This is a genomic window from Citrobacter sp. JUb117, assembly GCF_024809055.1.
GTDB classification, from domain to species: domain Bacteria; phylum Pseudomonadota; class Gammaproteobacteria; order Enterobacterales; family Enterobacteriaceae; genus Citrobacter; species Citrobacter gillenii.
The window spans coordinates 113,038-228,380 of sequence record NZ_JANUFB010000002.1 but is presented as its reverse complement, the minus strand read 5'-3'; the positions used below and the strand labels follow the sequence as shown (position 1 = coordinate 228,380).

100 protein-coding genes, 1 pseudogene and 1 other annotated feature (2 of these 102 only partly in view) are annotated in these 115,343 nt (G+C 52.0%); of the genes and pseudogenes, 57 read left to right on the top strand and 44 right to left on the bottom strand.

The window, feature by feature from the left end:
• A protein-coding gene (gene macA, locus M2374_RS04960; protein WP_115258079.1) for a macrolide transporter subunit MacA crosses the window boundary here: on the top strand, nucleotides 1-793 show its 3' portion. Its footprint begins 323 nt before the window's first position; only the last 793 of its 1,116 coding nucleotides appear in the window; its start codon lies beyond the left edge, outside the window; it ends in the stop codon at nucleotides 791-793.
• Nucleotides 790-2,736: a macrolide ABC transporter ATP-binding protein/permease MacB gene (macB, locus tag M2374_RS04955; RefSeq protein ID WP_117343262.1), complete on the top strand. Its 1,947-nt coding sequence runs from the start codon at nucleotides 790-792 to the stop codon at nucleotides 2,734-2,736. Before macA ends, macB begins: the two co-directional genes overlap by 4 nt.
• A gap of 84 nt (nucleotides 2,737-2,820) precedes the next feature.
• Here macB and cspD read toward each other — a convergent pair whose 3' ends face one another.
• On the bottom strand, nucleotides 2,821-3,045 hold the full coding sequence (cspD, locus tag M2374_RS04950; RefSeq protein WP_096756563.1) for a cold shock-like protein CspD: 225 nt from the start codon (nucleotides 3,043-3,045) through the stop codon (nucleotides 2,821-2,823).
• 322 nt (nucleotides 3,046-3,367) lie between these two features.
• On the opposite strand from cspD, the gene clpS reads away from it, so the two are divergent.
• On the top strand, nucleotides 3,368-3,688 hold the full coding sequence (clpS, locus tag M2374_RS04945) for an ATP-dependent Clp protease adapter ClpS (protein ID WP_003036810.1): 321 nt from the start codon (nucleotides 3,368-3,370) through the stop codon (nucleotides 3,686-3,688).
• 29 nt (nucleotides 3,689-3,717) lie between these two features.
• A complete protein-coding gene (clpA, locus tag M2374_RS04940) occupies nucleotides 3,718-5,994 on the top strand; it encodes an ATP-dependent Clp protease ATP-binding subunit ClpA (protein ID WP_096756564.1) in 2,277 nt (758 codons plus the stop codon).
• 245 nt (nucleotides 5,995-6,239) lie between these two features.
• Here clpA and yegQ read toward each other — a convergent pair whose 3' ends face one another.
• The 9 genes from yegQ to M2374_RS04895 all read right to left on the bottom strand — a co-directional run bounded on the left by yegQ (nucleotide 6,240) and on the right by M2374_RS04895 (nucleotide 21,604).
• The gene (gene yegQ / locus M2374_RS04935; RefSeq protein WP_181688964.1) at nucleotides 6,240-7,601 is read right to left on the bottom strand and encodes a tRNA 5-hydroxyuridine modification protein YegQ; all 1,362 of its coding nucleotides are present in this window, start codon (nucleotides 7,599-7,601) and stop codon (nucleotides 6,240-6,242) included.
• A gap of 120 nt (nucleotides 7,602-7,721) precedes the next feature.
• Entirely contained in the window at nucleotides 7,722-8,435 is a 714-nt protein-coding gene (locus M2374_RS04930; protein WP_181688965.1) for a tetratricopeptide repeat protein, read from the bottom strand.
• A complete protein-coding gene (locus M2374_RS04925; protein ID WP_181688966.1) occupies nucleotides 8,435-10,543 on the bottom strand; it encodes a DUF4034 domain-containing protein in 2,109 nt (702 codons plus the stop codon). Before M2374_RS04925 ends, M2374_RS04930 begins: the two co-directional genes overlap by 1 nt.
• 79 nt (nucleotides 10,544-10,622) lie before the next feature.
• Nucleotides 10,623-11,345: a two-component system response regulator BaeR gene (gene baeR / locus M2374_RS04920; RefSeq protein ID WP_115258084.1), complete on the bottom strand. Its 723-nt coding sequence runs from the start codon at nucleotides 11,343-11,345 to the stop codon at nucleotides 10,623-10,625.
• Nucleotides 11,342-12,745, bottom strand: a complete 1,404-nt coding sequence (baeS, locus tag M2374_RS04915; RefSeq protein ID WP_181688967.1) for a two-component system sensor histidine kinase BaeS — start codon at nucleotides 12,743-12,745, stop codon at nucleotides 11,342-11,344. Before baeS ends, baeR begins: the two co-directional genes overlap by 4 nt.
• Nucleotides 12,745-14,157, bottom strand: a complete 1,413-nt coding sequence (locus M2374_RS04910; protein ID WP_137362240.1) for an MFS transporter — start codon at nucleotides 14,155-14,157, stop codon at nucleotides 12,745-12,747. Before M2374_RS04910 ends, baeS begins: the two co-directional genes overlap by 1 nt.
• Nucleotides 14,154-17,234, bottom strand: coding sequence for a multidrug efflux RND transporter permease subunit MdtC (gene mdtC / locus M2374_RS04905; protein ID WP_117343265.1), 3,081 nt, complete (start codon nucleotides 17,232-17,234; stop codon nucleotides 14,154-14,156). Before mdtC ends, M2374_RS04910 begins: the two co-directional genes overlap by 4 nt.
• On the bottom strand, nucleotides 17,235-20,357 hold the full coding sequence (locus M2374_RS04900; RefSeq protein WP_181688968.1) for an MdtB/MuxB family multidrug efflux RND transporter permease subunit: 3,123 nt from the start codon (nucleotides 20,355-20,357) through the stop codon (nucleotides 17,235-17,237). It abuts the gene before it with no gap.
• Nucleotides 20,357-21,604: an MdtA/MuxA family multidrug efflux RND transporter periplasmic adaptor subunit gene (locus M2374_RS04895; RefSeq protein WP_135911799.1), complete on the bottom strand. Its 1,248-nt coding sequence runs from the start codon at nucleotides 21,602-21,604 to the stop codon at nucleotides 20,357-20,359. The genes M2374_RS04900 and M2374_RS04895 overlap by 1 nt, the downstream gene beginning before the upstream one ends.
• A 278-nt stretch (nucleotides 21,605-21,882) precedes the next feature.
• Here M2374_RS04895 and M2374_RS04890 point away from each other — a divergent pair, with 278 nt between their 5' ends.
• Nucleotides 21,883-21,942 (top strand): type I toxin-antitoxin system Ibs family toxin, encoded by a 60-nt coding sequence (locus M2374_RS04890; RefSeq protein WP_101741518.1) that lies wholly within the window; start codon nucleotides 21,883-21,885, stop codon nucleotides 21,940-21,942.
• A 98-nt stretch (nucleotides 21,943-22,040) separates the two neighbouring features.
• Here M2374_RS04890 and yegD read toward each other — a convergent pair whose 3' ends face one another.
• Entirely contained in the window at nucleotides 22,041-23,393 is a 1,353-nt protein-coding gene (gene yegD / locus M2374_RS04885; protein ID WP_137362236.1) for a molecular chaperone, read from the bottom strand.
• A gap of 136 nt (nucleotides 23,394-23,529) precedes the next feature.
• Between yegD and alkA the strand changes: the two genes are divergently transcribed.
• Nucleotides 23,530-24,399 (top strand): DNA-3-methyladenine glycosylase 2, encoded by an 870-nt coding sequence (alkA, locus tag M2374_RS04880; protein ID WP_181688969.1) that lies wholly within the window; start codon nucleotides 23,530-23,532, stop codon nucleotides 24,397-24,399.
• Here alkA and M2374_RS04875 read toward each other — a convergent pair.
• A complete protein-coding gene (locus M2374_RS04875; protein ID WP_181688970.1) occupies nucleotides 24,367-27,696 on the bottom strand; it encodes a diguanylate cyclase in 3,330 nt (1,109 codons plus the stop codon). The genes alkA and M2374_RS04875 overlap by 33 nt on opposite strands.
• Nucleotides 27,697-28,011: 315 nt before the next feature.
• Here M2374_RS04875 and udk point away from each other — a divergent pair, with 315 nt between their 5' ends.
• The 3 genes from udk (at nucleotide 28,012) to asmA (ending at nucleotide 31,206) form a co-directional block, all read left to right on the top strand.
• Nucleotides 28,012-28,653: a uridine kinase gene (gene udk / locus M2374_RS04870; RefSeq protein WP_005128328.1), complete on the top strand. Its 642-nt coding sequence runs from the start codon at nucleotides 28,012-28,014 to the stop codon at nucleotides 28,651-28,653.
• Between the two features lie 91 nt (nucleotides 28,654-28,744).
• Nucleotides 28,745-29,326 carry a dCTP deaminase gene (gene dcd, locus M2374_RS04865; protein ID WP_096756576.1) on the top strand — a complete coding sequence of 194 codons (582 nt, stop codon included), beginning with the start codon at nucleotides 28,745-28,747 and terminating at the stop codon, nucleotides 29,324-29,326.
• A gap of 26 nt (nucleotides 29,327-29,352) precedes the next feature.
• Entirely contained in the window at nucleotides 29,353-31,206 is a 1,854-nt protein-coding gene (gene asmA / locus M2374_RS04860; protein WP_181632113.1) for an outer membrane assembly protein AsmA, read from the top strand.
• A gap of 48 nt (nucleotides 31,207-31,254) precedes the next feature.
• On the opposite strand, the gene M2374_RS04855 is transcribed toward asmA, so the two are convergent.
• Nucleotides 31,255-32,841 carry a TerC family protein gene (locus M2374_RS04855; protein WP_115259923.1) on the bottom strand — a complete coding sequence of 529 codons (1,587 nt, stop codon included), beginning with the start codon at nucleotides 32,839-32,841 and terminating at the stop codon, nucleotides 31,255-31,257.
• 655 nt (nucleotides 32,842-33,496) lie between these two features.
• Here M2374_RS04855 and M2374_RS04850 point away from each other — a divergent pair.
• The 36 genes from M2374_RS04850 (at nucleotide 33,497) to ugd (ending at nucleotide 76,807) form a co-directional block, all read left to right on the top strand.
• On the top strand, nucleotides 33,497-34,636 hold the full coding sequence (locus M2374_RS04850; protein ID WP_096756579.1) for a polysaccharide export protein: 1,140 nt from the start codon (nucleotides 33,497-33,499) through the stop codon (nucleotides 34,634-34,636).
• Between the two features lie 5 nt (nucleotides 34,637-34,641).
• Nucleotides 34,642-35,091, top strand: a complete 450-nt coding sequence (gene wzb, locus M2374_RS04845) for a low molecular weight protein-tyrosine-phosphatase Wzb (protein WP_096756580.1) — start codon at nucleotides 34,642-34,644, stop codon at nucleotides 35,089-35,091.
• Nucleotides 35,088-37,250: a tyrosine-protein kinase Wzc gene (wzc, locus tag M2374_RS04840; protein ID WP_181688971.1), complete on the top strand. Its 2,163-nt coding sequence runs from the start codon at nucleotides 35,088-35,090 to the stop codon at nucleotides 37,248-37,250. Before wzb ends, wzc begins: the two co-directional genes overlap by 4 nt.
• Before the next feature lie 75 nt (nucleotides 37,251-37,325).
• Nucleotides 37,326-38,168: a colanic acid biosynthesis glycosyltransferase WcaA gene (gene wcaA / locus M2374_RS04835; RefSeq protein ID WP_096756582.1), complete on the top strand. Its 843-nt coding sequence runs from the start codon at nucleotides 37,326-37,328 to the stop codon at nucleotides 38,166-38,168.
• 2 nt (nucleotides 38,169-38,170) lie between these two features.
• Nucleotides 38,171-38,659 (top strand): colanic acid biosynthesis acetyltransferase WcaB, encoded by a 489-nt coding sequence (wcaB, locus tag M2374_RS04830; RefSeq protein WP_096756583.1) that lies wholly within the window; start codon nucleotides 38,171-38,173, stop codon nucleotides 38,657-38,659.
• The gene (gene wcaC, locus M2374_RS04825) at nucleotides 38,656-39,873 is read left to right on the top strand and encodes a colanic acid biosynthesis glycosyltransferase WcaC (protein WP_259153986.1); all 1,218 of its coding nucleotides are present in this window, start codon (nucleotides 38,656-38,658) and stop codon (nucleotides 39,871-39,873) included. The genes wcaB and wcaC overlap by 4 nt, the downstream gene beginning before the upstream one ends.
• Nucleotides 39,848-41,065: a colanic acid polymerase WcaD gene (gene wcaD / locus M2374_RS04820; RefSeq protein WP_181688973.1), complete on the top strand. Its 1,218-nt coding sequence runs from the start codon at nucleotides 39,848-39,850 to the stop codon at nucleotides 41,063-41,065. Before wcaC ends, wcaD begins: the two co-directional genes overlap by 26 nt.
• Nucleotides 41,066-41,070: 5 nt before the next feature.
• Nucleotides 41,071-41,817, top strand: a complete 747-nt coding sequence (gene wcaE / locus M2374_RS04815) for a colanic acid biosynthesis glycosyltransferase WcaE (protein WP_181624475.1) — start codon at nucleotides 41,071-41,073, stop codon at nucleotides 41,815-41,817.
• A 9-nt stretch (nucleotides 41,818-41,826) separates the two neighbouring features.
• Nucleotides 41,827-42,381, top strand: a complete 555-nt coding sequence (gene wcaF / locus M2374_RS04810) for a colanic acid biosynthesis acetyltransferase WcaF (RefSeq protein ID WP_096756587.1) — start codon at nucleotides 41,827-41,829, stop codon at nucleotides 42,379-42,381.
• Nucleotides 42,382-42,405: 24 nt separating this feature from the next.
• Complete coding sequence (gmd, locus tag M2374_RS04805; RefSeq protein ID WP_096756588.1) at nucleotides 42,406-43,527, top strand: GDP-mannose 4,6-dehydratase; 1,122 nt, start codon at nucleotides 42,406-42,408, stop codon at nucleotides 43,525-43,527.
• Between the two features lie 2 nt (nucleotides 43,528-43,529).
• The gene (locus M2374_RS04800; RefSeq protein ID WP_153879929.1) at nucleotides 43,530-44,495 is read left to right on the top strand and encodes a GDP-L-fucose synthase; all 966 of its coding nucleotides are present in this window, start codon (nucleotides 43,530-43,532) and stop codon (nucleotides 44,493-44,495) included.
• A gap of 2 nt (nucleotides 44,496-44,497) precedes the next feature.
• Nucleotides 44,498-44,977: a GDP-mannose mannosyl hydrolase gene (locus M2374_RS04795; protein ID WP_181688974.1), complete on the top strand. Its 480-nt coding sequence runs from the start codon at nucleotides 44,498-44,500 to the stop codon at nucleotides 44,975-44,977.
• Nucleotides 44,974-46,197, top strand: a complete 1,224-nt coding sequence (gene wcaI, locus M2374_RS04790; RefSeq protein ID WP_181688975.1) for a colanic acid biosynthesis fucosyltransferase WcaI — start codon at nucleotides 44,974-44,976, stop codon at nucleotides 46,195-46,197. The genes M2374_RS04795 and wcaI overlap by 4 nt, the downstream gene beginning before the upstream one ends.
• A 3-nt stretch (nucleotides 46,198-46,200) precedes the next feature.
• On the top strand, nucleotides 46,201-47,637 hold the full coding sequence (gene cpsB, locus M2374_RS04785) for a mannose-1-phosphate guanyltransferase (protein WP_135911811.1): 1,437 nt from the start codon (nucleotides 46,201-46,203) through the stop codon (nucleotides 47,635-47,637).
• Between the two features lie 149 nt (nucleotides 47,638-47,786).
• Nucleotides 47,787-49,157 carry a colanic acid biosynthesis phosphomannomutase CpsG gene (gene cpsG, locus M2374_RS04780; RefSeq protein WP_181491204.1) on the top strand — a complete coding sequence of 457 codons (1,371 nt, stop codon included), beginning with the start codon at nucleotides 47,787-47,789 and terminating at the stop codon, nucleotides 49,155-49,157.
• A 54-nt stretch (nucleotides 49,158-49,211) separates the two neighbouring features.
• The gene (gene wcaJ / locus M2374_RS04775) at nucleotides 49,212-50,606 is read left to right on the top strand and encodes an undecaprenyl-phosphate glucose phosphotransferase (RefSeq protein WP_096756594.1); all 1,395 of its coding nucleotides are present in this window, start codon (nucleotides 49,212-49,214) and stop codon (nucleotides 50,604-50,606) included.
• 2 nt (nucleotides 50,607-50,608) lie between these two features.
• Nucleotides 50,609-52,087 carry an MOP flippase family protein gene (locus M2374_RS04770; protein ID WP_181688976.1) on the top strand — a complete coding sequence of 493 codons (1,479 nt, stop codon included), beginning with the start codon at nucleotides 50,609-50,611 and terminating at the stop codon, nucleotides 52,085-52,087.
• Between the two features lie 65 nt (nucleotides 52,088-52,152).
• A complete protein-coding gene (gene wcaK, locus M2374_RS04765) occupies nucleotides 52,153-53,433 on the top strand; it encodes a colanic acid biosynthesis pyruvyl transferase WcaK (protein ID WP_181689118.1) in 1,281 nt (426 codons plus the stop codon).
• Nucleotides 53,430-54,650, top strand: a complete 1,221-nt coding sequence (gene wcaL, locus M2374_RS04760; RefSeq protein WP_181688977.1) for a colanic acid biosynthesis glycosyltransferase WcaL — start codon at nucleotides 53,430-53,432, stop codon at nucleotides 54,648-54,650. Before wcaK ends, wcaL begins: the two co-directional genes overlap by 4 nt.
• 11 nt (nucleotides 54,651-54,661) lie before the next feature.
• Nucleotides 54,662-56,056 carry a colanic acid biosynthesis protein WcaM gene (gene wcaM, locus M2374_RS04755; RefSeq protein WP_181688978.1) on the top strand — a complete coding sequence of 465 codons (1,395 nt, stop codon included), beginning with the start codon at nucleotides 54,662-54,664 and terminating at the stop codon, nucleotides 56,054-56,056.
• Between the two features lie 165 nt (nucleotides 56,057-56,221).
• Nucleotides 56,222-57,115, top strand: coding sequence for a GalU regulator GalF (galF, locus tag M2374_RS04750; RefSeq protein ID WP_181688979.1), 894 nt, complete (start codon nucleotides 56,222-56,224; stop codon nucleotides 57,113-57,115).
• A 395-nt stretch (nucleotides 57,116-57,510) separates the two neighbouring features.
• Entirely contained in the window at nucleotides 57,511-58,455 is a 945-nt protein-coding gene (locus M2374_RS04745) for an NAD-dependent epimerase/dehydratase family protein (protein ID WP_181688980.1), read from the top strand.
• Nucleotides 58,455-59,498, top strand: a complete 1,044-nt coding sequence (locus M2374_RS04740) for a glycosyltransferase family 4 protein (RefSeq protein WP_181688981.1) — start codon at nucleotides 58,455-58,457, stop codon at nucleotides 59,496-59,498. The genes M2374_RS04745 and M2374_RS04740 overlap by 1 nt, the downstream gene beginning before the upstream one ends.
• On the top strand, nucleotides 59,491-60,051 hold the full coding sequence (locus M2374_RS04735) for a sugar O-acyltransferase (protein WP_181688982.1): 561 nt from the start codon (nucleotides 59,491-59,493) through the stop codon (nucleotides 60,049-60,051). The genes M2374_RS04740 and M2374_RS04735 overlap by 8 nt, the downstream gene beginning before the upstream one ends.
• A 38-nt stretch (nucleotides 60,052-60,089) precedes the next feature.
• Entirely contained in the window at nucleotides 60,090-61,976 is a 1,887-nt protein-coding gene (locus tag M2374_RS04730; RefSeq protein ID WP_181688983.1) for a nucleoside-diphosphate sugar epimerase/dehydratase, read from the top strand.
• Nucleotides 61,977-62,521: 545 nt separating this feature from the next.
• Nucleotides 62,522-63,280, top strand: coding sequence for a glycosyltransferase family 2 protein (locus M2374_RS04725; RefSeq protein WP_249418300.1), 759 nt, complete (start codon nucleotides 62,522-62,524; stop codon nucleotides 63,278-63,280).
• A 234-nt stretch (nucleotides 63,281-63,514) separates the two neighbouring features.
• Entirely contained in the window at nucleotides 63,515-64,768 is a 1,254-nt protein-coding gene (locus M2374_RS04720) for an oligosaccharide flippase family protein (protein WP_249418301.1), read from the top strand.
• Nucleotides 64,758-66,116 (top strand): O-antigen polysaccharide polymerase Wzy, encoded by a 1,359-nt coding sequence (wzy, locus tag M2374_RS04715; protein WP_275943216.1) that lies wholly within the window; start codon nucleotides 64,758-64,760, stop codon nucleotides 66,114-66,116. Before M2374_RS04720 ends, wzy begins: the two co-directional genes overlap by 11 nt.
• The gene (locus M2374_RS04710; RefSeq protein ID WP_181688984.1) at nucleotides 66,113-66,970 is read left to right on the top strand and encodes a glycosyltransferase family 2 protein; all 858 of its coding nucleotides are present in this window, start codon (nucleotides 66,113-66,115) and stop codon (nucleotides 66,968-66,970) included. Before wzy ends, M2374_RS04710 begins: the two co-directional genes overlap by 4 nt.
• Nucleotides 66,970-68,001, top strand: a complete 1,032-nt coding sequence (locus M2374_RS04705; protein ID WP_181688985.1) for a glycosyltransferase family 4 protein — start codon at nucleotides 66,970-66,972, stop codon at nucleotides 67,999-68,001. The genes M2374_RS04710 and M2374_RS04705 overlap by 1 nt, the downstream gene beginning before the upstream one ends.
• Complete coding sequence (locus M2374_RS04700) at nucleotides 67,991-69,127, top strand: glycosyltransferase (RefSeq protein WP_249418302.1); 1,137 nt, start codon at nucleotides 67,991-67,993, stop codon at nucleotides 69,125-69,127. Before M2374_RS04705 ends, M2374_RS04700 begins: the two co-directional genes overlap by 11 nt.
• Before the next feature lie 29 nt (nucleotides 69,128-69,156).
• Nucleotides 69,157-70,164, top strand: coding sequence for a UDP-glucose 4-epimerase GalE (galE, locus tag M2374_RS04695; protein WP_181688987.1), 1,008 nt, complete (start codon nucleotides 69,157-69,159; stop codon nucleotides 70,162-70,164).
• Nucleotides 70,165-71,042: 878 nt separating this feature from the next.
• Nucleotides 71,043-72,467, top strand: coding sequence for a mannose-1-phosphate guanyltransferase (gene cpsB / locus M2374_RS04690; RefSeq protein WP_181689122.1), 1,425 nt, complete (start codon nucleotides 71,043-71,045; stop codon nucleotides 72,465-72,467).
• 18 nt (nucleotides 72,468-72,485) lie between these two features.
• The gene (gene cpsG, locus M2374_RS04685; protein WP_181688988.1) at nucleotides 72,486-73,856 is read left to right on the top strand and encodes a colanic acid biosynthesis phosphomannomutase CpsG; all 1,371 of its coding nucleotides are present in this window, start codon (nucleotides 72,486-72,488) and stop codon (nucleotides 73,854-73,856) included.
• Nucleotides 73,857-74,027: 171 nt separating this feature from the next.
• Nucleotides 74,028-75,434, top strand: coding sequence for an NADP-dependent phosphogluconate dehydrogenase (gndA, locus tag M2374_RS04680; protein ID WP_181624460.1), 1,407 nt, complete (start codon nucleotides 74,028-74,030; stop codon nucleotides 75,432-75,434).
• 206 nt (nucleotides 75,435-75,640) lie between these two features.
• On the top strand, nucleotides 75,641-76,807 hold the full coding sequence (gene ugd, locus M2374_RS04675) for a UDP-glucose 6-dehydrogenase (RefSeq protein WP_146716967.1): 1,167 nt from the start codon (nucleotides 75,641-75,643) through the stop codon (nucleotides 76,805-76,807).
• A gap of 62 nt (nucleotides 76,808-76,869) precedes the next feature.
• On the opposite strand, the gene M2374_RS04670 is transcribed toward ugd, so the two are convergent.
• Nucleotides 76,870-77,874 carry an NAD-dependent epimerase gene (locus M2374_RS04670; RefSeq protein WP_181688989.1) on the bottom strand — a complete coding sequence of 335 codons (1,005 nt, stop codon included), beginning with the start codon at nucleotides 77,872-77,874 and terminating at the stop codon, nucleotides 76,870-76,872.
• Nucleotides 77,875-78,225: 351 nt separating this feature from the next.
• On the opposite strand from M2374_RS04670, the gene wzzB reads away from it, so the two are divergent.
• The gene (gene wzzB / locus M2374_RS04665) at nucleotides 78,226-79,209 is read left to right on the top strand and encodes an LPS O-antigen chain length determinant protein WzzB (RefSeq protein WP_259153975.1); all 984 of its coding nucleotides are present in this window, start codon (nucleotides 78,226-78,228) and stop codon (nucleotides 79,207-79,209) included.
• A gap of 65 nt (nucleotides 79,210-79,274) precedes the next feature.
• On the opposite strand, the gene hisIE is transcribed toward wzzB, so the two are convergent.
• From hisIE to hisL, 9 genes are all read right to left on the bottom strand, one after another.
• Nucleotides 79,275-79,886 (bottom strand): bifunctional phosphoribosyl-AMP cyclohydrolase/phosphoribosyl-ATP diphosphatase HisIE, encoded by a 612-nt coding sequence (gene hisIE, locus M2374_RS04660; RefSeq protein WP_137362966.1) that lies wholly within the window; start codon nucleotides 79,884-79,886, stop codon nucleotides 79,275-79,277.
• Nucleotides 79,880-80,656 carry an imidazole glycerol phosphate synthase subunit HisF gene (gene hisF / locus M2374_RS04655; protein WP_181688991.1) on the bottom strand — a complete coding sequence of 259 codons (777 nt, stop codon included), beginning with the start codon at nucleotides 80,654-80,656 and terminating at the stop codon, nucleotides 79,880-79,882. The genes hisIE and hisF overlap by 7 nt, the downstream gene beginning before the upstream one ends.
• Entirely contained in the window at nucleotides 80,638-81,375 is a 738-nt protein-coding gene (gene hisA / locus M2374_RS04650; RefSeq protein WP_181688992.1) for a 1-(5-phosphoribosyl)-5-[(5-phosphoribosylamino)methylideneamino]imidazole-4-carboxamide isomerase, read from the bottom strand. The genes hisF and hisA overlap by 19 nt, the downstream gene beginning before the upstream one ends.
• Nucleotides 81,375-81,965 (bottom strand): imidazole glycerol phosphate synthase subunit HisH, encoded by a 591-nt coding sequence (gene hisH / locus M2374_RS04645; protein ID WP_117343300.1) that lies wholly within the window; start codon nucleotides 81,963-81,965, stop codon nucleotides 81,375-81,377. Before hisH ends, hisA begins: the two co-directional genes overlap by 1 nt.
• Nucleotides 81,965-83,032 (bottom strand): bifunctional histidinol-phosphatase/imidazoleglycerol-phosphate dehydratase HisB, encoded by a 1,068-nt coding sequence (gene hisB, locus M2374_RS04640; protein ID WP_135911840.1) that lies wholly within the window; start codon nucleotides 83,030-83,032, stop codon nucleotides 81,965-81,967. Before hisB ends, hisH begins: the two co-directional genes overlap by 1 nt.
• The gene (gene hisC, locus M2374_RS04635) at nucleotides 83,029-84,108 is read right to left on the bottom strand and encodes a histidinol-phosphate transaminase (protein ID WP_181688993.1); all 1,080 of its coding nucleotides are present in this window, start codon (nucleotides 84,106-84,108) and stop codon (nucleotides 83,029-83,031) included. Before hisC ends, hisB begins: the two co-directional genes overlap by 4 nt.
• Nucleotides 84,105-85,409 carry a histidinol dehydrogenase gene (gene hisD / locus M2374_RS04630; RefSeq protein WP_115258136.1) on the bottom strand — a complete coding sequence of 435 codons (1,305 nt, stop codon included), beginning with the start codon at nucleotides 85,407-85,409 and terminating at the stop codon, nucleotides 84,105-84,107. The genes hisC and hisD overlap by 4 nt, the downstream gene beginning before the upstream one ends.
• A gap of 127 nt (nucleotides 85,410-85,536) precedes the next feature.
• Nucleotides 85,537-86,436: an ATP phosphoribosyltransferase gene (gene hisG / locus M2374_RS04625; RefSeq protein WP_096756624.1), complete on the bottom strand. Its 900-nt coding sequence runs from the start codon at nucleotides 86,434-86,436 to the stop codon at nucleotides 85,537-85,539.
• A gap of 47 nt (nucleotides 86,437-86,483) precedes the next feature.
• Nucleotides 86,484-86,606 (bottom strand) — a sequence feature (His leader region).
• Nucleotides 86,582-86,629, bottom strand: a complete 48-nt coding sequence (gene hisL / locus M2374_RS04620) for a his operon leader peptide (RefSeq protein ID WP_100250077.1) — start codon at nucleotides 86,627-86,629, stop codon at nucleotides 86,582-86,584. It overlaps the preceding feature by 25 nt.
• 175 nt (nucleotides 86,630-86,804) lie before the next feature.
• Here hisL and M2374_RS04615 point away from each other — a divergent pair, with 175 nt between their 5' ends.
• The 4 genes and pseudogenes from M2374_RS04615 to M2374_RS04600 all read left to right on the top strand — a co-directional run bounded on the left by M2374_RS04615 (nucleotide 86,805) and on the right by M2374_RS04600 (nucleotide 90,230).
• Nucleotides 86,805-87,629: an SDR family oxidoreductase gene (locus tag M2374_RS04615; protein ID WP_181688994.1), complete on the top strand. Its 825-nt coding sequence runs from the start codon at nucleotides 86,805-86,807 to the stop codon at nucleotides 87,627-87,629.
• 41 nt (nucleotides 87,630-87,670) lie between these two features.
• A pseudogene (locus tag M2374_RS04610) lies at nucleotides 87,671-88,655 on the top strand (LysR family transcriptional regulator).
• Nucleotides 88,656-88,816: 161 nt separating this feature from the next.
• Nucleotides 88,817-88,879, top strand: a complete 63-nt coding sequence (yoeI, locus tag M2374_RS04605; RefSeq protein WP_101706264.1) for a membrane protein YoeI — start codon at nucleotides 88,817-88,819, stop codon at nucleotides 88,877-88,879.
• Complete coding sequence (locus M2374_RS04600) at nucleotides 88,869-90,230, top strand: APC family permease (RefSeq protein WP_162604171.1); 1,362 nt, start codon at nucleotides 88,869-88,871, stop codon at nucleotides 90,228-90,230. Before yoeI ends, M2374_RS04600 begins: the two co-directional genes overlap by 11 nt.
• A gap of 101 nt (nucleotides 90,231-90,331) precedes the next feature.
• Here the strand turns inward: M2374_RS04600 and sbcB are convergent, their stop codons facing one another.
• Nucleotides 90,332-91,756 (bottom strand): exodeoxyribonuclease I, encoded by a 1,425-nt coding sequence (gene sbcB, locus M2374_RS04595; protein WP_181688995.1) that lies wholly within the window; start codon nucleotides 91,754-91,756, stop codon nucleotides 90,332-90,334.
• A 399-nt stretch (nucleotides 91,757-92,155) separates the two neighbouring features.
• Here sbcB and phsA point away from each other — a divergent pair, with 399 nt between their 5' ends.
• The 7 genes from phsA (at nucleotide 92,156) to M2374_RS04560 (ending at nucleotide 99,441) form a co-directional block, all read left to right on the top strand.
• Nucleotides 92,156-94,429, top strand: coding sequence for a thiosulfate reductase PhsA (gene phsA, locus M2374_RS04590; RefSeq protein WP_181688996.1), 2,274 nt, complete (start codon nucleotides 92,156-92,158; stop codon nucleotides 94,427-94,429).
• Nucleotides 94,430-94,443: 14 nt separating this feature from the next.
• The gene (gene phsB, locus M2374_RS04585; protein WP_115258140.1) at nucleotides 94,444-95,022 is read left to right on the top strand and encodes a thiosulfate reductase electron transport protein PhsB; all 579 of its coding nucleotides are present in this window, start codon (nucleotides 94,444-94,446) and stop codon (nucleotides 95,020-95,022) included.
• Nucleotides 95,019-95,786: a thiosulfate reductase cytochrome B subunit gene (gene phsC, locus M2374_RS04580; RefSeq protein WP_117343307.1), complete on the top strand. Its 768-nt coding sequence runs from the start codon at nucleotides 95,019-95,021 to the stop codon at nucleotides 95,784-95,786. The genes phsB and phsC overlap by 4 nt, the downstream gene beginning before the upstream one ends.
• Before the next feature lie 150 nt (nucleotides 95,787-95,936).
• Complete coding sequence (gene dacD, locus M2374_RS04575; RefSeq protein ID WP_135911846.1) at nucleotides 95,937-97,109, top strand: serine-type D-Ala-D-Ala carboxypeptidase DacD; 1,173 nt, start codon at nucleotides 95,937-95,939, stop codon at nucleotides 97,107-97,109.
• Between the two features lie 124 nt (nucleotides 97,110-97,233).
• Nucleotides 97,234-97,701, top strand: coding sequence for a DNA gyrase inhibitor SbmC (gene sbmC, locus M2374_RS04570; RefSeq protein ID WP_181688997.1), 468 nt, complete (start codon nucleotides 97,234-97,236; stop codon nucleotides 97,699-97,701).
• Nucleotides 97,702-97,808: 107 nt separating this feature from the next.
• A complete protein-coding gene (locus M2374_RS04565) occupies nucleotides 97,809-98,867 on the top strand; it encodes an FUSC family protein (protein WP_115258144.1) in 1,059 nt (352 codons plus the stop codon).
• A 238-nt stretch (nucleotides 98,868-99,105) separates the two neighbouring features.
• The gene (locus tag M2374_RS04560; RefSeq protein WP_003834176.1) at nucleotides 99,106-99,441 is read left to right on the top strand and encodes a DUF496 family protein; all 336 of its coding nucleotides are present in this window, start codon (nucleotides 99,106-99,108) and stop codon (nucleotides 99,439-99,441) included.
• A gap of 41 nt (nucleotides 99,442-99,482) precedes the next feature.
• Here the strand turns inward: M2374_RS04560 and M2374_RS04555 are convergent, their stop codons facing one another.
• The 20 genes from M2374_RS04555 to pduB form a co-directional block, all read right to left on the bottom strand.
• The gene (locus M2374_RS04555; RefSeq protein ID WP_135911848.1) at nucleotides 99,483-100,349 is read right to left on the bottom strand and encodes an L-threonine kinase; all 867 of its coding nucleotides are present in this window, start codon (nucleotides 100,347-100,349) and stop codon (nucleotides 99,483-99,485) included.
• Between the two features lie 92 nt (nucleotides 100,350-100,441).
• The gene (locus M2374_RS04550) at nucleotides 100,442-101,656 is read right to left on the bottom strand and encodes an acetate/propionate family kinase (RefSeq protein ID WP_181688998.1); all 1,215 of its coding nucleotides are present in this window, start codon (nucleotides 101,654-101,656) and stop codon (nucleotides 100,442-100,444) included.
• Nucleotides 101,641-102,093 (bottom strand): propanediol utilization protein PduV, encoded by a 453-nt coding sequence (pduV, locus tag M2374_RS04545; RefSeq protein ID WP_174360486.1) that lies wholly within the window; start codon nucleotides 102,091-102,093, stop codon nucleotides 101,641-101,643. The genes M2374_RS04550 and pduV overlap by 16 nt, the downstream gene beginning before the upstream one ends.
• 4 nt (nucleotides 102,094-102,097) lie before the next feature.
• Complete coding sequence (pduU, locus tag M2374_RS04540; protein WP_096756638.1) at nucleotides 102,098-102,448, bottom strand: propanediol utilization microcompartment protein PduU; 351 nt, start codon at nucleotides 102,446-102,448, stop codon at nucleotides 102,098-102,100.
• Nucleotides 102,448-103,002 carry a propanediol utilization microcompartment protein PduT gene (gene pduT, locus M2374_RS04535; RefSeq protein WP_046275683.1) on the bottom strand — a complete coding sequence of 185 codons (555 nt, stop codon included), beginning with the start codon at nucleotides 103,000-103,002 and terminating at the stop codon, nucleotides 102,448-102,450. Before pduT ends, pduU begins: the two co-directional genes overlap by 1 nt.
• 2 nt (nucleotides 103,003-103,004) lie before the next feature.
• On the bottom strand, nucleotides 103,005-104,360 hold the full coding sequence (gene pduS, locus M2374_RS04530; RefSeq protein ID WP_181688999.1) for a cobalamin reductase PduS: 1,356 nt from the start codon (nucleotides 104,358-104,360) through the stop codon (nucleotides 103,005-103,007).
• A complete protein-coding gene (locus M2374_RS04525; RefSeq protein ID WP_115258149.1) occupies nucleotides 104,357-105,469 on the bottom strand; it encodes a 1-propanol dehydrogenase PduQ in 1,113 nt (370 codons plus the stop codon). The genes pduS and M2374_RS04525 overlap by 4 nt, the downstream gene beginning before the upstream one ends.
• A 10-nt stretch (nucleotides 105,470-105,479) precedes the next feature.
• The gene (gene pduP, locus M2374_RS04520) at nucleotides 105,480-106,865 is read right to left on the bottom strand and encodes a CoA-acylating propionaldehyde dehydrogenase PduP (RefSeq protein WP_146716951.1); all 1,386 of its coding nucleotides are present in this window, start codon (nucleotides 106,863-106,865) and stop codon (nucleotides 105,480-105,482) included.
• The gene (gene pduO, locus M2374_RS04515) at nucleotides 106,862-107,869 is read right to left on the bottom strand and encodes a two-domain cob(I)yrinic acid a,c-diamide adenosyltransferase PduO (RefSeq protein ID WP_181689000.1); all 1,008 of its coding nucleotides are present in this window, start codon (nucleotides 107,867-107,869) and stop codon (nucleotides 106,862-106,864) included. The genes pduP and pduO overlap by 4 nt, the downstream gene beginning before the upstream one ends.
• Before the next feature lie 8 nt (nucleotides 107,870-107,877).
• Complete coding sequence (locus tag M2374_RS04510) at nucleotides 107,878-108,153, bottom strand: EutN/CcmL family microcompartment protein (RefSeq protein ID WP_096756643.1); 276 nt, start codon at nucleotides 108,151-108,153, stop codon at nucleotides 107,878-107,880.
• 3 nt (nucleotides 108,154-108,156) lie between these two features.
• Nucleotides 108,157-108,648, bottom strand: a complete 492-nt coding sequence (pduM, locus tag M2374_RS04505; protein ID WP_115258152.1) for a microcompartment protein PduM — start codon at nucleotides 108,646-108,648, stop codon at nucleotides 108,157-108,159.
• Nucleotides 108,645-109,277 (bottom strand): phosphate propanoyltransferase, encoded by a 633-nt coding sequence (locus M2374_RS04500; protein ID WP_115258153.1) that lies wholly within the window; start codon nucleotides 109,275-109,277, stop codon nucleotides 108,645-108,647. Before M2374_RS04500 ends, pduM begins: the two co-directional genes overlap by 4 nt.
• Nucleotides 109,277-109,741: a BMC domain-containing protein gene (locus tag M2374_RS04495; protein WP_096756646.1), complete on the bottom strand. Its 465-nt coding sequence runs from the start codon at nucleotides 109,739-109,741 to the stop codon at nucleotides 109,277-109,279. The genes M2374_RS04500 and M2374_RS04495 overlap by 1 nt, the downstream gene beginning before the upstream one ends.
• Before the next feature lie 23 nt (nucleotides 109,742-109,764).
• A complete protein-coding gene (pduJ, locus tag M2374_RS04490) occupies nucleotides 109,765-110,040 on the bottom strand; it encodes a propanediol utilization microcompartment protein PduJ (RefSeq protein ID WP_181689001.1) in 276 nt (91 codons plus the stop codon).
• A 19-nt stretch (nucleotides 110,041-110,059) separates the two neighbouring features.
• A complete protein-coding gene (locus tag M2374_RS04485) occupies nucleotides 110,060-110,410 on the bottom strand; it encodes a glycerol dehydratase reactivase beta/small subunit family protein (RefSeq protein ID WP_153879966.1) in 351 nt (116 codons plus the stop codon).
• Complete coding sequence (locus tag M2374_RS04480) at nucleotides 110,400-112,232, bottom strand: diol dehydratase reactivase subunit alpha (RefSeq protein WP_117343393.1); 1,833 nt, start codon at nucleotides 112,230-112,232, stop codon at nucleotides 110,400-110,402. The genes M2374_RS04485 and M2374_RS04480 overlap by 11 nt, the downstream gene beginning before the upstream one ends.
• A 15-nt stretch (nucleotides 112,233-112,247) precedes the next feature.
• Nucleotides 112,248-112,766, bottom strand: coding sequence for a propanediol dehydratase small subunit PduE (pduE, locus tag M2374_RS04475; protein ID WP_115258155.1), 519 nt, complete (start codon nucleotides 112,764-112,766; stop codon nucleotides 112,248-112,250).
• A 14-nt stretch (nucleotides 112,767-112,780) separates the two neighbouring features.
• The gene (pduD, locus tag M2374_RS04470) at nucleotides 112,781-113,455 is read right to left on the bottom strand and encodes a propanediol dehydratase medium subunit PduD (RefSeq protein WP_181689002.1); all 675 of its coding nucleotides are present in this window, start codon (nucleotides 113,453-113,455) and stop codon (nucleotides 112,781-112,783) included.
• A gap of 10 nt (nucleotides 113,456-113,465) precedes the next feature.
• Complete coding sequence (pduC, locus tag M2374_RS04465) at nucleotides 113,466-115,130, bottom strand: propanediol dehydratase large subunit PduC (RefSeq protein ID WP_096756650.1); 1,665 nt, start codon at nucleotides 115,128-115,130, stop codon at nucleotides 113,466-113,468.
• A gap of 18 nt (nucleotides 115,131-115,148) precedes the next feature.
• Nucleotides 115,149-115,343, bottom strand: the 3' portion of a protein-coding gene (gene pduB / locus M2374_RS04460) for a propanediol utilization microcompartment protein PduB (protein ID WP_096756651.1). 618 nt of this gene lie beyond the right edge of the window; 195 of the gene's 813 nt are visible here — the last part of the coding sequence; the start codon falls outside the window, past its right edge — the gene reads right to left on this strand; the stop codon is at nucleotides 115,149-115,151.

Below are 115,343 nucleotides of genomic sequence, written 5' to 3'. Positions count from 1 at the left end.
GATGGAATTACGTGCCCAACGTATGCAGGCCGAGGCCGAGTGGAAACTGGCGCGGGTGACGCTTTCTCGCCAGCAACAGCTTGCGAAAACGCAGGCGGTTTCGCAGCAGGATCTCGATACAGCAGCCACGCAGATGGCGGTCAAACAGGCGCAAATTGGCACCATTGATGCACAAATTAAGCGTAATCAGGCTTCTCTTGATACGGCAAAAACGAACCTCGACTACACCCGTATTGTGGCGCCAATGGCTGGCGAAGTGACGCAAATTACCACCCTGCAGGGGCAAACCGTGATCGCCGCCCAGCAGGCACCTAACATTCTTACGCTGGCTGACATGAGCACCATGCTGGTTAAAGCCCAGGTTTCCGAGGCAGATGTCATTCACCTGCATCCAGGGCAAAAAGCCTGGTTTACCGTGCTGGGCGATCCGCAGACGCGCTACGAAGGTACGCTCAAAGATGTGCTGCCGACGCCTGAGAAAGTGAACGATGCGATTTTCTACTATGCCCGCTTCGAAGTACCCAACCCGAAAGGGATCCTGCGCCTGGATATGACCGCGCAGGTACATATCCAACTGACGGACGTCAAAAACGTCCTGACCATCCCGCTGGCGGCGCTGGGCGAGCCTGTTGGCGACAACCGCTATAACGTCAGGCTGCTGCGCAACGGCGAAACCCGCGAGCGCGAAGTTTCTATCGGTGCCCGTAACGATACCGATGTGGAAATCGTCAAAGGGCTGGAAGAGGGTGATGAAGTTATCATCAGCGAGGCGAAACCCGGAGCGGCACAATGACGGCGTTGCTTGAGCTGAGCCATATCCGCCGCAGCTACCCGTCAGGCGAAGGGCAGGTAGAGGTGCTAAAGGACGTCTCTTTGAGCATCCAGGCGGGTGAAATGGTGGCGATTGTCGGGGCGTCGGGTTCGGGGAAATCGACGCTGATGAATATCCTCGGCTGTCTGGATAAGCCTTCCAGCGGCACGTATCGGGTTGCGGGGCGTGACGTCTCCACGCTCGATAGTGATGCGTTAGCGCAACTGCGGCGCGAGCATTTCGGTTTTATTTTTCAGCGCTATCATTTGCTCTCGCATTTAACGGCGGCGCAAAACGTGGAGGTGCCAGCGGTCTACGCCGGAACCGAACGCAAGCAGCGTCTGGCGCGGGCACACGCGTTACTGCAGCGCCTGGGGTTGGGCGATCGTGTGGATTATCAACCTTCCCAGCTTTCCGGTGGCCAGCAGCAGCGCGTCAGTATTGCGCGTGCGCTGATGAACGGCGGACAGGTCATTCTCGCAGACGAACCTACCGGTGCGCTGGATAGCCATTCCGGCGAAGAGGTGATGGCCATTCTGCATCAGCTGCGCGATCGCGGGCATACGGTGATTATTGTCACCCACGACCCGCAGGTTGCGGCGCAGGCTGAACGGGTGATTGAAATTCGTGACGGTGAAATTGTGCGCAATCCACCGTCGCACAAAACAGCCAGCGGACACGGCATAACCGAACCTACGGTAACGACGGCATCCGGCTGGAGTCAGTTTGTCAGTGGTTTTCGCGAGGCGCTGACCATGGCCTGGCTGGCCATGGCTGCCAACAAGATGCGTACGTTGCTCACTATGCTGGGCATCATTATTGGTATCGCGTCGGTGGTGTCGATTGTGGTGGTCGGCGATGCAGCAAAACAGCTGGTACTGGCCGATATTCGCGCTATCGGCACCAACACAATTGATATCTATCCCGGCAAAGATTTTGGTGACGATGACCCGCAATATCAGCAAGCGCTGAAGTATGACGATCTGACGGCGATTCAGAAGCAACCGTGGGTCAGCTCCGTGACGCCTGCCGTGTCGAAGAACCTACGGCTGCGTTATGGCAACATCGACGTGGCAGCCAGCGCTAATGGCGTGAGCGGCGATTACTTCAATGTCTATGGTATGACGTTCAGCGAGGGAAATACCTTTAACACCGAGCAGTTAAATGGTCGGGCGCAGGTGGTGGTGCTGGACAGTAACACCCGACGCCAGTTGTTCCCGAATAAAGCGAAGGTGGTGGGTGAGGTCGTGCTGGTCGGCAATATGCCGGCCACCGTGATTGGCGTGGCGGAAGAGAAGCAGTCGATGTTTGGCAGCAGCAAAATTCTGCGGGTCTGGCTGCCTTACAGCACCATGTCCGGGCGCATTATGGGGCAATCGTGGCTGAACTCTATTACCGTTCGCGTGAAGGAAGGTTTTGACAGCACTCAGGCGGAGCAACAGCTTACCCGACTGCTGTCGTTGCGGCATGGTAAAAAAGATTTCTTCACCTGGAATATGGATGGTGTTCTGAAAACTGCTGAAAAAACCACGCGTACCTTACAGCTGTTCCTGACGCTGGTGGCGGTCATTTCGCTGGTGGTGGGCGGGATCGGTGTGATGAATATTATGCTGGTTTCCGTCACCGAACGAACGCGCGAGATTGGCATTCGTATGGCGGTTGGCGCGCGCGCCAGTGATGTACTGCAGCAGTTTTTGATTGAAGCGGTGCTGGTGTGTCTCGTTGGTGGGGCGCTCGGTATCAGTTTATCGATGCTGATTGCTTTCACGCTACAGCTTTTCCTGCCCGGTTGGGAAATCGGATTCTCACCTTTCGCCCTGTTGACGGCTTTCCTGTGTTCAACGGCGACCGGGATTTTGTTCGGCTGGCTCCCGGCGCGCAACGCGGCAAGGCTGGACCCGGTGGATGCCCTGGCGCGGGAATAACGTGTTGTATTGAAAAAGAAATAAAAATGCCAGCTCTGGGGGCTGGCATTTTGTCTGCAGGATGTACACAATGAGACAGAAGAGCTATGCGACAGCTTCTGCTTCAAGTACGGGCACAATAAGACTGGCGTGATTGCCTTTTGGACCCTGGTGGACATCAAACTGGACAGATTGTCCGGCTTTTAGCGTTCTGTAACCATCCATCTGAATGGTGGAGTAATGAGCGAAGATATCTTCGCCGCCGCCTTCAGGGCAGATGAAACCGAACCCTTTGGCATTGTTGAACCACTTAACAGTACCCGTTTCCATACTTCGACATCCTTCGTAAATCTTATATAAGTAAGATGGAATGAACCGGTGGCGGAGTGGGGGCTGTTCAAAACCTCGCCAACTCTCGAGACTACAATTTAGAGAAATCAGGCGGGGCGTCAAGCGCCAGACGGGCGGAATCGGGTAAAAATGCATCAAAATTTGAAGCAGTTAACGCTATTGTCGGATATGTGACAGATGTCGCGGATGACACTGATAGATGATAGTTATCTAATAATTGAGGTAGATTGATTGTGCGCATAGGCTCTTGTCAGCGGCAAGTTATTCTGCCGGTAACCGTAACTGAAGATGACGACTGACAATGGGTAAGACGAACGACTGGCTGGATTTCGATCTGCTGGCGGAAGATAAATTGCGCGACGCGCTAAAACCGCCATCTATGTATAAAGTGATATTAGTCAATGATGATTACACTCCGATGGAGTTTGTTATTGACGTGTTACAAAAATTCTTTTCTTATGATGTAGAACGTGCAACGCAACTGATGCTTGCTGTTCACTATCAAGGTAAGGCTATTTGCGGCGTATTTACCGCCGAAGTGGCTGAGACCAAAGTGGCGATGGTGAACAAATATGCGAGGGAGAACGAGCATCCGTTGCTATGTACGCTGGAAAAAGCCTGAATCAGGCATAAACATTGGGGGAGGTGCCTATGCTCAATCAAGAACTGGAACTCAGTTTAAACATGGCTTTCGCCAGAGCGCGCGAGCACCGACATGAGTTTATGACCGTCGAGCACTTGTTACTGGCGTTGCTCAGTAACCCATCGGCCCGCGAAGCGCTGGAAGCGTGTTCTGTGGACCTGGTGGCGCTCCGTCAGGAACTCGAAGCCTTCATTGAACAAACCACTCCCGTATTGCCTGAGAGCGAAGAAGAGCGCGACACGCAGCCGACGTTGAGTTTTCAGCGTGTGCTGCAACGCGCGGTCTTCCATGTTCAGTCCTCGGGGCGTAATGAAGTGACGGGCGCCAATGTACTGGTTGCCATCTTCAGTGAGCAGGAATCCCAGGCGGCCTATCTGCTGCGCAAGCATGAAGTTAGCCGACTGGACGTGGTGAATTTTATTTCTCATGGCACGCGCAAAGACGAACCGAGTCAGTCTGCTGACTCCGGTAATCAGCCAAATAACGAAGAGCAAGCTGGCGGGGAGGATCGTATGGAGAACTTCACCACTAACCTTAACCAGCTCGCTCGGGTGGGTGGGATTGACCCGCTCATTGGCCGCGAAAAAGAGCTGGAGCGGGCTATTCAAGTACTGTGCCGTCGTCGTAAAAACAACCCGCTGCTGGTCGGTGAGTCTGGCGTCGGTAAAACCGCGATTGCCGAAGGTCTGGCCTGGCGTATTGTCCAGGGCGATGTGCCGGAAGTGATGGCCGACTGCACGCTTTACTCCCTGGATATCGGTTCGCTGCTGGCGGGCACCAAATACCGTGGGGATTTCGAAAAACGCTTTAAAGCGCTGCTGAAACAGCTGGAACAGGATACCAACAGCATTCTGTTTATCGATGAGATCCACACCATTATCGGTGCGGGTGCGGCATCGGGCGGCCAGGTGGATGCGGCAAACCTGATCAAACCGCTGCTCTCCAGTGGTAAGATCCGCGTGATTGGCTCAACCACTTACCAGGAGTTCAGTAACATTTTCGAGAAAGACCGTGCGTTAGCGCGTCGCTTCCAGAAAATTGATATTACGGAACCGTCGGTGGAAGAAACCGTGCAGATCATCAACGGGCTGAAACCGAAATACGAAGCGCACCATGACGTTCGCTACACCGCCAAAGCGGTACGTGCAGCGGTGGAACTGGCGGTGAAATACATCAACGATCGTCACCTGCCGGATAAAGCGATTGACGTGATCGATGAAGCGGGCGCGCGTGCGCGTCTGATGCCGATCAGTAAGCGTAAGAAAACCGTCAATGTGGCGGATATTGAGTCCGTGGTGGCCCGCATAGCGCGGATCCCGGAGAAGAGCGTGTCGCAAAGCGATCGCGATACGCTGAAGAATCTGGGTAACCGTCTGAAGATGCTGGTATTCGGACAGGATAAAGCCATTGAGGCGCTGACCGAAGCCATCAAGATGAGCCGTGCTGGTCTGGGCCACGAGCACAAACCTGTGGGCTCGTTCCTGTTTGCCGGTCCGACCGGTGTCGGGAAAACCGAAGTGACGGTGCAGTTGTCTAAAGCGCTGGGCATTGAACTGCTGCGTTTTGATATGTCTGAGTATATGGAACGCCACACCGTCAGCCGTCTGATTGGTGCGCCTCCAGGGTATGTCGGTTATGACCAGGGCGGTTTGCTGACCGATGCGGTCATTAAGCATCCGCACGCGGTGCTGCTGCTGGATGAAATTGAGAAAGCGCACCCGGATGTCTTCAACCTACTGCTGCAGGTGATGGACAACGGTACGCTGACCGACAATAACGGGCGCAAAGCGGATTTCCGCAACGTGGTGCTGGTGATGACCACCAACGCCGGGGTGCGTGAAACCGAACGTAAATCGATAGGCCTTATTCATCAGGACAACAGCACTGATGCGATGGGGGAAATCAAAAAAGTATTTACGCCGGAATTCCGTAACCGTCTCGACAACATTATCTGGTTCGATCACCTCTCTACCGAGGTAATCCATCAGGTGGTCGATAAATTTATTGTTGAGCTTCAGGTGCAGTTGGATCAGAAAGGCGTCTCTCTGGAAGTGAGTCAGGAAGCGCGTGACTGGCTGGCAGAGAAAGGCTATGACCGTGCAATGGGCGCACGTCCGATGACGCGTGTAGTCCAGGATAACCTGAAGAAACCACTGGCCAACGAACTGTTGTTCGGTTCGCTGGTTGACGGCGGACAGGTGACCGTAGCGCTGGATAAAGAGAAAAATGAGCTGACCTATGGCTTCCAGAGTGCACAAAAGCACAAGCCAGAAGCCGCACATTAATCTTCTATCGCATCACAGACCGGGCGTAATGCCCGGTTTTTTTTCGCCTGGTTTTCGGAAAGGCAAATTACAGGAAAAAATAAGCCTGCGTAAGGGAGATTACGCAGGCTAAGGAGGTGGTTCCTGGTACAGCTAGCATTTATGGGTTATGTTTTTCAGCGAAACGGATAATACCCTTATTGAACGAAACGGTATGTGATCGATTTCTAAGAATCTTCCGAACGCTGAAAAATAACCGTAACTAACTACTTATCATGCGGGTTGCGCGTGGACTCACCGGCAAAATTACGCATTAACAATGCATAATTCAGATCGATATCTTCTGGGACCGGCATCCAGACGGTGTAACCGTCGCCCGGCGCCACAGGCATCGCTTCGCCTTTGGCATTTTCCATCTGCTCGAGCGTGAAATTGACGTTGCCCTGCGGGGTCATCAGCTCCAGGCTATCGCCGACGGTGAATTTATTTTTCACGATAACCGCAGCCAGTTCACCTTTACGCTCACCGGTGAATTCACCGACAAACTGCTGGCGTTCGGAAACGGAGAAACCATATTCGTAGTTCTGATAGTCGTCATGCGTATGGCGACGCAGGAAACCTTCGGTATAACCGCGATGCGCGAGGCCTTCCAGCGTTTCCAGCAGCTGCGGATCGAACGGTTTACCGGCGGCGGCATCGTCAATTGCTTTACGATACACCTGCGCGGTACGTGCGCAGTAGTAATAAGACTTGGTGCGACCTTCGATTTTCAGCGAGTGCACACCCATTTGGGTCAGGCGCTCAACGTGGGCAATGGCGCGTAAATCTTTGGAGTTCATGATGTAGGTGCCGTGTTCGTCTTCGAACGCGGTCATGTACTCGCCCGGACGCTGGGCTTCTTCGAGCATAAACACTTTGTCCGTTGGCGCGCCAATACCCAGCGTCGGCTCAACGTTTTGTATCGGGATAGGCTCGTACTTGTGCACGATGTTACCCACCACATCTTCTTTGCCTTCCTGCACGTTGTATTCCCAGCGGCAGGCATTGGTGCAGGTTCCCTGGTTCGGGTCACGCTTGTTGATGTAACCGGAGAGCAGGCAGCGGCCGGAGTAGGCCATGCACAGTGCGCCGTGAACGAAGATTTCAAGCTCCATATCCGGCACCTGGGTGCGGATCTCTTCAATTTCTTCCAGTGACAGTTCACGGGACAGGATCACGCGGGTCAGCCCCATCTGTTTCCAGAATTTTACCGTCGCCCAGTTTACGGCGTTCGCCTGTACTGACAGGTGAATATCCATGTCCGGGAAGTTTTCGCGCACCAACATAATCAGACCTGGATCGGACATGATTAATGCATCCGGCCCCATTTCCACCACCGGCTTCAGGTCACGAATGAAGGTTTTCAACTTGGCGTTGTGTGGTGCAATGTTGACCACTACATAGAATTTTTTACCCAGTTCATGGGCTTCATTGATGCCGAGCTGTAAGTTTTCGTGGTTGAATTCGTTGTTGCGTACGCGCAGGGAGTAACGTGGTTGGCCCGCGTAGACGGCATCTGCGCCATAGGCAAAAGCGTAACGCATGTTCTTCAGCGTTCCCGCCGGGGAAAGGAGTTCCGGTTTAAACATAATTTTCTCGTTCTGATGACAGGTCAGACTCGCCTCACTCGGTGAGGCGGTTAGGGGAGTGCCCCCATATTAAGGGCGGGCATTGTAGCGCTGAGCGAGGAGACAGTAAACCTTGCGGGTTCAATCAACCCGCAGATAGTGCCCGTCGGCGCGCACGTACATACCGAAGCCGCAGTTTTGCGGATCGTCGGTACTGGCGTCGATGCCTTCAGGTGTGACCGTCAGCGAGATATCGCAGTGGATGTAGTCACTCTCTCTGAGTGCAATCACGCCTTTATTGTTATTCAGCGTGATCAGTTCTGAGAATTCGCCGATGTTTGGTCCGTAATAGAGGGCCATCATGCCGAAATAATACCCTTGGAAATCAACCTGAAAGTCTGATTTTTTCTCTGTAGGTTTAACAATCAGCGTTTCCCAGGTTGCCAGACCGGCATAGTTCCAGTATTCCCCGGCAGGGGAGTCGCTTTTTGGCAATGCGGCTAACTTTTCTTTGATAAGCCCCAGATTGTAGATTGATTTGGCATCGTTGGGATTAATGGTCAGCCAGGCTTGCGCTTTGCGCCATTCACCCTGACGCATCCAGGTTAGCGCCACGTTGTTATAGGCCGTCGCCATGGTTTTATGATCGAGCTGACAACCTTCGCTCCAGGTCACCTGTTTTTCAAAGGCTTCACGCGCTTTGGCATAGTTCCTGGCTTTATAGAACTGCTCACCCTGGCTGGCGTAGGTAGGGACTTTCGCGCAGTCAGCTTGCAACTGCTGCTCGGTGATTTCTGCTCTGGCAGGCGTGCAAAGCAGCAACAGAGGGCAGAAGGAGAGTAATATTAAGCGCATTATCTGTTCCATATATCTTTATTCGGCAGTTCTGAATCAGCAATTTTCGAGGTATGCCAGGCAAAGCGACAGCGTTTCGCGAGGGTATCGAAATGTAGCGGAGATAATTCAGTAAATAACGCGTGATCCGGGAAAAGCGTAATAAAGAAATAGGCCCAGCGCGCACTGGCTTTCATGTTGAACAGTTTCTTGTCGTGTTTATTACCATACAGCCACGACAGCGTCACCATGGCTTCCGCCGTACCGTTGTAGCCTTCTTCCTCCAGGATGTTCAGATAGGAATGCGCCAGGGTAAAATCATTTACCTCGCGAAGTTTCAGCAGGAAGACGCTCCAGGCTTGTTTCGAACCGAACCGATCGGCCTGATGTAAATTATCAAGCAGGTTTTTTTCGTAAACGGAACGCATGCCGGCATGGGTTTCTTGCTGGGCTAAACGTTCGTAGCAATCGGCGATTTTGCTGTGAATATCCTGCAGGTCATGTTGATACGCGTGGTATCCGGCGTTAACGACCAGTCGATAGGGGGTCTTCTCTTGCAGCGCGACCTGTTGGTGCAAAATCTCCGCTGCACGCTGAAAATAATTTAGCGCAGTAACGGGATCATAAGGAAGCAGGCTATTGTTGTCTGGGTTATTGTATTCGAGGGCCTGCAAGTAGTAGGCGCAGGGCAGGTTTCTCTGAGCACCCAGCTCTGCCAGTAAGGCAAAATGCTGCGGGAGATCGAGCCAGTCAATATCTTTGATGGCTGACTGCCAGTTATTGTTATATTCCAGTGCAGCTACGCTATCGAGTACGGCAATACCCTGTGTTTCATCTTTTTCAAACCCGAATAATCCCGCGTACTGGAAATAGCCGCTGTAGATTCTGGCGGCGTAAAACTCGGTTTGCCTGGCGTTCTGGTGCAAGAAATTATAAATCCACCAGGTGTCCGGGAAGTCGCGTAGCGCAAATTTTAGCGCGTACACGGTGTAGTAATGACTCAGCTTGAGGTTTTCCGCGACCGCACGTTGAATGGTATACCACAGGGCGTCGAGATCGCTCAGATCGTTATAGCAGGTTAACAGCCACTCCAGCGCATGATGACGAGAACTTTGGCTATGCGCCCGCTGGGCAATATCTTCGGCTTTGGCGATAAACGTTTCCCGTTCCGGTGGGTACTCGAGTTCCTTAATACGCAAATCGCGACAGGTGTCCCACCAGATTAATAATTCCAGATGCTCGCGCTCGGCGGCACAAAGATGGCCGCAGGTTGGTGAGGCCAGAAATTCACGAATGCCCTCGTGTGAACCACCCCAGCGTGGCATCTGAAATGGAATGTATTCATCCAGCGCGTAAAATGCGCGCGGAAAAATAGCCAGACACACAGAGAGCCAGTATTCAGCCTCGGCATCGCCCTTGCAATCCGGCAGTACCGCTGGACGCGGTAGATTTGGGCACGCTGCATCTTCCAGAGAAAGCCCGGAAAAGGCCATCAGCGTTTCCATTTCCTGCGGCGAATCCTGATGATATTTGGCTAACACCTGCATCAGCGGTTGCCCGGTGAAATCGGTACCCTGAAGAAATTCAATTAACCAGTCGGGTTGACCGAAGACTTTTGTGTTGGTGCTGGTTAATAAGGCAACCATCCACTGGCGTGGCTCGCAATCGATAGCATTCAATGCGGCAATGACCATTCGCTCGTTGCAGGCCCCGGCGCAAACCCACATTGCGGCAGACGTCTCCTCTGCCCAACCATAGCTACGGTAAAGCCACGCGCGGTGGTTCCAGTACTGGGCTTCGGCAAGCCAGGCGTGAGTCGAGCGCGGGCGGGCGTGCTGCCAGGCTTTGATGAGAGCTAATCCTTGCGGACCTGCATCGACGAGAGCATCCATATCATAAAAACGGTTGCACATTTGGGTCCAGGCGAGAAAGTAACGCTTTTCAGCTTCACGGCTGGTGAAGCTGTCCGTCAGCGCCTGGTTGAAGCGGGCGTCTAGCTCATCGTAGCGCGCTTCGCGCAGCAGTGCGGGAATATTGGCGATATGCCAGATGCGTTGCTCGTCAGTATGCGGCAGTTTGCTATTGCACATCTCACGCATTGCGTTGAGTATGCGTTCATCCTGAACCATGGACAGTCCTTTTGGCTACGATGTAGGTGTAAATTTCCTACACTGTAGCCTATAACTGCGAAGCGTGAGATTTTTTTAATTACGCTATCCGACAGGCATCCGCTTCCCAACGATACCCGACGCCGTACACTGCGCGGATAAACGACTGTTCGGCGTCCAGCGACTCCAGCTTGCGCCGCAGGTTCTTGATATGGCTGTCGATGGTGCGATCGGTCACGACCCGGTAGTCATCATAGAGATGGTTAAGCAACTGCTCGCGGGAGAAGACTTTTCCCGGCTCATGCGACAACGTTTTCAGTAGGCGGAACTCCGCCGGGGTTAAGTCGAGCATCTTCCCGCGCCATGACGCCTGAAAACGGCCTTCATCAACGATCAGCGGGCTGGCAGCATCCAGTTGCTGCAGTTCGCGCTGGGGTTTACAGCGGCGCAGTATTGTCTTCACGCGGGCGACAACTTCACGCGGGCTGTAGGGCTTACAGATGTAGTCATCGGCACCGATCTCCAGTCCCAACAGACGGTCAATTTCTTCGATTTTGGCGGTGACCATCATGATCGGCACTTCAGAGAAACGTCGAATTTCCCGACACAGGGTGAGGCCGTCAGTGCCTGGCAGCATCAGATCCAGCAAAATCAGATCGGGTGGCGTCTGGCGCACGTACGGTAAAACCTGGTCACCGTGGTTGATGAGCGTCGGGGCATAGCTCGCGGCACGCAGGTAGTCGATAAGCAATTGTCCCAGCTTGGGTTCATCTTCCACGATCAGAATACGCGGCGTGTTTTCATCAATGGGTAACTCTGTCATACATCTCTCTGTAAATCGCGTTCCAGCGGTAACTCTACTGTAATGCTTACCCCGCCAAAAGGCGAATGGGCGGCGCGGATATGCCCATTGTGCGCCTCAACAATATTGACGCAAATCGCCAGACCCAGACCGGAGCCTCCGCTGGCGCGGTTACGCGAACCTTCGGTGCGATAAAATCGCTCAAACAGTTTTTGCAGCTGTGCATCGTTTACGCCCGGGGCTGAATCGGCGAAGGTCAGTAAGACCTGGCGCTCGCGCTGTTCGGCGGAAATACGCAGCCCGCCGCCGCTGTCGGTATAACGTAGGCTGTTTTCCAGCAGGTTATTGAACAGTTGCATCAGACGATCCCGGTCGCCAAACACCGTCATGCTGTCCGGCAGCGAGAGTTGTATTGTCAGTCCGCGGCTGGCAAAACGCTCGCGAAACGCGCCGCTTGCGACTTCCAGTAACGGGATCAGATCCAGGGAGGTTTTTTGGTAGGCCAGGGCGCCTTCATCTGACATTGAGAGCTGATGGAGATCGTCCACCAGTTTGGTCAGCGTGCCCACTTCGGCCTGTAAAGAGGCCACCGAATCTGGAGTGAACTGGCGAACGCCATCCTGAATCGCTTCCAGCTCGCCGCGCAACACCGCCAGCGGCGTGCGCAGTTCGTGAGAAATATCGGCCATAAAATCACGGCGCATCTGCTGGTTCTTTTCCAGCGTACTGGCCAACTGGTTGAAATCCTGCGCCAGTTTGCCCAGTTCATCGGTGCTGGTGGGGGCAACGCGGGTGGTGAAATCCCCCGCGGCCAGCCTGTGCGTGCCGTCCACCAGACGCTTGACGGGGGCCAGCAGACTACGCGCCAGTGTAAACGTAGCCAGCGCCGCCAGGATAGTGGAGAGCGCGACGATCAGCCAACTGGTACGGCGCTGCTGTTTATCGAAATTAATATCTGTATTACGCGTTAAGCGTTCTACGGGCGACGCGATGACGGCACCCACTTCGATCCCGTTAACCGTGATTGGGCGGCGTGTGCCGTCGCCGGGAACCGGACCACGTGGGCCGACCAGCACGCGGGCGTTTTGGTCGATGACCCAAAACTGGGTACGCCAGCCGTGCGGCGGCATACCGGGGCCTGGCTTGTCATCGTTGTTGTCGTGTTCAAAAGAACGCAGGATCTGAAAAACAAAACGATCGTTATTGCGCAGAAACCGCCAGTTGCCATGTTGCTGATATTGTTCGCCCAGCGCGTCGCTCAGCATTTGTAGCCGCTGTTCATTGCCGTGTTTGATGTAGTCAATAAATCCGCGTTCGAAGCTTACCCGTACGGCCCAGTGCATGCTAATGAGTAGCACAATGCAGGTGGCAAAAATCGCCAGAAACAGTTTGCCGGTTATTCCGGGTCGCCATAACTTCATCAGTTGCTCCTTTTACGCCGTGAAATCACCGCGTTGGTTTGCGTATCGTTTGGCACGCGGGCAAAAATCATCGCTGGCAGCGCGATAATCAGGGCAATGCACAGCCAGGTATACATAAAGACGGTATGGGTGCTGCCGCTGTCGAGAGCGATATGCTGTTGACCAAACATGCCCAACAGCAGGCCAGCGATGGTTACCCCGATACTCATCGACAGCTGCATGATCATCGACAGCAGGCTGTTACCGCTGCTGGCGAGATCGTCAGGTAAGTCTTTTAAGGTCAGGGTGTTCATCGATGAAAAACGGGTGGAGTTGACCATGCCTTGTAAAAACAGCACGAAGGGCAGCACGTAATACCAGCCGAGCAGGGCGGTCGTCATCAGCAACAGGCAGACCAGCGACAGGCCCAGCGTGGTGGCAACCAGCACCCGACGATAACCAAACCGGTTGACGACCTGAACCACAATACGCTTCATGCCCATGCTGCCCAGTACCATCGGGATCATCATCAGCCCGGCATGAAACGGCGAAAAGCCCAGCCCAATCTGCAAAAACACCGGCGTCATAAACGGTAACATTCCGCTACCAATGCGCCCGACAAAACTGCCAAGCAGGCCTAATGAGAAAGTGGGGGTGCGAAACAGATGCAGACTGAACAGTGCGCGCGAGTTGTTGCTGGCGTGTCTGATATACAGAAGGATTGCCAGCACGCCGCAGATAACCAGCGCCGCCAGCGTAATGTCCGAGATCCCGCTGCCTTTGCTGCCATCCAGCGCCAGTGTCAGTGCCGCCATGCCAACGGCCAGCAGCATAAATCCCGAAAGATCGAAGCGCCGGGTTTGCAACGTGTAGTTAGGCATCAGCATTAAGGTGGCTATTGCCCCAATAATGCCGACGGGAATGTTAATCAGGAAAATCCAGTGCCAGGACGCATACTCCACCAGAATGCCGCCTAATGCCGGGCCGAGCAACGGGCCAATTTGCCCCGGTAAGGTGACGAAGGTCATTGCCGCCATATACTGTGTGCGCGGGACAATCTTCATCACCGTCAGCCTGCCGACCGGCACCATCATCGCACCGCCGACGCCTTGTAACACGCGGGCCATTACCAGCTCATTGAGCGTGCTGGACCCGGCGCAAAACAGCGATCCCAGCGTGAACAGGATGATGGCGGTGAAGAAAATATTACGTACGCCGATCTTGTCTGCCAGCCAGCCGCTGGCGGGCAGCATCACCGCCACAGTTAAGACATACGACACAATGACCATATGCATATGCAACGGGCTTTCGCCGAGGCTTTTGGCCATTGCAGGCAGCGCGGTATTGACGATGGTGGTATCCAGCGATTGCATAAAAAAGCCGAACGCCACAATCCAAAGCTGCCAGCGGGTGCTGTCGGGAAGTTCTGTCATAAGTCTGCTACCGGGTTGCTGTTTTTACGCGAAAAACGCATCCGCAGACGGTCGAAAAAGAGATACACCACCGGGGTGGTGTACAGCGTCAGCAGTTGGCTCACTACCAGCCCGCCGACGATAGTTATCCCCAACGGCTGGCGCAGTTCCGAACCGTCGCCAGCCGATAGCACCAGCGGCAGCGCGCCAAAGAGAGCAGCCAGCGTGGTCATCATGATGGGACGAAAACGCAGCAGGCAGGCCTGGAAAATGGCTTCTTCCGGCGTCAGTTTGCCGTTTCTCTGCGCCTCAAGCGCAAAGTCGACCATCATGATGGCGTTTTTCTTCACAATGCCAATTAATAACATGATCCCTATCAGGGCGATTAGGCTGAACGGGGCATTGAACAGTTCCAGTGCCAGTAGCGCACCCACCCCGGCAGAAGGCAGCGTTGAGAGGATAGTTAGCGGATGAACGTAGCTTTCATACAGCATACCCAGCACGATGTAGACCGTGGCGATGGCGGCGATAATCAGGATCACCTGCGAGTTCATCGTATCCTGAAAAACCTGCGCCGTACCGGCAAAACTGCCGCGCACCGTTGACGGGACGCCAAGCTGGGTCATGGTCCGGTTAATGGCTTCTGTGGCCTCAGAAAGTGATGCGCCGGTCGGCAGGTTAAACGACACGGTTGAGGCGGCAGACAGCCCCTGATGGTTCACCGACAGCGGGGCGTTCGCCGGTTGCCATTTAGCAAAGTACGACAACGGGATGGCTTTGCCATCGCTATTAATGACAAACATTTTATCCAGCGCGCTGATGTCCTGGGTGTAGCGCGGGTCGACCTCCATCACCACTTTGTACTGGTTCATCGGCTGGTAGATGGTCGATATTTGCCGCTGACCAAAGGCGTTATTCAGCAGGCTGTTGGCGGCTTCGACGTCGATCCCCAGACGTGACATGGTGTCACGATCGTAGGTCAGACTCATCTCTGCACCGTTGTCCTGCTGATCGGAGTTGACGTCAGCCAGTTGGGGCAGGGTGGCTAACGCTTTACGGATTTTCGGTTCCCATTCCCGTAATGCGGCAAGATCGTCCGACAGCAGCGTGTACTGGTAGCTGGCGTTGGCTTGCCGTCCCCCGACGCGAATATCCTGTACCGCCATCAGAAACAGGTTCGCCCCCGGCTCTTTGGCCAACTTCACGCGCAGCCTGTCAATCACCTGCTGAGCGGTTTGTTGGCGCTCTGCGCGCGGCTTCAGGGTAATAAACATCATGCCGCTGTTAACACGGGAGCCGCCGGTAAAACCGGTGACGTTGTCCACAGCTGGATCGTCACGGATGATCTTCATAAAATCCTGCAACTTTCCGCGCATGGCCTGAAAAGAAATGCTTTGGTCGGCCTGGATCCCCCCCATCAGAACGCCGGTGTCCTGCTCCGGGAAAAAGGTTTTGGGGATAGAAATATACAGCCAGACGTTGAGCGCAATGGTTGCCAGTAATACCACGCCCACCATTCGGGTATGGCGTAACACCCACTGCAGCGAGGTGGCGTAACTTTGTTGCAAGGCAACCAGCACCCGGCCAAATCCTCGCTTACGAGACTGTTCTCGTGGGGCGCTGGATTTGAGCATCCATCCGCACATCATTGGTGTGAGCGTCAGCGAGACCAGCAGTGAAATCCCGATGGCAACCGACAGGGTCACGGCAAATTCCCGCAGTAATCGTCCCGGCAGACCGCCCATTAACAGCAGCGGCAGGAACACCGCCACCAGCGACAGGCTCATGGAAAGCACTGTAAATCCGACTTCGCGCGTGCCTTGTAATGCCGCCTGGAGCGGCTTCATTCCCGCTTCCAGGTGCCGGGATATATTTTCCAGCACCACGATGGCGTCATCGACCACAAACCCGGTGGCAATGGTCAGCGCCATTAGCGACAGGTTGTTCAGACTGAATCCACACAAATACATGGCGGCAAACGTGCCAATCAGCGAGACGGGCACTGCTACGGCGGGGATCAGCGTCGCGCGCCCGGAGCGCAGGAAAACAAACACCACCAGGATAACCAGCGCCACGGAGATAATCAGCGTCTGTTCCACTTCTTCCAGCGACGCACGAATGGTCGGCGAACGATCCTGGGCAATTTGCAAATCAATGGCGGCCGGGATCAGCGTTTGTAACTCTGGCAATTTGGCCCGGATGCTGTCCACCGTCTGGATGATGTTGGCTTCCGGGAGTTTGCGGATCATCAACAGAATGGCCGGTTTGGCATTGGTCATCCCGGCGTTACGCACATCCTGCACCGAGTCAGTGATAGAGGCAACGTCACCCAGACGTACGGCCGCACCGTTGTTATAGTGAATAATCAACGGTTGATATTCTGCCGCAGTTTTGAGCTCATCGTTGGTTTGCACCTGCCAGCGGCGGGTTTCATCTTCCAGCGCGCCCTGTGGTTGACGCACGTTGGCGCTATTGATCGCACTACGCACGTCATCCAGTGAGACACCCTGGTTAAACAGCGCCTGCGGGTTCAGGCCAACGCGCACGGCGGGCAGGGAGCTGCCGCCGACGTCGACGTCGCCAACGCCGTCAATTTGCGCGATGGTTTGCGCCAGCTGTGTCGAGGCGAAATCATACAATTCGCCCTGAGAATAAGTATCCGAGGTTAGCGTCAGGATCATGACAGGCGCATCGGATGGATTCGCCTTTCGGTACGTTGGCCGACTGGGCATTCCGCTGGGCAGCAGGCTTTGGGCGGCGTTAATGGCCGCCTGAACGTCCCGCGCCGCGCCGTTGATGTCGCGATCAAACGTAAACTCAAGAATAATGCGCGTGCTGCCAAGCGAACTGCTTGACGTCATTTCATTCACGCCCGCGATACGCCCAAGCGATCGTTCCAGCGGCGTTGCGACGGATGACGCCATGGTTTCAGGTGATGCTCCCGGCAGCGAGGCGCTGACCATGATCACCGGGAAATCTACCTGCGGCAGCGGCGCGACCGGTAACAGGCGAAAGCCCAGAATGCCGCACAGGGTAATGGCGACGGAAAGGAGAATGGTCGCTACCGGACGATGGATGAAGAGAGCAAAAAATTTCATTTACGCGTCCTCTTCCTGACGCGGGAAGCGGTTTTTCACGTACAGCGACAGTCGGTCAAACAGCAGGTAAATCACCGGGGTGGTAAACAGGGTTAATACCTGACTGACCAGCAGTCCACCGACCATACCAATACCTAATGGGCGGCGTAACTCAGCGCCCACGCCGGTACTTAACATCAGCGGCAATGCTCCCAGCAGAGCCGCCAGCGTGGTCATCAGGATCGGGCGAAAACGCAGCAGGCACGCCTGGAATATGGCGTCGTGCGGTGCCATCCCCTGTTCGCGTTCAGCGGCAAGGGCAAAGTCAATCATCATGATGGCGTTTTTCTTGACGATACCGATCAGCAAAATAATACCGATGATCGCAATAACGTCCAGTTCACTACCGGCAATCATCAATGCCAGCAGTGCCCCGACGCCCGCCGTCGGCAGCGTGGAGAGAATGGTGATTGGGTGAATAAAGCTCTCATACAGCACGCCGAGCACGATATACATTGCGACGACCGCCGCTACAATCAGCCAGATTGTGTTGCCGAGCGCGGCCTGGAAGGCCAGCGTACTGCCCTGGAACTGGGTGGTAATACTTGACGGCAGGTCCAGCGTTTTTTCCGCCTGCAGTATTGCCTCTACCGCATCGCCCAGCGAGTGGTCATCTGGCACGTTGAACGAGATGGTGGTGACCGGGAACTGATCGAGATGGTTTATCGACAGCGGGGCAAAACGCTGCTCAATGCTGGCGATGGTGCTAAGCGGGACGATCCCGCCGTCGCTGCTGGTCAGGCGAAGGGAGTCCAACGCGGAAAGCCCCGGCGTACTGGCGGTATCATGTTCCAACACCACCCGATATTGGTTTGCCTGGGTGTAGATGGTTGAAATCAGCCGCTGTCCGAAAGCGTTATACAGCGCGTTATCGACATCTGCCATGCTGATGCCTAAACGGCTGGCGCTGTCGCGATTAACATTTACATACGCCACCAGTCCCTGGTCCTGCCAGTCACTGCTGACGTCAGACAACTGCGGCAACTGCTGCAGTTTTTCCAGTAACTGCGGCACCCAGGTGCTGAGAGCGTCCAGCGAGGTGGCCTGCAGCGTAAACTGATACTGGGTGCGGCTCACCTGCGTATCAATGGTCAGATCCTGGGTAGGCTGAAGATAGAGATCGACGCCGGGCACGTTATCCACTGCATCCTGCAGGCGAGCGATGACCTTTTGCACGCGGTCATCGCGTTCATTCAGCGGCTTAAGGTTAATTTGCAGGCGCGCGCTGTTCAGCGCCGGGTTGGTGCCATCAACGCCGACGAACGCGGTCAGGCTTTCTACTGCCGGGTCTTTAAGGATCACATCAGAGACCTGACGCTGGCGTTGAGCCATGCTGGCAAATGAGCTGGACTGCGGTGCCTGCAACGTGCCCTGAATAATGCCGTTATCCTGGATCGGGAAGAAGCCCTTCGGGATAAAGATCCACAGCATCACGCTTAATGCCAGCGTGCCGAGCGCGACGCCAAGCGTCAGCCATGGGTGGTTAAGCACTTTTGCCAGCCAGTGACCGTACCCGGCAATGACGCGCTCGAACATTTTTTCCGAGGCACGGGAGAAGCGGTTTTGCTTGCGCAATGACGCCTGGCTGAGCATGCGGGCGCACATCATTGGCGTGAGCGTCAGTGATACGACGGCGGAAATCAAAATCGCCACCGCCAGCGTGACGGCGAACTCGCGGAATAATCGCCCGACGATATCGCCCATAAACAGCAGTGGGATCAGCACCGCGATCAGGGAAAACGTCAATGAGATGATAGTAAAACCAATCTCGCCTGCGCCTTTAAGGGCGGCGGTCAGCGGTTTTTCCCCTTTTTCGATATAGCGCGAAATATTCTCGATAACCACAATCGCGTCATCGACCACAAACCCCGTGGCGATGGTCAGCGCCATCAGCGTCAGGTTATTGATCGAGAAATCGAGGAATACCATTACCGCAAAGGTACCTATCAGCGATAGCGGTACGGCGACCGCGGGAATAATCGTGGCCGGTATATTGCGCAGGAACAGGTAAATGATCATCACCACCAGCGCAATCGCCAGCATCAGTTCAAACTGGGTGTCGGAAACGGAAGCACGAATGTTGGTTGTACGATCCGAAAGCACCGTGACATTGACCGATTTTGGCAGGCTTTCTGTTAGCGCAGGCAGCATCTGGCGAATGCTGTCCGCGGTGGAGATAATGTTCGCACCAGGCTGGCGCTGAACGTTCATCACGATAGCTTGTTGCTTATTGGCCCACGCGCCCAGCCAGCTGTTTTCCGCACCTTGCTCGACGGTTGCGACATCGCCGAGGCGCACTGGCGCACCGTTTTTATAGGCAATGATTAACTGACGATACTCATCGGCAGACTGCATCTGGTCGTTGGCGGACAGGGTGACGGCGCGCGTCGGGCCATCCAGGCTACCTTTGGCTGAATTGACGTTGGCGCCGGTGATGGCGGTGCGGACGGTTTCGCTGGTCAGCCCTAACGCGGCAATGGCCTGTGCGTTAAGTTTTACGCGCACGGCGGGACGTTGTCCGCCAGACAGTGTAACCAGGCCCACGCCGGAGACTTGAGAGATTTTCTGTGCCACGCGGGTTTCGACCATATCTTCCACCTGCGTCATGGGCATGGCGGTAGAGGTCACCGCCAGCGTCATGATCGGCGGATCCGCCGGGTTCACTTTGCTGTACACCGGTGGGTTGGGCAGATCGCTCGGTAATAAATTGGTGGCGGCATTAATCGCGGCCTGGACTTCCTGTTCGGCGACGTCCAGCGGTAACGTGAGCTGAAACTGCAATGTCACCACGGATGCACCACCGGAGCTTTGTGAGGACATCTGTTTTAGACCCGACATCTGCCCAAACTGGCGCTCAAGCGGAGCCGTCACGGCGGAGGTCATCACATCCGGGCTGGCGCCAGGGTAGAGTGTCACCACCTGAATGGTCGGGTAATCCACTTCTGGCAACGCTGCGATGGGCAGGAAGCGATAGCCTATAATCCCGGCGAGTAAAATCGCCACCATCAGCAGCGTGGTGGCAACAGGGCGCAGAATAAACAGGCGGGATGGGCCGCCGGTGTTGTCCGGAGGTAACGCCTGCATCAGGAGCGTGCTCCTTTTTTGCCGTACTCGCGTGCGGTGGCTTTATCGTTTGTGGCTGTGGCGCTATGCGCCTCTACAACGTCAACTTTTGCCCCTTCCGTCAGGCGGTCAATACCGTCGGTGACGACGCGATCGCCCGCCGACAGCCCGGCGGTAATCACCACTTTTTGACTGTCCTGAATGCCCGGTTTGACCAGATGTTTACTGACTTTATTCTCTGTATTCAGCACCCAGACAAAGTGACCTTCATTTCCCATTTGTAAGGCGGCAGTGGGGATCACGATGGCGTTTTGCTCGGTGGCGACCAGCATGCGGGCGTTAACGAACTGGTTCGGAAACAGCGTGTCATCCTGATTGTTGAAGCGAGCCTTCGCTTTGATGGTGCCGGTGGTGGCATCAATCTGGTTGTCGAGGCTCAGCAGTACGCCTTCACTGAGTTTCTGCGAATTGGTGCGATCCCAGGCTTCGACCTTCAGCGGGTTGCCCGTTTTTTGCGCCCGTAGCACGGTCGCAATATCGTTTTCTGGCAAGGTGAAGATCAGGTCGATGGGATGGGTTTGCGTAATGACGACAATCCCGGTGGTATCACCGCTGGAGATTTGGTTACCCACGTCGACCAGTTTCAGGCCGACACGGCCATCGACAGGGGCGGTGATGCGACTCCAGTCGAGCTGCAACTGGGCGCTGGCGACGCTGGCTTCATCGGCTTTGATCGTCCCTTGCGTTTCGTTCACCAATGCCTGCTGAGCATCCAGTTCCTGACGGGAGACCAGATTGGTTTTCACCAGTTGCTGATAGCGGGCCAGGTCGCGACGGGCATTTGCCAGCGTAGCGGTATCTTTGGCTAACTGTCCCTGCGCCTGGGCAAGGGCGACTTTGAACTGGCTGGGGTCTATTTCAGCCAGCAGGTCGCCGGCTTTGACCTGCTGTCCTTCCTGAAAGTGTAACGCGATGAGCTGACCGTCTACCCGACTGCGAACCGTTGCGGTATTCGCGGCCGTCACGGTGCCCAGTCCCGTCAGGTAGCGCGGAACGGCTTGTTCAGTGGCGGTGGCAACCTGCACGGGGGCTAGCGGACCAGAACGCATTCCGCGACGCCCTGAGCCTGCGGCGTGCTGTGCTTGCCCGGTTGCACCGGGGGCATTCCCCTGAGATTCACTGCGACTGTGCCAGAACCAAAATGCGGCGATGGCCGCCACGACGGTCACGATTGCTATCACCCAGCGGGATTTGTTACTGCCTTTCATTGTTATAAGTTTCTCATCCTGAAACGTTTCGCGTAATGATACTAGTTTAGCCAGCGATCAAGGGCGAAAGATGGAGGAATTATGAAACACTGTCGGGATTCGTCTGAATGGCGGTGCGGCTTTGCGAGGCGTTACGCAACAATGGGCGGTGAAAATCGCCAATGCGGAAGAGTGCGCTAGAGTGCGGACAAGGCAAAAGGAGGAAAGCCAGAGATTTCAGCCGGACGCTGGAACGGGAAAGCCCCTCCCGAGGAAGGGGCCAAAATAAGGAAAGGGTTATGATGAAGTACGTCATCATACTGGTGATACTCTTAGTGATTAGCTTCGCGGCTTACTAAGACACCAGGAGAGGGGAAACCCTCCCTAACCCTCACTCCTGACCATAAGCCACAGTCACGATGATGTCAATACGCACACTTTTCAGCCTGCGAGCCGCTTAGCGGAAAACCACTTCTGCCCAGCGTGCCAGACCGGCAGTCACCGAGCCGAAATCATCGCCACCGGCGATAGGGATCCCCGGCAGCTGTTCGGAGAGGGCTTTTTTGATAAGCGGTGAGCGTGCACTGCCACCGGTCAAATAAATAACATCCGGTTTTTCCTGGGCATTATCCAGCGCCAGCTGCACCTGCTCCAGAATGCGCGCCAGTGGCTGATTGAGCGCCGTCTCCAGCCCCTGTTGGCTGATTGCCGTTGCCAGTTCATCACTGATAAATGGCAGCGCCGCCGTGACGTTTGCCTGTGTGGAAAGCGTAATTTTGCTTTCTTCAGCGCTGCGTACCAGCCGGTAGCTCAGACGCTCGCGCCAGACTTTGAGCAGCAGAGCGACTTTATCGGCTTCTTTCGCGTCGCGGATCAGATCGTTTAACAAGCGTCCGTTGGCGGTACTGTAAAAATCACTTTGGGCCGGAACATCGTTAATGGCGACGGCGTTCCACCACGGCAGAATAGGTAAGGCGATGCCTTTTTCGGTTTCGCCTCCCATGCCGAGCAATGGCATCAGGTGTTTAAAGGCCAGCGCGATGTCCAGATCGTTACCGCCTACGCGACAGCCACTGTGACCTAACAGGCTGGTCTCGCGATCGGCGCGCTGATGCCACTGCGGGCCCATTAGCAGCAACGAGCAGTCGGTGGTACCACCGCCGATGTCCACCACCAGCACGCGTTTCTCGTCTTGCAGCGTGGCTTCATAATCCAGTCCCGCCGCGACCGGCTCGTACTGAAACACCACATCCTGGAAACCGGCGCGTTTGGCCGCACGCTCAAGAATACCTTGTGCCTGGGCGTTGGCGTCGTCGCCGCCTAACCCCTGGAAGTTGATCGGACGACCGATAACGGCCTGGGTGATCGCTTCGGGTAGCTGGTTTTGTGCCTGGTTGCGGATGTGCAGCATCATCGCGCAGACTAAGTCTTCAAATAGCGCAACCTGCTGCGGTTTCAGGCCGCTGGCACCTAAAAACGATTTTGGTGATTTAACGAAGTAGACTTCTTCCGGGTCATCAATATATTGGCCCAGTGATGCCAGACCAAACTGCACGCTATTGGCGTTCACATCGATGTCTTCTTCGCGATTAAAGCGCACCGCACGACGCAGTAATGCCTGCGTTTCGTCATCCGTTGCCGGGACATCATGATGGCGATACAGCCACTCGCTGACCGCTTCACGCGTCGGGGCGCACAGCATGGAGGGCAGTAGCGTGCTGTCATTTTCCATTTTGAGCAATTGCGGCTGCCCGTCACGCATGACGGCCACTGAACAGTTCGCCGTACCATAGTCAAAACCAATAAACACCGTAAAGCTCCCCAGGGCAGTCAAGAAGGGGCGAGACTTTAGCGAAATGTTGTCGTCCCGACAACTGGAATATGAAAGCAAGGCGCATCGGCGGAATAGCATTTATGCTGTAGGCTGGTAAAAAAAGGACGCGGACATGTATACACTGAACTGGCAATCGCCCTATGACTGGCCCTGGATGCTGGGGTTTCTCGCTGACCGTGCCGTGGATGGCGTAGAAACTGTAGGCACATTGACGTATGCAAGGAGCCTGGCGATTGGCCAGCATCGTGGGGTGGTGAGCGTTGTCCCGGATCTGGAGGCCAACGTGCTGCAGGTAATGTTAAGCCCGGGACTTCAGCCCGTTGCCCGCGAGTGTCTGGCCAAAATGGCGCAGTTGTTCGATCTGAACTGCTGTCCGCAGCACATTGTCAGCGCGTTGGGGCGTCTGGGGGCCGCACGCCCTGGATTGCGTCTACCGGGATCGGTTGATGCGTTCGAACAGGGCGTTCGCGCGATTTTAGGTCAGTTGGTCAGCGTGGCGATGGCGGCAAAACTGACGGCGAAGGTGGTACATCTGTATGGCGATAGGCTTGCCGACGCACCAGAGTACGTGTGCTTTCCTACCCCTGAGGCGCTGGCCGCCGCACAACCGCTGGAGCTGAAAGCGCTGGGCATGCCGCTTAAACGTGCGGAAGCGCTGATTCACCTTGCCCGGGCGGCGCTGGATGGCACGCTTAAGCCTGTTGCCCCGCCTGATATCGAGCAGGGGGTGAAGCAGTTACAAACGTTTCCAGGCATTGGACGCTGGACGGCCAATTACTTCGCGCTGCGCGGGTGGCAGGCGAAGGACATTTTTCTTCCCGATGATTACTTGATTAAACAGCGTTTTCCAGGCATGACGCCGGCGCAAATCCGGCGCTACGCAGAGCGCTGGAAGCCCTGGCGTTCCTACGCGCTACTGCATATCTGGTATACGGAAGGCTGGCAACCATCAGTTGATGGCGAAATTGCTGGTGTTGAGTAGCAACTCCAGCGGTTGGGCGTCGGCAATAATATCGCCAAAAATCATATCAATACCGATGCCAGACAGGGCATCCATAATCAGCGGCATGTTTACCGGTCCAGCGATAGTTTTGATATCCAGACGTTGTGCGTGGCTCTGAATAATGGAAACCCACATTTCGTCCGTCAGATTGCCGTGCGCGCTGGCGCTCAGTTCGCTGTCAAGTAACAGGTAATCAGCGACGTGATACTTGAGATTGTCAAAGACCTCTAAATCGCGACCGACCTGGCTTAAAATGATGCGACAACCCGCCTGGCGTAATCGTTGCATGGCGGGCATGGCCTGCGCTGGATGCGTTTTCATCACGTCTACCGGTACGCTCAGATGCAATAAACGAGGCGGAAGCGGACTGTTTTCCATCAATGCCAGCAGTTCATCAACCAGCACGGGATTGAGCAACCCGGCGGCGGAAAGGGGCAGGGCAACGCTAAGCCCTTTACCGGCAACAGCGGAGGCAGAATGCTGGAAAAATTCAGTAAAGACCCGACGGTCGAGGGCATGATTGAGTGCAGGATCGACCAGACCGGCGCGGAAAGCCTGCTCCTCAATGACGTCGCCTTCGCTGTTCCATAAGCGCAGCGACAACAGCCAGAAGCTAAAGGTCTCAGGAACCCGTGGAGACGCGACGCCGTGGGCGATCATCAATATTGGGTTATGGGTAATGATGTTGCGTTGTTCATCGGGTGACAGTATCCCTCGCGTCGCATGCATCTGGCTCTGCTGGGGTTCATAGACGCATACCCGCCCACGTCCGCTATTTTTGGCCGCGTAGCAGGCAATATCTGCCTGCGACATCACCTCGGTGGCGATACGATTTTTGTCATCAATTAGCGTGATCCCGGCACTGGCGCCAATACGGTGTAAGCGGCCTTCCCATGTAAAGTGGTAATCATTGATGGCGCTAATGACGCGACCCGCGATAAACCGGGCACTTTCGATATTACAATCTGGCAGCAGCAAGCCGAACTCATCGCCGCCAAGACGCGCCAGCACATCGCTGGTGCGCAGCATGCTCAGCATCAGAGAAGACAGCTCGCGCAGCAAGGCATCTCCCGCCGCATGACCGGCGCTATCGTTGACGGCTTTAAAACGATCCAGATCGATGAAGACCAGCGCGTGACGCTGATGGGAGTTGTGTACCGTATGCAGCAATTGTTTCAGATGGTTTTCAAAGCTGACCCGGTTGGCCAGATGCGTGAGGTCATCATGCGATGCGCTGTAACTGAGTTGACGCAACATCTTGCGTGATTCGGTGACATCCTGAATCACCAACACGGAGCCAATGCTACCGCCGTCGAGGGTGCTGAGCGGCGTGATACTGTACTGAATATCGTAACTGGTGCCGTTACGACAATGCAGGACCACTTCTTGCTCAATAGCCGTGCGCGACATGTCGGCGCTGTAGATATTTTCCATTAGCGGGCCGTTATCACCGAAAGTAATACGCAGCACCGTGAGCAACGGGATCCCTAACGCGCTCTCTTGCGACCAGCCGCTCATTTTCTCGGCCACCGGATTCATAAAGGTGACGTTCAGGTCGACGTCGATACAAATCACCGCTTCACCGATGGAATCCAGCGTAATATGCAAACGCTCTTTTTCCTGATACAGCGCCTCGTGGAGTTGCTTCACTTCGGTCATGTCGAGATTGATACCGAGCAAACGTTCCACTTCGCCGTCTTTATTCAGCACCCGGTTAGCCAACGAGCGGATATGCCGAATGCCGTCTTTGACCGCAATGCGGAATTCAAGTTTGAAAGGAACACGTGCCGCCAGCGAATCGCGAATCACGCTTTCGGCATGTTCGCGATCTTCAGGGACCACGCAGTCATACCAGACTTGCCAACTGGGTTTGATGTGCGCAGGGACCTCATAAAGATCGAACATGCGCTTATCCCAGCTGATTACGTCAGGCTGCAATTCCCATTCCCAGATGCCAATGCCGCCTGCTTCATTCGCCAGCGTAATACGTTCCATTAACCGCTTATTGATCCACTCCGTGTGTTTCAGGTCGTTAATGTCCTCAACCTGGGCAATAAAGTAGAGTGGGGTGTTATCGCTATGACGAACCAGTGAAACGGCCAGCAGTGCCCAGACCACCTCGCCTGCACGGGTGTAATAGCGTTTTTCCATTGAATAACTATTGATTTCACCGCGCGACAGCATTTGCAGCTGCTCAAGGTCGTTATTCAGATCTTCCGGCCAGGTTAACTGCTGGAAGGTCAGCGAGCGCAGCTCTTCTTGGCTGTAACCCAGAAAATGACACAAGGCTTTATTGGCCTGTAGCCATTGCCCCTCGGTGCCCACCAGCGCCATGCCGATAGCGGAGTATTCCATGGCGTTGCGAAAACGCGTTTCGCTCTCTGAAATGTGTTTACGTTCGGCACGAAACGCGTACATGACCATGGTCATCATGTTTGCCGGTAACAGAATCATCAAAAACGGCAGCCACGGCATGCTGGACATGACAAACGTTTTCGAGGTGGAGAGCAGTGAAGGGTCGGCGGCCAGCATTAGCGAGACCATCATTACGGTGCTGAGGAAAATCAGAAACGCTTCCATGCGCGGCAGACGCACGGCACTCCACATCAGCAAAACGATCACGCAGGTAAACGGCCATGGAAGATACATCATCGACAGCCAACTGAACGCTAAAGTTACCAGTAGGGTGATGAGCGTTTCCAGCAATAAACGGGGATCGCGGTGACGCAGCAGATAGTGCGGCTTAAACAGCAAACCTAACGGTACCAGCGCGAGCGCGCCGATGGATTCTGAAAGCACCCACATTAGAAACGTATTTAACGACGTTTCACCTGGAAGCAGCAGCCACATCAAAAAACCGCCCAGCAGCGGCGGGACCACGGCACTACCGAATGCCAGACGCGCCCAGTCGTTAAGATTTTGTAAGGGATTGTACCAGGGCAACAGCCTGCGCAATAACATGGCGCCCGCAACGGCCTCAATAATATTGATGGCAGTGTAGGTGAAATTCAGCGTGTCGGTCGGGAAGAACAACAAAGAGGCACCGATGCTGCCCAGGGAGCATGCCAGCGCGATCCCCGGCCACATCTTTCCTGCATGACGGTAAAAAGCCACCATCATAATTGAGGTCGGGAACCACAGCGGCGCTAGCTGCGTGCCGTAACGGGACAGCTCCAGCGAGAACAACGTAAAGATGAATGCCACCAGACCTAAACTGGCCAGGCGCAGTAGAGGATGCGGTAAGGTAACTAAAACATGTTGGGATGGTTTACTCATTACCGCTTTACCCGAATAGCCGATGTCGCCGTGGCGAAGATGCCGGAAGCATCATGTTTAATCTGTGATTATGCTAGTACAAACATTTTACAATTTATACGCCAGCTGCTCATAAAATAACACTCTCAAGCTATTAATTCCTAAGGTGGGTGAATAAATTTTGTGCCTGCTTTAAAACTGACCATTTTAATTTGCGACAGGGACTGCATTGGTGCAGCCTGGGCTGGCGTCGCGCCGCTGAAATCCCTATAATTGCCGCGTTTGGCGTTTCGACGCCCCCTTCCTAACATCCAGGTTAATCAGGTCGCTAAATTTATGACTGATCAGTCTCATCAGTGCGTCATTATCGGCATTGCCGGCGCATCGGCTTCCGGCAAGAGTCTTATTGCCAGTACTCTCTATCGCGAATTGCGTGAACAAGTGGGTGACGAACATATTGGCGTTATTCCCGAAGACAGTTATTACAAAGATCAAAGCCATCTGTCGATGGAAGAACGTGTAAAAACGAACTACGACCATCCGAACGCGATGGATCACAGCCTGCTGTTCCAGCATCTGCAAACGCTGAAACGCGGCTCGGCGATTGAATTACCTGTCTACAGCTATGTTGAACACACGCGTACGCAAGAGACTATTCATATTGAACCCAAAAAAGTGATTATCCTCGAAGGCATTTTGCTGCTGACGGATGCACGTTTGCGTGACGAGATGAATTTTTCTATTTTTGTAGATACCCCGCTCGACATTTGTCTGATGCGCCGTATCAAGCGGGACGTCAACGAGCGCGGCCGCTCGATGGATTCGGTGATGGCGCAATACCAGAAAACTGTGCGTCCAATGTTCCTGCAATTTATTGAACCCTCAAAACAATACGCCGATATCATCGTGCCGCGCGGGGGTAAAAACCGCATTGCCATCGATATTCTGAAGGCGAAAATCAGTCAGTTCTTTGAATAAGTTCAGCGAATTGTGTACCGTTCAGTAATAACCTGGTTCACCCTTAACGCACCTGGCGTTAAGGGGGTGAAGCACGAAAGGAGAAAGTGCCATGCGTTTATGTGACCGAGATATTGAAGCCTGGTTGGATGCAGGTCGTCTGTCGATCAATCCACGTCCTCCTGTCGAGCGTATTAATGGCGCAACAGTAGATGTGCGTCTTGGCAATAAATTTCGTACGTTCCGCGGTCATACGGCAGCGTATATCGATTTGAGCGGGCCGAAGGATGAAGTTAGCGCCGCGCTGGATCGCGTGATGAGTGATGAAATTGTCCTTGCCGAAGGCGAAGCATTTTTCCTGCATCCCGGCGAGTTAGCGTTGGCCGTAACCTTTGAATCCGTCACGCTTCCGGCAGATTTGGTTGGCTGGTTAGACGGCCGTTCGTCGCTGGCGCGTCTGGGCCTGATGGTTCACGTGACCGCGCACCGTATCGATCCGGGCTGGTCAGGGTGCATTGTGCTGGAATTTTATAACTCCGGGAAATTACCGCTGGCCTTGCGTCCGGGCATGCCGATTGGTGCGCTGAGTTTTGAACCGCTCTCCGGTCCGGCTGCGCGTCCCTACAATCGCCGCCAGGATGCGAAGTATCGCGACCAGCAGGGTGCAGTAGCCAGCCGGATTGATAAAGACTGATTTATTTTCAGTCCTTTGGGGATAGCATGAGACGATTTCTGACGACGCTGATGATTCTCCTGGTCGTGCTGGTGGCCGGTTTTTCTGCGTTAGTAATGTTGGTGAATCCCAATGATTTTCGCGCGTATATGGTGAAGCAGGTTGCTGCACGTAGCGGATATCAATTGCAACTGGACGGCCCACTGCGTTGGCACGTTTGGCCCCAGCTTAGCATCCTCTCTGGACGCATGGTGTTAACGGCTGAAGGGGCCAGCGAACCGCTGGTTCGTGCCGACAATATGCGTCTGGACGTCGCGTTATGGCCGCTGTTGAGCCACCAGCTCAGTGTGAAGCAGGTGATGCTCAAAGGTGCTGTTATTCAGCTGACGCCGCAGACCGAAGCGGTGCGTGGCGAAGATGCGCCCATTGCCCCGAAAGACAATACGTTGCCCGATGTCGCCGAAGACCGTGGATGGTCGTTTGATATCGCGCGTCTGCGCGTTGCCGACAGCGTGCTGGTGTTCCAGCATGAAGACGATGAACAGATTACGGTTCGTGACATTCACCTGGAAATGGAACAGGACACCCAGCATCGCGGTACCTTTGACTTCTCTGGTCGCGTAAACCGCGATCAGCGCGATCTGGCCTTAGCCTTTAACGGTAGCGTTGATGCTTCTGACTACCCGCATAACCTGGCGGCCAATATCGAGAAGCTCAGTTGGCAGTTACAGGGCGCCGATCTGCCGCAGCAGGGGATTCAGGGGCAGGGTAAGCTGCAGGTTCAGTGGCAGGAAGAGAATAAACAGCTCGCGTTTAACCAGATTGCGTTGACGGCCAACGACAGCACGCTGTCCGGGCAAGCCCGTGTGTCGCTGTCTGATAAACCGGACTGGAGCGTCGATCTGCGCTTTGGTCTGCTCAATCTGGATAACTTGCTGGTGCAACGTGACGCCGCGGCGGCAACGAGCGGCGAGGTGCAACAGGGGCAAAGCCAGTCAACGCTCGTGCGACCGGTGATTGCGTCCCAGGTCGATGCCGTGTCGTATCAGGGGCTCAGGGGTTTTTCCGCAGATATTGCGCTACAGGCAGACAAAGTTCTGTGGCGTAAAATGGCCTTTGATAACGTTTCAGCCAAAATGGCGAATCAGTCAGGCTTGCTGAGTATCACTGAATTGCAGGGGACGAGTGAGGGTGGGTTGATTTCGCTGCCCGGCAAGCTGGATGCCAGAAAGGCGCAGCCGCACGCAGTCTTTCATCCGCGTCTGGAAAACGTCGAAATCGGTACCATCCTGAAAGCCTTTAACTATCCGATTGCGCTTACCGGCAAGCTGTCGCTGGCGGGCGATTTTTCCGGTTCTGATATTGACGCGCAGGCGTTCCGTCACAGCTGGCAAGGGCAGGCCCATGTTGATATGAGCGACACACGCATGGAAGGGATGAACTTCCAGCAGCTGGTACAGCAGGCCGTTGAGCGCAGCGGCGGCGACGTGAAGTCTCAGCAGAGTCTGGACAACGTGACCCGACTGGATCGTTTTGTCACCGAGCTGTCGCTGGATAACGGCAAGGTGTCGTTGGATGAGATGGAAGGGCTGTCTTCCATGTTAGCGCTTTCCGGTAAAGGGACGCTGGATCTGGTTGAGCAGACGTGTGACACGCAGTTTAACGTGCGTGTGTTGGGCGGCTGGGATGGGGAAAGCAAGCTGATTGACTTCCTGAAAGCCACGCCGGTTCCGCTGCGTATTTATGGGCCATGGCAGGCGTTGAACTATAACCTGCAGGTGGACCAGCTGCTGCGTAAGCATGTACAGGATGAAGCGAAACGTCGGCTGAACGACTGGGCCGATCGCAACAAAGAGTCCCGTAGCGGCAAAGATGTGAAAAAACTGCTGGATAAACTCTGACGGATAATGCCGGATGACGGCGCGAGAGCGTCTCATCCGGCACGTCACCTACACTTCGTAATCCATCTCTTCGTCATTAGTGTGCAGCGGTATTAACTGGACCTTTTGCACCCGGTGGTTTTCCACCTGCAACGTTTTCAGTCGATAGTCGCCCACCTGCACTTCTTCCCCGGTTTTCGGTATACGCTGCAAATATTCCATCAACAGCCCGGCAATGGTGTGATATTCCCGTTTCTCATCAAGGGGAATCGGGACGTATTGCACCAGATCTTCCAGCGGCATATGCCCGTTAGCCGTCCATGAACCGTCAGCATTTTTCTGAATGTCGTGGCGGGCGTCGATCTCTTCCACTTCATTCGGCAGGTTTCCGGCGATGGTTTCCATCACGTCGCTCAGCGTCACAAGTCCCTCTACGGAACCAAACTCATCCGCCACAAACGCAAAGTGGGTGCGGGCATTACGGAACTGCTCCAGCGCCGGCAGTAGCGGCAGGGTCTCCGGGAATACCAGCGGCTGGCGGATCAAGGCGCGTAGATCGAGCGGTTCGCCGCGCAGCGACTGTTGCAGCAGGTCGATGACGTGTACCACTCCGAGCAGTTCTTCCTGCTCATCTTCTCCGGTGACCACCAGACGCGTGTGCTGGTTTTTCTCCAGCAGGGCGCGGATCTCCGCTTCGGGTGCGTTAAGGTCGATATGCTCAATATCATGGCGCGAGGTCATAATGCTGCTGACGGTGCGCTGATTCAGATTCAGCACACGTTCAATCATCCGGCGCTCCTGCGGGGCAAAAATCTGACCTTCATGATGATCGGCCAGCATGGCTGCTGTTTCAGCATCCAGTTCGGCATCTTCTTTTTGTCCACTCAGCAGACGCATCACCGCCTCAGCGGTACGCTGGCGCAGGGTATGATTGGCTGACAGAAAACGGCGGCGGTTGAAGATGGCCAGCTGATTTAATGCCTCAATCATGACCGAGAAGCCGATAGCCGCGTACAGGTAGCCTTTTGGAATGCGGAAACCAAACCCTTCGGCGACCAGGCTGAAGCCGATCATCAGCAGGAAGCTAAGACACAGAATAACGATGGTAGGGTGGCTGTTGACAAAGCGGGTCAATGACTTGCTGGCCAGCACCATCAGGCTAATGGCAATAATGACGGCGGCCATCATCACGGCCAGATGATCGACCATCCCGACGGCGGTGATCACCGAGTCGAGCGAGAAGATGGCATCCAGCACCACGATTTGTGCGACCACGCCCCAAAACTTCGCGCCTTTACGCTGGGTGGGGTTATCGCTGTCTTTCCCCTCCAGCCGCTCATTGAGCTCCATCGTGGCTTTGAACAGCAGGAAGAAGCCCCCGAAGAGCATGATCAGGTCCCGTGCGCTAAAGCTCAGATCCCGAATGCTAAACAGCGGGGTGGTCAGCGTGACCAGCCAGGAGATTGAGGCCAGCAGCAGCAGACGCATCACCATCGCCAGCAGGAGCCCGGTAATACGCGCCTTGTCCCGCTGGGCTGGAGGTAATTTCTCCGCGAGGATGGCAATAAAAACAAGATTATCAATGCCAAGAACAAGTTCGATCACGATTAGCGTGACGAGTCCGGCCCAGATTGACGGATCGGCAATCCATTCCATAGTAAAAATGATACCCATAGTTGTATGACAATTGTCACAATTCGATCATGGATAAAGCCAGCGAAAAATGCAATGCCGGGAACGGATTTCTCTGTTATTGATATCCGGCAGTCAGTTGAGAAATAGTCTTAATGTTTCTGCAGGAAATAATTTTTTAACACGTCATATATTTAGGAAATATCGCAGATGGTCTGTTTTTTATATTAGTGCTGTCAATATCAATAAAATCCTAAAAATATTCAAATTTCATTCTTAATATTAATCTTAAAAGCAAGAGGTAGCGGCGTTGTTATCTTGCCTGCTATTCCTTTAGCTGCAACAATTCTTTCCGTATATAACAAGAAGCCTATTTCTTCCTTGCTCCGTGCTGCATTTTCTGATGTGACGCGGAGAAGGGTATGGCGAAAATAAAGGGGAAGGTAAAAATTTAAATTAATCAGTGCATTGGTAGCTAACAAAGCCAGGGGCGGTAGCGTGCCTGGCCGCCTGATGAACAGCCTGATTTATTCAGTCAACAGACCGAAGATGAATTCAATATTTTTAGGATTGATGCCAGTTAAATTTCTTTTCAATTAACGGCAAGGTAAATGTGAACAGGTGAAACTGCCATTTAGAAAGCACGTGATAATGACTCTGCCAAAGTGATAAATAATCAATGATGAAATCCAAAATTAAATTGATACCCGTCCTGGTGTCGGTGATCTTGATAAACGGTTGTACCGTACTACCGGGCAGCAATATGTCGACGATGGGTAAAGACGTGATTAAGCAGCAGGACGCTGATTTCGATCTCGACCGTATGGTGAATGTTTATCCACTGACGCCCCGACTGGTAGAACAATTACGCCCACGTCCAAACGTCGCCCAACCCAATACTTCGCTGGACCAGGAGATTTCCGGGTACCAGTATCGCGTTGGCCCGGGCGACGTCCTGAATGTGACCGTCTGGGACCATCCGGAACTGACCACGCCAGCGGGGCAATACCGCAGCTCCAGCGATGCCGGCAACTGGGTTCAGCCCGATGGCACCATGTTTTATCCCTACATTGGCAAAGTCAACGTGTCCGGGAAAACGTTGGCAGAAATCCGCAGTGATATTACCGGGCGCTTAGCGAAGTACATTGCTGACCCGCAGGTGGACGTTAATATCGCCGCTTTCCGCTCGCAGAAGGCTTATGTCTCCGGGCAGGTGAACAAATCCGGCCAGCAGGCCATTACCAACGTACCGTTAACCATTCTCGACGCCATTAATGCCGCTGGCGGCCTGACTGAGGCGGCGGACTGGCGTAACGTCGTGCTGACCCATAACGGTCAGGAGCAGCGAATTTCCCTGCAGGCACTGATGCAAAATGGCGATCTCAGCCAGAACCGACTGCTTTACCCAGGCGACATCCTGTTTGTTCCACGCAACGACGATCTGAAAGTCTTCGTAATGGGGGAAGTGAAGAAACAGAGCACCCTCAAAATGGACTTCAGCGGTATGACGCTAACCGAAGCGTTGGGCAATGCGGAAGGGATCGACCTGACCACCTCCAATGCCAGCGGCATCTTCGTCATTCGACCATTGAAAGGCGAGGGCGCACGCAACGGCAAGATTGCCAATATTTATCAGCTCGATATGTCCGATGCCACCTCTCTGGTGATGGCGACGGAATTCCGCCTTCAGCCTTACGACGTGGTGTATGTCACTACCGCACCGGTCGCCCGCTGGAACCGTTTGATCAATCAGTTGCTGCCGACCATTAGCGGTGTTCGTTATATGACGGATACGGCCAGCGACCTTCACAACTGGTAATCGACATGTTTAACAAAATCTTAGTTGTCTGCGTGGGGAACATTTGCCGTTCCCCAACGGCAGAGCGCCTGTTAAGGCAATTTCATCCAGCGTTGACGGTCGCCTCTGCAGGTCTCGGGGCGCTGGTGGGCAAGGGAGCCGACCCGTGTGCGGTGAGCGTGGCGCAGGCACATAACCTGTCGCTGGAGAATCATTGTGCGCGGCAAATCTCAGGAAAAATGTGCCGGGATTACGACCTGATCCTCACCATGGAGAAGCGCCACATTACCGCGCTGTGTGACATGGCACCGGAGATGCGCGGCAAGGTGATGCTTTTTGGTCACTGGGACAGTGAGCGCGAAATACCTGACCCGTACCGTAAAAGCCAGGATGCGTTTGACGCGGTGTACGCCTTACTTGAACAGTCTGCCCGCCAATGGGCTCAGGCACTGAACGCGGAGCAGGGAAAACAATGACAGAGAACGTAAAACAGTCTGCTGCGTCAGCAACCGGCAATGATGAAATTGATATCGGTCGCCTGGTCGGGACGGTGCTGGAAGCGCGCTGGTGGGTGCTGGGTATTACCGCGGCCTTTGCGCTGTGCGCGGCCATTTACACGCTGTTTGCCACGCCTATCTACAGTGCCGATGCGCTGGTGCAGATTGAGCAAAATACCGGTAATTCACTGGTGCAGGATATCGGCTCGGCGTTGTCGAATAAACCACCCGCCTCGGAAGCCGAAATTCAGCTGATTAAGTCGCGGCTGGTATTGGGGAAAACGGTGGACGATCTGGATCTGGATATCGCCGTCACCAAGGAGACGTTCCCGCTGTTTGGGGCGGGTTGGGACCGGCTGATGGGCCGCCAGAACGAAACGGTTAACGTGACGACGTTCACCTTACCAAAGGCAATGAATGAGCAAGCGTTTACCATTAAGGTGCTGAATAATAAAAATTATCAGCTGATCAGTGACGGCGGTTTTAGCGCCCAGGGTCAGGTTGGACAGCCGTTAAACCACGGCGGCGTCACGATGCAGGTTAACGCTATTCATGCTGCTGCTGGCAGCGCCTTTACTGTCAGCAAATATTCCACGCTGGGCATGATAAACGCCCTGCAAAATAACCTCAGCGTGACGGAAACCGGCAAAGACACCGGCGTTTTGAGCCTGACGTTCACTGGCGAGGACCGCGAGCAGATCCGCCAGATCCTTGACAGCATCACCCGTAACTACCTTGAACAAAACATCGTACGCAAATCCGAAGAGGCCGCCAAAAGCCTGGCGTTTCTGGCCAGGCAGTTGCCGGAGGTGCGTAACCGTCTGGACGTTGCCGAAAACAAACTGAACGCCTTTCGTCAGGATAAAGATTCGGTCGATTTACCGCTGGAAGCCAAAGCGGTGCTGGATTCGATGGTTAACATTGACGCCCAGTTGAATGAACTGACGTTCAAGGAGGCGGAAATCTCCAAGCTGTTCACCAAAGCGCATCCGGCTTACCGCACGCTGCTGGAAAAACGTCAGGCGCTGGAAGATGAGAAAGGCAAACTGAACGGTCGGGTGACGGCGATGCCAAAAACGCAGCAGGAAATTGTCCGTTTGACCCGCGATGTGGAGTCCGGTCAGCAGGTCTATATGCAGTTGCTGAACAAGCAGCAGGAGCTGAAGATAACCGAAGCCAGCACGGTAGGGGATGTGCGTATTGTCGACCCGGCCATTGCTCAGCCCGGCGTGCTGAAGCCGAAAACTGCGCTGATTATTCTCGGCAGTATTCTGCTAGGCCTGATGCTATCAGTGGTCGGCGTGCTGCTGCGTTCGCTGTTCAACCGCGGTATCGAAAGCCCGCAGGCGCTGGAAGAACAGGGAATCAACGTATATGCCAGTATTCCGCTGTCGGAATGGCAAAAAGCGCGTGATAACGTGCAGACCAATAAAGGCATCAAACGTTACAAGCAAAGCCAACTGCTCGCAGTGGGGAACCCAACGGATCTGGCGATAGAAGCGGTGCGCAGCCTGCGCACCAGCCTGCACTTCGCCATGATGCAGGCGCGCAATAATGTGCTGATGCTCACTGGCGTCAGCCCATCAATTGGCAAAACCTTTGTCTGTGCCAACCTGGCGGCGGTGATCAGCCAGACCAATAAACGCGTGCTGCTGATCGACTGCGATATGCGCAAAGGGTACACGCATGAGTTGCTGGGCACCAATAACGTCAACGGTCTGTCCGACATCCTTGTGGGTAAGGGCGATATGGCCACTTGCGCCAAACCGACGTCTATTCCTCATTTCGATCTGGTCCCGCGCGGTCAGGTGCCACCCAACCCTTCTGAACTGCTGATGAGCGAGCGTTTTGGCGAGCTGATTGCCTGGGCCAGTGCGCGCTATGACCTGGTACTGATTGATACCCCGCCCATTCTGGCGGTGACCGACGCGGCCATTGTTGGCCGTCATGTTGGCACCACGCTGATGGTCGCTCGTTATGCCGTCAACACCCTGAAAGAGGTGGAAACCAGCCTGAGCCGCTTTGAGCAAAACGGGATTCAGGTTAAGGGCGTGATCCTCAACTCCATCTTCCGACGCGCAAGCGGGTATCAGGATTACGGCTACTACGAATATGCATACACGTCGGATTCGAAATAAATAACCAACCCTGCCGGATGCGGCGTAAACGCCTTATCCGGCCTACAGAAACATATTTATACCCTGGGAATGAAAATGACTACAGACAACCCGCTCATTTCAATTTATATGCCGACCTGGAATCGTCAGCAACTGGCGATCCGGGCGATTAAATCGGTCCTGCGTCAGGATTATCCGCACTGGGAGATGATCATCGTGGATGACTGCTCCTCTGCGTATGAACAATTAAAGCAGTATGTAGAAGAGCTGAACGATCCGCGCGTCACCTATACCCATAATGCCTTTAATTCCGGGGCGTGTGCGGTGCGCAATCAGGCCATTATGCAGGCCAGCGGGCAGTACATTACCGGTATTGATGACGACGATGAGTGGACGCCGAATCGCCTGAGCGTGTTCCTTAAAGATCGCCACCAGCTGGTCACTCGGGCGTTTCTGTATGCCAATGATTATATTTGCGAAGGCGAGGTCTATTCCCAGCCCGCCAGCCTGCCGCTGTATCCCAAGTCGGTGTACTCACGGCGCAGGTTCTATAAACGCAACATTATTGGCAATCAGGTCTTTACCTGGGCGTGGCGGTTCAAAGCCTGCCTGTTCGATACCTCGCTGAAAGCGGCACAGGATTACGACATTTTTCTGCGCATGGTGGTGGCCTATGGCGAGCCATGGAAGGTCAATGAAGCCACGCAGATCCTGCATGTGAATCACGGCGAGATGCGCATTACCTCATCGCCGAAAAAATTCTCCGGTTACTTCCAGTTTTACCGTAAGCACAAAGGCAAATTTGACCGCGCCAGCAAAAAATATCAGCTGTTTACGCTGTATCAGATCCGCAACAAACGCATGAACTGGCGCACGTTGCTGACCCTGTTGTCGCTGCGTAACGGTAAACGCTTGGCCGACGGTCTACGGGGGCGCTAAGTATGCTGGAAGATATCCGCGCCAATAGCTGGAGTCTGCGTCCATGCTGCATGGTGATGGCCTATCGGGTTGCCCATTTTTGCTCTGTCTGGCGCAAAAAAAACGTGCTGAATAACCTGTGGGCCGCACCGGTGCTGGTGATGTATCGCCTGATTACCGAATGTATTTTCGGCTATGAAATCCAGGCGGCTGCGACTATCGGCCGTCGTTTTACTATTCATCATGGCTATGGCGTAGTCATCAACAAACGCGTGGTGGCCGGGGACGATTTTACCCTGCGTCATGGCGTGACCATCGGCAACCTCGGCGCAAACGATCTGGCCTGTCCGACGATCGGCAACGGCGTTGAGTTGGGTGCCAATGTCACCTTGCTGGGCGATGTCGTCATTGGTCATAACGTGACGATTGGTGCTGGCAGCGTCGTTGTGGACAGCGTGCCGGACAATACGCTGGTGGTGGGTGAGAAAGCGCGAGTAAAGGACGTAAAATGAATATCCTGCAATTTAATGTCCGACTGGCAGAAGGCGGCGCGGCAGGGGTGGCGCTGGATTTACACCTGCGGGCGCTGGAGCATGGGCTGTCGTCGCGCTTCATTTATGGTTACGGCAAAAGCGGTAAGAAAAGCCTCAGCCACCATCACTATCCGCAGGTGTTCAAGCATACGCCGCGCCTGACGTCGGCGCTGAATATTGCGCTGTTTCGCTTCGCTAACCGCGACCTGTTTGGCAATCTCGACAATCTGTATCGTGCAGTCACCCGCACCGCAGGCCCGCTGGTGCTGCATTTTCACGTGCTGCACAGCTATTGGCTGAATCTGGAAGAGGTGGTGACGTTTTGTCAAAAGGTGCAGGCGCATAAACCGGATATCACCTTTGTCTGGACGCTGCACGATCACTGGAGCGTGACCGGGCGCTGCGCGTTTACTGACGGCTGTGAAGGCTGGAAAACCGGCTGCCGGAAATGCCCGACGCTGAGTAATTATCCGCCGGTTAAGGTTGATAAAGCGCATCAACAACTGCCCGGAAAACGCCAGATGTTTCGCGCCATGCTGGCGCTGGGTTGTCAGTTTATCTCCCCCAGTCAGCATGTGGCTGACGCGTTTAACAGCCTGTACGGTGCGGGGCGCTGCGCCATTATCAACAACGGGATCGATGTCGCGACCGAAGCCATTCTCAGCGACTTGCCGCTAAACGATGAGCCTCGCAGCCGGCCGAAAATCGCCATCGTGGCTCACGACCTGCGCTATGACGGCAAAACCAACCAACAGTTGGTGCGACAGATGATAGCGCTGGGCGACAAAATAGAGCTGCATACCTTCGGCAAATTCTCGCCGTTTAGCGGCGCGAACGTGGTCAATCATGGATTTGAAACCGACAAGCGCATACTGATGAGTGCGCTTAACCTGATGGATGGACTGGTGTTCAGCTCGCGAGTGGATAACTACCCGCTGATTTTATGCGAAGCGCTTTCTATCGGCGTACCGGTGATTGCCACGCACAGTGAGGCTGCGCAGGAAGTGCTGGCGAAATCGGGGGGAAAAACCTTCAGTGAAGAGGATGTCCTGCAGCTGGTGCAGTGCAATAAAACGGCGATCGCGCAGGCGGTATTCGGTACGTCGCTGGCGGCCTTTCGCCAGCGCAGCCGCAGCGCCTACAGCGGCCAACAGATGCTGGAGGACTATGTCTCGTTCTATCAGAATCTGTAGCTATTTGATGCTGCCGCTGCTGTACCTGCTGGTCAACGTTAAGCTTGTGCAGTTGGGGGAAAGTTTTCCGGTCACCGTGGTCACGTTTTTGCCGCTGCTGTTGTTGCTGTTTGTTGAGCGTATCAATATCAAAAAACTGCTGATTGCGCTGGGGATTGGCGGTGGGCTGACGGCCTTTAATTACCTGTTTGGTCAGTCGCTGGATGCCAGCAAATATGTGACTTCCACCATGCTGTTTGTCTATACGGTGATCATTATTGGCATGGTCTGGAGTATTCGCTTTAAAACCGTCTCACCGCATAACCACCGTAAGATTTTACGTTTTTTCTGGCTGGTGGTGGGGCTGGTGGTGGCGCTGGCTGCGGTTGAGATGGCGCAGATTATTCTCACCGGTGGCAGCAGTTTAATGGAAGCAATTTCGAAATATCTTATTTACAGCAACAGTTATGTTCTGAACTTTATTAAGTTTGGTGGTAAACGAACTACCGCACTTTATTTCGAACCGGCATTTTTTGCTCTGGCATTAATCTCAATTTGGCTCAGCATCAAACAGTTTGGTATCAAAACGCCTAAGACCGATGCTATGATTCTGGCAGGGGTGATATTATCAGGATCGTTTTCAGGGGTAATGACTTTTATTTTATTTTACCTGTTAGAGTGGGCATTTCAGTATCTGAACAAAGAAGCGATAAAAAAGAAGTTACCGCTGGCGACAATCTCACTTAGCGTGTTTATGGTTGGCGTAATATTTGCTTTTCCCTACATTGCCACACGACTTGGTGATTTAGGCACGGAAGGGTCGTCATCGTATTACCGTATTGTGGGGCCGCTGGTGATGGTCGGTTATTCATTACTCAATATCGATGGCGTAGTCAGATTTGGCTCACTTTATGAATATGTAGCGTCATTCGGAATCTTTAACGGTGCAGATGTCGGGAAAACAATAGACAATGGTTTGTATCTGCTGATTATTTATTTCTCATGGTTCGCTGTGATATTGGCGGTGTGGTACATGGGAAAGGTTCTGAAAATGATGTTAAATGCGTTTGGCGATAATCCGAATTATCAGGTACAGCTTTATCTTTTTACGCCGCTGTCGCTGTTTTTTACCGGTTCAGTATTTAGCCCGGAATATGCGTTTTTAATTGTTTGTCCGTTTATTTTGCGCAAGGCGCTAAATATCGCGAGGTAATTCCTATGCTGCTCACTATTATCACCGTCGCCTTTCGTAATCTGCAGGGGATCGTCAAAACCCACGCATCGCTAGCCCATCTGGCGCAGGCGGGCGACATCAGCTTTGAATGGATTGTGATCGATGGCGGTTCTGCGGACGGTACGCAGGCGTTTCTGGAAAATCTCAACGGTGAGCACCGGTTACGGTTTGTCAGCGAACCGGACAACGGTATTTATGATGCGATGAACAAAGGCATTGCCCTGGCGCGAGGGCGGTTCGCACTGTTTCTGAACTCCGGTGATATTCTGCATGCGGATGCTGCGTCATTTATCCGCCAGCTCAAAACGCAAAGCGACAAGGCGATGGTGATCGGCGATGCGCTGCTGGATTTTGGTGATGGAAACAAAATTAAGCGTCGTGCCAAGCCCGGTTGGTATATTTATCACAGCCTGCCGGCCAGTCATCAGGCGATATTTTTTCCGCTCAATGGACTGCATGCCTGGCGCTACGATCTGCAATTTAACGTGTCGTCTGATTATGCGCTGGCCGCAAAATTATATAAATCTGGTTATGCCTTTAAAAAATTAAGCGGACTGGTCTCTGAGTTTTCTATGGGCGGCGTATCGACGACAAATAATCTTGAGTTATGTCGGGATGCAAAAAAGGTCCAGCGTCAGATATTACATATGCCGGGCTTTTGGGCCGAACTGTCCTGGCATTTGCGCTTACGCACCACCGGTAAGGCCAAAACCTTATATGGCAAAATGTAAGGGGTAAATATGCAGGATTTAAAAGGCTTCACGATGCCGAAAGGCTTTCGCGGAGGTGGTGCAATTAAAGTGCAATTATGGTGGGCGGTACAGTCAACATTATTTCGACTATCACCGCAGGTGATGTACCGCTGGCGCGCATTTTTATTACGTTTATTCGGCGCGAAGATAGGAAAAAACGTCGTTATTCGACCTTCAGTAAAAATAACCTATCCGTGGAAATTAACCCTGGGTGATTACGCATGGGTGGGTGATGACGCGGTGTTATATACGCTGGGCACGATTACGATTGGTGCCAATGCTGTTATCTCGCAAAAAAGTTATTTATGTACCGGTAGCCATGATTATGCCAGCCCGCACTTTGATATTAACGCCACGCCGATTGTGATTGGCGAGAAATGCTGGCTGGCGACAGATGTATTTGTCGCACCCGGCGTGACGATTGGGGCGGGCACTGTCGTTGGGGCGCGAAGCAGCGTTTTTAAATCGCTGCCCGCCAATGCCGTTTGTCGGGGAAATCCTGCGGTCGTAACGCGCGAACGCGTTGAGAAAGTTACTCCCTGAGGGGATCATTTAAGAGGTGTAAACATGTCAAAAGTCGCTCTCATTACTGGCGTAACCGGGCAGGATGGTTCTTACCTGGCAGAACTTCTGTTGGAAAAAGGGTATGAAGTTCATGGGATTAAACGTCGTGCGTCGTCGTTTAACACCGAGCGAGTGGATCATATTTATCAGGACCCGCACTCGGGTAATCCAAAATTTCATCTGCATTACGGCGATCTGACGGATACCTCCAACCTGACCCGTATTTTACAGGAAGTTCAGCCGGATGAAGTCTATAACCTCGGGGCGATGAGCCACGTGGCAGTATCGTTTGAATCCCCGGAATACACCGCGGACGTCGATGCGATTGGTACGCTGCGCCTGCTGGAGGCGATCCGCTTCCTCGGCCTCGAAAAGAAAACCCGCTTCTATCAGGCCTCCACATCTGAACTGTACGGCCTGGTACAGGAAACGCCGCAGAAAGAGACTACGCCGTTCTACCCACGTTCTCCGTATGCGGTCGCCAAACTGTACGCCTACTGGATAACCGTCAATTACCGTGAATCCTACGGCATGTTCGCCTGCAACGGCATTCTGTTTAACCATGAGTCTCCGCGCCGGGGCGAAACGTTCGTTACCCGCAAAATTACCCGGGCGATTGCCAACATTGCGCAGGGGCTGGAGTCGTGCCTGTACCTCGGCAACATGGATTCCCTGCGTGACTGGGGCCACGCCAAAGATTACGTGCGCATGCAGTGGATGATGCTGCAACAGGATCAGCCGGAAGATTTTGTTATTGCCACCGGCGTGCAGTACTCCGTGCGCCAGTTTGTCGAAATGGCGGCCGCGCAGCTGGGCATTAAATTGCGTTTTGAAGGGCAGGGGGTTGAGGAGAAAGGCATTGTCGTGTCGGTGACCGGACACGATGCGCCGGGCGTGAAGCCGGGTGACGTGATGATTGCGGTCGATCCGCGTTATTTCCGTCCGGCAGAAGTCGAAACATTGCTCGGTGACCCGGCAAAAGCGCACGACAAGCTAGGCTGGAAGCCGGAAATCACCCTGAGCCAGATGGTCAGTGAAATGGTTGCCAACGATCTGGAAGCGGCGAAGAAACATTCTCTGCTGAAATCTCACGGCTATGAGGTCGCCATCGCGCTGGAGTACTGAGGATGATGAAACAACGTATTTTTGTGGCGGGCCATCGCGGGATGGTGGGGTCCGCCATCGTCAGGCTGCTGGCCACGCGCGACAACGTGGAGCTGGTGCTGCGTACCCGTGATGAACTGAATCTGCTGGATGCCCGTGCGGTGCAGCAGTTTTTTGCCACCGAACGTATCGACCAGGTGTACCTGGCGGCGGCGAAGGTGGGTGGAATCGTGGCGAACAATACTTACCCCGCTGATTTTATTTACGAAAATATGATGATTGAGAGCAACATCATTCACGCGGCGCACAGCCATAACGTGAATAAGCTGTTGTTCCTCGGCTCATCCTGCATTTACCCGAAGCTGGCCAACCAGCCGATGGGTGAAAGCGAACTGTTGCAGGGAACGCTTGAGGCCACTAATGAGCCCTACGCGATTGCCAAAATTGCCGGGATCAAACTGTGCGAGTCGTATAACCGTCAGTACGGCCGCGATTACCGCTCGGTGATGCCCACCAATCTGTACGGGCCGCAGGATAACTTTCATCCGAGTAACTCGCACGTGATCCCGGCACTGCTGCGCCGCTTTCATGAAGCCTGCGCACAAAATGCGCCGGATGTAGTGGTGTGGGGGAGCGGCACGCCAATGCGCGAGTTCCTGCACGTGGATGACATGGCTGCCGCCAGCATTCATGTGATGGAACTGGACCGCGAGGTCTGGCAGGAGCACACCCAGCCGATGTTGTCGCACATCAACGTGGGAACCGGCGTGGACTGCACCATTCGCGAACTGGCGCAAACGGTCGCGAAGGTCGTGGGCTACAAAGGTCGCGTGGTGTTTGACGCCAGCAAACCCGACGGTACGCCACGCAAATTGCTGGATGTTACGCGTTTACACCAGTTGGGCTGGTACCACGAGGTCTCGCTGGAGGACGGGCTTGCCAGCACGTATCAGTGGTTCCTTGAAAATCAGCAGCGGTACCGGGGGTAAATATGTTTTTACGTCAGGAAGAATTTGCCACGGTAGTGCGCTGTGCGCCGCTGATTTCCATTGATTTGCTGGTGGAAAATGCGCGCGGTGAGTACCTGCTGGGCCAACGCCTCAACCGTCCCGCCCAGGGACTTTGGTTTGTGCCGGGTGGACGGGTGCAGAAGGATGAACGGCTCGAAGACGCGTTTGAGCGCCTGACGTTGGCGGAACTGGGGTTACGTTTGCCGCTGTCTTCCGCGGAGTTTTACGGCGTCTGGCAGCACTTCTATGACGATAACTTTTCGGGCACCGATTTCACCACCCATTATGTGGTGCTCGGTTTTCGCCTGAAGGTGAGCGAGGCAGACCTGCGTCTGCCCGATTCCCAGCATGACGACTACCGCTGGCTGACGCCGCAGGCGTTGCTGGCCAGCGATAACGTTCACGATAACAGCCGGGCGTACTTTATGCCGCAACGTCAGGCCGGAGTGCCGGGCTTATGAAAATTCTGGTGTACGGCATTAATTATTCGCCGGAACTGACCGGGATCGGCAAATACACCGGCGAAATGGTGGAGTGGATGGCGCAAGCCGGGCATGACGTTCGGGTGATCACCGCGCCGCCTTACTACCCGCAGTGGAAAGTGAACGGCCGTTATTCCGCCTGGCGTTATCGTCGGGAAGAAGGCGATGCCACCGTCTGGCGCTGTCCGTTGTATGTGCCAAAGCAGCCCTCAACGCTGAAACGTCTGCTGCATTTGGGCAGTTTTGCCGTGAGCAGTTTTTTCCCGCTGATGGCGCAGCGACGCTGGAAGCCCGATCGCATTATTGGCGTGGTGCCGACGCTGTTTTGCACACCGGGGATGCGCCTGTTGGCGAAACTCTCCGGGGCACGCACGCTGCTGCACATTCAGGATTATGAAGTTGACGCCATGCTTGGCCTCGGAATGGCCGGGAACAGCAGGGGCGGCAAAGTGGCCACATTGGCCAGCGCGTTTGAACGCAGCGGCCTGCATAACGTCGACTATGTCTCAACCATCTCGCGTTCGATGATGAATAAAGCGCAGGAAAAAGGGGTCGCTGAAGAAAAGGTCATCTTCTTTCCTAACTGGTCGGAAGTGGCGCGATTTCGCGACGTGACCGCGGATGATGCCCGGGCGTTGCTGCAAAAACTCGGTGTGCCTGAAGGAAAAAAAATCATTCTTTACTCGGGCAACATTGGTGAAAAGCAGGGACTGGAGAGCGTGATTGATGCCGCCGACGAGCTGAGTGCTCAGCCCTTGCTGTTTGTGATTGTCGGGCAGGGTGGCGGCAAGGCGCGACTGGAAAACAGGGTCCGCGAGCGCGGCCTGGAAAACGTAATATTTTTCCCCCTGCAATCTTATGACGCACTGCCTGCGCTGCTGAAGATGGCCGACTGTCATTTAGTGGTGCAAAAGCGCGGTGCGGCGGATGCGGTATTGCCCTCCAAGTTGACCAATATTCTTGCCGTGGGTGGCAATGCGGTGATCACCGCGGAGCCTGATACCGAACTGGGCCAACTCTGCGAGGACCATCCGGGGATTGCGGTATGCGTGGAGCCGGAGTCGGTGAGTGCGCTGGTGGCCGGAATTACCCAGGCGCTAATCATGCCTGACATCAACACGGTGGCACGTGATTATGCCGAACGCACGCTGGAAAAAGACCGCGTGCTTAGCCAATTTATTGCAGATATACGGGGATAAATCATGCGTCAACGCACACTCTTTCCAGTGGTGATGGCCGGTGGCTCCGGTAGCCGGTTGTGGCCGCTGTCCCGCGTCCTGTATCCCAAGCAGTTCCTGTGCCTGAAGGGCGAACTCACCATGCTGCAAACCACGATATGCCGTCTGAACGGCGTGGAGTGCGAAAGCCCGGTGGTTATCTGCAACGAGCAGCATCGCTTTATCGTTGCCGAACAACTTAGACAGCTCAACAAGCTGACCGAAAATATCATTCTGGAACCCGCCGGACGTAATACCGCCCCGGCGATTGCGCTGGCCGCGCTGGCGGCAAAACGTCACAGTCCGGACGTTGACCCGCTGATGCTGGTGCTGGCGGCAGATCATGTGATTACCGACGAAGAGGCGTTTCGCGAGGCGGTTCGCAATGCGATGCCGCATGCCGAGGCGGGCAAGCTGGTGACATTTGGTATCGTGCCGGACTCGGCACAGACCGGTTACGGCTATATTCGTCGCGGTGACGTTTGCCCCGCAACTACCGATACGGTTGCCTTTACGGTGGCGCAGTTTGTGGAAAAACCGGATCAGGACACCGCACAAGCCTACGTGGCAAGCGGCGATTATTACTGGAACAGCGGCATGTTTCTGTTCCGTGCCGGGCGCTATCTGGAAGAGCTGAAAAAGTACCGCCCCGATATTCTGAGCGCCTGCGAAAAGGCGATGAGCACGGTCGATCCCGATCTCGATTTTATCCGCGTCGATGAAGAGGCGTTTCTCGCCTGCCCGGAAGAGTCGGTGGACTATGCGGTGATGGAACATACCGTGGACGCGGTGGTGATGCCAATGAGCGCGGGCTGGAGTGATGTGGGATCGTGGTCTTCGCTGTGGGAGATCAGCGCTCATACCGCCGAAGGCAACGTGCATCACGGCGACGTGATCAGCCACAAAACCGAAAACAGCTACGTGTACGCGGAGTCCGGACTGGTGACCACAGTCGGAGTGAAAGACCTGGTGGTGGTGCAGACCAAAGACGCGGTGCTGATAGCCGATCGCAACGCGGTCCAGGATGTGAAAAAGGTGGTGGAGCAGATTAAAGCTGACGGCCGCCATGAGCATCATATTCACCGCGAAGTGTACCGCCCGTGGGGCAAGTATGACTCCATCGACGCCGGAGAACGTTACCAGGTTAAACGCATTACCGTAAAACCGGGCGAGGGATTGTCGGTGCAGATGCACCATCACCGCGCAGAGCATTGGGTGGTGGTGGCTGGGACGGCGAAGGTGACGATCGATGATGACATCAAACTGCTCGGCGAAAACGAGTCTGTCTATATCCCTCTGGGAGCGACGCACTGTCTGGAGAATCCCGGAAAAATCCCGCTCGATCTGATTGAAGTGCGATCGGGATCCTACCTCGAAGAGGACGACGTAGTGCGCTTTGCCGATCGCTACGGTCGGGTGTAGGTACTGAATATCTTGCCGGATGGCGCTGCGCTTATCCGGCCTACAACACCGTAGGCCCGGTAAGTGAAGCGCACCGGGCAATGCATTTAACACTCATTAAAAGGCTCATTAAGAGTCAGGGCCAACTGTTGCCTGAAGAAGGGTAAAACATGACGACATTAACCTGTTTCAAAGCCTACGACATTCGCGGCAGGCTGGGCGAAGAGCTCAATGAAGACATCGCCTGGCGCATTGGTCGCGCCTGCGGTGAGTTTCTGCAACCGAAAACCATGGTGCTGGGCGGTGATGTCCGCCTGACCAGTAACGCATTGAAGATGGCGTTGGCAAAAGGGCTGCAGGATGCGGGCGTGGATGTGCTGGATATCGGCATGTCGGGCACCGAAGAGATTTACTTCGCCACCTTCCACCTCGGCGTGGACGGCGGTATCGAAGTGACCGCCAGCCATAATCCACTGGATTACAACGGCATGAAGCTGGTACGTGAGGGCGCACGACCCATCAGCGGCGATAGCGGTCTGCGCGAGATCCAACGGCTGGCGGAAGCCAACGACTTCCCGCCTGTGGATGCGTCCCGACGTGGCCGTTACACCGCCATCAATCCGCGCGCGGCTTACATTGACCATCTGCTTGGTTACATCGACGTCAAAAACCTTAAACCAATGAAGCTGGTGCTTAACGCCGGTAACGGCGCGGCAGGCCCGGTGCTGGACGCCATTGAAGCCCGTTTTCAGTCTCTCGGTGTCCCGGTTGAATTGATCAAGATCCACAACACGCCTGACGGCACCTTCCCGAACGGTATTCCCAACCCGTTGCTGCCGGAATGCCGGGCGGATACCCGTAATGCGGTGATTGAACACGGCGCGGATATGGGGATTGCCTTTGACGGCGATTTTGACCGTTGCTTCCTGTTTGATGAGAACGGCCAGTTTATTGAGGGCTACTACATTGTCGGCCTGCTGGCGGAGGCGTTTCTGGAGAAAAATCCGGGCTCGAAGATCATTCATGACCCGCGTCTGTCGTGGAACACGGTCGATGTGGTGACGGCGGCGGGCGGTAAGCCGGTGATGTCGAAAACCGGTCATGCCTTCATTAAAGAACGAATGCGTCATGAAGATGCCATTTACGGCGGCGAAATGAGCGCCCATCACTATTTTCGTGATTTTGCCTACTGCGACAGCGGAATGATCCCGTGGCTGCTGGTAGCGGAACTGGTGTGCCTGAAAGGACAGCGGCTTGGCGAACTGGTTCGCGACCGCATGGCGGCGTATCCGGCGAGCGGGGAAATCAATAGCACTCTGGCAGAACCGAAGGTGGCGATTGACCGGGTAGAGCAGCATTTCTCCGGCGAGGCACTGGCGGTGGACAGAACCGATGGCATCAGCATGTCGTTTGTCGACTGGCGCTTCAATTTACGTTCCTCCAATACCGAACCGGTGGTGCGCCTGAACGTGGAATCGCGCGGAGACATTCCGTTGATGGAAGCGCGAACGCGCACTCTTCTGGCGTTGCTGAATCAGTAATGCCGGTGCTTCCCTTGCCCGACAGTGGGCAAGGGGTGACTAACAGGAACCACGATGACACATCTAAAAAAGCGCCAACGCGCGAAAACCAATGCGTCGTTAATCTCAATGGTGCAACGCTTTTCAGATATCACCATCATGTTTGGCGGACTGTGGCTGGTCTGTGAACTGAGCGGTTTGCCCTTCCTGTACATGCACCTGCTGGTGGCGTTGATCACGCTGGTGGTTTTTCAGATGCTGGGGGGGATCACCGATTTTTACCGTTCCTGGCGCGGGGTCAAAATTTCCACCGAGCTGGTGCTGCTGCTGCAAAACTGGACGCTGAGCCTGGTCTTCAGCGCGGGGTTAATTGCCTTTAACAACGATTTTGATAACCGATTCGCCGTCTGGCTGGCGTGGTATCTGCTGTCCAGCGTCGGTCTGCTGCTGTGCCGCGCGTTTATTCGCTACATTGCAGGGTGGCTGCGCAATCGTGGATATAACACCCGTCGGGTGGCGGTAGCGGGCGATCTCCCTGCCGGACAGCTGCTGCTGGACAGCTTTCGCCATGAACCGTGGCTGGGCTTTGAAGTGGCGGGCGTCTATCACGATCCCGTCCCAGGAAAAAACTCCCGCGACTGGGCCGGAAATCTGCAACAGCTGGTGGATGACGCTAAAGCTGCCCGCATTCACAACGTCTATATTGCCATGTCGATGAATGACGGCACCCGCGTAAAAAAACTGGTGCGCGACCTGGCTGACACCACCTGTTCGGTGATCCTGATCCCCGACGTCTTTACCTTCAACATCCTGCATTCACGCATTGAAGAGATGAACGGTGTGCCGGTGGTGCCGCTGTACGACACGCCGCTGTCGGGCATTAATCGCTTGCTGAAACGCGCGGAAGATATCGTGCTGGCTTCGCTGATCCTGCTGCTGATTTCCCCGGTGCTGTGCGGCATTGCGCTGACGGTGAAACTCACCTCAAAAGGACCGGTGATTTTCCGCCAGACCCGCTACGGCATGGACGGCAAGCCGATCAAGGTGTGGAAGTTTCGCTCGATGAAGGTGATGGAAAACGACGCGGTCGTCACCCAGGCGACGCAAAACGATCCGCGCGTCACCCGCGTGGGTAATTTCCTGCGCCGCACCTCGCTCGATGAGCTGCCGCAATTTATTAACGTGCTGACCGGTGGCATGTCGATCGTCGGGCCGCGCCCGCACGCGGTGGCACACAACGAGCAATACCGCACGCTTATCGAAGGCTACATGCTGCGCCATAAGGTGAAACCCGGCATTACCGGCTGGGCACAAATCAACGGCTGGCGCGGGGAAACCGACACGCTGGAAAAAATGGAAAAACGGGTGGAGTTTGACCTCGAGTACATTCGCGAATGGAGCGTGTGGTTCGATATCAAGATTGTTTTTCTGACGGTATTTAAGGGTTTTGTTAACAAAGCGGCGTATTAAACATGAGCTTACGAGAAAAAACCCTTAACGGTGCCAAGTGGTCGGCGATTGCCACGGTTTTCATCATTGGCCTTGGACTGATTCAGATGACCGTGCTGGCGCGCATCATTGACGCCCATCAGTTCGGTCTGCTGACCGTGTCGCTGGTGATTATCGCACTGGCCGATACGCTCTCCGACTTCGGCATTGCCAACTCGATTATCCAGCGCAAAGCGATTGGCTATCTTGAACTTACCACCCTGTACTGGCTGAACGTCGGGCTGGGGATGCTGGTGTGCCTGGCGATGTTCCTGCTCGGTGAGGTGATCGCTGATGTCCTGAATAACCCTGACCTGGCACCGCTGATTAAAACGCTGTCGCTGGCGTTTGTGCTGATCCCGCACGGGCAGCAGTTCCGTGCGCTGATGCAAAAGGACATGGCGTTCAACAAAATTGGCATGATTGAAACCAGCGCGGTGCTGGCCGGGTTTACCGTGACCGTGATCGGCGCCCATTTCTGGCCGCTGGCGATGACTGCCATTCTGGGGTATCTGGTGAACTGCGCGCTGCGTACGATGCTGTTTGGTTATTTTGGCCGCCAGATTTACCGCCCCGGGCTGCATTTTTCACTCGCATCGGTGACGTCGAACCTGCGCTTTGGCGCCTGGCTGACGGCGGACAGCATTATCAATTATATCAACACCAATCTTTCCACGCTGGTGCTGGCCCGAACGCTGGGCGCAGGCGTGGCGGGCGGGTTTAATCTGGCCTGGAACGTGGCGGTGGTCCCGCCCATCAAGCTGAACCCGATTATCACCCGCGTGCTGTTTCCGGCGTTTGCCAAAATACAGGACGACAGCGAAAAACTGCGGGTGAATTTTTACAAGCTCCTGTCGGTGGTCGGCATTATCAACTTCCCGGCGCTGCTGGGCCTGATGGTAGTGGCGAACAATCTGGTACCGCTGGTGTTCGGCGAGAAATGGCGCGCCATCGTCCCGATCCTGCAACTGCTGTGTGTCGTTGGGCTGCTGCGCTCTGTCGGTAATCCGATAGGTTCGTTACTGATGGCAAAAGCCCGCGTTGATATCAGCTTCAAATTCAATGTCTTCAAAACCTGTCTGTTTATTCCGGCCATTCTCGTTGGCGGACATCTGGCAGGCGCGATGGGCGTGACGCTGGGCTTTTTGCTGGTGCAGGTAGTCAACACCATTCTCAGCTACTTCGTGATGATTAAACCGGTGCTGGGGCCGAGCTACAGGCAGTACATGCTCAGCCTGTGGCTGCCGTTTTATCTCTCCATACCGACGCTGGTGATTAGCTATGGGCTGGGAATTGTGCTGCAGGGCCAACTGGCGTTAAGCCTGCTGCTGGGTCTGCAGGTAGCGGCGGGCGCGCTGGCATTTGCGGTGACGATTGTGCTGTCGCGCCACCCGCTGGTGGCGGAACTCAAGCGCCCGCTTTGCCGCAGTGAAAAAATGAAAACCTTGCTCCGCGCAGGCTGAATTGGGTTTGTTGTAGGTCGGATAAGGCGACAGCCTCCATCCGGCAATGATTGAAAGAGGTCATGATGAAAGTATTAATTCTCGGCAACCATACCTGCGGCAACCGTGGCGACAGCGCCATTTTGCGCGGTTTACTGGATGCTATTAACACGCTGCAACCGCAGACGGAAGTGGATGTGATGAGCCGTTATCCGGTGAGCTCTTCCTGGCTGCTCAATCGCCCGGTGATGGGCGATCCGCTGTATTCGCAGATGAAGCAGCACAATAACGCCGCCGGCGTAGTGGGGCGGGTGAAGAAAGTCCTGCGTCGGCGCTATCAGCATCAGGTTTTGCTCTCGCGCGTGACCGATTCCGGTAACCTGCGCAATATCGCCATCGCCCAGGGCTTTACTGATTTTGTCCGTCTGCTGTCGCGCTATGACGCCATCATCCAGGTGGGGGGATCGTTTTTTGTCGATCTGTACGGCGTGCCGCAGTTTGAACATGCTCTGTGCACATTTATGGCGAAAAAGCCGCTGTACATGATTGGTCACAGCGTTGGGCCGTTCCAGGATGCACAATTTAACCAACTGGCAAATTACGTCTTCGGTCACTGTAATGCCCTGATTTTGCGTGAGTCCGTCAGTCTGGACTTGATGAAACGCAGCGAAATCACTACCGAGAAAGTGGAGCACGGCGTCGATACCGCCTGGCTGGTTGATAATCATCAGGACGATTTTGAACCCAGCTATGCCGTCCGGCACTGGCTACACACAGTGGCACAGCAAAAAACCGTGGCCATCACCCTGCGGGAGCTGGCGCCGTTTGATAAACGTCTGGGCACCACGCAGCAGGCCTATGAGCAGGCGTTTGCCGGGGTGGTGAACCGTATCCTCGACGAGGGTTACCAGGTGATGGCGCTGTCAACCTGTACCGGCATCGACAGTTACAACAAAGATGACCGCATGGTAGCACTGAACCTGCGCCAGTACGTTAACGATCCGGCCCGGTATCACGTGGTGATGGACGAACTGAATGACCTCGAAATGGGGAAAATTCTCGGGGCGTGCGAGTTAACCGTGGGCACCCGACTGCACTCCGCCATTATTTCCATGAACTTTGACACCCCGGCAATTGCCATCAACTACGAGCATAAATCAGCGGGAATTATGCAGCAGCTGGGGTTGCCGGAGATGGCGATTGAGATCAGCCATCTGCTGGACGGCAGTCTGCAAACGCAGGTGGCCGACGTGCTCGGGCAGTTGCCAGCTCTCAGTATACGGCTGAAAGAGGCCGTGCAGCGTGAGCGTGAACACGGCATGCGCATGGTGCAATCGGTACTGACGCGCATTGAGGAGCAAAAATGAAGGTTGGCTTTTTCCTGCTTAAATTTCCGCTCTCATCTGAGACCTTTGTGCTGAATCAGATAACTGCGTTTATCGATATGGGTCATGACGTCGAAATTGTCGCATTGCACAAGGGCGATCTCGAAAACACACATGCCGCCTATGAGGCGTACCGATTGGCCGACAAAACGCACTGGCTACTCGACGAGCCGCAAGGCAAGCGAGCCAAGCTGCAATACCGAGGCGCGGCGGCGTGGCAGGGCATTACCCGGGCGGCGACCTGGAAAGCGCTGAATATCTCTCGCTATGGCGAAGAAGCGCGCAACCTGATTCTGGCAGCGATATGTGGGTTAACCCGTAAAACGTTTCATGCCGACGTGTTTATTGCCCACTTTGGACCGGCGGGCGTGACGGCGGCGAAGCTGCGTGAGCTGGGCGTGATAAGCGGCAAAATCGCCACGGTGTTTCATGGCATCGATATTTCGCACCGGGAGGTGCTCGCCCGCTATACCCCGGAGTATCAAACGCTGTTTCAGCGCGGTGATCTGATGCTGCCCATCAGCCATCTGTGGGCCGGAAGGTTAAAAAATATGGGCTGCCCGCCACAGAAGATTGCCGTATCGCGCATGGGCATTGATATGACGCGCTTTACCCCCCGCGAGGTGAAAGCGCCAGGAGAAACGCTGGAAATTCTTTCGGTTGCGCGACTCACCGAGAAAAAAGGGCTGCATGTGGCTATCGAAGCCTGTCGTCAGCTAAAAGCGCAGGGCGTGGCGTTTCGGTATCGCATTCTGGGAATTGGCCCGTGGGAGCGGCGCCTGCGCACGCTGATTGAGCAGTATCAACTCGATGATGTGATTGAGATGCCCGGCTTTATGCCCAGTCATCAGGTCAAAGCGATGTTAGAACAGGCGGATGTATTTCTGCTGCCCTCCATCACGGGAGCGGATGGCGACATGGAGGGGATCCCGGTAGCGCTGATGGAGGCGATGGCGGTGGGGATCCCGGTAGTGTCTACAGTGCACAGCGGTATTCCTGAGCTGGTGGAGTCCGGTAAATCCGGCTGGCTGGCGCCTGAAAACGATGCGCAGTCGCTGGCTGAACGGCTGGCGGCGTTCAGTCAGCTTGATAGCCAGGAGGTGACACCGATTGTGCTGCGCGCGCGTGAAAAAATCGCCACGGAATTCAATCAATCCGTTATCAATAAACAGTTAGCCAGCCTGCTGCACGCGCTGTAAACCGAGGTTGTATGCCAGAGAAAAAACTCTCCCGACGTACCTTTATTACGGCAGGCTCTGCGCTTGTCGTACTCCATTCTCCCGCTGTAACGGCGCTGGAAGCCGCGCGCAGCGTCAATATTCAGGATTATAACCCGAATGACTGGGTGGCTTCTTTCCGCCAGGCTTTCGCTGAAGGGCAAACCGTCGTGGTCCCTGCGGGTGTGGTCTGTGAAAACATGAATACCGGCGTATTTATCCCACCGGGCAAAACGTTACGCATACTCGGGCGCGTGAGCGGCAACGGGCGCGGGCGGTTTGTTCTGCAGGAGGGAAGCCAGGTAACCGGGGAGGGCAGTGGGAGCCTGCACAATATCACCCTCGACGTGCGGGGATCGGACTGCGTCATCAAAGGACTTGCGATGAGCGGTTTCGGCCCGGTGACACAAATTTATATCGGCGGCAAGACCCCACGGCAGATGCGCAATCTGATGATTGACGATATCACCGTCAGCCACGCGAACTATGGCATCCTGCGCCAGGGATTTCACAACCAGATGGACGGTGTGCAGATCACCAACGGTCATTTTAGTGATCTGCAGGGCGATGCCATCGAGTGGAATGTGGCGATTAACGACCGCGACATTCTCATCTCGGATCATATTATTGAGCGCATTAACTGCACCAATGGCAACGTGAACTGGGGGATTGGCATCGGACTGGCGGGCAGTACCTATGACAATAGCTACCCGGACGCGCAGGCGGTGAAAAACTTTGTGGTGGCGAATATCACCGGATCTGATTGTCGCCAACTGGTCCATGTTGAGAACGGCAAACACTTTATCATTCGTAATGTTAAGGCTCGCAATATCACCCCGGATTTCAGTAAGAAAGCGGGCATTGATAATGCCACGATAGCTATTTATGGTTGTGATAATTTCGTGATTGATAATATCAATATGAAACAGAGCGCAGGCATGTTAATTGGTTACGGCGTAATCAAAGGGCGTTATTTATCTATTCCGCAAAACTTTAAGCTGAATAATATTCATCTGGATAATAGTCAGCTCGAGTCTACTTTACGCGGCATTCAAATTTCATCAGGTAATGCAACGTCGTTTGTCGCCATCACCAACGTGGAGATGAGGCGGGCGACGCTGGAACTGCACAATCAACCGCAGCATCTTTTTTTACGCAATATCAATGTGATGCAAAAATCTGCCGTTGGGCCTGCGCTGAAGATGCACTTCGACCTCCGTAAGGATGTGCGCGGCAAGTTTATGGCTAAACAGGACACACTGCTGTCGCTGGCCAACGTCCATGCGGTGAACGAAGCCGGGCAAAGTTCGGTTGATATCGACAGGGTGAATCATAAAGTGGTGAACGTCGAGGCGGTGAATTTTCGCCTGCCGGAGCGGGGGCGGTAATTTTACGACCATTCCTGGCTAAAGTTACGCACGCTTGGGATTAAGATTACTGCATTCCGTAGATAAGCGGCGTAACATACCCGCCAACTGAACGATGTAATTCATACTGGCTAAAACACGCTAAAAAGCTATAATTCAGCAACTAAAGAATAGGTGAATGACGTAATGGTTAATTTGAAAGCAGTTATTCCGGTAGCGGGTCTGGGGATGCATATGCTGCCTGCCACGAAGGCAATCCCTAAAGAGATGCTGCCGATTGTCGACAAGCCGATGATTCAGTACATTATCGACGAAGTTGTGGCTGCTGGGATCAAAGAAATCGTTCTGGTGACGCATGCATCCAAGAATGCCGTTGAGAACCATTTCGACACCTCTTATGAATTAGAATCGCTCCTTGAGCAGCGCGTGAAGCGTCAGCTGCTGGCCGAAGTGCAGTCCATCTGCCCTCCGGGCGTGACGATCATGAACGTGCGTCAGGCGCAATTGCTGGGCCTCGGTCATTCCATTCTGTGCGCCCGCCCCATCGTCGGTGACAACCCTTTTGTGGTGGTGCTTCCCGACGTTGTGCTTGATACGGCAAGTGCCGATCCGTTACGTTATAACCTGGCCGCAATGGTGGCTCGTTTTAATGAAACCGGGCGCAGCCAGGTACTGGCTAAACGTATGCAAGGCGATCTTTCTGAATATTCGGTCATTCAGACGAAGGAGCCTTTAAACAACGAAGGTAACATTAGCCGCATCGTCGAGTTCATTGAAAAACCCGATCAGCCGCAAACGCTGGATTCCGATCTGATGGCAGTAGGGCGCTATGTTCTTTCTGCTGACATTTGGGCTGAACTGGAAAAAACTGAACCTGGTGCCTGGGGACGTATCCAACTGACCGATGCAATTGCTGAGCTGGCGAAAAAACAGTCTGTTGATGCCATGCTGATGACCGGCGATAGTTACGACTGCGGCAAAAAAATGGGTTATATGCAGGCATTCGTGAAGTACGGACTGCGCAACCTGAAGGAAGGGGCGAAGTTCCGCAAGGGCATTGAGAAGCTACTGGCTGAGTAAGGCCCTGTAGCGATGCTATACATTGATTAAATTTATATCTATGAACGGCAGTTGGGTATTTAAAAACCAAACGGGTTTTTAGAATTCCGCTGCCGTTTTGTCATTTAAATCAATAACTAAAAAAACAGTTGCATGTATATTTGATGATTATACGTAGGAATTGTCCTTGTCATAAAGTGCGATTAGGACCACAATGCGTCATCAAATTTTACATGTTCCTACTGCGTAAAAACGCAGTAGGGCAGCAAACTTTCTATGCGTTTAGTGCACTGGTAGCTATTGAGCCAGGGGCGGTAGCGTGTCTCGCATTAGCGAATAAACGTAACATATTGTTTCGTGGCTGATAAAAAATATCGTGGTTAAAAACTATCAGATTGAGCAGATAGGGGACGGTAATGAAGGTATTAGTGACTGGTGGGACCGGGTTTCTTGGTGCAGCTTTAGTCCTGGCGTTGAAATCATCGGGGCATCAGGTGATATTAACAACGCGTCGGCAAGAAGATATTGAACAGGGAATTTACAACCTGGGTGATATTTCAGCGGAAACTAACTGGGTAAACCTTCTGCAAGGGTGCGATACAGTCATTCATACCGCGGGAAGGGCACATATCCTGAATGATAATGCTCAGGATGCATTAGCGGAATTTCGTCGTGTTAATCACGATGCGACCTTGAAGTTAGCTAAAGACTCTGCCAGCTGCGGTGTAAAGCATTTCATTTTCGTCAGTTCGATTGGGGTGAACGGCAATGCCACCTCAGGAATCCCCTTTACTGAAGCGTCAGAGCCTCGACCAACTTCTGACTATGCCATTTCTAAACTTGATGCTGAGCAAAGTCTGCGACGAACCTTTACCAATAGCGAAATGGCGGTAACCATTGTCCGTCCGGCGCTGATCTGTGGTGAAAATGCGCCGGGTAATATCCAGCGCCTGTTAAAACTGGTGTCGAAAAATCTGCCGTTACCGTTTAAAAACGTCAAAAATAAACGTGCGCTGGTGTCGCTGGACAACGTTGTCAGCTTTATTAATGAATGCGTCGTGAATGATAAGTCGAAAAATCAACTCTACCTGCTCGCCGATGCAGAGCGACCTTCAACCGAGGAGATGATTAACACCTTTGCGACTGGAATGGGTATTCACGCAAAAATTATCTATTTTCCGAAGAATGTCCTGAAATTATTACTTTCGGCCGTAGGTAAAGTTGGAATTTACGATCAGTTATTCGGTGATCTTGAAGTTGATGCCAGAAAATCGAGAGAGCAACTGCACTGGACTCCGCCGATAACACTGCATGAAACTATGAAAAAAACGGCGAAATATTATATCGAAGGTAATAAATAATGTTGGATTTAGGGATCATAATATTCGCATTTTTTGTGTCATGTACACTGACCTGGAGATTACGTGGTTATGCGATTAAACATAACGTGATTGACTGTCCAAACCAGAGAAGCTCGCATTCAGTACCGACTCCGCGTGGTGGTGGTGTGGCTATTGTCCTGACGCTTTTAGCTGCGCTGGTGTGGCTTTATTTCAGCAACACGCTGACGGTAGATTGCTTCTTAGGTTTGTTCATTCCTGGGTTAATTGTTGCGGTAATCGGGTTCCTGGATGATCACGGTCATATTGCGGCACGCTGGCGTCTGCTGATGCATTTCCTGGCTGCGGCAATTGGCCTGTATTTCTTAGGTTCTTTCCCAATTATTACTCTGTTTGGTTATGATCTCTCATTATCATGGATTGGGATGATTCTGGGCTGCTTCTATTTGGTCTGGATGTTGAATTTATACAATTTCATGGATGGGATTAACGGTTTAGCCAGTTCGGAAGCGATCACCTTTGCGGCAAGCAGTGCGTTGTTAATGGTAGTCAACCAGTATACGTTTGCTCTTGGTAGCATATATCCGCTGACGCTTGCCCTTGCTGGCGCTGCTGCAGGTTTTATTATCTGGAACTTCCCGGCTGCTAAAATCTTTATGGGAGATGCCGGAAGCGGTTTCCTCGGAATAACCATCGGGCTAATGATCCTCCATATTGCGAAAGCCGATTCACACTTCTTTATTGCAGAGTTATGTTTGCTGGGTGTTTTCATCGTCGACGCCACCACTACACTGTTTCGCAGAGTGGTTGCCGGTAAGAAAGTCTACGAAGCGCATGCGAGCCATGGTTATCAGAACTTGGCCCGGAAATATGGCAGTCATGTTCCGGTGACGCTGATGGCGATTGCTGTTAATCTGCTCTGGCTCTTGCCAATTGCTTATCTGATTGCAGTTGCCAAAATTGATGGCCTTGTGGGGCTGATTATCGCTTGGTTACCACTCTTCGTTGTTGCTTTCAAATGTGGTGCTGGCGTGAAAGACAAAGAGAGCAACGTCAATGTATGACCTGATGATATTGGGGGCTGGTGGTCATGGCCGCACGCTATGCGAAATGGCCAGAATTTTGGGCTATGCGGATATTGTGTTTCTCGATGAGAAGGTATCTCTTTGCCATGAGACCAACAAACTCATTATTGGTAAAATTTCAGAGCTACTGTTACACATCAACAATGCAAATAACGTCGTTATTGGCATTGGAAATAATAAAGTCAGAGAACAACTCTATCAGCAGGTTATCAGCCTAGGCATCCAACCTGTCACGCTTATACATCCGTCTGCATTTGTCAGCCCGTCGGCAACGATAGCTGATGGTTCAGTTGTATTAGCGGGATCGGTGGTGGGTGCTAACGCAACATTAGGTGCGGGTACAATTGTAAATAGCCATTCTACGGTAGATCACGATTCTATTCTCGGCGACTTTTCTCACTTAGGTGTTGGTGTTCATCTTGCAGGGAGTGCTGTCATTGGGAAATCAGCTTTTCTGCAGGCTGGTACAGTGGGTGGTTACAATGTAAAAGTGGACGATTACTCAGTGTGTCCTGCTGGTACTATTTTATAAACTGAAGGCAAGCTTTAACGAGGCGACTAGTTTTTAGTATGCTAACTTATTTAATCTCTTTACCAAGACCAATAAAACGAATCATTACGTTATCTATCGATGTTATACTGCTCTTATGCGCATTCTGGTTTGCGTTTTGGGTACGTATAGATTCGCTGACACCGTTATATAGTACGCCGCATTGGCTATTAATATTTTCAATAATCGTCGTCACTTTGGCGATATTTGTTAGACTGGGACTGTACCGTGCAGTCATTCGCTATATTACGGCTAAGATTCTGTTGGTCGTGGCAGTTGGTATGTGTATATCGTCCATATTGCTGATTATTGCGGCGTTCTATATCAATCTTTATCTGCCGAGAACGATTCCATTCATTTATTTCTCATTTGGCTTATTGCTTATCGCCGGTTCAAGACTCGGAATGCGAATGCTGGTAAACCGCGGTCTGAAGCTGGGCACCCGAGTCGTTATTTACGGTGCTGGGGCGTCGGGCCGCCAGTTGCTGCCAGCGCTGAGCCAGATGGATGAATATTATCCGGTCGCTTTTGTCGATGACAATCGTGCCCTGCAGGGGCAGGTTATTCACGGTGTCAGCGTCTTTGCACCAGAAAAACTGGCCTGGCTGGTTGAGAAATACGAAGCGAAGAAAATTTTGCTGGCGATGCCAAGTGCCAATCGTGCCAGAAAGAATGAAGTGATTAAGACACTGGAAGGTTTACCCTGTGAGGTGCTTTCTATTCCTGGGATGGTTGACCTGGTAGAAGGTAAAGCGCGTATCGATGCGTTACGCAAAGTGGTCATCACCGACCTGCTGGGGCGCGATCCGGTTTCTCCAATTCCAGAATTAGTGTCTCGTAATATCAACGGGAAAACGGTTATGGTGACCGGTGCTGGTGGTTCTATTGGCTCCGAACTGTGTCGGCAGATAATCAAAAATAAGCCCGATCAGATTATTCTATTTGAGCTGTCAGAGTTCTCACTGTACTCCATTGATTCTGAACTGCGTAATCTGAATCTCAGCCAGGATTTGCAGGTGAAGATTTACCCAATTCTTGGCAACGTGCAGGATAAAGAGCATCTCGAAAGATTAATTAAGGCATTCAATGTCGATACGATCTATCACGCAGCGGCTTATAAGCATGTGCCTCTTGTTGAGTTCAACGTCCTTGATGGTGTTCGCAATAATATCTTCGGTACTTTGTGCTGTGCCCAAGCGGCGGCAAGCTGCGGTGTGGAAAACTTTGTTTTAATTTCCACCGATAAAGCGGTACGACCTACAAATACAATGGGTGCGACCAAACGTATGGCGGAGCTGGTACTGCAGGCATTAGCGAAGGAAGGCGGCAAGACCTGCTTTAGCATGGTTCGTTTTGGCAACGTGCTAGGTTCTTCGGGCTCGGTTGTTCCGCTGTTTGAAAAACAGATTGCTTCTGGTGGTCCGGTCACGTTGACTCACCAGGATATCACGCGTTACTTCATGACTATCCCTGAGGCGGCGCAGTTAGTGATTCAGGCGGGAGCGATGGGAACCGGCGGCGATGTTTTTGTTCTCGACATGGGTGAGCCAGTGAAAATTATTGACCTTGCGCACCGTATGATTGCGCTGCAGGGCCTCTCCGTTCGCGATGACAAGCATCCGTACGGCGACATAGCGGTGCAGACGACGGGCTTGCGTCCGGGTGAGAAACTTTATGAAGAGTTGCTCATTGGCGACAACGTTTCTACCACGCAGCACCCGCGCATAAAGACTGCAAATGAGGTCATGCTGCCGTGGAGTGAAATGAGTAAACTTCTTGCTGAACTGGATACCGCCTGCCGGGAGTTCGACTATGAGCGCGTACGTGAAATACTATTGCAGGCACCTGCAGCGTTCAATCCAACCGATGGTATCTGTGATTTGCTCTGGAATGAAAAGATTAGTTAAGTAATGAATCGAGCTTGAAGAAAATCTGGCCCGATGCATAAAAGGTAATGAGGCCGATTTTACAAGTGACAATGACGATTGACCGTAAGGGCGTATATTGGCGTCATTGGTGGTAAATGTTTTATCCGTTTTTCGGAATATTATAAATAATATGATGGATTACGTGGTTGAGTGGGCTTGCGAAAAATGTTGGCATCATATCTGCTATAGATACTGATATTATTTCGAATATATGCTACACGTTTACCGACGAGGACCAGCAAATGCGGTAGTGACTCCAGTTAGTTGAACGTGTACTCCTCAAAGAATGAAAGTTTGCAGGTATTGATGGATTCCTCCAAAAAATTGATTATACCCCAGATAAGCCAAATGGATGCATTATCATTAATATATCCACATAGCCGCGGTAGAAAGTCACCTGAATGTTCGAATTATTAAACTCTGATTTTTATCATGTATTGTAACAATTGTTTGTGTGCTACCAAGAGTAAGAGATGGGATGCTAGCTTGTGTAAAATCGATCTTGAAACAAAAAGTTGAATTCAATGAAGATGGAAAGTGAAAAAGTCTCGGTTATCATGCCCGTTTACAATGGGAAATCTACAGTTGTACAATCGATTGATTCTATATTGAATCAGACTTACAAAAATATAAGACTATATGTCATTGATGATTGTAGTACTGATGGGACTCTAAATCTATTAGAAAGTCTCTATTCAACAAATAGCAGGGTTGTAATATGTAAGAATAACAAAAATAAGGGTGTTGCAAAAACTCGGAATGTTGGGATTGAAAAATCTCAGGGGGAATATATAGCATTTTGTGACTCTGATGATTTATGGAGCAAGACGAAACTAGAGAAACAATTAGATATACTCAATACAGGTGACATTGATGTTGTTTGTGCCAATTATAGCACTATTGATATAAAGGGCGGAGAGATAGCTAAAGTCAACGCTCCGGAATTTATTACTTATAAAATGATGCTAGGAAAAAATTATATCGGGAATCTAACTGGTGTTTATAATGCAAAGAAACTAGGAAAGTTTTATCAAAAGAGTGTTGGGCATGAGGACTTCTTAATGTGGCTGGAAATATTAAGAGAAACTAATCATGCCAAATGCATACAAGAATATCTTGCACAATATAGAGTTTCAAGGGAATCATTATCATCTAATAAGTTAGTTGCTGCACGATGGACGTGGGATATCTATAGGAAACAATTAAAATTATCGATATTTCCTTCATTGTATTTTTTCTCTCAATATGCTTTTTGGGGGCTATTGAAAAAATTTTTAAATTAATTGTTTGAATCTTAATATATCTTGAAATGTATTATCGAATGATTTTTTTCATTATTTATGTAGCGGGATGTATAACAAGCTATAAGCAGAGCATCAGCAATGAATTATGGGATCAAAATGCAATGTTATTAATAATCGCTTAGAACATAAGATTACTTTAATATATCTAGAAGTGAAAAAGTTGGTAGGTTTGTAATTAATTATATTCTGGAATTAAAAACGCAGGATAAAAAATTGTCTAGTTTTTCCAATAAAAAGAAAATGATCAAAGATGTCTTCTTGGGTCTATATATATTGCAATTATTTAACTATATTGCTCCTGTAATCATTATTCCTATAATTATTAGCCACATTGGATTGGACAAATATGGTGAGCTAATATACATTACTGCTATATATCAAGTGGTTTCATTATTTGTTGATTTTGGATTTACTTATACATCGCCAGTGACTGCTGCTCGATATCGCAATAATAAAGAAGAATTACATATATATCATACAACAATAATATTTCTGAAGAGTTTGTTGTTTATTGTCGCTTTGGTTACAGTAAGTTTATTATCGTTGTTGGCTTTTATACAGTCCTCACCTGTTTATATCTTTGCAGTATTTTTATGTGCGATAGGAAATGTATTTACTCCATTATGGCTTTTTCAGGGATTAGGTGACTTTAAATTTCTCTCATCCTGTCAAATAATCACACGTGTATTATTGTTTTTCTCGCTTTTAATTTATTTAATATGTGACGGAAAGAATTTATTAATAATCAGTCTGTTGCAAAATGGGAATTTGCTACTCTGTTATTTTTATGTCAGAAAAAGAACGTTTCCGATCAATGTTAGACAGCTTGAACTCAAACAATGTCTTTCTGAAATTAAGCGCGCAGGAAACGTTTTTGTCGGTGTGTTAGGAACAATTAGCTATGGTAGTTTAATACCTATATTAATTGGGAACTATAGCGGACATGTCAATTTGGGTATTTATTCAATAGTACAGAAACTCACTGCTGCTTGCCAAAGTTTAATTGTTCCTGTATCTCAATACATGCTCTCAGAGGTTTCGAAGCAACATACAACAAGCGAAAGTGAATTCACTTCAAAAATTAAGCAAAGTCTGGTGATTCATTTAATAATAAGTTCAGTGGCTTGTGTTTGTTATCTTCTATTTGGACAGTTTACAGCCCGGGTGATTGGTAATGTGGACGTTTCATTTACAATAATTGCGTTATCTTCCGTAATAACGATATTCTCATCCCTTAATAATGTACTTGGCGTGCAGTTTTTAATACCAACTGATAACGTCAGGTTGCTTAGAACCGCTAACATTATGTCCGGTATCATTGTTGGCTCAGTGTCATGGTTTATGATTAATCATTACAATGTGCTTGGTGGCGTGACATTGAATCTTCTGGGTGAGCTATTGGTGTTTATATTTTTAGCCTGCGTTGCGAAACGAAAATGGAAAGGAGACAGCAACAGTGCAATTTAAGCGAACACCACTCTTAGTTATGTATGTTAGTCTTTTGGTGATACTTGCCATTTCTTTTTTTGTTGACGATAATGTGACTAGATCGACTTATATTTTAGTTGTTGCTACTATAACAGTCTTCATTTTATCTTTTTTATGTAATAAAATCACTTCCCCTGCCAGTCTCCTAATTATATCTTCGTTTGTTTTTTTAGGATGTAGACCTTTCTTGTCAGTTTTTGCTAACTATGATTTTCGTATTGCGGATTGGTTTATCACTGGATACATGGACGACAATGTTGCATATGCTAATTATGCCATCTCACTAATGTATTTCGGATATAGTATAGCATTAGTTGTTAGTAAGAATACTCGTACCAGTCATGTCTCTGAGCGGAGGGGCGGATATTCTGCGCCATCATTAAAGTTTCTGTTTATACTTTTCATTCTTGGTTCAGTAGGAATGGTTTTGAAGGGGCTTTATTTCTTCTACTATATAGAATCAAATAGTTATGTTGGCATTTATCAGAGTAATATAAGTGTACCGGTTGGCTATAATTTCCTTACTAGCCTGTTCTACTGCTCTTTCTTCCTGATTTGCGCATTCTTTAATAATTTCAGAGTCAGTAAAATCTTTCTTCTGGTGGCGGTTGTTATAGCTGCATTTAGTTCGCTAAAGGGAAGTAGGGGGGAATTTATAACATTTTTGCTGACAGTATTCTGCATTTATTACAGCGAAATTCAAATTAGAAATACAAAGCTCATTACAAAGATGCTGATTGTTTTCTTGATGGTTTTCGCTTTGAGTGAGTTCATTTCTATGTGGCGGTCTGGTGGTAGTTTTATCACCTTGCTGGAAGGAAATAACCCAATAATGGATTTTTTATATGGAATGGGTGTGTCCTACATCACTGTTTTCCAGAGTGTAAAACTTCACATGGTTAATAGCATATCCGATATTTCATATTTATTTAGTCAGATTATTATAACGGTGACATCTGTTCTTGGAATTGGGGTGGATCTGCCCTCAATAAGTTATAGTCATCTGGCCTCCGCCACAGCTAATCCAGTACTATACAGTGAAGGATTTGGGTTAGGTGGTAGCTATCTTTCTGAATCATTGTTAGCAATGGGGCTTATTGGTTGCCTAATCATACCTTTACTTGTACTACTTCTATTAAATAGTTCTGAAAAATATACAAAAGAAAACCCACTGATATACTTCATTTATTTCAGTATTTTACCACCAATATTATTCATTCCCAGGGAAACATTACTATACTTTTTCCCATACTTACTGAAAAGTATATTTGTTGCATTCTTTATAGTTTTATACTCAAATTACAAAACACAGAGTGTCAGGGTATGATCGAAAAAAATGTCAGTGTAATAATACCTAGTTATAACCGTGCCCATTTATTGTGTAAAATTTTGCCAGGGTACTTTCAGGCAGAAGTACAGGAAGTTATTGTTATCAATGATTGCTCGACTGATAATACTCATGATGTTTTATTGGAAATGCAATGTAAATTCCCAAATTTGATTGTGCTTGAAAACGACACAAACAAAAAACAAACTTTTTCAAAGAACCGCGGATTAGATATTGCGAAAGGGGAATACATATTCTTTGGTGATGATGACTCATTTTTGCAGTCGGGAACAATTGCAAGAATGATAGACACAAAGAAAAAAATGAACGCAGATATTGTCGGCGCTAGAATTCTTTACATGAATAATAACGAGACTGAGTTTGCACAATGTATTGCGCGGCATAAACGCGAAGGCAGATTTGTAAGTGACATAAGTAAAATGGAATTTAGCTTTACTGCTGAATTAGAAAACCCAGTAGAGTGTTTTTATGCTCAAGCACTTATACTTGTTAGGCGCGAACTTATTGGCAGTTTACGTTTTAGCGAAATTTATACCGGAAATTGCTATCGAGAAGAAACCGATTTTATGTTTAGTTTGTATCTGCAAAAATATAAGTTTGTTTATGACCCCCAGGCGCTATTAATTAATTTACCTCCACAACAGGCTACTGGCGGAGCAAGAACGGCTAACAAACTTAGGTATCATTATGAGAGTGTAATAAATAATTATCGATTCTTAAAGAAATTTAATCGACAAATTAATGAAGTAACCAGCGATCACCACACGTTATTGTATAGGCAGATTCATTTTATTTACTCAAAGTTATCCTCGTTCGCAAGGAAAGTTTTTTAATGATTATTTATATAGCTGCATTTAATGGCGATGGTGGCCAGGGAGGAGTGGAACGAGTAGTTTCACAACAAAAGAAGGTGTTGCAGAAGTTAAATCATACAGTAATTCTTGCTGATAAAAATTATTTTTTTTTGACTCGAGTTGTGGCCAATAAAAAAATTCTGATCTTACTTTATCCTCTCTTAGTATCATTTTATTTCATTTTTAAAAAGCTCTCAAGTCAAAAATTTATCGTAATATCGCATGGATATTCATCGCCATTTTACAGTAATGATCTGTTAATAGCACATGGAAATATGAAATGTTACTCTCAGACAATAATGAAAAAAAATCTTCGATTATTATCTGGATGCGGGCTCATAGCATTCTATGAAAGATGTGCCGGAAGATTTTCGAAAAAAATCTGGGCTGTATCCAAGAGAGTAAAAAGAGAATGGAAAGAATATTATGCCGTAGAGACTAGTAAAATCGATGTGGTGAGAAATTATATTAATTTAAATAAATTTACCGAAGATGAAGTGGCTGTCCAGCGGTACATTACCTTTGTAGGACGACTTGAAAAAGGAAAAGGCATTGCCGAACTCATTGAGATCTGCAGTGCACACCCTGGATTGCAGTTTAATTTGGTGTCGAGTATCCCTGCACCAGATGAGTTAAGTGTTTTAAACAACGTTAAATTTAGCATCGGCGTTCCTTATGAGTCGATGCCACAGGTCTTTAAAGAGGCTAAATTATTAATTCTGCCTTCAATGTATGAGGGTTTTGAGCTGGTTACAGTTGAAGCATTATGTTGTGGCACTCCTGTGGTAGGATACGATGTTGGGGCGATAAGTGAACTGTATTCAGATATGCATCCAGGGGTTTTTATGGTTGAAAACAAAAACGAACTTATTTCTATGATTGGCCATGTTATGAATCTGCCGGATGTTGATTATTTGAAATTGAGGCGAGATATTTACGAGCAACGAACTATATTCTCTGAAAATCACTATGAAGAAATAATGAAAAAGGCTTTTGAAAATGAGTGTTGAAAAATTCTGCCTGATATCGATAAATTCTTTTAATGAATTAACAGGTGGCGGATTATACTTGCGTACGCTGGTTGCCTTTCTCAAAAAACAAAATTTAGAGCTTACACTTATCGATAAAAAAAATACAGTGATAAACTTCACCCCTACCTTTAAGGAACATTTCTCTTTTTCAAAAGGCCGTATACAAGATGTAATTTCAAGACTTTTTCTTTTGCCATCGTTTTATATGGTGTATCTCTTTTCTATTATTCGGATATGCCGTTTAAATGATATTATTGGATTGCACAATTCACGGCTTGGTATAATCTGTTGTTTATTAAAATTTCTGTTCCCAAAAAAGAAATTTATTTTGTTTACTGATAACTTTGAATATCATCTCCTACAGCAAAAAAAGACAACCATAGGCACGGTTTTTGAAAGAATTCTTGTAAAGCTGAACGAAAAACTTGGCCTGCAGTTTGCGGATCTTGTAACATATATTACTGAGCATGACAAGCAAGAGATTGAGCGCTTTTATCGATTGAAAAAATTAAAGAGCTTAATTATACCTGTGGTTTTTGAAAAGCAACAGAATAATGGTTTCGAGTCGGTGGAGTTCTTAGCTAAACTCGAATTATTAAAATGTGATCCTAGACGTAAATTCATTTTTACCGCATCATTTGATTTTTTTCCAAATGTGCAAGCTGCCAAAATAGTATTGGAAACAGCTACAAATAACAGGAACTTCATTTTTGTACTTGCTGGACGAAAATTGTCTTCATTAGGGCTTAAAGTGCCTGACAATATTTATCTGTTTGAAGATTTAACTAGTGCGGAAATGTCATCCCTTTTATCTTCTTGTGATATTTTCTATTCTCCATTGACCTTGGGAAGTGGAATGAAAACGAAGGTTGCTGAGGCTATATCTTACGGACTACATATTTATGGTAGCAGGCACACGATGATCGGATATGAGGATATAATAGAGAATAGTGAGTGTGTATCATTAATCAACAATGTTGCTGAGCCTTTACCAAATCATGTCACTCAAAATGTTTTTGATAAAGCAATCATCCGGTTGATACACAAAAAATATTACTCGTCCGAGCGATTTATTGGAAATGAACTGAAGATTTTATCTGCCTAGCACATTTATATTTTTCACAAGGAGGCCACATGAATGTTTTAGTTACAGGTGGTGCAGGTTATATTGGATCGCATACAGTTGTTGAATTGTTAGACACTGGCTATTCAGTTATTGTTTTGGATGACTTTAGCAATTCTTCTCCGAAGTGCTTGGAGCAAATTAAGAACATTACTAATAAAAATTTTTTGCATGTTGTCGGTGACGTTGGTAACGAGCCAATACTTGATGCTATATTTAAAAATGAAAACATTGATGCGGTAATCCATTTTGCTGGATTTAAATCAGTTTCAGAATCACAACATCAACCAATCAAATATTATAAAAATAATGTCTGTGCTACTCTAACTTTGTTAGAAAAAATGAAGCAATTCGATGTGCGTAAGTTTATATTTAGTTCTTCCGCAACCGTTTATGGCCAACCTGAAAGTGTGCCATTATCAGAAAACTCCAAAATTGGTGGTACAACAAATCCCTACGGAACCTCAAAATTATTTGTGGAGAACATTTTAGAAGACTTAAATCATACTAAAGACTTTGACATAGTTTGCCTACGTTATTTTAATCCAGTCGGCGCTCATTCTAGCGGGTTGATTGGTGAATGCCCAGTAGGTGTTCCAAACAATCTAGTCCCTTTTTTACTGGATGTTGCGAGCGGCGTCCGCGAGGAGTTACATATATTTGGCTATGATTATCCTACACATGATGGCACTGGTGTCAGAGATTATATACATGTAGTAGACCTTGCTAAAGGTCATTTAGCTGCTATTGATTACTTGTCCACGAATCCTGGCTATCATGTTTTCAATTTAGGTACAGGGATAGGATATTCAGTGCTGGATCTCATTACTACCTTCGAAAAACAAACTGGAATAAAAATTAATAAAGTTTTCTCAGACAGGCGACAAGGTGATATTGCTTCATGCTGGGCTGACGCTGAAAAGGCAAATAAGCTATTAAATTGGAAGGCTGAAAAAGATCTCCCCGCAATGTTACATGACTCATGGAATTGGAAACAAAAGTTCCCACACGGGTTCTAAGATGTATGATTTATCCCAAAGTATTTTATTTATGTAATGATAGTATTTTTCTCCTTAATTTTTGGTTCCATTACCCAGTGAATAGTTTTTATTTCTAAGAGTCTATCCTAATAGGAACTTTGACCAGATAGTAAATACATATAAAAATCATAATTTCCTCAAGGATATTATTGAAATTATTTTAAAGAGTAACTCAGGTCCAATAAGTTAAAATAGCTACTATCTTGCACGTTACTGTAGGTGGATTATAATCGCTTAGTGATTTATATATTACTATTGGTGATAATGAAGTTAAAACTAATCAGCAAAGGTACTGATACAGGTTGCCAATTTTTCTATCGAGCGGAAAATTGATTTATCGCGTATTTATTAGTGGCGTGAAATTGATGAAAAATGATTTATTCAGTATCTTGTTTTCCTTGAAAAGTTTTTCTGGGTTAATAAAATAATTTAATTTTATATTCAAAGGAAAGGAAAGGTTTTTTGATAGTCGTAAATGCAGTTGATTGCTACAGTAATATACCTGTATATCTATAGTCGATGATGTTAATGAAGTTACGAAAATGTATGTTAGTATATGTCGCGTGGGGCTTGTTGAGGTTTTTTAATATAATATTCCTGAGTGATGGCTTTAGTAAATCCTGCAATAATTCACTCGTCGGTTTCGAAGGCATTAGTTCAAAGAAGGCATACAGATAATGATTGCTACCACCATGTATGACTGTAAACGGCAGTTAATAGATTGGCTAACGTTCAAGATTATTACTCAGTTTTCGCTAACTATACATGTGAGTTTGCTATGTCGAGTTTCTCCAGGAAATTACGGCTATCAACATTTATGAGCACTAAAAAAGACGAGTTTTATGCGAAAAAATAATATGATTTTACCAATCATTATGGCCGGCGGAACCGGTAGCCGTTTATGGCCACTCTCTCGTGTTCTCTTTCCAAAGCAGTTCCTTCGCCTGGATGGAGAGTTAACGATGTTACAGGCGACAATTCATCGCCTGAAAGGCATTGACTGCGATAACCCTGTGGTGATTTGCAATGAACAACACCGCTTCATAGTCGCTGAACAATTGCGTCAGATGGATAAACTGACGAAAAATATTATTCTGGAGCCGGTTGGTCGCAACACTGCTCCGGCGATTGCGTTGGCGGCGTTAGCAGCAACTCGGACTGAGCCTGACGTTCACGCCCTGATGCTGGTTTTACCTGCCGACCACGTTATTCAGGACGAAGAAGCCTTTCGTGCTGCAGTGCGCAAAGCTTTACCTCATGCGCAGAATGGAAAGCTGGTCACCTTCGGCATTGTTCCAAATAAACCTGAAACGGGTTATGGCTACATTCGCCGAGGTGATGCCAGTAGCGGTGTTGATACTACTGGTGCATTCAAAGTCGCTCAGTTTGTTGAGAAGCCAAATATGGAAACGGCTGAAACATACGTGGCTAGTGGCGAATACTACTGGAACAGCGGTATGTTTTTATTCCGCGCCGATCGCTATATAGAAGAATTACAGAAGTTCCGTCCCGATATCTTAGCCGCGTGCGAAAAAGCTATGAGCGTTGTTGATCCAGATCTTGATTTTATTCGGGTTGATGAAGAAGCGTTTATGGCTTGTCCTGATGAATCAATTGATTACGCAGTGATGGAACTAACTTCAGACGCTGTAGTTGTACCTATGGATGCTGGCTGGAGCGATGTAGGTTCCTGGTCCTCTTTGTGGGATATCAGTCGCAAGTCGCCGGAAGGAAATGTGGTTACTGGTGATGTACTTTCTCATAACACTGAAAACAGTTTTCTGTATTCCGAATCAGGCTTGTTGGCTACCGTCGGCGTGAAGGATTTGGTTGTGGTTCTGACTAAAGATGCGGTGCTGATTGCCGATCGTAACTCTGTTCAGGATGTCAAAAAAATTGTCGAATCCATTAAGACCGATGGCCGGCATGAACATCATACCCACCGCGAAGTATATCGTCCTTGGGGGAAGTACGATTCCATCGATACCGGTGAACGTTACCAAGTGAAACGGCTGACGGTTAAACCTGGCGAAGGGATCTCTTTGCAGATGCATCATCACCGCGCTGAGCATTGGATAATCGTTGCGGGAACTGCACAGGTTATGGTTAATGACAAAATTCGGTTGTTGGGCGAAAATGAGTCCGTTTACGTTCCCGTTGGTGCGAAACACTGTCTTGAAAATCCTGGAAAGATCCCGCTTGAATTGATTGAAGTTCGCTCAGGTTCTTATCTTGAAGAGGACGATATTGTGCGTTTGGCAGACCGGTATGGTCGAGCTTGAGAGTAGCATAAGGTCATTATGGAAAAGTTAACCTGTTTTAAAGCCTACGATATCCGTGGCCGTTTGGGCGATGAACTTAACGAAGACATCGCCTGGCGTATTGGCCGGGCCTATGGCGAATACCTGAAACCGAAAACCATCGTCCTTGGCGGCGACGTGCGTCTCACCAGTGAAGCGCTGAAGATGGCACTGGCGAAGGGCCTGCGCGACGCGGGCGTTGATGTGCTGGATATCGGACTCTCCGGTACGGAAGAGATTTATTTCGCCACCTTCCACCTCGGCGTGGACGGCGGTATTGAAGTGACCGCCAGTCACAACCCAATGGATTACAACGGCATGAAGCTCGTACGCGAAGGTGCTCGCCCAATAAGCGGCGATACCGGGCTGCGTGATGTTCAGCGTCTGGCGGAAACCAATGACTTCCCTGTGGTGGAGGCGTCGCAGCGCGGTGGTTATCAGAAAATCGACCTGCGCGAGGCGTATCTCGACCATCTGCTTGGCTACATCGACGTGAAAAATCTCAGACCGTTGAAGTTGGTTATCAACTCCGGTAACGGTGCGGCAGGCCCGGTGGTGGATGCGCTGGAAGCGCGCTTTAAGGTGTTGAACATACCGGTAACCTTCATTAAAGTACACAACACCCCTGACGGTAATTTCCCGAACGGTATTCCAAACCCGTTGCTGCCGGAGTGCCGGGCCGACACCCGCAATGCGGTCATTGAACACTGTGCCGACATGGGGATTGCCTTCGACGGCGATTTCGACCGCTGCTTCCTGTTCGATGAAACCGGGCAGTTCATCGAGGGCTACTACATCGTCGGCCTGCTGGCGGAGGCGTTCCTCAAGCGCAACCCGGGGGCGAAAATTATTCATGACCCGCGTTTATCGTGGAACACCGTGGACGTGGTGAGCGCCGCAGGCGGCACGCCGGTGATGTCGAAAACCGGCCATGCCTTCATCAAGGAGCGCATGCGTCAGGAAGATGCAATTTACGGTGGCGAGATGAGCGCCCATCACTACTTCCGCGATTTTGCTTACTGCGACAGCGGGATGATTCCGTGGCTGCTGGTGACCGAACTGCTGTGCCTGCGCGGTAAAACGCTGGGTGAGCTGGTGTGCGACCGCATGGCAGCCTTTCCGGCAAGCGGCGAAATCAACAGCAAGCTTGCCGAACCGGCGACGGCCATCGCCCGGGTGGCAGAACACTTTGCCAGCCATGCGTTGGAGGTCGACAACACCGATGGTATCAGCATGGCCTGGGCCGACTGGCGCTTTAACCTGCGCTCGTCGAATACCGAGCCGGTGGTGCGTCTGAACGTGGAATCACGCGGTAACCCGGCGCTGATGGAAGCGCGCACCAAAGAAATACTTGAGCTGTTGCGAAAATAGAAATCTATGGGTTCCTGTTCAGGAAAGATTCTTTTTGCCCGCGTAATTTTCCAATCAGTGTGGCATAGTGCAGCAAATGCTATTCATCCCATCTATTCCTGAGTTAACATCTACACCACATTTCAAGCCGCGCATACGTCGCGCGGTGACCACACCTGACAGGAGTATGTAATGTCCAAGCAACAGATCGGCGTCGTCGGTATGGCAGTGATGGGGCGCAACCTGGCGCTCAACATAGAAAGCCGTGGTTATACCGTCTCTATCTTCAACCGCTCCCGCGAAAAAACTGAAGAAGTTGTTGCCGAGAACCCGGGTAAGAAACTGGTTCCTTATTACACGGTGAAAGAGTTCGTCGAGTCTCTTGAAACCCCGCGTCGTATCCTGTTAATGGTGAAAGCGGGCGCAGGCACCGACGCTGCCATCGATTCCCTGAAGCCGTACCTGGATAAAGGCGACATCATCATTGATGGCGGTAATACCTTCTTCCAGGACACTATCCGTCGTAATCGTGAACTGTCTGCGCAAGGCTTTAACTTTATCGGTACTGGTGTTTCCGGTGGTGAAGAGGGCGCGCTGAAAGGGCCTTCTATCATGCCTGGTGGTCAGAAAGAAGCGTACGAGCTGGTTGCGCCGATTCTGACGAAGATCGCTGCTGTCGCCGAAGACGGTGAGCCGTGCGTAACGTACATCGGTGCGGACGGTGCGGGTCACTACGTGAAGATGGTTCACAACGGTATCGAATATGGCGATATGCAGCTGATTGCTGAAGCCTACTCCTTGCTGAAAGGTGGTTTGAACCTGTCGAATGAAGAGCTGGCAAGCACTTTCACCGAATGGAACAATGGTGAACTGAGCAGCTATCTGATCGACATCACCAAAGACATCTTCACCAAAAAAGATGAAGAAGGTAAATACCTGGTTGACGTCATTTTGGATGAAGCGGCGAACAAAGGCACCGGTAAATGGACTAGCCAGAGCTCTCTGGATCTCGGAGAGCCGCTGTCGCTGATCACTGAATCCGTATTTGCGCGTTATATCTCCTCTCTGAAAGAGCAGCGTGTTGCAGCTTCTAAAGTCCTGACCGGACCTAAAGCTCAGCTTGCGGGCGACAAAACCGAATTTATCGAGAAAGTGCGTCGTGCACTGTATCTGGGTAAAATTGTGTCTTACGCCCAGGGCTTCTCTCAGCTGCGTGCCGCTTCTGACGAACACAACTGGGATCTGAACTACGGTGAGATTGCCAAGATCTTCCGTGCCGGCTGCATCATTCGTGCGCAGTTCCTGCAGAAGATCACCGATGCTTACGCTAAAAATTCCGGTATCGCTAACCTGCTGCTTGATCCGTACTTCAAGAACATTGCTGATGAATATCAGCAGGCGCTGCGTGATGTGGTGGCGTATGCCGTGCAGAACGGTATTCCGGTTCCGACCTTCTCCGCGGCGGTTGCCTATTACGACAGCTATCGTGCAGAAGTTCTGCCTGCTAACCTGATCCAGGCGCAGCGTGACTACTTCGGTGCGCACACCTATAAGCGCACAGATAAAGAAGGCGTGTTCCATACGGAATGGCTGGATTAATCTGATTTAGCCCTAACGAAAATGCAGGCCCGGAGCACTCCTCCGGGCTTTTTTATGGGCAAAAAACGGCATTCGGTCAGGTCTGATAGGCGTAGCTGTGCTAAATCACGATATAATGCAACTATGCTGATCCGATACGACAACGTTGGGTCTAACGATGGTGAGTTGTTCACTCTTTAATGTTTAACCAGAAGAAGTTAGAGCTAATGAAAATAACGATTTCAGGTACAGGTTATGTGGGGCTATCGAACGGTATTCTGATTGCCCAGCACCACGAGGTGGTTGCGCTGGATATTGTGCAATCCAAAGTGGACATGCTGAATCAGAAACAGTCACCGATTGCTGATAAAGAAATTGAAGAGTATCTGGCCACAAAAGATCTCAACTTCCGCGCAACCACCGACAAGCAAGAGGCTTATCGCAATGCTGACTACGTCATTATTGCCACGCCAACCGATTACGATCCTAAAACCAACTACTTCAATACGTCCAGCGTGGAGTCAGTCATCCGTGATGTACTGGAAATAAATCCGCAGGCGGTAATGATTATAAAATCAACTATTCCGGTTGGTTTTACCCAGTCGATTAAAGAACGTCTTGGCACGGAAAATATTATTTTCTCACCGGAGTTCCTGCGGGAAGGGAAGGCGCTTTATGACAATCTTCATCCTTCACGTATTGTGATTGGTGAACGTTCCGCGCGTGCTGAACGATTTGCTGCCTTGTTGCAGGAAGGTGCCATCAAGCAAGACATTCCCACATTATTTACCGACTCAACCGAAGCAGAAGCCATTAAACTGTTTGCCAATACCTATCTTGCCATGCGCGTGGCGTACTTTAACGAGCTTGACAGTTATGCTGAGAGCTTAGGTCTCGATACCCGCCAAATCATTGAAGGCGTCTGTCTGGATCCGCGTATTGGCAATCACTATAACAACCCCTCATTTGGTTATGGCGGCTATTGCCTGCCGAAAGACACCAAACAGTTGCTGGCAAACTACCAGTCGGTTCCCAATAATCTTATCTCTGCCATTGTGGATGCCAACCGCACGCGCAAAGACTTTATTGCCGACTCCATCCTTGCACGCAAGCCGAAGGTGGTGGGGGTTTATCGCTTAATTATGAAAAGTGGTTCTGATAACTTCCGCGCATCGTCCATTCAGGGGATCATGAAGCGGATTAAAGCCAAAGGCGTGCCGGTGATTATTTTTGAACCGGTAATGAAAGAGGATGAATTTTTCCATTCGCGGGTGGTACGTGATTTAGATGTGTTTAAAAATGAAGCGGACATTATCATTTCTAACCGTATGACGCCGGAACTAAGTGATGTCGCCGATAAGGTGTACACCCGCGATCTGTTTGGTAATGACTAATCTATATCGCGAATAAAAGAGGCCATTTAAAAGGCCTCTTTTATATTTCAGAACGAATGAATTTATACCGCATAGAAATCGCGATACCAGCCTACAAAGTTTTTCACACCATCTTTAACGGTTGTTTCGGGTTTAAAACCAGTCACGTCGTATAGTGCTTGAGAATCTGCGCTGGTTTCCAGCACGTCTCCGGGTTGCAGTGGCAGCATATTTTTAGTGGCTTCAATACCTAGCGCTTCTTCCAGTGCTTTGATGTAATCCATCAACTCGACCGGGGCACTATTGCCAATATTGTAGACGCGATAGGGGGCAATACTGGTAGCCGGAGTACCGGTTTCAACGGTCCATTGTGCATCGGTCTGCGGAATAATGTCCTGCAGGCGAACAATCGCCTCGGCGATATCATCAATATAGGTAAAGTCACGCTTCATTTTACCAAAGTTATAGACGTCGATGCTTTTCCCTTCCAGCATCGCTTTGGTGAACTTAAACAGCGCCATATCCGGGCGACCCCACGGGCCGTACACGGTGAAGAAACGCAAACCCGTGGTCGGTAGTCCATACAAATGTGAATAGGTATGCGCCATCAACTCGTTGGCTTTTTTGGTTGCCGCATATAAGGACACGGGGTGATCAACGGAATCATCTGTGGCAAACGGCATCTTGCGGTTCAGGCCGTAAACCGAACTGGAGGAGGCATAGAGCAGGTGTTGGATTTGGTTATGTCGACACCCTTCCAGTACGTTCAAAAAGCCTGTCAGATTGGAGTCTGCGTAAGCATGTGGATTGTCGATTGAGTATCGAACGCCCGCCTGTGCGGCGAGATGGATTACGCGATCAAAGCGCTCGTCCGCGAAGAGTGCCGCCATGCTTTCCCGGTCAGCTAAATCAAGCTTATGAAAATGGAATCCGGGGTGTACCAGCAACGCCAGGCGCGCCTGCTTAAGGCTGACATCGTAGTAATCGTTGAGATTATCCATACCGACCACCTGGTGGCCAGCGTCCAGTAAGCGTTTACAAACGTGGAAGCCGATAAAACCGGCGGCACCCGTAACCAGGTATTTCATTTTTGTACCTCTTTCTGGCTTTATAGTTGCCAGGCGCCATCAGGCGCCAGAAAGGGAGAATCATACCGTTTGACGATAAAAAAGATAATCGTTATGTGTTATTACCCTGTTCGGTTTTTCTGGTTACGTCATTTTTATTCACAACGTGAATTGATAGGATGGCATGAATAGTCGCACCAGTCAGATTTTCATTGTTGACTGCTATGATTGCCCGGCTAACTTTTTAAGTAGTGATTAAAATACCAATCAATATCACTTAAATAATCTGTATTTTTTATCAGTAATCCTATGGCATTACCTGAATTTATGGCTAAACTATTGGCGTTAAGTCTTTCCTCATTTAGGGTAATTATGTCTGTCGGTGATAACAACGTATCCGGGCGCAGTAACGATCCGGAACAGATTGATTTAATTGATTTAGTGATGCAGTTGTGGCGCGGAAAAATGACGATTGTTGTCTGTGTTGTTGTTGCTATCCTCCTTGCGGTGGGTTATCTGACGGTGGCCAAAGAGAAATGGACCTCGACGGCGATTGTGACTCAGCCTGATGTAGGTCAGCTAGCCAGCTACAATAATGCCATGAGTGTATTGTTTGGCGACAATGCGCCCAAAGTCACCGATGTGCAGACGGGGTTTATTGGTCGTTTTAGCTCAGCATTCTCTGCATTAGCGGAAACGCTGGATAACCAGGATATGCCGGAAAAACTGACTATTGATGCGGCGGTGAAAGGTCAGACATTACCATTAAAGGTTTCCTACACCAGCCGTACTGCTGAGGAAGCACAAAAAACGCTGGCGCAATATATTCAGCAGGTCGATGAAAGTGTGGCAAAGGAGTTGAATGCTGACCTGTCCATGAGCGTGAAAAACCGAGTCGCAGATTTGCAAAAGTCGCTCGAAGCGCAAGAAACGGTGGCGGAGGAGCAAAAAGCATTGCGCATTGCGCAGATGATTCAGGCGCTCAAGGTGGCGGAACAGTCCAACATTAAGTTGCCGCAGGTCCAGCAGGCCGATCAGGTTTCTCAGGACACCATGTTTATGCTGGGCAGTGAGGCGCTTTCTTCCATGGTGAAGAACGAAGCGACTCGCCCGTTAACGTTCTCTGACCAATACTATCAGACGCGTCAAAATCTGCTGTCTGTTCAGGCGTTGAAAGTGGAACCGGAAAGTGTGCACGCCTACCGCTATGTAATGAAACCGACCTTACCGATTCGTCGCGACAGCCCGAAGAAATCCATTACGCTGGTACTGGCGGTACTGCTCGGGGGAATGATTGGCGCGGGCGTGGTGCTGGGGCGCAATGCGTTACGGGGCTACAAAGCAAAAGCGCAGTAAGTCAGTATGACGCAGAGCTAAAAAACAAAAAACCGGGTATCGCCCGGTTTTTTTACGCCCGAAGTTTACTGATGCCGCTGACGCAAATTCTCTATTACCGTGGTCAGATCGAGATCCTGATCCTGTAGCAGTACCAGCAGGTGATACATCAGATCGGATGCCTCATTGGTCAGTTCGAAACGGTCATGTACCGTTGCGGCCAGCGCGGTCTCCACGCCTTCTTCACCGACTTTCTGGGCGATGCGTTTGGTGCCGCTGGCATACAGCTTAGCCGTGTAGGAACTCTCCGGGTCTGCCGTTTTACGCTCAGCCAGCAATTGCTCAAGCTGATACAGGAACAGCCACTGGTGGCTAGCCTCGCCAAAACAGCTGCTGGTCCCTTTATGGCAGGTGGGCCCAATCGGGTTCACCAGCACCAGCAACGTGTCGTTATCGCAATCGGGCGTAATGCTGACCACATTGAGGAAGTTGCCGGAGGTTTCGCCCTTGGTCCACAGGCGCTGTTTGGTGCGCGAGAAAAAGGTCACTTTGCCGCTTTCAAGCGTTTTGTCCAGTGCTTCAAGGTTCATATAACCCAGCATCAATACTTCGCCGGAGACCGCATGCTGTACGACAACCGGCATCAGTCCGTCGGTTTTTTCCCAGTCCAGTTCGCGGCATTGTTGCTTCGTTAACATATCCTGATCTCCACGCCCTGCGTTGCCAGGTACGTTTTTAATTCACCAATATTAATAATCTGCTTGTGGAACACTGAAGCGGCGAGCGCGCCATCGACATCCGCATCCTGGAAGGCAGCATGGAAGTGTTCCATGGTTCCTGCGCCGCCGGAGGCGATCAGCGGAACGTGGCATACTTCACGTACTTTTTTCAGCTGCTCGAGATCGTAGCCGTTACGCACGCCGTCCTGGTTCATCATATTGAGGACGATTTCACCTGCGCCGAGTTTTTGCACCTCTTGAACCCAGTCGAGGGTTTCCCACTGGGTGACGCGGGTACGGCTTTCATCGCCGGTGTATTGATTAACGTGATACTTCCCGGTTTCGGCGTCATGCCAGGTATCGATCCCAACCACGATGCACTGTACGCCAAAGCGTTCGGCCAGGCGGGTAATCAGCGACGGGTCAGCCAGCGCAGGTGAGTTGACTGAAATTTTATCAGCGCCGAAAGTCAGTATTTTCGCAGCATCGTCCACTGACTTAATCCCGCCCGCCACGCAGAACGGGATGTCGATCACTTCCGCTACGCGCGATACCCAGCTCTTATCGACTACACGTCCATCGCTGGAGGCGGTGATATCGTAGAACACCAGCTCATCTGCGCCCTCGTCGGCATAGCGTTTCGCCAGCGGGACGATGTCACCGATGACCTCGTGATTACGAAACTGGACGCCTTTCACTACCTGACCATCGCGAACGTCCAGACACGGAATTATGCGTTTTGCCAGCATTGAATGGCCTCCTCAACGGTGAATTTTCCTTCCAGCAGCGCGCGTCCGACGATCACGCCTCGAACTCCGGTCCCGCGCAGGGCCGCTACGTCCTCGATTCCGCCAATGCCGCCAGATGACTGAAATGCCAACTGCGGGTATTTGGCGCACACTTCTTCATACAGCGCGACGTTTGAGCCGGCCAGCGTGCCGTCGCGTGAGATATCGGTGCACAGCACGTGCTTCAGGCCGACGGGTAAATAGGTCTCAACCAGTTCTTCCAGTGAAACCCCGGAATCTTCCTGCCAGCCACTGACCGCAACCTGTTTATTACCGTGCTCGTCAATACGAACGTCCAGCGCCAACACCAGCGCATCCGCACCGAAACGCTCGAACCAGCCTTTGACGACTTCAGGTGATTTTACCGCCGTCGAGCCAACCACAACGCGCGCCACGCCGGCTGCCAGCAGGGCCGCAACGTCCTCTTCTGTGCGCACACCGCCGCCAACCTGCACCGGTACGTTGACACCGGCGACCAGCGTTTTAATCAGCGGGATCTGACGCTTGAGCGGATCTTTCGCGCCGGTTAAATCTACCAGGTGCAGAACCTGTGCACCTTGTGCGGCGTAATCCTGCAAGCGCGGCAGGGGATTGTTGCCGTAATCACGCTGGGTGGTGTAATCGCCCTGGTGGAGACGCACAACTGTGCCGTCGATTAAATCTAATGCCGGAATAATCATCACATCTCCAGAAAATTTTTCAGCAACAGCGCCCCAGCGGCACCCGAGCGCTCAGGGTGAAACTGTACGCCGAAGAAATTGTCTTTTTGTACCGCTGCAGTGAACGGTTCACCGTAATGGCACTGGGCAATGGTCGAGGGATTGACCGGCATTGCGTAGCTGTGAACAAAATAAAAATACGCGCCATCGTCAATGCCGCGGAACAGGCGATTTCCCGCCTGCGGATACACCCGGTTCCAGCCCATATGCGGCAGTGGCAGGCCAAAGTCAGTCATCTTAGGTACGTCTTGCTCAATAATACCCAGCATATCGACTCCATTGCTCTCTGCACTGCGCCGACCGAGCAGTTGCATACCCAAACAAATCCCCAGAACCGGTTGGGTACAGGCTTTGATCAGCTCAATCAGTTCGCGTTCACGTAGCTGATCCATCGCCGCCTGCGCGGTCCCGACGCCGGGCAGAAAAAGCTTATCGGCGCGCAGTACCACATCGGCGTCGCGGCTGACGATGGGGTCATAACCGTGACGCGCCACGGCAGATTTCACCGAGTTGAGGTTGGCGCATCCGGTGTCGAGGATCACCACGTTCATCACAGCACTCCTTTTGAGGAGGGAAGGGTATCGCCCTCAACGCGAATCGCCTGGCGCAGCGTGCGGCCAAAGGCCTTGAACAGGCTTTCCACACGGTGGTGATCGTTTTTACCCTTGGTCTTCAGGTGCAGCGTCACGCCCATGGTGTAAGAGAGCGAACGGAAAAAGTGCTCGATCATCTCGGTGCTCAGATCGCCAACGCGCTGATAGGTGAATTCAGCCCGGTATTCCAGGTGCGGACGTCCGGAGATATCCAGCGCGCAGCGGGCCAGGCATTCGTCCATTGGCAGCACAAACCCGAAGCGGTTGATGCCACGCTTGTCACCCAACGCCAGTTTTAACGCTTCGCCCAGCGCCAGACCGGTATCTTCTACGGTGTGGTGATCGTCAATATACAAGTCGCCCTTGACGGTGATTTCCATGCGAAAACCGCCGTGGGTCGAGATTTGATCAAGCATGTGGTCAAAGAAGCCGACGCCGGTATTAATTTTGCTGCGGCCCTCGCGGTCCAGCCACACTTTGACGTCAATCTGCGTTTCTTTGGTATTACGCTCAACGTGGGCGTAGCGGTCGCGTTTGGTCAGCTGTTCGCTAATCATCGACCAGTTCAGGGTGTCACGGTGGTAGCGTAACCCGCCGATTCCCATGTTTTCAGCCAGCTGAATGTCGGTTGCGCGGTCGCCAATCACGTAGCTGTTCGCGGTATCCAGCGCCTGTTCAGCCAGATACTGTTCGACCAGCTTCACTTTTGGTTTACGGCAGTCGCATTCGTCTGCTGGCAGGTGCGGGCAGATCAGCACCTCATCAAACACCACGCCCTGCGAGGTGAAAATCTGCATCATCAGGTTATGCGGCCCGTCAAACTCAGCCTGCGGGAAGCTTTGCGTTCCCAGTCCATCCTGGTTGGTGATCATCACCAGTTTATAACCGGCATTTTGCAGCTTGAGCAGGGCAGGGACAACCTCCGGCTCAAAGGCCAGTTTGTCAAAGCGATCAACCTGAAAGTCACTTGGCGGTTCTGAAATCAGGGTTCCATCACGGTCAATAAAAAGATACTTCTGGCTCATACTTGCTCCGCACGTAAAGCGTCAATGACGCGCTGGCTTTCTTCACGGGTGCCGATGGTGATCCGCAGGCAGCCGCTTAATGAAGGTTGTTTGTTCTGGTCTCGTAAGATAATGCCCTGATCCCACAAAGATTTAAACACAGAACTGGAAGCGGTAAAGCGGGCCAGAATATAGTTGGTTTCAGAGGTGAAAACCTGCTCCACGCAGGGGATCGTGTTCAGGGCATCCACCAGGTACTGACGCTCTTGTAGGATCTGCGCTACGCGTTCACGCATGGCGGCAATGCCTTGTGGCGTCAGCGCCTGGGCGGCGATATCGGCTACTGGCGTCGACAGCGGATAGGGGGCGATCACTTTCAACAGCAGGTTAATCACCTCTTCATTGGCCAGCGTAAATCCGCAGCGCAACCCTGCCAGCGCAAACGCCTTGGAAAGGGTACGCAGAACCACCAGGTGTGGATATTCCGTTAACCAGCCGGCCAGCGTCGCCTGCGGACAGAACTCAATGTACGCTTCATCGGCGACCACAATGGCTTTACCTTGGGTCATTTCAAGCAGCGAGCGTAGATCTTGTGGGTTAATCAACTGGCCGGTCGGATTGTTTGGGCTGCAAACGTAAACCACCTTCACGCCATTAAGCTTGTCGGCAATGCCCTGGAGATCGAGCTGCCAGTCGGCAAGCGTAGGCACGGTGCGGCATTCCACGCCGATGGTCTCAGCGCTGACGCTGTACATGCCGTAGGTCGGCGGGCAGTAAAGAATGGCATCCTGGCCGGGTTCACAAAACGCGCGTACCAACAGTTCGATACCTTCATCTGCCCCTCGGCTAACCAACACCTGCTCCGGTTTAACGCCCGCGTACTGTGCGTAATTCTCAATCACCGCTTTTGGCTGACATTCCGGGTAACGGTTAAGCGTCTGCTGGCTGAGCTGAAACTCAACGGCCGTCGGGAACTCGTTGGCATTCAGCCAGACGTCGCCATTACCGCCCAAACGACGGGCAGACTGATAGGGCGTCAGTTCGCGGACATTTTTACGGGCTAAATCGGTGACGCTAAGAATGTTGTCAGTGCTCATGCTTGCTCCTTGAGGGCGTTAACACGCAGGGTGACGGCATTTTTGTGGGCGGTCAGTCGCTCCGCGGCGGCCAGCGTTTCGATGGTTGAGGCGAGAGCTGAGAAACCTTGTGGCGACAGTTCCTGGACGGTCATCCGCTTTTGGAAGTCTGCCAGCCCGAGGCTTGAACAGGTCGCGGTGTAACCGTAGGTCGGTAGCACGTGGTTTGTCCCTGAGGCATAATCACCGGCGGATTCCGGTGACCAGTCACCGAGAAACACGGAGCCGGCGCTGGTGATGTCATCGACCAGTTCACGGGCGTTACGGGTCTGAATGATCAGATGCTCTGGGCCGTACTGGTTAGAAATGGCGATGCACTGCGCCAGATCCCGGGTCACAATCAGACGGCTGGCGCTCAGCGCCTGACGCGCTGTTTCCGCGCGTGGTAGTTCAGCAAGCTGGCGTTCAACGGCGTCAGCCACGCGGCGGGCTATCCCGGCATCTGGCGTCAGCAGGATCACCTGAGAGTCCGGGCCGTGCTCGGCCTGCGAGAGCAGATCGGAGGCGACGAAATCCGGGGTCGCGCCGCTGTCGGCAATCACCAGGACTTCGGAAGGTCCGGCCGGCATATCAATGGCCGCACCGTCCAGACGCTGGCTTACCTGGCGCTTGGCCTCAGTTACCCAGGCATTACCGGGGCCAAAAATTTTGTCGACTTTGGGTACCGATTCGCTACCGAAGGCCAGAGCGGCAATTGCCTGGGCGCCACCGACGTTAAACACTTCTTGCACACCGCACAGCTGCGCCGCATACAAAATTTCGTCGGCGATAGGCGGTGGCGAGCACAGCACAACGCGTTGGCAACCGGCAATACGGGCTGGAGTGGCGAGCATTAATACCGTAGAGAAGAGTGGGGCCGATCCCCCCGGAATATACAAACCGACGGAGCTGACCGGACGGGTCACCTGCTGGCAGCGCACGCCGGGCTGCGTTTCAATATCTACCGCGGGCAGTTTTTGCGCGTTGTGAAACGTTTCAATATTTTTCACCGCGACCGCCATCGCCTGCTTGAGGTCCTCACTCAGACGCGCGCTGGCGGCAGAAATCTCTTCGGCACTGACTTTCAGCGCGCTGACGGTGGTTTTATCAAATTTGGCGCTGTATTCGCGCAGCGCCGCATCACCGCGTGATTTGACGTTATCCAGAATGTCGCTGACGGTACGGGTGATGCTGTCCGAGGCAGAGATTGCCGGGCGCATCAGCAATTCGCGTTGCTGTTCGATGCTGCAGGTATTCCAGTCAATCAGGGTATTGAAGCTCATGGTCGTTACTCCATTATCGGGTGTTGCCGGATGGCGGTGCTGCCTTATCCGGCCTACAAGACCCGTAATATCAATGATTGTGACAATTCTTGTAGGCCTGATAAGCGAAGCGCCATCAGGCATCAGATCACTCCATCATCTTCTCAATTGGCAGCACCAGAATCGAACTGGCACCGAGCGCTTTCAGTTTTTCCATGGTTTCCCAGAACAGGGTTTCGCTGCTGACCATGTGCATGGCCACGCGCTGCTGATCGCCTGCCAGTGGCAGAATAGTTGGACGCTCTGCGCCTGGCAGCAGGGCGATGACCTCGTCCAGACGTTCGGTTGGGGCGTGCATCATGATGTACTTGGATTCGCGGGCCTGAATCACGCCCTGAATGCGGGTCAGTAATTTATCGATCAGCTGCTGCTTGGCTTCCGCCATCTCGCCGTCGCGCTGGATCAGGCAGGCTTTGGAGCGGTAAATCACTTCGACTTCACGCAGGCCGTTGGCTTCCAGCGTGGCGCCGGTTGAGACCAGATCGCAAATCGCATCGGCCAGGCCCGCACGCGGGGCAACTTCTACTGAGCCGTTTAGCAGGCAGGATTTAAACGTGACACCTTTCTGATCGAGATAACGTTTCAGCAGGTGCGGGTAGGAAGTGGCAACACGTTTACCGTTCAGCGAAGCCGGGCCGTCCCAGGCTTCGTCAGCCGGGGTGGCTAACGAGAGGCGACAGCCACCGAAGTCGAGACGACGCAGCGTAAAGTAGCGCGGATCTTCGCCCTGCGCCCGGCGGTTGAGCAACTCTTCTTCTAAAACGTTTTCACCAATGATGCCGAGGTCAACCACGCCGTCCATCACCAGACCCGGAATATCGTCATCACGCACGCGGAGAATATCAATCGGCATGTTCTCTGCCATCGCAATCAGGCGCTGGGTGTGAAGATTAATTTTAATGCCACAGCGGGCCAGTAATTCGCGTGAATCATCGCTTAAGCGGCCTGATTTCTGCATAGCTATGCGTAAACGGGTATTGTCTAACATTCTTTTGTCCTCGTTATCCTGTCTGAATCGGTCTGGGTCACGCACCAAAAAAAAAGCCCCCGGAAGAATTCTTCCGGGGGCTTTCTCATGCGCTCATGCACCACTGGAAGAGTTAAATGTCTCCCAGCACACATCGCCTGAAAGACTAGTCAGGATGATGGTGATGATGGTGTTTAAATTGAGCGCGTGTCATAAAATTTTCTCGATGAATGTTTATTCATTTGATGTCTTTTAACCTAAACCACTTTAGTCACCGAAAGCAAGGGCTTTTTTTGATCATTAATTCATTTCATATTGATACTATGAATTGTCAGCCACCGTGGGCTGGCGTAGCCTTGGGTAACAGGCCACAAGTCAGGAGAGAAGGCATGAAAAAGGTCGCAATTGTCGGGTTAGGTTGGTTAGGCATGCCGTTAGCCATGTCGCTGGCGGCGCGAGGCTGGCAGGTCACCGGCAGCAAAACCACGCTGGATGGGGTGGAAGCGGCCCGTATGAGCGGTATCGAAAGCTACTCGCTGCGCCTTGAACCTGAGCTGGTGTGCGCGTCAGACGATCTCGATGCGCTGATGGATGTCGATGTGCTGGTCATCACGCTGCCCGCCCGCCGTAGCGGTCCGGGTGAAGATTTTTATCTGCAGGCGATGCAGGAGTTGGTCGACAGTGCGCTGGCATACCGCATTCCACGGATTATTTTTACCAGCTCGACGTCGGTGTATGGTGACGTACAGGGAGCCGTGAAGGAAGGCTCGCCGCGCAATCCGGTGACGGCAAGCGGTCGTGTGCTGAAAGAACTTGAGGACTGGTTGCATAACCTGCCGGGGACCTCAGTAGACATTGTGCGCCTCGCCGGGTTGGTTGGACCGGGCAGACACCCAGGGCGTTTTTTCGCCGGTAAAACGGCACCGGATGGACAGCATGGCGTCAATCTGGTGCATCTGGATGATGTCGTGTCTGCAATCACCCTGCTGCTCCAGGCACCGAAAGGAGGACACATCTATAATATATGTGCGCCTATGCATCCGGCGCGTAATGTGTTCTATCCCCAGATGGCGCGTTTGCTGGGGCTGGAACCGCCGGAATTCCGGGACGGTGTGGATAACGGTAAAGGTAAAGTCATTGACGGCAACCGAATTTGCAATGAACTTGGGTTTGAGTACCAGTATCCCGACCCGCTGGTGATGCCGATGGAGTGACAGACCAGCAGCGTGCCGTCATATACCGCCAGGGGGCGAGTATGAAACCACTGCTGGACGTTCTGATCATCCTCGACGCGTTAGATAAAGAGGGAAGTTTCGCGGCGGCGTCGGCAAAATTGTTTAAGACGCCGTCCGCGCTGAGCTATACCGTCCATAAGCTGGAAAGCGATCTGAATATTCAATTGTTGGATCGCAGCGGGCATCGGGCGACGTTTACCCGCACCGGGCAGATGCTGCTGGAAAAGGGGCGGGAGGTACTGCATACCGTCCGCGAACTCGAAAAACAGGCCATCAAACTGCACGAAGGTTGGGAGAACCAGCTGGTTATTGGCGTGGATGACACCTTTCCTTTTTCACTGCTGGCCCCGCTTATCGAATCCTTCTACCAGCACCACAGCGTCACGCGGCTTAAATTTATCAACGGTGTACTGGGCGGTTCCTGGGAGGCGCTCACCCAAGGGCGGGCCGATATTATCGTCGGGGCGATGCATGAACCGCCTTCCGCGAGTAACTTTGGTTTTGCGCGTTTAGGTGACCTCGAACAGGTGTTTGTGATCGCACCGCATCACCCGCTGGCGCAGGAAGACGAACCACTGCAACGGCGTACCATTAAACGTTTCCGTGCCATTGTGGTGGGGGACAGTCCTCACCTGGCGAGCTTGTCGGGTTCTCAACTGCTTGACGATCAGGATGCAATCACCGTTTTTGACTTTAAAACCAAGCTGGAACTGCAGATCAGTGGGCTGGGATGCGGGTATTTACCGCGCTATCTGGCACAACGTTTTTTGGACAGCGGTGCCCTGATAGAGAAGAAAGTGGTCGCACAAATTATGTTTGAACCGGTGTGGATTGGCTGGAATGAACAGACGTCAGGATTAGCCAGCGCCTGGTGGCGAGATCAGATTTTAGCAAATAGTGCTATCGCAGGCGTTTATGTAAAATCGAGTGTCGATAAATCAGGCGGTTAGAGAAAAATATTTATTTTTGGCTATCTCATTCTCTTGTTATTTCTCTCCAATTTAGTGCAAAATACGCCGCTTGCAAAAAATGACATTAGCCGACGTTTTAATACGCGTCGGTTATTTTTTTGCATCAAACCAATCATTCATAAAAGAGGCCGGGCTTCGTACCGGATAGATACTTACTAAAAACCGACAGTTGTTGTCGCTGAGGAATTCGTAAAAATGGGGCAATTTTTTGCTTACGCGACGGTATTCACCGTAAAGGGGAATGACCATGTCGCATAACGTTACTCCAAACACCTCTCGCGTGGAATTACGTAAAACGCTTACGTTGGTTCCGGTTGTCATGATGGGCCTTGCCTATATGCAGCCGATGACGCTGTTCGATACATTTGGTATCGTTTCGGGCTTGACCGATGGTCATGTCGCGACGGCTTATGCTTTTGCGTTGGTTGCCATTCTCTTTACTGCGTTGAGCTACGGTAAACTGGTTCGCCGTTTCCCGTCTGCTGGCTCTGCGTACACCTATGCTCAGAAATCCATTAGCCCGACCGTAGGCTTTATGGTGGGCTGGTCATCGCTGCTGGACTATTTGTTCATGCCGATGATCAACATCCTGTTGGCTAAAATCTACTTTGAAGCGCTGGTGCCGTCGGTACCGTCGTGGATCTTTGTTGTCGCGCTGGTGGGCTTTATGACCATCTCGAATCTGCGCAGCATCAAGGCCGTCGCGAACTTCAATACCCTGATTGTTATTTTGCAGATGGGTATTGTGGCAGTGATTGTTGGCCTGATCATTTACGGCATTATGCACGGCGAAGGCGCAGGCACGCTGACCAGCACCCGTCCATTCTGGTCTGAAGGCGCGCACGTGGTGCCGATGATTACCGGTGCAACTATCCTGTGCTTCTCGTTCCTTGGTTTTGACGGCATCTCTTCGCTGTCAGAAGAAACCAAAGACGCAGAGCGCGTTATTCCGAAGGCTATCTTCCTGACCGCGCTGATTGGTGGCCTGATCTTTATTGGTGCCTCCTACTTCCTGCAGCTGTACTTCCCGGATATCTCTCGCTTTAAAGATCCGGACGCGTCACAGCCGGAAATTATGCTGTACGTTGCGGGTAAAACCTTCCAGTGGGGCGTGCTGGTGTTCTCCAGCGTCACCGTACTGGCATCCGGTATGGCGGCACATGCGGGCGTTTCTCGTCTGATGTACGTGATGGGGCGCGATGGCGTATTCCCGACCCGTTTCTTCGGTTATATTCACCCGAAATGGCGTACTCCTGCATGGAACGTGCTGCTGGTGGGTGCGATTGCGCTGCTGGCAATCAAATTTGACCTGGTGACGGCGACGGCGCTGATCAACTTCGGTGCGCTGGTGGCGTTTACCTTCGTGAACCTGTCTGTGATTTCACAGTTCTGGATCCGCGAAAAACGCAACAAGACGCTGAAAGACCACTTCAACTACCTGGTCATGCCGGTGTGTGGTGCTCTGACCGTCGGCGCGCTGTGGGTTAACCTGGAAGAAAGCTCGATGGTTCTGGGTCTGATCTGGGCGGGTATTGGTCTGGTTTACCTGGCTTGCGTGACCAAAAGCTTCCGCAATCCGGTTCCACAGTACGAAGATATCGCGCAGTAATTGATGTTTGCCGGACTGGGGCCTTGCGCCACCATCCGGCAAATTGCCTAACCGGAGACATGTTCTCCGGTTTTTTTATACCTGCGTGTTAGTTTCTCTTCTTACACAATCTCTTCGGCGTATTGCCAGAGTGATTTCAGCAGCACCAGCTTCTCTTTATTATCCGCATACTGTTGACTCAGCATCTGCAATTCATTGGCATATTGCTGTAAAAACTCTGCGGTAAACACCTGACGGCGATGTTCCAGCCAGCGCTGCTGTTCAGACTCATCCAGCGTGCCGGGGAAGTTACGCGCGCGGTAATTAAACAGCAGCTTTTCAATACGCTTATCAACAAAGGTAATATCCAGTGCCGGTAAATTGCGTGGGTCGGTTTCCAGCACGATTTTCATCGCGGCGCGGTCGGCATCGCTGAAAAAACCGTTATACAGTTGGGCATCCACGTTGTCTGACGGTGTGAAGGGTTCTGCCTCGGAAAAAATAGCCACCACTTTATCGCGAACCTGCGGGTTTTCACGCAGGATTTTGAGGTTATCCAGACAATGCTGGCGGTTAATCCCTAGGCGGTCGGCATCTTCAGGGCGTAGTGTGTTGGCCTGTGCCAGAACCGGGCATTTGTTGATGTGCACCAGTTTCACGGGTACCGCCACGTTATCGCCCAGGTCGGCTTTGGCGGTGTAAAGGCGCTCACGCAGCGTGTCGCTGTCCAGCTCAAGCAGGGGAGAAATATCACCGGCTAAGTCAACCATGATGACCGCGTTGCGATTGTCCGGGTGCCAGGCGAGCGGCGCAACCCAACTGGTATTGCCGCGACATGCGCCGAACATGCCGGAGACATGAACCAACGGTTTCATTTGTGGGACATCGATCAGGGCGGCCAGCTTGTGTTTGTTCCGGTGGCTATAGAGATAGTCGAACAGACGAGGCTGACGCGACTTAACCAACTGCGCCATCGCAATGGTGGCGTACACGTCGGCCATCGCATCGTGGGCGTTGGCGTGTTCAATGCCGTTGGCTTTGGTCAAATGCTCAAGGCGGAAACTGGGTAACCCGTCGTCGTTTTCTGGCCAGTTAATGCCTTCCGGACGCAGGGCATAACAGGCGCGCATGACATCCAGTAAATCCCAACGTGAATTATCGTGCTGCCAGCTCCAGGCGTAGGGGGCGTAGAAATTGCGGTACAGGATATTGCGCGTCACTTCGTCGTCGAAGCGCACATTGTTATAGCCCACAATACAGGTTTTGGGCACGGTAAACAGGGCGTGAATGCGGGCAGCAAACGTTGCTTCGTTCTCTCCTTTTTCACGCGCTTCCTGCGGGGTAATACCGGTGATAAGTACCGCTTCCGGGTGTGGCAGATAGTCGTCCGCAGGCTTGCAATAAAAAACCTCTGGATCGCCGATAATGTTGAAATCGTTATCCGTGCGGATGGCCGCAAATTGTGCGGGCCTGTCCAGCGCCGGATGGGTACCAAAGGTTTCGTAATCGTGGAAGAGAAACGTAGGGTGCTGCTTGCCGTCATTCATTGTTCAGTTATGTCCGGGATCAATTTAGCGCTTTTATAAGAGTACCAAAAAATAGCGAGGTAATCAGCAATGCGATTATCTGTTCGGGGAATCAGGTCGCAATAAAATTGAGATGAACGGTGCTTTTATATATTTCTTGAATTAATTAAACGATCGAAACTGTATTTGTTGGCATGATTATCATCAAGGACAATTTCATTTTAATAATTTGATTGATAACCATTATTGTTATTTTTACGGTTAATTGTTGAGTTTTGGAAGTTTTAAAAGTCTTTGTAAACAATAGGTTCTGATTCGTCAGGATGTTCTTGCTTCACTGTAAGGAAATGTGAGTGAGATTAAAAATTAATAATATAAACTCCATATAATAATTGGATATATCTAATAACAGGAGGTTATATGAGCATTAGTCGGCGTAACTTTTTGCGCGGCGTGGGTATTGGCTGCTCCGCTTGCGCAATAGGAACTTTTCCACCGGGGGCACTGGCGCGTAATGCACCAGAGAGTATCAAGGGGAAAACCTCACTCACGCCAAGTCTGTGCGAAATGTGTTCATTTCGCTGTCCCATTCAAGCTCAGGTCATTAATAATAAAACCGTTTTCATCCAGGGGAACCCTAATGCGCCGCAGCAGGGTACCCGGGTCTGTGCCCGAGGGGGCAGCGGCGTGAGCCTGGTTAACGATCCGCACCGTATTGTTAAACCGATGAAGCGCACCGGACCGCGTGGCGCTGGAGAATGGCAGGTCATTAGCTGGCAGCAAGCCTATCAAGAAATTGCCGAAAAGATGAGTGCCATAAAAGCGCAATATGGTCCTCAGGGCGTTGTCTTCTCTTCTAAATCCGGCTCGCTTTCCGGTCATTTATTTCACCTGGCGACGGCCTTCGGTTCGCCGAACACTTTTACCCATGCCTCGACATGTCCCGCCGGGAAATCCATTGCCGCTAAAGTGATGATGGGCGGCGATCTGTCCATGGATATTGCCAACACCCGTTATATGGTCTCTTTTGGCCATAACCTCTATGAAGGTATTGAGGTTGCCGACACGCACGAACTGATGACCGCGCAGGAGAGAGGCGCGAAGATGGTCAGCTTCGACCCTCGCTTGTCCGTATTTTCCAGTAAAGCGGATGAATGGCATGCCATCAGGCCTGGCGGCGACTTGCCGGTACTGATGGCAATGTGCCACGTCATGATTAAAGAAAACCTGTATGACGCGCAGTTTGTGGAGCGTTATACCACGGGGTTTGCACAGCTGGCAGAGGCCGTACAAGAGACAACGCCTGAATGGGCGCAAAAGCTGGCTGATGTTCCTGCTGAAGTTATTACCCGCGTAACCCGAGAAATGGCGGCCAGCGCGCCTCGTGCCATCGTCAGCCCAGGCCACCGCGCGACGTTTTCTCAGGAAGAGATCGACATGCGGCGGATGATCTTCACCCTCAACGTGCTGCTGGGCAATATCGAACGTGAAGGTGGCATGTACCAGAAAAAGGCGGCGGCAACCTACAACAAGCTGGCTGGCGAAAAGGTCGCGCCAGTGCTGGCAAAACCGGATGTGAAATTACCGAAGCCAACCGCGCAGCGCATTGATCTGGTGGCACCGCAGTTTAAATACATCGCCGCGGGTGGCGGGGTCGTGCAAAGCATTATTGATGCCGTGTTAAAGCAGACTCCTTACCCGGTGAAGGGATGGATCATGTCCCGACATAATCCTTTCCAGACCGTGACCTGCCGACCCGATCTGGTCAAAACCGTGGAACAACTGGATCTGGTGGTCAGCTGCGACGTCTATTTAAGTGAAAGCGCGGCCTATGCTGACTATCTGTTACCGGAATGCACCTACCTTGAGCGTGATGAAGAAGTCTCTGATATGTCAGGGCTGAATCCAGCTTATGCATTACGCCAACAGGTAGTTGAGCCCATTGGCGATGCTCGTCCGAGCTGGCAAATCTGGAAAGAACTGGGTGAACAGTTGGGTCTCGGGCAATTTTACCCGTGGCAGGATATGCAGACGCGCCAGCTGTACCAGCTCAATGGCGATCACGCCTTATCTGCAGAACTGCGTCAGAAGGGATACCGGGAGTGGGGCGTACCGCTGTTATTTCGTGAACCTGAGACCGTGCGCCAGTTTGTCGAGCGCTATCCTGGCGCAGTGCCCGCGGACAGCGATGGTACCTACGGGGAGCAACTGCGATTCAAATCCCCGTCAGGCAAAATCGAGCTTTATTCCGCAGAGCTGGAATCGTTACTTCCCGGCTACGGTATTCCACGCGCCCGCAATTTTGCCCTGAAGGGTGAAAATGAACTCTATTTCATCCAGGGCAAGGTGGCGGTTCACACCAACGGAGCAACGCAATATGTGCCTTTACTCAGTGAACTGATGTGGGACAACGCAGTGTGGATCCACCCGACGACCGCGCGTGAAAAAGGGATTAAAAGCGGTGACGACATCTGGCTGGAAAACGTCACCGGCAAAGAAAAAGGTAAGGCGCTGGTCACGGCCGGTATTCGACCCGATACGCTGTTCGTTTATATGGGGTTTGGCGCCAAGGCCGGGGCTAAAACGGCGGCAACAACGCACGGTATTCACTGCGGTAATTTACTTCCGCACGTGACCAGTCCGGTTTCCGGAACGGTGGTGCACACCGCTGGCGTGACGCTGCGTCGGGCATGAACAAGGAGAACATCATGAATCAATCCACTAATCCCTATGTCATGCTGCATGACGAAAAACGCTGCATTGGCTGCCAGGCATGTACGGTTGCCTGCAAGGTTCTGAACGATGTGCCGGAGGGGTACAGCCGCCTGCAGGTGCAGATCCGCACCCCGGAAAAAGAGTCAGACGTCCTGTCTCATTTTCAGTTTGTGCGGGTTTCTTGCCAGCACTGTGAAGATGCGCCCTGCGTGAGCGTTTGCCCGACCGGTGCTTCATTTCGTGACGAAAACGGTATTGTGCAGGTGGACAAGTCGCGCTGTATTGGTTGCGATTATTGTGTTGCGGCCTGTCCGTTCCATGTGCGTTATCTGAATCCGCAAACGAGTATCGCTGACAAATGCAATTTTTGTGCAGATACCCGCCTCGATGCCGGGCAAGCGCCGGCCTGTGTTTCTGTTTGTCCAACCGATGCGCTGAAGTTTGGCCGTCGCGACGACCCGGAGATCCAGCACTGGATAAGTCAAAAAGAGGTATATCGCCAGCAGGATACGCGCAGTGGTGAGGTGAGTCTTTATCGGCGTAAAGAGTATCATCAGGAGGGGAAAGTATGAATGCTATCTGGGGAGCAGAGCTTAACTATGCGCCGGACTACTGGCCGCTGTGGCTCATTTACGCAGGTGTGGTCATCCTGCTGATGATTGTGGGTCTGGTAGCGCACGCGCTGCTGCGACGGATGCTGGCACCTAAAACCGCAACCGGTGAAGAGCATCGTGACTACCTCTACTCGTTAGCGGTCCGCCGCTGGCACTGGGGAAATGCGCTGTTGTTCGTTCTGCTGTTGGTGAGCGGTTTGTTTGGTCACTTTTCGATTGGGCCGGTGGCGCTCATGGTGCAGGTACACACCTGGTGTGGCTTTGCATTACTGGCCTTCTGGGTGGGTTTCGTGCTGATAAATGCCACCACCGGCAACGGTTGCCACTATCGGGTGAAATGTAGCGGACTGATTTCGCGCTGCCTGCAGCAAACGCGCTTTTACTTGTATGGGATAATGAAGGGGGAAGCGCATCCGTTTGCCGCGACGGCAGAGAGTAAATTTAACCCGCTACAACAACTGGCCTATCTGGCCATCATGTATGCGCTGGTACCGTTGTTGATCATCACCGGTTTGCTGTGTCTTTACCCACAAGTTATCGGCGCAGGTCCGGTTATGCTGGTGTTGCATATGGCGTTGGCGATTATTGGCATTCTGTTTATTTGTGCGCATATCTACCTGTGCACACTGGGCGACACGCCGGGGCAAATCTTTCGCAGCATGATCGACGGCTATCACCGGCATCGCAGCCATCACGCAGATGTATCACCGCGTAAAGGGTAATGTAGTGCGAATTTATCACTACCCGTTTATCTGATACCTGCATTCCATTGCAAGAAAATGTGCCTTAAGTCACATTTTCTTGCAATTTATCCCTGTTTGTTCTTCAGAATTTCCGTAAAAAGAACGGCTATTTTTCCTTTTCCTGAGGACATGCTGTTGAAACGCCGTTTGTTTATTACCGCTTCCCTTTTCGCGATGAGTTTTTCCTCCGCCTTTGCGGCGGATGTCGCCAGTTTTGCTCCCCAACCTCCGGCTATCAATGCGGGTGCGTGGGTGCTGATGGATTACACCACAGGCCAAATTCTTACCGCAGGTAATGAGCACCAGCAGCGCAACCCCGCCAGTCTGACCAAGCTGATGACCGGCTATGTTGTTGACCGCGCCATCGACAGCCAGCGTATTAGCCCGTCAGATATTGTCACCGTTGGGCGTGACGCGTGGGCGAAAGACAATCCGGTATTTGTCGGTTCATCATTAATGTTTCTAAAACAAGGTGACCGCGTTTCAGTACGTGATTTAAGTCGTGGCTTAATTGTCGATTCCGGCAACGATGCCTGCGTTGCGCTGGCGGATTATATCGCCGGTGGGCAGCCACAGTTTGTCGCGATGATGAACAGTTATGTGCAAAAGCTGAAGTTGCAGGACACCCATTTTGAAACGGTGCACGGACTGGATGCCCCAGGCCAGCACAGTTCGGCTTACGATCTGGCTGTGTTATCGAGGGCTATCATTCACGGCGAGCCTGATTTCTATCATATGTACAGCGAGAAGAGCCTCACCTGGAACGGCATCACCCAGCAGAATCGTAACGGTTTATTGTGGGATAAAACCCTGAACGTGGATGGGCTAAAGACGGGACATACCTCTGGTGCCGGGTTTAACCTGATTGCATCTGCGGTAGACGGACAGCGTCGATTAATCGCCGTTGTAATGGGGGCCGAGAGTGCGAAGGGGCGTGAAGATCAGGCGCGTAAGCTGCTGCAATGGGGACAGCAAAACTTTGACACAGTGCAGGTTCTGCGAAGTGGTAAGCAGGTCGGCGTTGAGCGGATCTGGTATGGCGATAAAGAAAAAATCAGTCTCGGTACCGAGCAGGATTTTTGGATGGCGTTGCCTAAAGCCGAAGTGGCGAATATTAAAGCAAAGTATGTGCTTGATAAGAAAGAGCTGGTCGCCCCCATTGCCGCACATCAGCGCGTGGGCGAAATTGAACTCTACGACCGGGATCAGCTGGTGGCGCATTGGCCGCTGATGACGCTGGAGTCAGTCGGTGAGGGGGGCGTGTTTTCGCGACTGAGCGATTATTTTCACCATAAGGTGTAGATTTCTGTTTGTGCACCAAACTGGCAAGACTGCGAATCTGCTCACATAATAATCACTATTTCCTTGAGGTCGTAATACGCAGAAATTATACTGTGTTTTTATACAGTATCGTGCGGGAGGTTATATGGAGTATGAGATAAAGCAGGTAGAAAGACGCAGGATTGCCGGGTTTCACATGGTTGGACCGTGGGAACACACGGTAAAGCAGGGGTTTGAACAGCTGGTTATGTGGGTCGACGGTAACCAGATTGTGCCGCTGGAATGGATAGCCGTCTATTACGACAACCCAGACGTGGTTCCGGCAGATAAACTGCGCTGCGATACCGTAGTTTCAGTGCCTGAAGGTTTTGAGATCCCCGAAAACAGCGAAGGGGTGATCCTGACTGAACTGGCGGGCGGCGACTATGCCGTGGCCGTTGCCCGTGTTGAAAACCATGACTTTGCCACACCCTGGTATCAGTTTTTTGACTGTCTGTTGCAGGATTCGTCCTGGCAGTTATCGGCCAAACCGTGTTTTGAAATTTACCGAAACAATGGTGTGGAGGACGGATACTGGGATATTGAAATGTACGTGCCGGTGCAGGCGAAGTAACGGTTTTGGGTGTGAATCAGGATAAAAGGCCTGTTGATAACGGTGATGTTTTCACTGAAAAAACAGGTACAATTCTGTTCTTTGCTATTCCCTGACGGAGTGCATGAGTGCGTGCAGATAAGTCACTGAGTCCTTTTGAAATTCGCTTGTATCGTCATTATCGTGTGGTGCATGGTATTCGCATCTCGCTGGCGTTTCTTCTCACTTTTCTGCTGGTTCGCCTGCTGGACATCCCTGAAGGTACCTGGCCTCTGATCACGCTGGTGGTGATCATGGGGCCGATTTCCTTTTGGGGCAATGTCGTCCCCCGAGCTTTTGAGCGTATTGGTGGCACGATTCTGGGCTCGGTCCTTGGGCTGGTGGCGCTCCGGCTGGAGCTCTTTTCATTGCCGCTGATGCTGATATGGTGTGCGGTGGCGATGTTCCTGTGCGGTTGGCTGGCATTGGGTAAAAAACCGTATCAAGCGCTGCTGATCGGCATCACGCTGGCCGTCGTGGTTGGCGCACCTGCGGGCGATATGAACACGGCACTCTGGCGCGGGGGGGATGTGATTCTCGGCTCGCTACTGGCAATGCTGTTTACCTGGATCTGGCCGCAACGCGCATTTATACACTGGCGTATCCAACTGGCGCACTGCATTACCGGCTATAACCGTGTATATCAGGCCGCGCTATCACCCAACTTACTTGAACAACCCCGGCTGGATAAGCACTTACAGCAGTTGCTGAGTGACGTCGTTAAAATGCGCGGCTTAATCATTCCGGCCAGCAAAGAAACGCGCATTCAAAAATCAGTTTTTGAAGCCATTCAAACGATTAATCGAAATCTGGTGTGCATGCTTGAACTGCAAATCAACGCGCTGTGGGCAACGCGGTCCAGTCATTTTGTGATGTTGAATGCGCATACGCTGCGTGAAACTCAGCTCAGAATGCAACAGGCACTGCTGACGATAACGCACGCTCTCTATGAAGGTAATCCGCAACCGGTGCTTGCCAACACCGAAAAACTCAATGATACGGTGACCGAGATGCGTCAGCTGATTGATGAACATAAGGGCGACAACGTTGCAGAAACGCCTATTCATGGTTATGTCTGGCTGAATATGGAGATGGCACGACAGCTGGAACTCCTCTCACATTTAATCTGTCGTGCTTTGCGCAAATAAAGCGCAGATGAGGGGATTGGTTCTACTGCTGCTTCGATTCAGCAACGATTAAGGGTATGATACTGAAAAAGGCTAAAACCATTGGTAACTGCAATGGCTTTACCCTCGATAATTCAGGTTTCAACCGTGTATTGTCAATGCAGATGCAACTTGAAGTATGGCGGGCATGAAAGTAATGTTGACCCACTTTAGCCGTTGTTTAAACGAATCCGAATCTCACATTATCAGGGGTGTAAAAATGGAAACTACCAAGCCTTCTTTCCAGGACGTGCTGGAATTTGTTCGTCTGTTCCGTCGTAAGAACAAACTGCAACGTGAAATCCAGGACGTTGAGAAAAAGATCCGTGACAACCAGAAACGTGTCCTGCTGCTGGACAACCTGAGCGACTACATCAAGCCAGGTATGAGCGTTGAAGCGATCCAGGGCATTATTGCCAGCATGAAAAGCGACTATGAAGATCGCGTGGATGATTACATCATCAAAAATGCCGAGATCTCTAAAGAGCGTCGCGACATTTCTAAAAAGCTCAAAGCCATGGGCGAAGTGAAAAACGGCGAAGCGAAAGCAGAGTAATTGTTGCAAACGATAGGGGCGTAATGCGGCCCCTATCGTCCCTACTGTAATTCAACCCCGCCCGTTACCATCCGTAGTAAATGCTGTTCCGGCCAGTGTGTAGTCAGTTTTTTCTGTACCAGCATCCATTTGATGTAGTCAATGTCATGACGCGTTCTGTCCAGCATCAGGCCAACCACGCTGCCGCTGTGGGCAACGTTCACACCGTATAAATCACATTCTTCAACCAGCGATAATAACGAATCGAAATCCGGTTTTGGCAACAACATCTGGCTGGCAATGGCGCTTAGCGTGGCCGCTTCGCCCATCCGGTACGGGTTTTGACTTGAGCAAGCTTCCTGCACTTTTTCCCATGCTCGTTTGAGGGCGGGTGCGCCTGCCTGTAACCCGGCCTGGCGCGGGATCCGGTGATAGTCTACCGTGCGTAACGTTTCCGGGCTTTCGAGAACCAGCAGGTCGAGGTGGGGCTGCGCTTCACAGGCGATCTGAGTGGATGCGTCGTTATGATCAAAAAGCGTTAACTGGCGAAAAACGGTGCTGTCGGTAGGTTCGAGCGAAACGCAAAGCTGCGCTAACGTGGCTTCATCTAACTGATGGCCCAGATGGTGTGCGGTAGCGATGGCGGTGGCGGCAATATCAGCCGTACTGCTGGCCATCCCTTTGGCGATGGGGATAGTGGAGTGGATATCAATACGAATATCCTGACTGACATGTGCCGGATATTGCCAGTGCTGCAACAAGCGGTCAACCATCGCCCGTGAAAGAGGACGCTCATCGGCAAGCGGCGAGCCGGAGCTGACTTCAACGGTGCTGTACCATTCAACCGGGCAGGAGACCAATTTCTCGCTGCCCAGAATCCAGCCCTGGATAAGTTCTCCGCATGATGCGGGGCATTGCGCAACAGCCACGTCTTCACCTTTGTGATTAGCAATCTTCGGCGCATAGTGTCATGGCGATCGCGCTATTACCATGATGTGCCGCAATCTGCGGCACAGCAGTGTTAAGCGGGAATGCTCAGCGTCACAGTTTCTGCAATCGCTATACGCATTACGTCTTGCGCGATCATCAGCTCTTCGTTGGTATTGATGACGGCCACTTTGACCATCGCGTTTTCTGTTTGAATAAAGGTCGCATTACGTTGATTTTTGTCCTCATCTACCGCCAGCCCTAAGAAATTGAGGTTGTGGCAAATTGCTGCCCGGGCACGAGCAGAGTTTTCGCCGATACCACCGGTAAACACCAGTGCATCCAGACCGCCCATTTGCATAATGTAGCTGCCAATGGTGGCACGAATTCGTTCGGCAAACAGCGTCAGCGCCAGCGCTGCCTGACGGTTTCCGCTATCAGCCGCCTTTTCCACGTCACGGTAGTCAGGAGATATGCCGGATACGCCAAGTAACCCCGACTCGTTGTTGAGTAGCTGATTTAGCTGCTGTGGTGTTTTACCTTCTCGTTGGGCAATCCACGGCAAAATCGACGGATCGATGTCGCCGCTACGGGTGCCCATCATCACACCAGACTGTGGGGTAAAGCCCATTGACGTATTAACGGATTGTCCGCCCTTGATGGCGCAGATACTGCTGCCGTTGCCCAGATGGCAACACACAACTCGCAGAGCGCTGAGCGGCACACCCAGTTTTTCAGCCAGCGTATGGCTGACGTACTTGTGGCTGGTACCATGGAAGCCGTAGCGACGAATACCCAGCTCCGAATAATAACGCCAGGGCAGGGGATAAATAAAAGAAGGCTCGTCGAGCGTCTGATGGAAGGCCGTATCGAAAACTGCTACAGCAGGTGTCGCCGGTAACAGTTGGCGAAAAACAGCAATGCCCAGCGCATTAACCGGGTTATGCAACGGAGCCAGTTCTGCCAGACGTTCTATTTCTGTCAGCGATTCATCGGTGACTAAAACTGAATCTTTAAAGGATTCTCCGCCGTGCGCGACGCGATGCCCAACACCGTCGATGTCTTGTAAGCTATTAATGATGCTGTGACTGAGCAGTTTTTCCAGTAACAGCGTTACCGCTTCACGGTGATCGGCAATCGGCAGTGTTTCCTGCCATTTTTGCACCGGGGTTTTTATCGTGACCTTTGCATCAGGCATCCCGATGCGCTCGAGCAGCCCCTGACAGAGCATCTCGCCCTGTGGCATCGCCAGTAACTGAAACTTCAGAGAAGAGCTGCCTGCGTTAATGGCCATTATTTTGTGAGACATGACGGTTCCTTTGCGTGCAGAAAATTGAACATCTCATCAACGCCGGTATTGTTCACCGCGCTGGTAATAAAAACGTTTTGCGCCCCGGCCTGCATCAACCAACCCTCGACGAGGGCAATCTGCTGCGGGTTAGCTAAATCGGCTTTGGTCACCAGACCGATAACGGGCCGGTTCATGGGGCCGGTAAATCCAGGAGAAAAAGGTGACCAGGGCGCGTCAGCGCTGAGCACCAGCGCGATAACGTCGGCTTCACAGGCGCTGACCAGCAGCGCACTGTACAGGCAGCGGTTCTCCAGATATTCCCCAGGTGTGTCTATCGCCGTGGGAGACCAGACGATAGCCTGGGTTTTCTGATAATGAAGCGCTTCGCCACGCATACACTGGGTGAGCGATGTTTTCCCACTTTGGCTGGGTCCAATGAACATGATGCGTTTCATTACGTCATGTCCGCGTAATCGGGCAGGCGGTAAAACGCATCATTTCGCCCAGCGTGCGGGTAACTTGTTTCAGCGCGTACTCAACGGCCGAAACATCACCGGTTAATACGACTGCGCCGGTAAAGCGGTCCAGAAAACCAATCTCTACTGCACCCGATTTAGTGGCGATATCACAGGCGATAATGGAGGCTTCGCTGGGCGTAATAGTTAAAATGCCAATCGCCGAGACTGAATCCTGCAAGCCCAGTTTCTTGAACAAATCTTTACCAGGATTAGCAATAAGATGCGCCAGTGTGACCTGTTTTCCGGGCACATATTCCTGAATCATACGATCCGTCGTCGGCTGCATTTCCATCACCCCTCCACCATTTGGCGCCACATGCTTTCATGCGGACGTGGGATCACCGAGCGATAGACCAGCAGACCTTTTTCACCAGCACTTTCGCTGGCGACCGTCACGGCGTTATTCACATCGGAAACATCGCCCGCGACAACCATGTAGCACTTACCGCCAATACCAAACGCCATATGCACTCTTACCAGCGTGACATTGGAGGCTTTTACCGCGCGGTCGGCGGCACAAATACAAGCCGCAACGCTCCAGGTTTCAACAATCCCTACCGCCTGACGTTTATCTACACTATTGAGTCCGCTGATCGCCGGCAGAACGCTGGCATGAATGTTAGGCAGGACCAGGCTGTCGACGAGCATATCTCCAGCAAGTGAGGTTCCTGTGGCAATGGCCTGCTGTATTGCGCCAACGTCACCACCCAGCATCAGCAAAAATTTTCCCGGGCAGATGGTTTTACTGACCAGCAAATTCACATTAGCGCTTTTCAGCATCGCATCGCCGGCTTCCATTCCTTTGGCAATGCTGGTGAGTTCTAAAATCCCTATAGCCTGAGACATGGTTAACCTCTTATTACCGTGATGGACTGATCTGTGATTTCGCTGACAATACCGTCAATACTAGCGTGAACCTGCGCACCTAATGCGCCCTCGGGTATCTCTGCAACACATTGGCCGCGCACAACGCGCTCCCCTTTTTGCACACAAGGAATGGCACTGGCACCAATATGCTGGCGTAACAACAACGTTGTTTTTTCAGTGGGATGATCTGTCTGGTCTAATGGTGCATCGTGATACCAGTCACTGAGACCCAGTTTGGTAATAAGCCGTTTCACTGGAATCAGACGGTACTTCGCCATTTCATCTTCAGGGTTTAACGGGCCTTCATAACGATGATTGAGCGCACGTAGCTCGCGTTTGAGCATTCGGTTAATGCGCATCGGAGAAATCCCCACCGGACAGGCCACGCTTTCACAGACGTTGCATTCTGAGCAAGTCAGGGCGGTGAGCAGTAATTGCGGTGTGGCGGCCTGCTGATAGTTGACCGCGCGAACCAGCAAATGTGGTGAGAGTTCATGACCAATCAAGTGTCGTGGACACAGATCCGTGCACAAGCGGCACTGCTCGCAGACGGTTTTGGCAACTGAGAGCACGGTCCGTTCATCCTGCATTCGTCGCTGGATCAGCGCATGGGATTTCGGTAGTACCAGCAGGCCACCGGTCGTTTTACTGACTGGCGTATCCAGAGAAGTAATCAGACCGCCCATCATCGGACCGCCGTTAATAAATCCGGGGTCATCGACGGTAGCGCCGCCAGCCAATGCCAGCACTTCGCGCAGCGACATACCGACAGGTACGGTCAGGGTAACCGGCCGGGCAACTGCGCCATTGACGGTTAATGTACGACGTGTAACGGGGAACTGCTGTTCAACGGCTCGTGCGATGTTAAGTACGGTCTGGACGTTATTGACCACCACGCCCACACTAACCGGGAGAGCAGCAGGAGGCACCCGCCGTCCGGTTGCCATCCAGATTGTCAGCACTTCATCGCCAGCCGGGTAGACATCAGGCAAAATGTGTAACCTGATATCGGCGGGCAGGAGAGGTGTTAACGCACTGATGGCTTTCTGATATTTTTCTTTAAGGCCGATAATGCCGGCGCTGGCGCCAGTGGTCTTCATGGCATACTGCACGCCGCGTATCAGTCGGGCCGCCTGCACGGCCATTAATTGCTGATCAACCTTCAGCATCGGCTCGCATTCTGCAGCATTGACCAGAAACGTATCGACCTGCGCCTGCAGTTTTACATGGGCAGGAAAGCCGGCACCACCGGCTCCCACTACACCTGCAGCGCGCACGCGATCGCGTATTGTCTGAGCATCATAACAAATGGGTTCAGCCGTCATGGCTGTATTCATAATAATTCCTCAAGCAGTTCCTGGATGGCAGCGGCATCAGCATCGCGGGGATTCGTTTGCAGCGTGGCATCCGCCAGAGCCGCCTGAACCATCGAGGGAATACGCTGTGACCAGGTTTGCTTTCCGTCTTTGAGCGCGTCTGTGAAAGAGGGTAACGCACACTGTTTTTTGAGTTGCTCAATATGATGAATTAGCGCATTGAGTGCCGCCGTATCGTTTGCGTTATCAGGGCATAAGTGGCAGGCCTTCGCGAAGCGGGCATACCGTTTTGTGGCCCTGGGATCGCGGGCATTAAAGTGAATCACAGAGGTCAGGAGTAGTGCGTTAGCAAGGCCGTGCGGCAGATGAAACTGACCGCCAAGCTGGTGCGCTATTGCATGGTTAATTCCAAGACCAGCCTGGCTAAACGCCATCCCCGCGAGGGTTGAGGCGTTGTGCATTTTTCCTCGGGTAGCCAGGCAATCGCCTTTGCTGACGGCGATGGGCAGATACTGGAAGACAATTTGCGCTGCTTTTTCAGCCAGCGCGTCAGTGAAGTCGCTGGCCTTGGTGGAAACGTACGCTTCAAGCGCATGCGTCAGCACGTCCATTCCGGTATTGGCGGTGATGGCAGGCGGTACGCTGACCACCAGCATTGGGTCAAGGATTGCCATATCCGGGTAGAGGGCATTATTAAATAACGGATATTTAATGCCTTTCTCCGGATCGCCGATCACGCAGGCGCTGGTCACTTCAGAGCCTGTGCCGCTAGTGGTCGGAATGGCTACACAGGTTTCAATTTCGATGCCAAACTGACGGCTGAACCAGACAATCGCTTTCGCTGCATCAAGCGCCGACCCTCCACCAAAGCCAATCACCACATCCGGTCGCAGGGACTGCATTTGTGCAATCCCTTGTACTACCGTATTGATGGTGGGATCGGGTGTGATATCACTGAACACGCTAATGCGATTATCCGCAGGTAACGCATCGCGCAGCGTTGCAATCAGCGGCGAACGCGCAAGAAAACCATCGCAAATAATCCAGATATGCTTATTCGTAAAGCGTTTGAGCACGCTCAAACTGCCCTGGCCGCTGTACAATCGAGTTTGCAGTGAAAAGCTATTCATTACGGCCTCATTAGCGGATAGAAAAACCGTTGGTCAGCACGCAACGACGAGAACGTGCAAACGTTCGCGCAGACGTTGTCCCTTCACCGGTTGGGGTGGCGATGGTAAAGGTGGTGAAACCTTCTCCGCCGACGCCAATACCGGCGTAAGAGGGGCCATTTTTCACAAAAATAGACGTTTGCAACGTGCGAGCAGCAAGATTCAAACGCGACACATTTTGCGAGTGCATAATGGCAGTATGGTGCAGTCCCTCTTCAACCTTCAGCGCCAACGTTAGCGCACTGTCAAAATCGTTAACCGTCACGACAGGGAGCATGGGCATCAACTGTTCGCTGGTAACCCACACATCGTCAGCCTTGACGACGCCCATCAACAGACGAGGCGCTTTTGTTGGAACGGGTATACCTGCCGCTTCCAGTAACGTTGCCGGGCTTTTTCCGACAAGTTTCTTATTCGCCATTCCCTCTGGCAGACAGGTGGCGCGTAGTTTGTCCACTTCTTCGCTGTTTAGCAGCAACGCCCCAAAAGACTGCATTTGTTGAATCAGTCGTTCGGCAACCACTTCGACAACAATTAGGCTTTTCTCTGCAATGCAGGGCAGATTGTAATCAAACGATGCACCGTTGATGATGTCTTCCGCGGCCTTAACCAGATCGGCGGTTTCATCAACGATGCAGGGGGGGTTCCCGGCACCGGCACCAATGACTTTTTTCCCGCTTTTCATACCCATAGCCACAATGCCCGGGCCACCGGTAATCGCCAGAACTGCGATTTTAGGGTGCGCCATCATCTGCTGGGTAGCTTCAAAAGTGGGTTCTGTGACTGTGACAACAAGATTTCGGATCCCGCAGCAGCGGAAGGCAATATCTTCAATCATGGCAATCAGCTTGAGTGAAACCACTTTAGCGCCCGGGTGCGGGCTGAAGTAAACGCTATTCCCTGCTGCTAACATACTGATGCTGTTGTTAATAATAGTTTCCGTTGGGTTGGTGCTAGGAGCAACGGAACCCACTACGCCAAAGGGGGAATATTCAAATAGCACCATGCCGCCATCACCGGTGAGGGCGGTTGTGGTTAGATCTTCAATACCGGGGGTGTTATCCAGCGCGGCTTTATTTTTGAGAAATTTATCTTCTTTGTTGCCCATTCCCGTTTCGGTTGCGCTTTCTGCCGCCAACAAGGCCAGATGAGGTGTCAGTTCTTCCCGTAGAGCACTAATAATGGCGCTACGGGTTTTCAGTGGGCATTGCTGATAACGTAAAAAGGCCTGATGTGCGGCATCGATTGCTTCACCGACGGATGGAAAAATACCGCCACCCTTTATCTCTGCTTTTGCCGGTTCGAGCTGTTCAGTCAAAATAGTGCGGATAAGGGTTTCAAGTTCTGACGTATTCATTGATGTGTTCTCACGTTAATCGCCGCAATGGCGGTTTCTGCAATGTCCATATCCTGCTCAACGCTTCCTCCGCTGATGCCAAGACCCCCAAGGAGTAAACCTTCTCGCCATAGTGCGTATCCGCCACCAAACGTGACGACTTTTCCCTGCATATGGCTTTCCAGACCGTAAAGTGCGGCGCCCGGTTGCACCGCTGCGCTCAGTTCATGGGTGGCGGTTTTCATCGCCACGGCGGTCCACGCTTTTTTCGGCGCCAGCTCGCTACTGACGAGCAGGGCATCGGGCATGCGCCAGGTCACTGTTTGTGTACCGTTTGCATCCACAATGCTGATGACAACCGGAACTTTGAGTGCTTGTGCACGCGCTACCGCCGTACGCGTAAGCTGATGGAGTTCCTGAAATGACAATGACATAGCAGACTCCTGAACTGCCGATGTCTGGGTCACTGCCACGTAACGCTCAGCCACCTTCTGAATGAGCGTGTTTTGGTGCGCGTCATAATCTTCAGCCCTGGCGAGCGCATATAAGCAATCGGACAGGCGGTTGATATAGCGCATCAGTACCTGTCGGATGGAGGCATCTGTGGAGAGTTCGACAAGCCGTCTTTCAGCGCGACGGGCAAGCGTGCGGGCGAAGTGCAGACGGCTGGCGGCTTCACAGCGTCCGGGCAAAATAAAACTGTGCAGGGGAGGCACTCGCGCCATCGCGGTATCGATGGCAGCCTCAAGTGCTGCAATGTCTTCCGAGCTGATGTAGCGTTGGGCGGGCGTGGGCTGTTCGCTTTCACTGGCCAGTTCGGCACTGAACCAAAACAGCTGTAACTGAATTTCTTCAAGTAACACACGGTGTTGCAGGCTTTGTGCCGCGCAGACGCATAGGCTCAGCGCCGCGTTGAGTTCGTCCAGCGTGCCGTAAGCCTCAACGCGCGGGTGTGTTTTACTGACGCGCTGTCCGCTAAAGAGCGCTGTCGTACCGGCATCGCCTGTTCGGGTATAAATCGCCATAGTTCCTCCTAGCGAGAAAGCGTGTCGACAATGCCAACGATGGCCAGATCGATAGCCTCATTGGGGCCGCTAAAAACGTGTCTGGCGCTGGAGCCGCTGCTGAGTAAAACCAGCTCACCGGTACCGGCACCCACTGAATCAACTGCGACTTCGTCCCCCGCTGTTGGCGATTGCGGTAGTTCGCCGTCGGCCGTTACCCGACGTACCAGTAACAGTTTTTTTCCAACCAGTGACGGTGATTTTTGCGTGGATACCACGACGCCTGTAACGCGTGCCAGATGCATGGTTCACTCCTGCTTAATTAATTGGATATTGCGCATACTGACGGTTTCTTTTGCCAGTGCGGTCACAACACATCGACGGCGTAACACCAGAAACCCACCTTGTAATCGGGCTACATCGGCATAACTTAAAAGCGTCTCGGGATGCAGAATGATGGTTTGCCCGCGTTCATCACTGAACTCCAGCGGCAGTCGCGCGAGTTTTCGTACGGGGATCGCCGGTAGCAATTGATGCTGCAGCGATATCTTCACGCGAACGCCACAGGCCAGGGCCTCGTGGAGAGTGATCGCTGACACATCGGATGAATCGTGTTGCGCAATATGCGCCAGCAGCGGTAAATCAGCGTGCTCGATAATCAGAGCGGAGTACTGACAAACCAGCGCCCGGGGATCGGCTTCCCGTAACTGCGCGACGCTCAGAGAGAGCGAACTGTCCGCGCGTTTTTGTAATCGGGAGACGACCTCCCCGATGATGCGTTGCAGCAGTTCATTGTTCATCGTGAGCTCACCAGCGTGGCGAATGCCTGTGGGCTATCCGCCCCTGCAGCATTGGCTTCGTCAGTGTCGATATGCATTTCAAGACGCATATCCGGCGATACGCGAACGGCAACGTTATCGAAGATCAGTCTGCGTTCATCTCCATTGATGGCGACGGAGACTTTATCGCCATGTGACACGCGTAGGATCAGCGCATCAAGCGGTGACATATGAATGTGCCGCTGGGCGACAATCACTCCGCATGAGATATCCAGTTCAGCAAAAGGACTCACCAGGCGAATGCCCGGCGTTCCCTGAATATTGCCGGACATACGCAACGGCGCAGCGATACCCAGCGTGCGGGCGTCGGTGCGGGAGATTTCTACCTGGCTGGTGCTACGCAGCGGTCCCAGCAAACGCACATTTTTTAGCTGGCCTTTTGGACCCACCAGCGTAACGGTCTGATCTGCGGCATATTGTCCAGGCTGCAGCAGACCTTTTTTCTCGCTGATGGGCTGATTGGGAAACAAACGAGCGTAATCTTCAGCACAAAGATGGATATGACGATTAGAGATCCCCAGTGGAATAGGGCGCTCGCGCATTTCATCCAGTACTTTACTGACCGTAGTCTCCAGTTGCTGTTTATCCATTACGCTTCACCTCGTTTACCAGAATGCAGGCAGAGTGAGCGAGGCTCTCCCTTCTGGCGCGGACAGGCAGGGTCGAGACATAAATTGCAGCTAATCAGGTCTGTATCTTGTGGTGCTTCGGGTAATTCACTTTCCACAACCACCTGTACTTCCACCTCGACAGGTGTGGGTTCAGGGATGGGCTCAGGCGTCGAAACGACGCTGTGCGAAAGGATGCCTTCCCCGGGTCTGGAAATGACTTTGTGCGCAACCAGACCTTCCCGCTGGTCTGCAAAGCTCGCACCGGTGGAAATGGCCGCCTGCACGGAGGCCACATCCCCGATGATTTTGATCACCGTCCAGCCTGAGCCGTTGGTTTTTTCGAGGCCCACCAGCGTGATGGAGGCGGCTTTCGCCATGACATCCGCGCAACTGATGGCTAATGCCAGACCACTAACTTCAAGTAATCCCAGTGATTGCTTCACGCTGTGCTCCTTGTTGCAACGGTTTAAGCGGATTGAGGTAAAATGGCTTCGACGTCGCTGTGTGGACGCGGGATGACGTGGCAGGATTTCACCTCGCCAACGGCGCTGGCGGCAGCGCTGCCAGCGTCTACAGCAGCTTTAACCGCGCCGACATCCCCACGAACCATGACGGTGATAAGGCCCGAGCCAATTTTTTCGTAACCAACCAACTGCACGTTAGCGGATTTCACCATGGCATCAGCGGCTTCAATAGCGCCGACAAGCCCTTTTGTTTCAACCAGTCCCAGTGCGTTATTCATACTGCTTTTCTCCTGTGGATTATGAGTGGCATTCCCGGAAGGGAATGCCTTTAACCAGCCGCGCAGCGTTATTGCCGATGCGCCGACGAGCGTGGCTATCTTGTTGATACGTCAGCGTAAAAAGTGGCGCTGAGGTCGGTAAATTTTTGTAGTGCACAACCAGTTGTTCCCGGTTACATCCAATGCCGACGAGCAGCGGTGACTGACATGCCGCCAGCCATGCGCTGTGGATGATGTCGGCGGAATGGCTCTCCTGAACCACAAAGGGGATCCCTTCTTCTTCAATACCCAGCAGGACGTCATTCCAGAGTGACATGTCCTCTCCCAGGGTGAAGATCACGATAGCCGGTGCGCTGGGGTTACTTTCCATGAGCAAATGCCTTGTACCAGGAGAGGATAAGCCCAGTTGCGACAGCATTTCGTGGGCCTTCGGTACCGCGAATATTGCCGCGACCCGCAACCAGGCGGTAGTGCGCCAGCGCATCCGTTACCAGCTGTGGAACTTCGAAGTCCAGAGAAGAGCCACCAACCAGAACCACAAACGGGATGTCGCGAATATTTCCTGTGGGGCTAACCTGACGAAGCGCTCTCAGCGCATTGGTGACAAAAACGCGCTCCTTGGCGCTGCGGCGAATGACGCGAACTTTCTCCAGAGCCAGGTCCCCAGGTAATGGCACCAGTTCATCGGGTTTCACCACACAGACCCGGGCGAATACCGTTGGCGGCAGGGGAGAAGGAAAGAACTGAACGCTGCCATCTTCGTGGCGAAGGTGGAACAGGCTTTCTACTTTCGCCAGCGGATATTTTTTGATCTCCTCGGCGAGGTAACGATCTTCCAGTCCCAGTTCACGGGCAATAATCATCGTGACCATATCGCCCGCACCCGCCAGGTGTGTGGCAATAATTTCGCCTTTTGGATTAATGATTGAGGCGTCGGTGGAACCTGCGCCGAGATCCAGAATGGCCAGCGGACGCGTTGTGCCCGGCGTAGTGAGGGCACCCAGGATGGCCGCTTCGGCTTCAGCGCCGCCTACCTGAACGTCGATGTTGAGCTTTTGCGTGATCTCCTGGGCTATCATCGCCATTTGCAGGCGATCTGATTTCACCATTGAGGCAATACCCACCGCCTGTTCCAGCGAGAACTCTCCGGCGAGTCCCCCCGTCACGCTGACGGGAACGGAGGTATCAACTGCCAATAAATCCTGGATGAAGATTTCATGGCTGGGCTTGTTGGTTAACTCCGCCATGGTCTGGCGTACATGTTCCAGCATGCCGCCAATATTGGTTCCTGCTTCGCCGATAACGTTATCAAGCCGTGGGCATTCGCCTACCGCCTTCATAATGGCTTCCGCGCCTGCGGCAACGTCGACGCGAACAGTACGTCCTTGCGACTGGAGTTCGAGGTTTCCGGCAGGAATGGCTCGCGCTTTTACATCGCCCGACGGTGTTTTCACGACGACCGCTGAGCGGTTACCAATCAGGGCACGTGCCATAGGGACAATATTTTTGGTCTCGTCCGCATTCAGGTTAAAAACAGTCGCAATCCCGTAAGGATTGGAGAGCGTTTCAATCACCTTTCCGGGGATGGCGACCTCAATGGCCGCCAGCATCCCTAACGGGATCCGATCGATATAGCGCACTTCGTCGACGATGGGCAGCGGCGTAGTAAGACGGTTGCTGACCAGCACGCCATCGTCCTGTTGCAAAATAACGCCGGTTAGCTGATATCCGGCGCGAACGGAGGCATTAATCATGGTGGCGACATCGGCAAAATCGAATGCCGATGACACCACCAGGATATAAGGCATATCCGCCGGACGGGTTAACAACTCTTCCGGCGTAATTGTGACGCCAACACCTAACCCGACCCCACCAGGCGTTTTAGGGTTGTGGCCTATCATGGTTGACTCGGTGATGATGGTTTCGGTGATCGTCTCCATCGCCACATCACCAATGACCGGCGTGGCTTCGTTAATACGGATGAGCGAAATATCGCTGACATTGATGCCTGCATTTTTTGCTGCAAGCGTAAGCGCCTCCTGAATACCAAACACATTACGTAACGTGCCCTTAATTCCAGTCGTTTCTGCCAGTGCGCTGGTTGTAATGCTCAGCGTGCCAGCGTCATCCAGAGTCGCGAGAGCGACTTCTGTTGAAGAGTTGCCTATGTCAATGCCAGCTATATATCGCATCATTTTTCCCTAAAATTAATCGTCACCTTTGAGTTTCTTACGTTCGACGTACAGCACGGCTGCTTCACGCACGAAGGCTGCGCAAATCTTTGCCTGATAACGATTTTCGAGATCGTCGGCGATGGCCATCAGCTCGTCTTTGGTTGAGCGGTATGGGCGCAGGGCGTTGTAGATCTCAAGGATGCGATCGTCAGGCACCGCGGTCAGTTCTGCGGCACGTTCAAAGTTCATCGCCAGCCTGTCACGTCCGGCATCTTTGGCGATATCCGCCTGAATGCGCAGCGTTTCTGGTGTGATACGCATATCCTGTGCGGTGACCTTATTGCTCAGCACATTTTCGAGCGTGAAGTCATCCAGCGTTTTATTGGTGGCGGTTTTTACCCACTCAGGGTGTTTATTGGCGAGCGGGTAATCCGTCACTTTCGCGGTATGCGCTGATGAACCAGTCGCGGCTGGAGTGACGGTCTCTCCCTGCAGACTGTTCATTCGGCTCAACACATCCCGAACCATCGATTCAATTGCGTCGGTATTCATGGAGTTATCCTTTATCAAAGCGCCACGCGCAGTTCCTGCGGGTTTTTGCCCGTCACGACGTATTTGGTCTCTTTAATGTGCAGAATGGCTGATTTCGCCTGGTACTTCGGACGCGCCATCTGATCATTCAACGTCGGGACCGGTTGTGGAGATTCACGCTTGGCGTAACGCGCGGCGTTCTTACCAATCTGGCGGTAGGTTTCCAGCGTCAGGAGAGGGGCCTGAGGGAACAGCTCCAGGTTAGAAAGCGGCGGTAACCCCTGCTGGTGGATAACCGTGGTGCCTTTGGACTGGATGCCGATTGAAATACCGGAACCACTCAGACGGTTACCTTCCACGGCGACAAACGCCACATCGGAGGATTTAAAGCAGCGGATGACGCGTGCTTTAATGCCTTCTTCTTCAATACCCGCGATCACTTCGCGCAAAATATTCTTGTGCGGAATACCGACGATATTGACGGTCTGCGAGAGCCCAAACGCCGGACCAACGGCAATAATCACTTCATCCTGCTGCTGGCCCTGTTTGGCTTCGCCAATTTCGGTCAGAAAACTGTCACCTGGCGCGGTTGCCATCTGCGGTGCGGTTGCCGCGGCAGGCGAGCGGAAAGAAACAGGCTTATCGCTGGTCTGCATTTCAGACAGCACATCTTCAATTATCTGGCGCAGCAGCTTTTCATTGATTTCCATAGTTCACCCCTTAGCCAAGCTCGTTGGGATCAAGTGCGCCGGGGATGTTTTTAATTTCTTCCCAGCGTTCGCCTTGCAGGCGATAACCTGTTGCCGGACCGGCATAATCGTTGACGTCATTCACCGCGGAAAGCACCTGTCCGTCGCCGACGATAATGGCGGAGGTATGCAGATAGTCTCCGGTTAACTTGGCTTTCTGGATGTTGAGCATATCCTGAGCAACATCGGTAAATCCGCCCTGGGCCAGGGCTTTCACCACTTCCAGTCCGTTGCGGTTTTTGCTGATGATCTCTTGCGCAAACTTAATGTCTTCAACGATGTTACGTTCTGGCATATCTTTCGAGCCGTGGGCGTAAGTCGCGGCTTCAACTTCTTCATCGGTGATGGGGGGCAATCCCATTCCAGCAAACACTGCCTGCAGTGCGCGGGCCGCTTTGTTACGAATGGCGATGACGTCTTCTTCACGCACCGGACGCAAACCCCCGTCGACTTTCAGGTCACGCTGGAGAACGTTGTAGTCGTCAAAGTCTTCGGCATCTTCGTTAGAGCCTGCAAACATGTTGTCGTAGTTCGGCACGGCGGAATAACCGGAAGAGATGAAGTCAGTTCCTGGCAGGAATTGCATCAGCAAACGCGCGGTACGGCGCATATCCGAGTGGGTAAAGGTTTGGTCGTTACTGGAGGCGCATTCGAGATCCAGTGACGAGCAGATCAGGTTTTCTGCCAGCACTGCGCGGATACCTGACGGTACGGCGGAAGGGACGCCGATGCAGCTAACGGACCCGTTCTGTAAACCCTGCACGCCAGCGGCTTTGGTGATGTATATGCAGCGGGCTTCCAGATACAACATGGATTTGCCTTCTGCATAACCCATCTGCACTTCTGAGCCTGAGCCTGAGGTAAAGCGCATTTTCAGACCGCGTGAGGCATAAGAAGAGGCCAGGAAGCCTTTTGACCATGGGGTATCGTCACCATCGGTAAAGACCGGCTCAGTACCGTACACGGAAATCGTTTCTGCATAGCAGGTGTGGCCTAACATGCCGAGTTTGAGTTCGGTGGCTTCTTCCAGCGAGCACTGGGTTAATACGCCGGGACGCCCAACCTGTGAACCGACCAGCAGAGCAATAGCGTTAAACGGGGCATAGCGTGCCACGGCAACGGTTGTTTCCTGCTCGTCAAATCCACGCCATGCGCCTTCTGCTGCATCGGCCGCAATCTGCACCGGGTTGTCTTTAACGTTGGTGACGTGCGCTTGTTGAGAAGGGGTTCTGCGGGCACGCATTTTCTGCATCGACATCATCATTTCGACGACGTTCATATGCGAAACCACTTCGACAATTTTTGCCGGTGTCATCGCGGTGGTCAGCGGAACGATGTCTTTGCGTTTCACATTAGGATCGCAGAGCATATTGGCGAGTTTGACCGAGTCCATCGCCATCACTTCTTCAGCGCGCGCCAGATTAATACCGTAGCGGGCAATGAAATGGTCTATCAAATCAAATTCACTGGCGGCTTTACCATCCAGTTCGGTGACCATACCGTTAACGATTTTTATGGACGGTTTTGGGTCGTTCGGGCTTTCCATCGCAATGAAGCCTTCTTCGATCCACTCCTTAACGAAGCCGTCCTGATTCACAGGGCGTTTCGCCAGTGCTTCAAATCTTTTCGATCTCATGAATCAGCCTCACGGGTATCAGATGTAGGACGGACGATCGTTTTTCGGTTCTGAGCCGAGGGTCGCAAGCACGGTTTTACCGATTTCGCGCGCGGAGATGACGGCCTGACGTACGGCGCCAGAGTCACCGGAAATAACCAGAATGGCTTCGTTACTGAAGCTGGTACCATGGGCAGGGGAGCTATAAGCCACCACTTCGACGTTGGCCGATTT

What these genes read in the sequence shown, in the direction of transcription:
- macB (WP_117343262.1), top strand. Translation starts at nt 790, where the DNA reads ATGACGGCGTTGCTTGAGCTGAGCCATATCCGCCGCAGCTACCCGTCA.
- cspD (WP_096756563.1), bottom strand. Translation starts at nt 3,045, where the DNA reads ATGGAAACGGGTACTGTTAAGTGGTTCAACAATGCCAAAGGGTTCGGT.
- clpS (WP_003036810.1), top strand. Translation starts at nt 3,368, where the DNA reads ATGGGTAAGACGAACGACTGGCTGGATTTCGATCTGCTGGCGGAAGAT.
- clpA (WP_096756564.1), top strand. Translation starts at nt 3,718, where the DNA reads ATGCTCAATCAAGAACTGGAACTCAGTTTAAACATGGCTTTCGCCAGA.
- yegQ (WP_181688964.1), bottom strand. Translation starts at nt 7,601, where the DNA reads ATGTTTAAACCGGAACTCCTTTCCCCGGCGGGAACGCTGAAGAACATG.
- M2374_RS04930 (WP_181688965.1), bottom strand. Translation starts at nt 8,435, where the DNA reads ATGCGCTTAATATTACTCTCCTTCTGCCCTCTGTTGCTGCTTTGCACG.
- M2374_RS04925 (WP_181688966.1), bottom strand. Translation starts at nt 10,543, where the DNA reads ATGGTTCAGGATGAACGCATACTCAACGCAATGCGTGAGATGTGCAAT.
- baeR (WP_115258084.1), bottom strand. Translation starts at nt 11,345, where the DNA reads ATGACAGAGTTACCCATTGATGAAAACACGCCGCGTATTCTGATCGTG.
- baeS (WP_181688967.1), bottom strand. Translation starts at nt 12,745, where the DNA reads ATGAAGTTATGGCGACCCGGAATAACCGGCAAACTGTTTCTGGCGATT.
- M2374_RS04910 (WP_137362240.1), bottom strand. Translation starts at nt 14,157, where the DNA reads ATGACAGAACTTCCCGACAGCACCCGCTGGCAGCTTTGGATTGTGGCG.
- mdtC (WP_117343265.1), bottom strand. Translation starts at nt 17,234, where the DNA reads ATGAAATTTTTTGCTCTCTTCATCCATCGTCCGGTAGCGACCATTCTC.
- M2374_RS04900 (WP_181688968.1), bottom strand. Translation starts at nt 20,357, where the DNA reads ATGCAGGCGTTACCTCCGGACAACACCGGCGGCCCATCCCGCCTGTTT.
- M2374_RS04895 (WP_135911799.1), bottom strand. Translation starts at nt 21,604, where the DNA reads ATGAAAGGCAGTAACAAATCCCGCTGGGTGATAGCAATCGTGACCGTC.
- alkA (WP_181688969.1), top strand. Translation starts at nt 23,530, where the DNA reads ATGTATACACTGAACTGGCAATCGCCCTATGACTGGCCCTGGATGCTG.
- M2374_RS04875 (WP_181688970.1), bottom strand. Translation starts at nt 27,696, where the DNA reads ATGAGTAAACCATCCCAACATGTTTTAGTTACCTTACCGCATCCTCTA.
- udk (WP_005128328.1), top strand. Translation starts at nt 28,012, where the DNA reads ATGACTGATCAGTCTCATCAGTGCGTCATTATCGGCATTGCCGGCGCA.
- dcd (WP_096756576.1), top strand. Translation starts at nt 28,745, where the DNA reads ATGCGTTTATGTGACCGAGATATTGAAGCCTGGTTGGATGCAGGTCGT.
- asmA (WP_181632113.1), top strand. Translation starts at nt 29,353, where the DNA reads ATGAGACGATTTCTGACGACGCTGATGATTCTCCTGGTCGTGCTGGTG.
- M2374_RS04855 (WP_115259923.1), bottom strand. Translation starts at nt 32,841, where the DNA reads ATGGAATGGATTGCCGATCCGTCAATCTGGGCCGGACTCGTCACGCTA.
- M2374_RS04850 (WP_096756579.1), top strand. Translation starts at nt 33,497, where the DNA reads ATGATGAAATCCAAAATTAAATTGATACCCGTCCTGGTGTCGGTGATC.
- wzb (WP_096756580.1), top strand. Translation starts at nt 34,642, where the DNA reads ATGTTTAACAAAATCTTAGTTGTCTGCGTGGGGAACATTTGCCGTTCC.
- wzc (WP_181688971.1), top strand. Translation starts at nt 35,088, where the DNA reads ATGACAGAGAACGTAAAACAGTCTGCTGCGTCAGCAACCGGCAATGAT.
- wcaA (WP_096756582.1), top strand. Translation starts at nt 37,326, where the DNA reads ATGACTACAGACAACCCGCTCATTTCAATTTATATGCCGACCTGGAAT.
- wcaB (WP_096756583.1), top strand. Translation starts at nt 38,171, where the DNA reads ATGCTGGAAGATATCCGCGCCAATAGCTGGAGTCTGCGTCCATGCTGC.
- wcaC (WP_259153986.1), top strand. Translation starts at nt 38,656, where the DNA reads ATGAATATCCTGCAATTTAATGTCCGACTGGCAGAAGGCGGCGCGGCA.
- wcaD (WP_181688973.1), top strand. Translation starts at nt 39,848, where the DNA reads ATGTCTCGTTCTATCAGAATCTGTAGCTATTTGATGCTGCCGCTGCTG.
- wcaE (WP_181624475.1), top strand. Translation starts at nt 41,071, where the DNA reads ATGCTGCTCACTATTATCACCGTCGCCTTTCGTAATCTGCAGGGGATC.
- wcaF (WP_096756587.1), top strand. Translation starts at nt 41,827, where the DNA reads ATGCAGGATTTAAAAGGCTTCACGATGCCGAAAGGCTTTCGCGGAGGT.
- gmd (WP_096756588.1), top strand. Translation starts at nt 42,406, where the DNA reads ATGTCAAAAGTCGCTCTCATTACTGGCGTAACCGGGCAGGATGGTTCT.
- M2374_RS04800 (WP_153879929.1), top strand. Translation starts at nt 43,530, where the DNA reads ATGATGAAACAACGTATTTTTGTGGCGGGCCATCGCGGGATGGTGGGG.
- M2374_RS04795 (WP_181688974.1), top strand. Translation starts at nt 44,498, where the DNA reads ATGTTTTTACGTCAGGAAGAATTTGCCACGGTAGTGCGCTGTGCGCCG.
- wcaI (WP_181688975.1), top strand. Translation starts at nt 44,974, where the DNA reads ATGAAAATTCTGGTGTACGGCATTAATTATTCGCCGGAACTGACCGGG.
- cpsB (WP_135911811.1), top strand. Translation starts at nt 46,201, where the DNA reads ATGCGTCAACGCACACTCTTTCCAGTGGTGATGGCCGGTGGCTCCGGT.
- cpsG (WP_181491204.1), top strand. Translation starts at nt 47,787, where the DNA reads ATGACGACATTAACCTGTTTCAAAGCCTACGACATTCGCGGCAGGCTG.
- wcaJ (WP_096756594.1), top strand. Translation starts at nt 49,212, where the DNA reads ATGACACATCTAAAAAAGCGCCAACGCGCGAAAACCAATGCGTCGTTA.
- M2374_RS04770 (WP_181688976.1), top strand. Translation starts at nt 50,609, where the DNA reads ATGAGCTTACGAGAAAAAACCCTTAACGGTGCCAAGTGGTCGGCGATT.
- wcaK (WP_181689118.1), top strand. Translation starts at nt 52,153, where the DNA reads ATGAAAGTATTAATTCTCGGCAACCATACCTGCGGCAACCGTGGCGAC.
- wcaL (WP_181688977.1), top strand. Translation starts at nt 53,430, where the DNA reads ATGAAGGTTGGCTTTTTCCTGCTTAAATTTCCGCTCTCATCTGAGACC.
- wcaM (WP_181688978.1), top strand. Translation starts at nt 54,662, where the DNA reads ATGCCAGAGAAAAAACTCTCCCGACGTACCTTTATTACGGCAGGCTCT.
- galF (WP_181688979.1), top strand. Translation starts at nt 56,222, where the DNA reads ATGGTTAATTTGAAAGCAGTTATTCCGGTAGCGGGTCTGGGGATGCAT.
- M2374_RS04745 (WP_181688980.1), top strand. Translation starts at nt 57,511, where the DNA reads ATGAAGGTATTAGTGACTGGTGGGACCGGGTTTCTTGGTGCAGCTTTA.
- M2374_RS04740 (WP_181688981.1), top strand. Translation starts at nt 58,455, where the DNA reads ATGTTGGATTTAGGGATCATAATATTCGCATTTTTTGTGTCATGTACA.
- M2374_RS04735 (WP_181688982.1), top strand. Translation starts at nt 59,491, where the DNA reads ATGTATGACCTGATGATATTGGGGGCTGGTGGTCATGGCCGCACGCTA.
- M2374_RS04730 (WP_181688983.1), top strand. Translation starts at nt 60,090, where the DNA reads ATGCTAACTTATTTAATCTCTTTACCAAGACCAATAAAACGAATCATT.
- M2374_RS04725 (WP_249418300.1), top strand. Translation starts at nt 62,522, where the DNA reads ATGAAGATGGAAAGTGAAAAAGTCTCGGTTATCATGCCCGTTTACAAT.
- M2374_RS04710 (WP_181688984.1), top strand. Translation starts at nt 66,113, where the DNA reads ATGATCGAAAAAAATGTCAGTGTAATAATACCTAGTTATAACCGTGCC.
- M2374_RS04705 (WP_181688985.1), top strand. Translation starts at nt 66,970, where the DNA reads ATGATTATTTATATAGCTGCATTTAATGGCGATGGTGGCCAGGGAGGA.
- M2374_RS04700 (WP_249418302.1), top strand. Translation starts at nt 67,991, where the DNA reads ATGAGTGTTGAAAAATTCTGCCTGATATCGATAAATTCTTTTAATGAA.
- galE (WP_181688987.1), top strand. Translation starts at nt 69,157, where the DNA reads ATGAATGTTTTAGTTACAGGTGGTGCAGGTTATATTGGATCGCATACA.
- cpsB (WP_181689122.1), top strand. Translation starts at nt 71,043, where the DNA reads ATGATTTTACCAATCATTATGGCCGGCGGAACCGGTAGCCGTTTATGG.
- cpsG (WP_181688988.1), top strand. Translation starts at nt 72,486, where the DNA reads ATGGAAAAGTTAACCTGTTTTAAAGCCTACGATATCCGTGGCCGTTTG.
- gndA (WP_181624460.1), top strand. Translation starts at nt 74,028, where the DNA reads ATGTCCAAGCAACAGATCGGCGTCGTCGGTATGGCAGTGATGGGGCGC.
- ugd (WP_146716967.1), top strand. Translation starts at nt 75,641, where the DNA reads ATGAAAATAACGATTTCAGGTACAGGTTATGTGGGGCTATCGAACGGT.
- M2374_RS04670 (WP_181688989.1), bottom strand. Translation starts at nt 77,874, where the DNA reads ATGAAATACCTGGTTACGGGTGCCGCCGGTTTTATCGGCTTCCACGTT.
- wzzB (WP_259153975.1), top strand. Translation starts at nt 78,226, where the DNA reads ATGTCTGTCGGTGATAACAACGTATCCGGGCGCAGTAACGATCCGGAA.
- hisIE (WP_137362966.1), bottom strand. Translation starts at nt 79,886, where the DNA reads ATGTTAACGAAGCAACAATGCCGCGAACTGGACTGGGAAAAAACCGAC.
- hisF (WP_181688991.1), bottom strand. Translation starts at nt 80,656, where the DNA reads ATGCTGGCAAAACGCATAATTCCGTGTCTGGACGTTCGCGATGGTCAG.
- hisA (WP_181688992.1), bottom strand. Translation starts at nt 81,375, where the DNA reads ATGATTATTCCGGCATTAGATTTAATCGACGGCACAGTTGTGCGTCTC.
- hisH (WP_117343300.1), bottom strand. Translation starts at nt 81,965, where the DNA reads ATGAACGTGGTGATCCTCGACACCGGATGCGCCAACCTCAACTCGGTG.
- hisB (WP_135911840.1), bottom strand. Translation starts at nt 83,032, where the DNA reads ATGAGCCAGAAGTATCTTTTTATTGACCGTGATGGAACCCTGATTTCA.
- hisC (WP_181688993.1), bottom strand. Translation starts at nt 84,108, where the DNA reads ATGAGCACTGACAACATTCTTAGCGTCACCGATTTAGCCCGTAAAAAT.
- hisD (WP_115258136.1), bottom strand. Translation starts at nt 85,409, where the DNA reads ATGAGCTTCAATACCCTGATTGACTGGAATACCTGCAGCATCGAACAG.
- hisG (WP_096756624.1), bottom strand. Translation starts at nt 86,436, where the DNA reads ATGTTAGACAATACCCGTTTACGCATAGCTATGCAGAAATCAGGCCGC.
- M2374_RS04615 (WP_181688994.1), top strand. Translation starts at nt 86,805, where the DNA reads ATGAAAAAGGTCGCAATTGTCGGGTTAGGTTGGTTAGGCATGCCGTTA.
- M2374_RS04600 (WP_162604171.1), top strand. Translation starts at nt 88,869, where the DNA reads ATGTCGCATAACGTTACTCCAAACACCTCTCGCGTGGAATTACGTAAA.
- sbcB (WP_181688995.1), bottom strand. Translation starts at nt 91,756, where the DNA reads ATGAATGACGGCAAGCAGCACCCTACGTTTCTCTTCCACGATTACGAA.
- phsA (WP_181688996.1), top strand. Translation starts at nt 92,156, where the DNA reads ATGAGCATTAGTCGGCGTAACTTTTTGCGCGGCGTGGGTATTGGCTGC.
- phsB (WP_115258140.1), top strand. Translation starts at nt 94,444, where the DNA reads ATGAATCAATCCACTAATCCCTATGTCATGCTGCATGACGAAAAACGC.
- phsC (WP_117343307.1), top strand. Translation starts at nt 95,019, where the DNA reads ATGAATGCTATCTGGGGAGCAGAGCTTAACTATGCGCCGGACTACTGG.
- dacD (WP_135911846.1), top strand. Translation starts at nt 95,937, where the DNA reads ATGCTGTTGAAACGCCGTTTGTTTATTACCGCTTCCCTTTTCGCGATG.
- sbmC (WP_181688997.1), top strand. Translation starts at nt 97,234, where the DNA reads ATGGAGTATGAGATAAAGCAGGTAGAAAGACGCAGGATTGCCGGGTTT.
- M2374_RS04560 (WP_003834176.1), top strand. Translation starts at nt 99,106, where the DNA reads ATGGAAACTACCAAGCCTTCTTTCCAGGACGTGCTGGAATTTGTTCGT.
- M2374_RS04550 (WP_181688998.1), bottom strand. Translation starts at nt 101,656, where the DNA reads ATGTCTCACAAAATAATGGCCATTAACGCAGGCAGCTCTTCTCTGAAG.
- pduV (WP_174360486.1), bottom strand. Translation starts at nt 102,093, where the DNA reads ATGAAACGCATCATGTTCATTGGACCCAGCCAAAGTGGGAAAACATCG.
- pduU (WP_096756638.1), bottom strand. Translation starts at nt 102,448, where the DNA reads ATGGAAATGCAGCCGACGACGGATCGTATGATTCAGGAATATGTGCCC.
- pduT (WP_046275683.1), bottom strand. Translation starts at nt 103,002, where the DNA reads ATGTCTCAGGCTATAGGGATTTTAGAACTCACCAGCATTGCCAAAGGA.
- pduS (WP_181688999.1), bottom strand. Translation starts at nt 104,360, where the DNA reads ATGAATACAGCCATGACGGCTGAACCCATTTGTTATGATGCTCAGACA.
- M2374_RS04525 (WP_115258149.1), bottom strand. Translation starts at nt 105,469, where the DNA reads ATGAATAGCTTTTCACTGCAAACTCGATTGTACAGCGGCCAGGGCAGT.
- pduP (WP_146716951.1), bottom strand. Translation starts at nt 106,865, where the DNA reads ATGAATACGTCAGAACTTGAAACCCTTATCCGCACTATTTTGACTGAA.
- pduO (WP_181689000.1), bottom strand. Translation starts at nt 107,869, where the DNA reads ATGGCGATTTATACCCGAACAGGCGATGCCGGTACGACAGCGCTCTTT.
- M2374_RS04510 (WP_096756643.1), bottom strand. Translation starts at nt 108,153, where the DNA reads ATGCATCTGGCACGCGTTACAGGCGTCGTGGTATCCACGCAAAAATCA.
- pduM (WP_115258152.1), bottom strand. Translation starts at nt 108,648, where the DNA reads ATGAACAATGAACTGCTGCAACGCATCATCGGGGAGGTCGTCTCCCGA.
- M2374_RS04500 (WP_115258153.1), bottom strand. Translation starts at nt 109,277, where the DNA reads ATGGATAAACAGCAACTGGAGACTACGGTCAGTAAAGTACTGGATGAA.
- pduJ (WP_181689001.1), bottom strand. Translation starts at nt 110,040, where the DNA reads ATGAATAACGCACTGGGACTGGTTGAAACAAAAGGGCTTGTCGGCGCT.
- M2374_RS04485 (WP_153879966.1), bottom strand. Translation starts at nt 110,410, where the DNA reads ATGGAAAGTAACCCCAGCGCACCGGCTATCGTGATCTTCACCCTGGGA.
- M2374_RS04480 (WP_117343393.1), bottom strand. Translation starts at nt 112,232, where the DNA reads ATGCGATATATAGCTGGCATTGACATAGGCAACTCTTCAACAGAAGTC.
- pduE (WP_115258155.1), bottom strand. Translation starts at nt 112,766, where the DNA reads ATGAATACCGACGCAATTGAATCGATGGTTCGGGATGTGTTGAGCCGA.
- pduD (WP_181689002.1), bottom strand. Translation starts at nt 113,455, where the DNA reads ATGGAAATCAATGAAAAGCTGCTGCGCCAGATAATTGAAGATGTGCTG.
- pduC (WP_096756650.1), bottom strand. Translation starts at nt 115,130, where the DNA reads ATGAGATCGAAAAGATTTGAAGCACTGGCGAAACGCCCTGTGAATCAG.